The sequence below is a fragment of the Povalibacter uvarum genome (genome assembly GCF_014202975.1).
Classification (GTDB): Bacteria; Pseudomonadota; Gammaproteobacteria; order Steroidobacterales; family Steroidobacteraceae; genus Steroidobacter; species Steroidobacter uvarum.
On sequence record NZ_JACHHZ010000004.1, the window covers coordinates 401003 to 516345 of the forward strand.

A 115343-nucleotide genomic window follows, 5' to 3' on the forward strand; every position below is an offset into this window, starting at 1 on the left:
CAAACACATCAACGCCGCGATTTTCATAGGGAAGTGACCTGTCATCAGAAGTAGCTCGCCCGCACGGAGTAGTCCGACACCGTGCGGTTTGCGGCGAACTTCACGATCACGGTGATCGAGCGCACGGAAGTCGTGGCCGTCGAGGACACCGCCGCCCGTTCGCCGGAAACACCGCCGCCCGCCTGGCCGAAGTTGAAGAACACACTGAGGTTCGCCGCGCCCTGGACAGCTCGGCTGTTGGTCTGGATGTCGGTCTGCGTGACCGTGCGTTCGTACACCCAGGTCTCGATGCCGGCGGAGTCGTAGGAAGAAATGTTGGGGGAGCCGAAGAGCTGGACGAGGTCGAGCTGCGTCGTCTGACCCTTGCGGACCTGCGAGGTCACCATGCCGTAGCTCAATGCACTCGCCTGGGGCGGTTCCGAGGGCGCAGCGGGCAATGCTGCAGGTGCGGGTGCGGCAGCCTGGGGTTCATCCAGGTCAGGAACCTTCGGGCTCACGCAGCCGCAGAGCAGCAGCGCAGCAACGCATGAGACGAAAGGGAGGTTGTTCGCAGTGGAGCGCGGCTGTCTGATAGCCCCTGTGCGCGGTAGCGCGCGCACATCACCGGGTTCATGATCGGTCAATCGCATGAGCTTCAATTCCGCATTCCCGACCGCGAAGCGATCGGTCCAAAGCGCCCTCGGGCCAGATGGGCTGACTTTGCGGGCAGGCGACGACTTCGTGCCTGAGGGAAGGAGAAGGAATGGATAAGGATTCGATAATCCGGCGCCAGACGACAGGGGACACGTGGCTGACCGCGGCGGAGATGTCGTCCTTTCGTCTGAGCGAATGGGTCGTCGACCCCGGCCTCAATCAATTGCGACAAGCGGATGCCGTCATCCAGCTCGAGCCGCGAACGATGGAAGTGCTGTGCGTGCTCGCGCAGCGTCCCCAGAAAACCGTTTCGCGCGACACGCTGATGGAAACCGTCTGGTCGGGAAGGGTCGTGGTCGATGAGGTCATCTCGCGCGCCGTCGTGCAGTTGCGGCAGGCGCTGGGCGACGATCCGAAGGCGCCACGAATCCTGCAGACCGTCCGGGGCCGCGGCTATCGGCTCATCGCGACACCACTGCCCATCGAGTCGCCCAGCGTTTCAGCGCTGACTGAAACGATTCCGCTGCCTCCGATCGATGCGGTCCTGCCGCCGAAGCGGCGTCACTGGATGGCAGTGGCAGCGACGCTCGTGCTGACGCTGCTCGCGGGCGTTTCCTGGTTCCAGGTGTCGAACTCGGGCGCGGCCCGGGTGAATTCCATCGCCGTCCTGCCGCTGGCGAATCTGACGGGTGACCCGACGCAGCAGATCGTGGTCGACGGCCTGTCCGAGGCACTGATCACTTCGCTGGCCCGTGCTCCCGATCTGAAAGTCATCGCGCGCGGATCGGTGTACGCATTGCGGCCGGATATCGATCCCATCGAAGCCGGTCGCCGGCTTGGCGTCGAAGCCATCGTTCAAGGCAGCGTACGACAAGCGGACGAGCGGTTGCGTGTTGCAGTTCGCGTGGTTCACACGCGCGATGCGCGAGTGCTCTGGTCCGATGAGTACGCGGGGCCAGTCAGTGCGGATGACATGCAGATCGAGCAGGCGCTGGTCGCAGGTGTGCTGACGGGTATCGATGCGGACGAGGCGGTGCGCCGCATGGCAGCCGCCGGCGATGCTGCCCTCGATCCGTTTGCGCACCGTCTGTACCTGGAGGGGCAGCATCTCCTGAATCGGCGCACGCCGGAATCGGTGACGCTTGCTGTCGAGCGTTTTCAGCAAGCGATCAACGCGGATCCCGACGATGCGCGGCTCCACGCGGCGCTCGCGCAGGCTCATCTATTGCGCAGCTATTGGTCGAATTCGTCGGCAGGCGAAGTCGTGCCGCTGGCGCGCGCCGCCGCCAATCGCGCGATCGAGCTGGATTCCACAGTGGCGGGCGCTCACGCTGTGCTCGGCAGCATCGCGTATCAGTACGACTGGAACTGGAGCGATGCGGAGCATCTGTTCCGCCGGGCCCTGAGGCTCGAGCCGAACGATGCCGCAGCCCACCTTCAGTTCGCGAACATGCTGCAGTGGGCAGGGCGTTTCGGCGAGGCGCGCGAAGAATATCGACGCGCACGCGAGCTCGATCCGCTGTCGATGATCATCTACGCGAGTTCTGCTGCCCCCGACATGCTGAGCGGTCGCTATCAGGAAGCCGAGAACATTCTTCGCGGCGTGCTCGAGCTCGATCCCACGTTCGCCTTCGCCAACAACAATCTGGCATTGCTCAAGACGCTGAGCGGTGATCTCGAGAACGGCATCTCGCTGTACGAGGACGCGCAGAAGCGCTTCGGTCGTGATTCCAGCTACGCGTCCCTGGGCTATGCCTACGGGATGGCTGGTCGTACGAAGGAAGCTCGCGACGTGCTGTCTTCGCTGAAGTACGAAGCGGCGCAGCGGCCTGTCTCAGCGTACATGCTGGCGCTGGTTCATCTCGGCCTGAACGAACGTGAGGCGGCGCTCGCGCAGTTGAATGCGGCGGTGAGCGCGCACGATGACTATCTGATCTGGGCCCGTGTCGATCCGCGCCTGCATCGCGTACGGCAGGAGCCGGAGTTTCAGAAGATCCTTCGAACGGTCGGTCTGGGTGAGGAAGCGCCGAGGCTTGCGAAGAGCGATGCAGCGCAGAAAGTCAGCGGGTTGTAGCTTCCGTCACACCCGCGCACGCGGGTGTCCATCTTCTCTCGAACTCCAGATGGATTCCCGCTTTCGCGGGAATGACGATCACGCCGCGAAAACCGCCTGCGCATCAAACACCGGCCCGTCGACACACACACGCTTCATCGCGGGCCCATCCGGTGTCGTGACCTTCACTCCGCAACCGGCGCAGCCGCCAACGGCGCACGCCATGAACTCTTCGAGCGAAACCTGGCAGGGGATGCCGAAGCGTCGCGCAACGGCCGCTGCCGCCTTCAGCATCGGCGTGGGTCCGCAAGCAAACATCCCCACTTCGTCGAGTGCTGTCTGATCCAGAGAACTCAGCCAGGCTGCTGCCAAGTCGGTGACGTAGCCGTCGTAGCAGCCCGCGTAGCCAGCGAGGCTCGCGAGCCGGCTCGGAACCCCCCACTCATCGAGCATCGGCATGCACGCGATCGCGCCTTCCGGCATCCCGGGCACGAGGATCGTCGAAGGGCGCGCGCGGAAGGGGAAGGGCACTTCCGATCCCATCAGGACCAGCGGTTTCCAGTCCGCATCATCGCGTTCACGCAGAGCCTCCGTGAGGAACACCATTGGCGGGATGCCGACACCGCCACCGACGAGCAGCGTGCGCGGACGTTCACGATGAGGAACGAAACCATTGCCGATCGGACCCAGCGCGCTGATGCGATCGCCCGCCTTCTTGCCCGAGAGCAACTGCAGGCCCGGACCGACGATCTTGTAGAGGACTTCGATCGTGCCGCGGCCCGCATCGACGCGCATGATCGACAGCGGTCGCCGCATCGGCAGCGACTCATCGCAGCTCAGGTGCACGAAGGCGCCCGGTTTCGCGGCCGCAGCGCACTTCGGCGCCTTGAGCTTCAGGATGAACTGGCTCGCTTCGAAAGCGTCCTGCGCGATGACTTCGGCGTCTTCGACAAAGATCGTGCCGCGGTGAGATTTGTCTGTATGGGTCATGGAGAGAGAATCGGATTTTCCACGGGGTACAGGGGGATCACGGGGAAGAGATTTCAGGACTCGGATGAAGGGTAAAGCTGGATGAAGTCACGACTGAAGCGCAGACCTTCCGGCCCCCGTGTTCCCCGTGCCCCCCGTGGAGTTCTTCATTCTCGTCCGTCATTTCAGTTTCCGGCGTGACTGGACGTTGCGCACGACTGTCGCGAGGACGGCCATGCGTACGGCGACGCCATTGGTGACTTGTTGCTGGATCACGGACTGCGGGCCGTCGGCGACTGAGCTTGCGATCTCGACGTCGCGATTCATCGGGCCCGGATGCATGACGATCGCGCCCTGGTTGGCCTTCTTCAATCGGTCGACAGTGATGCCGAACGCGCGGTGATAGGTCGCCTCATCGGGAATCTGTGCGCTGCTCATCCGTTCGCGCTGGATACGCAGCGCCATGATCACATCGGTGCCCGCGATGGCTTTGTCGATGTCGTCGAAGCGCTTCGCGCCTGCGAACTCGCTTGCCTTCGGCATCAGGTCGTCCGGCGCTGCGATGCGCAGTTCGCCGACGCCCAGCGTCGTGAGTGCGTGCCAGGCTGAGCGAGCGACGCGCGAATGCGAGATGTCGCCGGCGATCAGCACTTTCAGCTTGCTGAAATCCGGCTTGTGCTGGCGGATCGTCAGCGCGTCGAGCAGGCCCTGCGTCGGATGCGACAGGTGCGCCTCGCCCGCGTTCAGGATGCAAACGTTAGGCGCGACGAAGTTGGCGACGTGCGCCGGCAGGCCGGGCTCGGCATCGCGCATGATCAGGATGTCGGCGTGCATTGCCTGCAGCGTGTAGATCGTGTCGAGGACGGTTTCACCCTTCACGCGCGACGAAGTCTGCATGTCGAGGTTGACGACGTCCGCGCCGAGACGTTGCGCCGCGAGTTCGAAGGACACCCGCGTACGCGTACTGGGCTCGAAGAAGAGATTGGCGACCGTGTGGCCCGACAGCGTCTGGTCGCGAGCGGGCAGATCGCCCGGAGAGCGCACGTAGAACTGCGCCAGGTCGAGCAGCGCGGTCAGCTCATCGCGGCTCATGCCTTCCAGCGTTATCAGATGCCGGAGGCGGCCTTCGCTGTCGCGCTGCATTTTTGCACTTACGTCAGTGGTCAATTTGTCTCACCTCAAGAGAGGAGTTTCACACGGAGCTCACGGAGTTCACGGAGATCGAGAGGGCACGGGTTCTCGTTCCGAACTCCGTGCTCTCCGTGAACTCCGTGTGAAACGTCCCAAAGTCACTGCGCCGACGACGGATCGTCGAACCATCGTTCCAGCAGCACCTTTGCCGCCGTCATGTCGACGTCGCCGTGAGTCACTCGGCGCCGCTTCAGTCCCTGGGCCCGGGCATTGCGCAGCTGCGCTTCGGCTTCGCGCGAGCTCAGGCGTTCGTCCACCAGGGCGACGGGGAGTCGGTAGCGGGTCGTGAGGTCGTTTGCGAAGGCTCGCGATGCGTCGGTCAGGGCCGTCGGCGTGCCGTCCATATTATAGGGGAGGCCCACCACGAGCCGGGCGGGACGATATTCGTCGATGAGCTTGCCGATCGCGGACCAGGGCACCTGTCCCGTGCAGGTCAGGGTGGTCAATGCGCGGGCCGTGCGGGTCAGCGTATCGCCGCTCGCAACGCCGATGCGGCGGGTGCCGTAATCGAATGACAGGATCAGTTGTGGCTGCGGCGGACCCTTTGCCGGGTCGGCCATCATGCGTGCCCGGCGGTCAGGCTGATGGTGCCCAGGTCGATGCCGAGGAGGCGGCCCGCCGCGTGCCAGCGTTGCTCGAAAGGCGTGTCGAAAATGATCTTCTCGTCCGCCGGCACGGTCAGCCACGCGTTCTGGGCCAGCTCGGTTTCCAGCTGGCCAGGCGCCCATCCGGCATATCCGAGCGCGACCAGCGCCGTGTCCGGACCGTTGCCCCTCGCCATGGCATCGAGAATGTCAGGCGAGGTGGTCACCTGGATACGCGAAGAAATCTGGCGCGTATGCTCCCAGTTGCCGCCGATGTGGTGCAGGACGAACCCTCGGTCCGTCTGCACCGGGCCTCCCTGCAGCACCGATTGCCTGCCGACGGACTCGGTCGGCGTCGGCATCTTCAGTTGCTCGAACACCTCGGCGAGTTTCATCTGCAGTGGGCGGTTGATGACGATCCCCAGCGCGCCGTCCGCGTTGTGCTCCCAGATATAGGTGACGGTCTGGAAGAAATTGGTGTCCGTCATCGCGGGCATCGCGATGAGGAACTGGTTGGTCAGGGAGTCGCCGCCGGACATGGGGTAAGTATCGGGCGGGGGGGCCGCGGGCTTCAAGGCCCGGACGGGACATCCGTCATTCCCGCGAAGGCGGGAATCCATCCGGGTCACATGAGCACGGAAGACATAACCCTGTAATCCACCGACTCCGGAATGACCTCCCGCTTTCGCGGGAGTGACGAGGCATCGATCACGGCGTCTGCGGCGCCTGCCCCGCGTAATCCGACGACGCCGATACCTTTCCGCCTCCGCCGCCCTCCAGGAACTGCCACTCGTACGCAAACCGCAGTTCGTCGTACTTCTTGCGCAGGTCGGTGGGGAAGGGATCGAACGGCGAGGCGAGGCGCAGGATCGACAGCGCCGCCTGGTCGAGTTCCTTCCGGCCGCTGGAGCGGCGGACGATGATCTCGCCGAGGCTGCCGTCCGCCTTGATCGCAACTTCGAGGACGGGATTGGCGGTCGCTTTCGCGCTGCGTGCGATCTGGGGGAAGTTCATCGTGCCCAGGCGCTCGACTTTCCGGCGCCAGGCATCGAGATAGGGCGCGATCACCGACTGGCGCGTATTGGGAATCACCTCGTAGCGACCGTCCTGCCTGCCGCGAAGGCGCAGGCTCGTGTCCGTCGCATTGGTGGCGATCGGGCTCGGCGCGGTGGGTGCCAGCGCGAGCGGCGATTCGGCACGCTGCGCCGGGGTGTCCTCGCCGCTGCGATACGAGACTTCGCTGCGGTCAGACCGGCTGGACACGAACTCGGTGGATTTCTGACCGGTGGTGGCTTCCCGATACTCGCTGCCGGTCCCATCGGGCAGGCCCTCCTGCTGGAGCGGCAGGCTCGACGATGCCGGGTTCGCCGGTCGCACTGCATCATCCGTCGTGCCGGTCCCCTGCTGATTGCGCTGCGCGAGGTATTGCGCGCTCAGGTTGTCGGCGGCCTGCGTATCGGCCCCGGTCAGCAGAAGCACTTCGAGCGTCGGCGGCGGCCCCTGCAGCACGTGCGGCACCGCGAAGGTCACCCCGAGAATGACGATGCCGTGAAAGAGCGCCGCCAGGAACAGCGTCGTCGTCAGGCGATCCTTGACCGGCGCAACGCCCTCGTTGTCATCGGCGGAGGACAGGATGGATTCGGCTTGAGAACTCACGGAGAAGCGGTTGGCGGTTAGCGGTTAGCAAGAGTGCGGAGCATGCGCTTGTTCTGATTCTGAACCAACCGCCAACCGCCAACCGCTAACCGCTTCCTCTTTCCGCTAACCGCCAACCGCCAACCGCTTCTCTATCGCATCCATGAGCAGGCCAGAGAGTTCCGTCTTGAATTGTTTGTCGAGTTCGCGCACGCCGGTTGGACTCGTGACGTTGATCTCGGTGACGTAGTCGCCGATGACATCGAGGCCGACGAACAGCATGCCGCGCTGCTTCAGGGTCGGTCCGATCTGGCTGACGAGCCAGCGATCGCGGTCCCGCAGTTCTCTTCCCTGGCCGCGTGCGCCCGCGGCGAGGTTGCCGCGATTGTCGTGCTCGGTGGGGATGCGGGCGAGCGCGTAGGGAGCGGGTTCGCCGTCGATGACGAGGACCCGGGTGTCACCGGTGGTCACGATGTCGGGAATGTATTTCTGCACGATCGCGTAGCGCGATCCGTAGTCCGTCTGGTTCTCGAAGATGACGTTCGCGTTCTTGTCGCCCTGGTCGATGACGAAGATCGAACGGCCGCCCATGCCGTGCAGCGGCTTGCAGACGGCCCGGCCGTGCTCGCGAACGAACGCATGCATGTCGGCCATGTTCCGGGTGATGAGCGTCGGTGCACAGCATTGCGGAAACCAGGCCGTGTAGACCTTCTCGTTCATGTCGCGCAGTCCCTGCGGGCGATTCACTACGAGTGCGCCCTGCTCCTCGGCGCGTTCCAGGATGTACGTCGTGTAGATGTACTCCATGTCGAACGGCGGGTCCTTGCGCATCAGGATCGTGTCGAATGTCGCAAGCGCCGCGGTCTGCGCCTCGCCCAGATCGAACCAGTCCTTCAGGTCGTCCCGGACGGTGACGCGCCGCAGACTTCCCATCGCGACGCCGTCGCGCAGCCACAGGTCTTGCTGCTGCGCATACCAGAGTTCCCAGCCGCGTTTCTGCGCCGCGAGCAGCATGGCGAGGGTAGTGTCCTTCGCCGGCTTGATCGAATCGATCGGATCCATGACGACGAGAAGGCGGATGGCGGGTGAAGGCATGCGGCGAATCCTGAATGAGGTTGTCAACGGCCAACCGTCAACGGCGCGTGCAGACGTGATGACCATCACGTCTGCGAGAGATGCGTGTGACGGGCTTCATACTATAAGAACGCGGCCAATGGCAGGGCCGTAACCAATATGTTAAAAGTTTGCCCCGTCACGCAAGTCCCGTTCATTGCACGAGATTTTTCCCGCGGTACCGCGGGAGAGCCATGGCCCGGGACACGCACTGCGCGCGAGGCCAACGAGGAAAGCGATGGAAAACCTGGCAACGAACGAGCCGCGGCTCGCCGGTCTGAAAGTGCTGGTCATCGACGACAGCAAGACGATCCGCCGGACGGCTGAAACCCTGCTCACCAAGGAAGGCTGCGAAGTCTTCACGGCGGTCGACGGGTTCGACGCGCTGTCGAAGATCGCCGATCATCAGCCCGACATCGTCTTCGTGGACATCATGATGCCGCGCCTCGACGGCTATCAGACCTGTTCGCTGATCAAGCACAACAAGGTGTTCCGATCGATCCCCGTCATCATGCTGTCGAGCAAGGATGGTCTCTTCGACCGTGCTCGTGGCCGCATCGTGGGATCGGAGCACTATCTGACGAAGCCCTTCACCAAGGATGAACTGCTGAGCGCGATCGAGACCCACGTCGGCCAGGTGGTACGGTAAGGGCAGATGCGCGGGCAGGCAGTCGCAGCAAGGTCGGAGCGAGGTATGTCCCTGATCCTCATCGTCGATGATTCGCCAACGGAAGTTCACGTCATGCAGAAGGCGCTGGAAAGCCACGGCTACCAGACGGCCTCCGCGGGCGATGGCGCCGAAGCGATCCGCAAAGCCAAGGCCATGAAGCCGGATCTGATCTTCATGGACGTCGTCATGCCCGGCGTGAACGGCTTCCAGGCGACGCGCAAGCTCGCGTCCGATCCCGACACCAAGTCGATCCCCGTCATCATGGTGACGTCGAAGGATCAGGAAACCGATCGCATCTGGGGCATGCGCCAGGGTGCGGTGGACTATCTCGTGAAGCCCGTGTCGATGGACAAGCTGATCGAGAAGGCGCAGGCCGCGCTGGCCGATTGAAATGAACGCGAACGTCGCCAACGCGCCCGTCACCGTCGCAACGCTCCGCTCGTTGCGCGACAAGCCGTTCGAGCTGCTGCGCGAGCTCGAGCGTCTGGCGCGACTGGCGCTCGCCGGACAGGGACGCGACGCCGCCAACGAACGCGAGTGGGTCGGCGTCGCCTTCCGCGTCAGCGCGGAGAATTTTCTGGTCGCACGCGAAGAGACGCGCGAAGTGCTCGGGTTTCCTTCGGTGGTCACGCGCGTCCCTGGGGCAAAGCCCTGGATCCGCGGGCTCGCGAACGTCCGCGGCCAGTTGCTGCCGATCGTCGACCTGCGGGCCTTCCTGGGCGGCGGTATCACCAACATCGGCCGCGGGTCCCGCGTGCTGGTGGCGAACCACCGCGAAGTGCCGGCCGGATTGCTGGTCGATGAGGTTCAGGGTTTTCGTCGCTTCGCCGATAACGAATTCGGCACCACCGTGCCGCCGACCATCATCCGTTGCGAACGGTACCTCGCGGGCGCCTTCCGCCGCGGCAACGAGAGCTGGCCGGTTTTCAGTTTGCGTAGTTTGCTAGAGAGTTCCGACTTCCTGCAGGCAGCTGCCTCTTGAGCACTGCCATCATCGCTATGAAAACGGTCGTGGATAACAACAAGGGCATTCCGGCTGACGCTGTCGCTGACGCGTCGGTGCTGAATGCAGGGCGCGCACATGGCCGACGCTAACGCCAACAAGATGTACGGCGTGCGGTTCCTGCCGCTGCTGCTGACCATCGCGCTGGTCTGTATCGGCGTCGCGGTCGGGCTCCTGCTGTTCGCGAATCGCGATGCGGGGCAGGGCGCGGAACAGGTTCGCCAGATCAACGAAGTCGTCGCGCTGTCGCAGAAGATTCCGTCGCTCGCGATGGGCGCTCTGTCCGGCAAGGCCGACGCCTTCGATGCGCTCGGCAAGGCACTCGATCGCTATTCGAAGCTCGTCGAGACCGCCGGGCCGGAAGCGAAGGATTTCGGGCCGTCGCAGGAACTGCAGAAATCGGCCCAGACCATTCTCTCCTCGCGTGAAGCGACGCTGGCTGTCCAGAAATCCGCCACGGACGTGCGCGCCCTGGTGCCGCAGCTGTTGCAGGCGATGGGCAACGTCGTCGGTGCACTGGGTTCGTCCGGCGTCGAAGGAATGACGCGGCACATCGAGCGATTCGAGCTCACGGGTTTGCGTCTGCAGCAGGACATGGAAGCGCTGGCGGGCGGGGTGGGCGACGCATCGCTCATTGCGCGCCGTCTTGCGGACGGTATCGATTACATGGGGCAGGTGGTTGGCGGTCTCGGCGGAGAAGATGCCGGGCTCGGCCTTACGAAAGTTACTGGCGCCGACGCTGAGGCGCGCCTGAAGGCGATGAGTACGCTGTACTCACAGCTGAGCGAACAGGTGCGCACCGCCATCACATCTGCCGAACGCGTTCGCCTCGCCCGTGAGTCGGGCATCGCGATTGCGACTCACGCCGACAAGATCTATTCGCACTTCCAGGACCGCATCGGCATGCCGGGCGCCGCTGACGGTGTTCTCGGCAGCAAGGTGCTGCCGCTCGCGCTGCTCGCTGTAGCCGCGCTGGCGCTCGGCGTACTCGCGCTGCTGTTCGCCACGGGCGGCAACATCCGCAAGACGGTCGAGATGCAGGCCAACAAGAACGAACGCAACCAGGAAGCGATTCTGCGCCTCCTCGACGAACTATCGAGCCTGGCGGACGGCGACCTGACCGTGCAGGCAACGGTGACGGAAGACATCACCGGAGCGATCGCTGACTCGATCAACTACGCCATCGAAGCGCTGCGCGAACTCGTGGCGACGATCAACGACTCGGCCATCACGCTCGACGGCTCGGTGAAACAGACCCAGAACTCCGCCGGCCAGCTGGCCAAAGCAGCGGTCGCGCAGTCCCGGCAGATCGCCCTGGCGTCCGAATCCGTCGCCGCAATGGCAGGTTCGACCGAAGAAGTGTCCGGCAACGCCGAACGTTCAGCAGACGTCGCGCGGCACTCGGTGGACGTCGCTCACAAGGGCGGCGATGCCGTGCGTCGCACCATCGACGGCATGAACGCGATCCGCGAAACGATTCAGGAAACGTCGAAGCGCATCAAGCGCCTGGGCGAGAGCTCGCAGGAGATCGGCAATATCGTCGAGCTCATCAACGACATTGCCGAGCAGACGAACATCCTCGCGCTCAACGCATCGATCCAGGCCTCGATGGCCGGCGAAGCGGGCCGCGGCTTCGCGGTCGTCGCCGACGAAGTGCAGCGCCTCGCGGAGCGCGCCGCGAACGCGACGAAGCAGATCGAAGTGCTCGTGCGCACGATTCAGGCCGATACGAACGAAGCTGTCGTCTCGATGGAGCGCAGCACGACGGACGTGGTCGGTGGGGCGCTGCTCGCCGAGAACGCGGGCGCCGCGCTGGAAGAGATCGAGCAGGTGTCGAACCAGATCGCGAGCCTGGTGCAGAACATTTCGGCGAGCTCGCGCCAGCAGGCCTCGGCTGCGCAGAACATCGCCCGCAACATGAATGCATTGCGTGAGATCAGCTCTCACACCGCCGAGAACTCGGCGGCGACCTCCAACTCCGTCGGCAAGCTGGCGGAGCTGTCCTCGCAGCTGCGTAAGTCCGTCTCGGGCTTCCGCCTGCCGGACGTCGCCTCGGGAGGCACCGAATTGCTGGCCGATCCGGGTCGCAAGGTTGCGCCGGTCGCGCCGGTCATTACGGCCACGCCGCCGCCGAAGAAGGTCAGCGGCCTGAGCCGCTGATGAACTGCCGAGAACTGACGGGAACACGCTGACTCATGGCCGAGCTGTCCTCGCAAACACTGCATATCGTCGCGCGCGAGCTGAACACGGAGCTCAACGAAGCCCGTGCCGCTCTCGAAACGTTCGGCGATCAGCAGGACAACGTCGCACTGCTGCGTCGCTGCGGCGAGCATCTGCACGCCGTGCATGGCGCATTGCGCGTCTCCGAAGTCTATGGCGCAGCGCTGCTCGCCGAGGAAATGGGCCAGGTCGTCAATTACCTGGTCGAGAACTTCGACGAGAAGCGTCATCTGGCTGAAGGCCTCGATGCGCTGATGCGCTCGATGGTCCAGCTCCCGACTTACCTGGAACGCGTATTGAGCGGCGGGCGCGACATGGCGCTTGTGCTGCTGCCGCTGCTGAACGACCTGCGTGCGGTCCGCGGTCATGCGTTGCTGTCCGAAGGCACGCTGCTGCTCCTGAACCTGAGCTCGGATCAGCAGGCGAGCCCGACTCCCGCCGTTCCCGGCGAAGCCGCGCTTTCTGTTTCGCAGTGGGCGCGCAAGCTGCGCACCCGCTTCCAGCTCGGCCTGCTCGGCTGGATCAAGGGCGAGCGTGTCGACCAGAACCTCGAAGTCCTGTCGCGTGCAGCCGAGCGGCTGGAACAGGTCGCGACGACGCAGCCTGTGTTCCAGTTGTGGTGGGTCGTCGGTGCGATTCTCGAAGCGATGCGCGACGGCGGCCTCGAAGGCAGCGCCTCGATCAAACGCCTGCTCGGCCAGGCGGATCGCGACATGCGTCGCCTGTACGAGCAGGGCGAGTCGCGCTATGCCGAAGCGCCTTCGCTCGAGCTGCTGAACAACCTTCTCTATTACGTTGCCCGCGCGAAGTCGTCGGGCCCGCGTGTGTCCGCCGTGCGTGCCTCGTTCCGTCTGAACGAGCTGCTCCCGGTCGACGATCAGGTCGAACAGGCCCGCGAAAGCCTCTCCGCTCCGTCCGTCAAACTGATGAAGACGGTCGCGGCAGCGATCAAGGAAGACCTCGGCCGCGTCAAGGATGCGCTCGATCTCTTCGTGCGCCGTGGCGGCACGCAGGTCGAAGAGCTCGCACCGCAGCTCGAGCTGCTCAAGAAGATCGGCGACACGCTCGGCGTGCTCGGTCTCGGCGAATTGCGCGACAAGGTGCAGGGTGAAACGACCGACCTGCAGTCGATCGTCGCGCAGCAGGCGCCCGTCAACGAGTCCGTGCTCCTGCGCATGGCGGCGACGCTGATCAAGGTCGAGGACAGTCTCGATGAACAGCTCGTCGGCATGATCGTGCCGACCGCGGAACCGCAGGGCGCTCCGCAGAAGCCCGCCGGTCAGGACGACATCGAGTTCCGCCAGGTCACCGAAGCGGTGCTGCGCGAATGTATCGTCAACATGGCGCGCATCAAGGAAGCGATCGCGCAGTCGATGGACCGCACGCGCGACGGCCAGTCGCTCGACCAGATTCCCGCGCTCGTTCGCGGCATCACCGCCGGTCTGCTCATGCTGGGCAAGACGCGTGCGGCCGAGATCATGGACGGCATCGACAAGGCGCTGGCGCAGTTCGTGCGCGCCGACGGCATGACGTTGCCCGCCGAGGCGGTGGATCGTCTCGCCGATGCGATCGTGGCGATCGAGTACTACATGGAAACGATCCAGGCCGGTCGCGCCGATCCCTGGTACATGCTCGACAACGCCGAGACGTGCATCAAGTATCTTGCCGAGACGCAGCCCGTGCCGCGCGCCGAGGCGTACAACTCGGTCGACCAGGCGCACACGATCGTCATCGAACCGCTGTCGCAGACGATTGCCGCGCCGACGGAACACGAGCGTACGGCTGTGCTGGATCGCTCCTCGCAAGTGCCGGCCGCGAAGCCTGCTCCGGCTCCGGTGGTCGCAAAGCCGGCCGCGCCGGTCGTTCCGCCGCCGCCCATCGTCAAGCCGACGGATCGGGAGATCGATCCGGAGTTCCTCGAGCTCTTCATCGAAGAGGCGAAGGACGAAATCGCGAAGCTCAAGAAACTCTTCCCGCTGTGGGACGAGAATCCGCAGGACCAGGATTCGCTGGTCAACATCCGCCGTTCGTTCCATACGCTGAAGGGCAGCGGCCGCATGGTCGGCGCGCAGCTCATCGGCGAGTTCGCATGGTCGATCGAGAACCTGCTGAACCGCGTCATCAACAAGACGCTCGACCGCACGCCGGACATGATGACGACGCTGCGTGCAGGTGTCGCCGCGGTCCCCGAACTGGTCGAACAGCTCGAAACCGGCCGCGCACCGGCCGCGGACATCGGGCACATCATGACGCAGGCGAACAACCTGTCTGGTGTGCGTCCGCCGTCCGCGCCCGCGCCGAAGGCTGCGCCGGCTCCGGCGGCTGCGCCGCCTGCAGCCCAGCCGACAGCCCAGTCGACTTCGAAGACGCCTGAAGTCGCGCAAAAAAAAACACTAGCGGTGGCGGCAATGGACCCCACGCTGCACGAAATCTACGCCAAGGAAACAGCGGGTCACCTCGCCACCATCCGTAAGTTCGTCGCAGCTTGCGAGCTGTCGACGGCGCCGTACGCGATCACCGAAGACCTGCACCGCTCCTGTCACACGCTGAGCGGCACCGCGAAAACCGCGGGTGCCAAACACGGCACGACGGTGGCCGAGCCGCTGAATCGCTATATCCGCAAGCTCTACGACAACTCCGCTGGTCTGCCGCCCGCGGGCCTGGCGGTGCTGAAGGATGCGGCCGCTGCCATTCAGCAGGTGGTCGACAACATCAACGAAGACACGATGTTCTTCCGCCATCACGGCCAGATCGTGAACCGGCTGCAGGATCTCGAACACGCGCTCGACCTGGAGATCACGCATCTCGGCGAGACGATGGACGTCGGCGCGGAAGCGACTCGCGCGATTCCGGTGCTCAAGGAAGTCGAGCCGGCACCCAGTGCGCCGTCAGCCAGCGCGCCGGCCAACGAAGAGTTTGTGACGATTCCCGACGACGATCCGGATGCCGTGACGAACGTATTCAACGAAGAGTCGTTCCCGTCGACCGCGCCGAAGCAGGAAACGGTCGAAGTCGAGATCATCGAGTTCCCGTCGACCGATGCCGGCGACCTGCAGGCGCTCGAGTGGAGCTACAAGAATTTCCCCGTCGAAGAACCGACCGTGTCGGCGCCACAGCTCGGCGCGACGGATTCGACGCAGACCGTCGAGGCGATCGTCTATGACGTGCCGCTCGATGCGGCAGCCGAAGGCGGCATCGTCGTCGAAGAGACCTCGGTCGTCGAAGAGATGGATCCCGCTGCTTCGTTCGACGAAGGCATCGTGGTCGAGGATATCGAAGGCATTGCGGAAACGAATCGCGTCCCGGTACTGATGCCGGATGCGGAGCCGCTGCCCGAACCGCCCGTTCTCGTCGCGGCAGTTGACGAAGAGATCCCCGCCGAGGAAGAGATCGTCATCGAGGTGGGTGAAATTCCGCTCACCGATTCAGACGTTTTGTTGCACGCCGACGATGCTGAAACCGTGCACACGGCGGCGTTGACGGTCGTGCCCCCGGCCAACGGGCCGGCGGAACCTGAGCCGACGCAGTTCGAGCCCGAAGAAGAGATCGTGCTCTCGGCACCCGAGCCAGAGCCCGAGCCGGAACCCGAGCCGGAACCCGCACCCGTCGTAGCGTTCACGCCTTCGCCCACGCCGGCTCCGAAGCCAGCTCCGGTCGTTGCCGCGCCGATCGCTGCGCCAGAGCCGGAAGTCGAAGAAGACGATGGCGATTTCGATCCGGACGTTGCCGCGATCTTCTCCGAGGAAGCCGCCGAGCTGCTCGAAACCGCGGAAAGCTCGCTGTCGTCGTGGTCACGTGATCGCGCCAACAAGGCACTGGTCTTCGAACTGAAGCGCGTCCTCCACACGTTGAAGGGCGGCGCCCGCATGGCCGGGATTCGCGCCATGGGCGATCTGAGCCACGAGCTCGAGACGCTGATGGAGCTCGTCGAAGCAGGCCAGGTCGCGGGCGATCAGCCTGTGTTCGATGCGCTGCAGACGAGCCTCGACACGCTGCACCGGATGCGCGACACCGTCAGCAACGGCGGCCGATGTGCGCGTCCGCGTGAGCTGATTTCGCGAATTCGAGTGCTGTCGGGTCATGAAAAGCCCGCCCCGGCCGCTGTGGCTCCGCCACCGCCGCCTCCTGTCGTCGAAGCGCCGCCGCCTGTTGTGAGTGCGCCGGTGGAGCAGGCGCCTGTCGCGTTCGCAGCAGTCGAGCCGGAACCCGAAGCGCCAGAACCCGAAGCGCCAGAACCCATCGTGAGCGCGCCGGAAGCGATCGACGAATCGATCGAGATCGAAGTGGAATTCGGTGCCGACGAACTCGGTGCCGCTGCGCCTCGTTCAGCGGTGCGCGTCGAAGAATCCATGCCTTCCGTTTCCCAGGCCGGGAGCTTCGACGTTGCAGCGGTCGCGCCGGAGCTGATGCCCGAGCCTGCCGCGCCGGAACCTGAACTGATTCCCGCGCCCGCGCTGCCGCCAGGTCGCGAGCCGCAGGTCCAGGAACGACAGGAATTCGCACGCGTCGACGCTGACCTGCTCGACACGCTGCTGAACAACGCTGGTGAAGTGAGCATCTTCCGCTCGCGCCTCGAACAGCAGGTGGGTTCGATCGAGTTCAACCTCGCCGAGCTCGGCCGCACGGTCATCCGTCTGAAGGATCAGCTGCGCAAGCTCGAGCTCGAGACCGAAGCGCAGATCCTGCATCGTCGCCAGGAAGAACAGCCGAATCGCGCCGACTTCGACCCGCTGGAGCTCGATCGCTACTCGACGATCCAGCAGCTCACGCGAGCCTTCGCCGAATCGGTGAGCGACGTGGGCAGTATCGAAGGACTGCTCGAAAACCTGACGCGCGAAGGTCAGAACCTGCTTCTGCAGCAGGCGCGTGTCGTTACCGAACTCCAGAACGGCCTGATGCGCACGCGCATGGTTCCGTTCCAGCGCCACGTGCAGCGCCTGAGCCGTCTCGTCCGCCAGGTTGCGACCGATGTCGGCAAGAAGGCCGAGCTCGTCGTGGTCGGCGCCGCCGGCGAGCTCGACCGTCAGGTGCTCGATCGCATGCTGCCGCCGTTCGAACACATGCTGCGCAACTCGATCGTGCACGGCATCGAAACGCCCGACGAGCGCCTCGCGAAGGGCAAGCCCGAAGGCGGCACGATCCGCGTCGGCCTGCACCGCGAAGGCGCCGAGATGGTCATCATCCTCGAGGACGACGGCCGCGGCATCGACGTGAATGCTGTTCGCGAACGCGCTCGTTCGCGTGGTCTGCTCGCGCCGGGTCGTGTGCTCACCGACGAAGAGGCGATGCAGCTCATTCTCGAACCGGGCTTCAGCACCGCAAGCTCGGTCACGCAGCACGCCGGTCGCGGCGTCGGCATGGACGTCGTGGTCACCGAGATCAAGAAGCTCGGCGGCGCGTTGTTCACCGAATCGCAGCCGGGCCAGGGCGTGAAATTCACGATCCGCCTGCCGTTCACGCTGGCGATCACGCAGGCATTGATCGTGCGCACGGGCGAAGAGCTGTATGCATTGCCGCTGCCGTCGGTCGAAGGCGTGGCGCGTGTGCCGCGCTCGGAGGTCGAGAAGCATCTCACCGAAGAGACGCCGACGTTCAGCTACGGCGGCCAGATCTATCGTTTCCAGCATCTCGGCGCGTTCGTCGGCGGCGGCGCCTCGACATTGCCGGACGGCGACGTGTCGGTTCCGCTGATCCTGATCCGGGCCGGCGAACATTCGACAGCAATCGTCCCGGATGAACTCGTCGGCAGCCGCGAGATGGTCGTCAAAGCCGTGGGTCCGCAGATCGCTACCATCCGCGGCATTTCCGGCGCCACGATCATGGGTGACGGCCGCATCGTCATCATTCTCGATATGGGCGCGCTGGTGCGCTCGGAGTGGCGCGGTCGCGAACAGATGGCCGGCCCGCGCGAAGATCGCCGCACGTTCGCGCTCGTGGTCGACGACTCGATCACCGTGCGCCGCGTGACGCAGCGACTTCTGGAACGCAACGGCATGCGCGTCATGACCGCGAAGGACGGCGTCGACGCTCTGTCGATCCTGCAGGAACACCTGCCGGACATCATCCTGCTCGACATCGAAATGCCTCGCATGGACGGCTACGAGCTCGCGACGCAGGTTCGCGCCGACGCTCGCCTCGCCGACATCCCGATCGTGATGATCACGTCGCGCACCGGCGAAAAGCATCGCGCCCGCGCGATCGAAATCGGCGTCAACGATTACCTCGGCAAGCCGTACCAGGAAAACCAGCTGCTCGATGCGATCGAGCCGCTCGTCGAGGCGCGGCGCAGGCATCGGAGGGTGTCATGAAACCAGCTGATCTGCCTGATTCCAGCGTTGCAGCATCGATCGATCGTGCCGCCTTTTCTCCAGCTCTGGCTAGCAAGCTAGCCGGCTAGCCAGCTAGCAGGCTTCCTATGAACCCCGAACTCGCCCACGAACTCTACAGCCTGCTCATCCCGCTCGGTCAGGAGCGACTGATCGTTCCGCGTGCGTGCGTCGCGGAAGTCATCACGTGGCAGGCGCCCGAGAAGATGGACGGAACGCCGCCGTGGTATCTCGGCACGATCCAGTGGAATGGTCGCCAGGTGCCCGTGATCTCTTTCGAAGCCGCGTGCGGCCAGAGCTACCCGCCGCCCGGCACCCGCACCCGTATCGTCGTTTTCGTTGCTCTGGGCAGCCACATCACGGGCGGCTACTTCGGCCTGGTGACGCAGGGCTTCCCGCAGCTCGTGCGCGTCAACGGCGACGTCGTCAAACCCGATCACAGCCGAAGCTTCTCGGACCACGGCCCGATCCTGTGCCAGGTGAGAATGCTGAACGAGTCGCCGCTGATTCCCGATTTCGAGCATCTCGAGCGGATGATCAGTGAGGAGACGAGGGCGGCATAGAAGAAGGCGATAGCGGATAGCGGATGGTGACTGGTCAGAACAACACGAGATTGGCCGTCCTGCGTCCGTTCTGACTAGTCACGATCCGCTATCCGCTATCTACTTCCTCACTGCAGATCCCCCCACAGTGCCTGCAGCACCGTCAGCGCCACCACCGCCGCTGTCTCAGTCCGGAGCACCCGTGGTCCCAGACGCACCGGCATGTAGCCGGCTTTCTGGGCGGCGGCGATCTCATCGTCGTCCAGGCCGCCTTCCGGGCCGATGAGCAGTTCCACTTTCGAGGGCAGGCTGGCGATGCCGGCTAGGGAGCCGGGCGCCGAGGGGCTCAGAACGAGTCGCATACCGTCCTTGCGGACGTTCGTGAAGTAGTCGCGCAGGCTGATCGGTGTGGTCACGGTCGGGACTTTGGAGCGTCCACATTGCTCGCAGGCGCCGACGACGATCGCGCGCCAGTGGGCCTGCTTCTTTGTTGCCTGCTTGTCGTCGAGCCTCACCACGCTGCGTGCGGTGAGCACTGGGGCGATGGCAGTTACACCCAGCTCCGTGGCCTTCTGCAGCGTCCAATCCATGCGCTCGCCGCGGGAGATACCCTGCACGAGCGTCACCCTCAGGGGCGACTCGCCCATACCCGGCGTCGATGTGCGCAACTGGACCATGACCTGGTCGCCCTCGACGGCGACGATTTCGGCCTGGTGGTCCGTGCCGCTGCCATCGAAGACGACCAGCGGTGCGCCGGGGCGCATGCGCAGGACCCGGGCGACGTGATAGGCCCCCGCGGACGACAACGGAATGGTTGCGCCCGCGGCCAGCGGCCCTTCGCAGTAGATTCGATTCAGTCTCATGAGCCCCCTTCGTTGGGCAAGCGCGTCCGGCGATCTGGTTCGAATTGTAGCGAACCCAAGCAAACGCCGTGCCCGCGGACAAGTACGGGGGACACAGCCGGTGCCGGGGTCACAGAGTAGACTGCGCCATCGCCGACGCCACGAACGTTGCTGTTGCCAATGACCGTATCGACAAGTCCAGGTTCCGTCGATCCCGGGAAGGGATTGCTGCTGAGCGCGCGGCAGGTGCCTTCACCGAATTGCGATGATCGGCCGCCGGGTACGGTGACGGATCTCATCGTCGTGCACGGGATCAGTCTGCCGCCGGGCGAATACGGCGGACCGTGGATCGACATGCTCTTCACCAATCAGCTGCCGCCCGATCGGCATCCCTATTTCGCAACCGTGGCGGAGCTGCGAGTGTCCTCGCATTTGCTGATTCGCCGCGACGGCGAGCGCGTGCAGTACGTGCCATTCCATCGGCGTGCGTGGCACGCCGGTGCGTCGAACTACCGGGGCCGCGAACGCTGCAACGACTTCTCCATCGGAATCGAGCTCGAGGGCAGCGACGACACGGCGTACGAGCCGGAGCAATACCACGCTTTGAGTGAAGTGATCGCACAGCTCTGCGCCGCCTATCCCGCGCTTTCACGCGAACGCGTCACGGGCCACAGCGACATCGCGCCGGGCCGCAAGACCGATCCCGGTCTCTTCTTCGACTGGCCGCGACTCAGGGCCATGCTGGCCGCCAATGAACGATGGGCGTCGGTCGGCTGATGGTCACGGCACTCGTTCGTATGCGCGCAGGGACAAGAGCGTCCGTGATGCTCCTGTTGAACCTGCTGTTCGTCGCGACGGTGCAGGCTGCGCCAGCGAAACAGGTGGTGAGTCTCGCGCCGAATCTCACCGAGATAGCATTCGCGGCAGGAGCGGGCAGCCGCATCGTCGCGACGGTCGAGTTCAGCGACTATCCGGAAGCGGCGAAAAAAATCCCGCGGATCGGCGATGCGTTCCGTTTCGACTACGAGCGCATCCTCGCGCTCCAGCCCGATGCGGTTCTCGCATGGGAGCCGGGAACACCTGCCGAAGTCGTTGAGAGGCTGCGCGCCCTCAAGCTGCGTGTCGTGACCATCCGCACGCAGCATTTGCAGGACATTGCAGTCGCGGTGCGCGAAATCGGCAGGATCGCCGGCACGGAATCCGTGGCGAACCCCGTCGCGGATGATTTCGAGCGCGGCATCGGGCGGCTGCGTGCCGAATATGGTCGTCGCGAGATCGTCGACGTGTTCCTGCAGATCAACGATCAGCCGCTCTACACGGTGAACGGACGGCAGATCATGAGCGAGCTGGTGGAGATCTGCGGTGGCCGCAACGTGTTCGGCGCGTTGAACGATCTCGCGCCCCAGGTGGGCGTGGAGGCCGTGATCGCTGCCAATCCGGGCGCGATCATTTCGACCGGCTCGGCCGATTCGCCTGGATATACGCAGTGGCAGCGCTGGCGCCAGATGCGGGCGGTCAGTGCCGGCAATCTCTTCCTTCTGCCGCCCGAGGAGATAGCTAGATCGACGCCACGGCTCGTCGCCGGCGGCGAGAAGATGTGTCGCACTCTCCAGACGGCTCGCGAACGCCTGTCCCGTTCGAATTAGAATGCCCGCGCCCACGCGCGAGCCCTGCAGAAGAAGTTCCGTACCCTTATGAGTCGATCCACAGCGGCGTTGATTGCCCTGAGCGTGTATGGCGCCGTCCTGGTCGCCATCGCGTTGTGGGGTGGGCGGCGCACGCACAACGGCAACGATTTCTTTCTGGCCAGCCGCCGTCTCAATGCGTGGCTCGTCGGATTCAGCCACACGGCGAATGCGACGCCGGCATGGCTGCTGCTCGCCTTCGGTGGATCGGCTTTCGCCTGGGGCCTGTCGGCGATCTGGATCTGGGGCGCGGTCGTCGCGGGCTACCTGCTCAACGGTTTCTACGTTGCCCCTCGGTTGCGTCAGCTCGCAGTGGGGCAGGGTTCGCTCACGCTCACCCAGGTGCTGAGTGCGGATGGCGGCGATCGCTTGCAGCCGCTGATCATTCGCTCCGCGGCACTCATTCTTTCGATCGCACTGCTGCTCGAAGTCAGTGCGGTGCTGCATCTCGCGAGCAGCGTGTTCGCAGAGAACCTCGGCTTCGATGTCACCAGCAGTTGCATCACTGCCGTCGCCGCAATCGTCATCTTCGCGCTCGTCGGCGGCTTCTGGGCGCTCAGTCTCAGCGACGTCGTCCAGATCGGCGTGTTGCTGGTCGTTGTCGTCATCGTGCCGCTGCTCGCTCTGGCGGTGACCGATGGTCGTGAGCAGATGGAGATCGGCTTCCAGGCACTCGGGCCGGCAACCACGGATTGGTTCGGCGGCAAGACCGGTGTCGTCGCGCTGGCCTTCGTGCTCGGCGTGAGCGGGCTTGGCTTCGAGCTCACCGGCCAGGCGCACGCGCTGAACCGGTTCATGGCGGCGCGCGATGAGGTGACCCTGCGACGGGCGCGCTGGATTTCGGTTGCTTCGGTTGCGGCGCTGCTCGGTGTGACGCTGATCGCCGGCTGGACAGCGAGCGTCGTTTACGCCGGTCTCGAACAGCCCGAGCGCGCCGTCTTCGTCGTGATCGATCGCGTTCTGCCGCCGGGTCTGGCCGCGGTCATCATTGCGCTCGTGCTCGGGGTGGTGTTGATGGGCATGGGGAATCGTCTGCTCGTGCTCGCATCGTGTCTCTCGGCCGATATGAAGCGCGCAGTGTCGCCGCTCTCCTTTGCATGGGCGCGAGTCGTGCTCGTGTTCTACGCAATCGTCGCTCTGTGCCTCGCGCTCTATGGCGGCGAGAGCCTCCTGAATCGCGCGATGTTCGCGTTCACCGCAATGGGCGCTGCGTTCGGTCCACTGCTCCTCGTTCGATTGACCGGCAAGCGCGTGCGGCCCGGCTCAACGCTGGGCGCGATGTGGGCCGGATTCGTTCTCACGCTGCTTTTCCACGTGCTCCCCGACGCGCCTGGAGATTTCCTGGAGCGCGTGTTCCCGTTCGTGGCCGCGCTCGGCATTGCGCTGACCGGGGGTGAGCGGCGGCGAAATCCGGATCGCGCGGATCGGTCGCAGGAGACGGTGCATGACAGGGTGCCAATCTAAGAAGCTGTTAGCCGGCTAGCCGTTAGCTGGTAGCCAGAAGAGGAGAAGAGATGGCTCGGGGGAAGCAAGGCCGGCGGCAGGCCAAGACGTCGTCGAAGAAAGCGAAGGCGAAGTCTTCCTCTACATCTGCAGCGAAGCAATCTGCAGCCGTCACTTCTGCCAACGATATCCCCGGGCGGATTCTCGCGGCTGTGCGCAGGATTCCGCGCGGCAAGGTTTGCTCTTATGGAGATGTTGCGGACGTTGCCGGATTGCCGCGACGTGCGCGGCTCGTGGGGACGGTGTTGCGTCAGACGCCGGCGTCGCGTGATCTGCCGTGGTTTCGCGTGATCAACGCCGGGGGGCGGATTTCCTTTCCGGCGGGGAGTGATGCTTACAAGCGTCAGCGAAGCAAGCTGGAAGCCGAAGGTGTCGTCTTCATCGGCGGCCGGGTGGACCTGAAGAAGTACGGCTGGCCGTCGCGCGAAGCGGAGCTGGATGAGTTGTTGTGGAAGATGGACTGAGAGGCTGTGGGCCGCCATGTCATTCCCGCGAAGGCGGGAATCCATCCGGAGCAAGGCATGGACTCCCGCGTGCGCGGGAGTGACGGGATTGTCTCTGGCCGGCTCCTCCAGCTGCTCTCACTTCACCGGCTGCGCCACATTCCAGTCAACGAACAATCTGTTGAGCGCGTGGCCAAGCTCCTCGACCGTGTTTGGCTTGAGGATCACTTCGCGAATTCCGCACTGGCGTGCGGTCTCGCGATCCTCCGCCCGAACGTAGCCCGAGGTCAGGAGCACTGGCAGATCTGAACGGGCTGCCAGTGCCGCACGCGCGAGATCGAAACCGGACATCGTGTGCATCGACAGGTCGGTGACCACGACATCGATGCTCAGCGGATCGTTTCGGATCGCCGCGAGCGCCTTCGCCGGATCGGTATAGCCGAACACGGAATAGCCCAGGCGTTCGAGCACGCGGGTGACGAGGAAAACCAACGCTTCCTCATCGTCGACGTAGAGCACGCGCTGTCCCTGGCCGCGAAGCGGACCGGACCTTTCGGCTTCGGCAGGCCGTACGGTCGCACTTGCGGTCGGGAAATAGATTTCGAACTTCGTGCCCGCCCCTGGCGCGCTATCCACGACGATCGCACCGCCGAGGTTCTGCACGATGCCATGCACGACGGAAAGGCCGAGGCCCGTGGCCTTGCCGATCGGCTTCGTCGTGAAGAAGGGATCGAAGATTCTTTCGAGCGTCGCTGCATCCATGCCGGCGCCGTCGTCGCGCAACGTGAGGCGCGCGTAGTCGCCTGGCGGCAATCCTTCCAGCGACTGAGCATCGAGTGTCGCCCGCTCCAGGGTCACTTCGATCAGCCCCGCGCGCGGTTCGATCGCGTGCGTTGCGTTCGTCGCGAGATTGGTCACGATCTGATGAATCTGCACCGCGTCGAGTGCCACGGGTAGCGCTTCATCGCAGAGCTTCGTGCGGATCTCGATGGTGCCCGGCACGGTGGGGCGGATGAGTCGCAACGCTTCTTCCACGATGGGACGCAGCGCGGCAACCTCCCGTCGTGGCTCCTGCTGCCGGCTGAAAGTGAGAATTCGGCGCACGAGATCGGCAGCCCGCGAGCTTGCGCGATCGATCTCGCCCAGGCTGTGCTGGACCGGGTGGTTCTGCGGCAGGTCCGCCATCGCCAGGCGGGTGTTGCCGCTGATCGCGAGCAGGATGTTGTTGAAGTCATGCGCGATTCCGCCCGCGAGCGTCGCGAGTGCTTCCATCTTCTGCGAGCGGACGTGAGCTTCCTCTGCGCGCTTCTCGGCGGTGACGTCGACGAAGATGCCGACTAGCCGGCCTGCTTCGCGCCATTCCGGCCGTTGCACGCCGATTCGCACCGCGATCCATTGCAGGGCCCCGTCCGGGCGCACCGTGCGGAATTCGATCCCCTGCGAGACCTTCGTTTCGATGTAGCGATCGAAGGATTCGGCGACTCTGCAGCGATCGTCGGCATGAACGAATTGCAGCGCCGTCTCGACCGGCTGCGGCATGGCTTCGCCCGGCAACCGCCCCCAGAGCACCGTTGCCGCGTCGTCCCACCACATGTTTCCTGCTTCGGGGTCCCAGCTCCAGGTGCCCATCCGGCCGCCCTCGAGCGTGGCCGTGAGTCGCATCGTGGATTCGCGCAGAGACTGTTCCATCTCCTTGCGCTCGGTGATGTCGATCAGCGTCGCCAGCGTGTGCTTCTCGCTGTGCAGGTCCATCGTGTGCAGGAAACAGAGGCCATGGCCCTGCGAGCCGTCGCGTCGAGCGAATGAGATTTCATGCTGCACATTCGAGCCGCTCGCGCTGTCCGCGAGGAGGCCCAGCGGCGGCGTGAACTGCAGCGTGTGGATTCCCTTACCGACGAGCTCGTGCCGGCGGTAGCCCAGCATCCGCAGGCAGGCGTCGTTGATTTCGACGAGCGCACCATCCGCATGGCGAACGATCACGTTGCCGACGGGGCTTACATGGAAGGCGTCGCGAAAACGCTCGTCTGAAGGGATCGGAGGTCGGTCCATGATTCAGTCATGTTGTTGTTATGTCATCAGGACTCGTGCGCGTCCTGACCATTCTGCCGCGCGCCGACAAGGGGCTGTATCGGTGAATGGATGAATCGGCTACGGGTGAGAGCGAATGCCGGCTTTCCCCCTGCGTGCGCTTCTCCGGATTGACTGCAGGCGACTAACCCGTTTTCCCGGCGGCCGCCGTTGATTCGAAGCATACGAGGCGCGCGGTGCGTCCGGTCCGGAGAATCCAATGAAGGTATTTGCCCACAAGTGCACGATTGTGACCGCGACGGCCCTGCTGAGCGCCTGCGCCGCACAAAGGGACGGGGAGCGCGAAGCCCAGGTCCAGAAGCCGGCCGAGGCAGCTGAGGCCAACGTCGTCGTCCTGTCGAACCCGATCACGCCGCCTCCTGTGGCCATCGACATCCCCGCGCCGTCGAATGCCCCGGTCGCGCAGGCCGAGGCTACGGCCGCGATACGCACCGAGGTCGCCTACGACCAGGCGCGCAAGATGTCCTTCGCGCCGATCATGGCGCCGCCTCCGTTCGCGCAGCCCGCCAACACCGAACAGTACGAGCATCACAGCGACAACCCGGTGCATCGCGCGGCGGAGCAGCCGGTTTCGACGTTCTCGATCGACGTGGACACAGGCGCCTACGCAAACGTTCGTCGCTTCCTCAACGACGGTCAGATGCCGCCCCAGGACGCGGTGCGCGTCGAGGAGATGATCAACTACTTCGACTACCAGTATTCGCCGCCGGATAGCCGCGCCACACCGTTCAAGGTCGCGACCGAGCTGACGCACGCGCCGTGGAACGATCAGGCCTGGCTGCTGCGTATCGGTATCAAAGGGTTCGAGGTCTCGGCGAGCGAACGGCCGCCGGCGAATCTCGTGTTCCTCATCGACGTCTCCGGTTCGATGCAGTCGCCGGACAAGCTGCCGCTGCTCAAGAACGCATTCCGCCTGCTGACGGATCAGCTCACCGCGCGCGACCGCGTTTCGATGGTGGTCTATGCCGGCAGCTCCGGCGTCGTTCTCGAACCCACGCCCGGCGACCAGAAACACAAGATCCGCGAGGCGATCGATCGCCTGGAGGCGGGCGGCTCGACGAACGGCGCCGAGGGTATCGAACGCGCATACCAGCTCGCGAAATCGGCGCACGTCGCCAAGGGCATCAATCGCGTCGTGCTCGCGACCGATGGCGACTTCAACGTCGGTGTCGTGGACTTCGAGGCGCTGGTGGACATGGCGGAGAGACAGCGTGCCTCGGGAGTTGCACTCACCACGCTCGGCTTCGGCACGGGCAACTACAACGACAAGCTGCTCGAACGGCTCGCGGACGCGGGCAACGGCAACTACTCGTATGTCGACTCACTCTCGGAGGCGCGGAAGGTGCTGGTCTCTGAACTGTCGTCGACGCTGTTCACGATCGCCAAGGACGTGAAGATCCAGGTGGAGTTCAATCCCGCCGAAGTTGCCGAGTATCGGCTCATCGGCTACGAGAACCGCATGCTCGCGCGGGAAGACTTCAACAACGACAAGGTCGACGCCGGCGACATCGGTGCGGGTCATCGCATCACGGCGCTCTATGAAATCGTGCCTGCGGGAGCCAAAGGCCGTGTCGACGATCTGCGCTATGCGCCGGCCGCGACGAAGCCGACGGCGGGCCGGGGTGAGATTGCCAACGTCCGCCTGCGCTACAAGCTCCCGGACGGCGAGACGAGCAAGCTGCTGGAATACCCGATTGCACGGGCATCGCTGGTGGCAGCCGATCGGATGTCACCCGACTTGCGCTTCGCTGCGAGCGTTGCCGCGTTTGGCCAGGTGCTGCGCGGCGGGAAGTACACGGGCGAATTCGGCTATCGCGATATAGAGTCGCTCGCCAAAGCCGGCCTCGGCGACGATCCGGAAGGGTATCGTCGGGAGTTCGTGTCACTGGTCAAGCTCGCCCAGGCGTTGACGCCCGGCGAGGCGACGCAGAAGGTCGGGCAGGTCAATCGATAGCGTGTAGACGGGCGGTACAGGCAGGGGTGTAAAGTGTCGGAACAAACGGCCGGGTTGCGCGGCCCAAGGAAAGACACAGCACAACTGCCTGCCGCATCGTGAGTACGGACCTGAAGGACATTGCTGTCGATCGCATGAGCGCCGTCGGTGAAGCGACGAGGACCGCGCCGCTTGCGCGCGTTGCATCATTCGCGGCCGCGCCGGCGCAGCCCGGAGTGTCGGCGGTCGAGCCCGACGACACGGCTCTGATGCTGCGGTATCGCGACGGCGATGCGCGGGCGTTCGAGATTCTGTATGGACGGCACAAGGGTGCGTTGTATCGGTACCTGCAGCGCCTGTGCCGCGACCCGGACATCGCCAACGATCTTTTCCAGGAGGTCTGGGGCAAGGTCATCGCGAGCCGCGAACGCTATGAGCCGCGCGCACAGTTCAATACATTCCTGTTCCGGGTTGCGCACAACTGCGCCGTCGACTATTTCCGTCGTGCCGGGCGCCAGCACCTCGGCCGCATGGATGACGTGGATGAACTGGAGGAAGGGTTGCCCGACAACTCGATTCCACAACCCGATGCGCAGGTATCGGAGAGCGAAGTGCGGGCATCCTTCAAGCAGGCTCTCGAGCAATTGCCCGAAGAGCAGCGCGAAGCGTTCCTGCTGTATGAGGAGACAGGCCTCAGCCTCGAGGAAATCGGAAAGATTACGGGCGTCGCAATGGAGACGGCCAAGAGCCGGCTGCGCTATGCGTTGCGGAAGTTGCGGGCAGCGCTGCAGCACCATCGCGGCGGCGTCGAACAGAGTGTCGAATCGTGACCACGCCGTCTGAAGACAAACTCCTCGACGAGTACCTGAGCGGCAAGTCTCAGGTCTCGCAGCACTATCGCGGTCTCGATACCGACGAAGTGCCTGCGCATCTCGACGAGCGCATCCTGGCACAGGCACGCGCCGGTGTTGCTGCGCCTGTCGATGAGCTCGCAGGCGTGAGAGAAAAGCGTCGCCGTCTCATGCGCTGGAGCATCCCCGCGGCGCTGGCAGCGTCCGCGCTGCTGGTCGTGTCGATCGTGATTCGCACCGGCACACACAACGAATTCGAGCTCGCCCCCGGGGGTGCGCCGCCGGCCAGTCCGATGGCAAAACCCGAAGCTGCCAAAGCAGCTGAGAACAGCGTGGTCCTGATCACGCCGCCGCGCGATGCGACGACCGAATCGCCCGTATTGGTGCCGAGAGGGCTGAACCAGGCGCGGGCGCAGCGTGCTGAGCAGAGCATCACTGCCCACGCGGAACGCGCCCGCGAAGCGATCTACGATGAGCCATTGGCAATCACTGCGCCCGCGCCAACTGCCGCACCGGCCGAAGTGCCGTCGGCGCCGCCACCAGCGGTAGAGGCGCGCGAACGGGAATATGCCGTGAGCGCTGAGCGGGCTCTCGCGGATCAGCAACTCGCCGCCGCCGCTCAAGATGCGGCGGCGAGGCAGTCGGTCGCGGCAAGCGCAGGTCAGGAGATGGCGTTCAAGCGCACTGCTCAGCCTGCGCCGGCGCCTGCATTTGCGTCGCCGGCATCGTCCGACGCGCTGGTGCGAGAACACACTCCGGATACTTGGCTCGAGCACATCCGGCAGTTGCGCCGGGATGGCAAGCAGGAGGAAGCCGACAAGGAGTGGCGCTCGTTCCGCGAGAAGTATCCCGATCACGTCGTGAGCGAAACGGATCTGGCGCGCGGCAAGCCCTGACGGCCGGGTTCCGGCCCTCATCCGCCGATCGGCCGCCTTCATCCCGTATTCGCGGTCGCGCATCGCAAAGTCCCGTCCTCGGTTCGCGTGCCCTCTAAAGTCGTCTCCCGAAATGGAGGTCGACAATGAATGCCATCCAAGCAGTCCTGTGGGGTGCGATCGCTCTTGCTCTGGGAACAGGGCCGGCGGGAGCTGTTGATTCGAAGGCAGCAGCGGACGGCCCGCAGTACACGTCGACAGGCGAGTTGCTGCGACCGGAAAACTATCGCGAGTGGGCGTTGATTGGCACCGGCGTGGGAATGTTGTACGGACCGGCGCGCGACAAGGTGCCATCCGGCAATCGCGCGTTCACCAATGTGTTCGTCAATCCAGCGTCGTATCGCGCTTTCCTTCAGACCGGGGCATGGCCCGACAAGACGCTTTTCGTTCTCGAGATCCGGCGCTCCGAAGTGGTCAACCAGGCGAAGGAGGGCGCGAACGGACTCTTCCAGGGCGACATCATCGGCATCGAAGCCGAGGTGAAGGACGAAGGCAGATTCCCTGGCAAATGGGCGTTCTTCAACCTGAGCATGCGGGAACCCGCCGGCCCGCTGATCCCGACATCGGCGTCGTGCTATTCGTGCCATGAACAGAACGCCGCGGTCGAAAATACCTTCACGCAGTTCTATCCCGTGCTGCGCGATGTCGCGAAACAAAAGGGCACCTTCCGGAAGGTCGCGGAGGTATTCTGACCGGCACCTCGAGGGGTTCGCCTTGCTGCAGAAGTATCCGATCGACAAGTCGCTGCCGGCGGAAATCTCGACGGCGGCGTCGCAGTTGCTTCAGTACCAGCGACGACCGGTCTTCAGCTGGTCGTGGTGGTGGCGGCGCCTGCTGTACTTCGGACCGATCGCCGTCATCTTCGCGATCTCCGACGGCAACAGTCATGGCATGTTCGCGCGCGATGCGATGCAGGGGCTTCTGGTCGCATGGCACTACGCCGTCGAAGCGCTCGTGTTCGTTGGCGGCGGAACGCTGCTGGCCACCGGCATACGCCACCTCGCGACGCGAGAAAGACTCGAAGGACTGCTGCTCATAGCGGCTGTGATCGCCGGATTCTTTCTCTGGGACGCGGCGGATCATTGGGCGGACAACTATCACCACAGATTGATGTGCGCCATCAATGGCGGCGAATGCGAGCCTGTCCACAAGCCGATCGACAGTACGCTGCTCGGCGCAGTCATGCAGTTGTCGGTGCCCGCCGGGTTTTATTTTCTGTTCGGCGGCGGTGTTGCGCTCATCTCCTACGGGCGAGAGCGCCGGGGATGGGCGGAGCTGCAGCGGCGTCGCGAACGCGAAGGACTGGAGCTGCGTGCAAAGGAAGCGGATGCCCGGCTCGCGATTCTCCAGGCGCAGGTCGAGCCGCATTTTCTTTTCAACACGCTCGCGTCCCTGCGCTCGCTGGTTCGAACGGAGCCCGAGCGCGCCGAAGCCACGATCGACGCGCTCGTCACGCACTTGCGGGCTACGTTGCCACGCATCAGGGAAGGCGCTGTCGAGCCGCAGTCCACCCTGGCCCAGCAGCTCGACATCTGCCGCAGCTACCTGGAAGTGATGCGTGTACGCATGGGAACGCGCCTGCGCTACGAGATCAATTCGCCTGAGGCGATCTCCGACAAGCCGTTTCCACCCCTCATGCTGCTGCTGCTCGTGGAGAATGCGATCAAACACGGCGTCGAGCCGGATCCCGGCGCGCATGCCGTCGTCGTCGATGCGCAGGCGCTTTCTCTCGACGGGCGCCATTTTCTGCAAGTGACCGTGACCGATGACGGAGCGGGCCTGCGCGAAGGATTGAGCGCCGGAGTGGGCCTCGCGAACGTTCGAGCGCAGTTGTCGCTACGGTATGGCGCCGATGGCGTCCTCGATCTGCGCAATGCTGAAATCAGGGGTTCCGTTGCAACGTTGCGCATTCCGCTCGAATCGAAGCGCACATGAAGATACCCACGGCTGTGGTCGCGGAGGACGAGGCGCCGCAACACGCAGAGCTGTGTCGTCTGCTCGGTGCTCTGTGGCCGGAGCTGCGCGTCATTGCGAGTTGCGAAGACGGCCTCACCGCACTCGAAGCATTGCACGAGCATCAGCCGGACGTCGCTTTTCTAGACATCCGGATGCCCGGCGTAAGCGGATTGGAGGTCGCTCGCGGGGCGCCGCGCACGACTCACATAGTATTCACGACTGCCCATGATGAATATGCGATCGAGGCATTCGAGCGGGGTGCGATCGACTACCTGCTGAAGCCGATCTCGCGTGAAAGACTGGAGCTGTCGTTGCAGCGATTGCGCGAGCGGCTCGCGGCTGGCGATCCCGCGGACATGAGCGCCGCGCTCGCAATGCTCAAAGCCGGTCCTTCACGCGCACAGAATCGAATCCGCTGGATCACTGCGACGATCGGCAACACGACCCGGATGTTTCCCATCGAAGACGTTCTGTTCTTCCGCGCGCAGGACAAGTACACGCGTGTCGTTACTGCCGGTGATGAAGCACAGATCCGCATGCCGCTGAAGGAACTCATCGGCGTGCTGGATCCGGACGAGTTCTGGCAAGTCCATCGAAGCGCGATCGTGCGCGCCGCCGCGATCCATTCAGTGCGACGCCAGGACGACGGCAAGTGGCTGCTGAAGCTGAAGGGCCACGGCGAGGAGCTGCCGGTCAGCAGCGTGTTCCAGCACCAGTTCCGGGGAATGTAGCGGCGATCGGCTGGGCCGCGGGCCTAGGGCGCCGCGATCCGCGGAATGTAGAGTTTGATCGTCGTGCCCTGGTCCGGCGCACTGTCGACCCGAATGAACCCGCCCGCGCGGGAGATGATCTGGTCCACGATCGCGAGCCCGAGCCCCGTGCCGTTCTCGCCTTTCGTCGTGAAGAAGGGTTTGAAGATATTCGCGCGCGTGGTTTCGTCCATGCCGCAGCCGGTGTCCGTTACCCTGATCAGGACGAACGTGCCGGTGTCACCGTCCGGATCTTCGATCTCGGCATCTTCCGCGCTGATGGTCAGTTCTCCGCCGGACGGCATCGCGTCCCGCGCGTTCAGCACCAGGTTGAGCAGCGTCCGTTCGAGTTGGGCGGAGTCGATGAAGATGCGGCTCACCGGACGACCCAGTTCGCTCGTGAGGCGGATGCGATTGCTGACGAGGACCTGCAGCATGCTGTGCATCGAGAGGATGATCTTGGTCGCATCGACCACGCGCGGCGACAGCGGTGTGTCCTTGCCGAACGACATGACTTCCTGCGTGAGATTATTGCCCCGCTGAAGGATCTCGACGATCCGCTGCGAATACCGGTCGGCATCGGGCGGCAGCGACGGCAGGCGCCGGATCAGTTCCGCGAACCCCATCGCGGCACCGAGGATTCCGCGGAAATCGTGCGCGATCCCCGCGGCCATCCGGCCGACGGCCTCCATCCGATGCACTTCCATCAGATGCGTTTCATACGCATGCAATGCGGCGCGGGCCGTCACCCGCTCGTGCTCCTGGTAGAGGCGGGCGATGTTGTCCGCGACCGAGCTGGCGAAGTCGGATTCAGCGCCGGTCCATTCCCGAACGCCGCCGATATGCTCATGACACACGACGCCGACGACCTGGCCTTCGAGGTAGATCGGGGCATCGAGCATCGAAGTGATGCCGAGCGGCTTCAGGTACGACTCGTTGAGTTCGTGCGTGAGCTCGGAAGCGCTCGCATCAGCCGCGGGCAGCGTACGCCGCGCATGCAGCGCATCGAAGTAGCCGGGGAAATCCTCCGCGCGCAGAATGGCCCCCTGGAACTCCGCGTTCCTCGACCGCTGAAACAGGTAGCGGCAGCGAAGCGCGCGACCCTCATCGAGCAACACCCACACACCGATCCGGTCGATGCTCAGCGCTTCGACGACGATCTTTGCCAGTTGCAGCCAGGTTTCGCGCAGCGAGCCGCCGGAGGTGGCATGCAGGCGGGCGAGCTGCAGTCGGGCCTGTTCGAACAATCGGGTCTGCCCGAAGACCGGCGCGGATCCAGGTTCCATGGGTGCGCTCTTGGCGGCCGTGCGATCAGGTGTGTCCATTAATGCCCGACTCTACGCTGCGGCCGTGGGTTCGGCCAATAGCGGAATCGCGCCGGCCAACGGTGCGATCCCCAGGGCTGCGACGTAACACGGCCGACATCGGGCCGGTTAGAATCAGCCCCCCGACACAGCCAGAGAAAATGCATCGTGATGGAGCGTGCGATTGAGAAGTTGTTGTTCGCCAGCCGCTGGATCCTGGCGCCCGTTTACCTTGGCATGTCGCTGGCGCTATTCGCCCTGGGCATCAAGTTCTTCACGGAGGTGTATCACCTCCTGCACACGATCATGGTGGTCACCGAAGCCGACCTCGTGCTGCGCCTGCTGGCCCTCGTCGACCTGGTGCTCGTCGGCAGCCTGATCGTGATGGTGATGTTCTCGGGCTACGAGAACTTCGTGTCCAAGATCGACGTCAAGGACGGCGGCGACAATCTCGGCTGGCTCGGCAAGCTCGATGCGAGCAGCCTCAAGCTGAAAGTGGCCGCGTCGATCGTCGCCATCTCCTCGATCCACCTGCTGCGCGCGTTCATGGGCATCGGCGGGGATCCCACCAAGGTGTTCGGCGAACCCGAACAGGACCGGCTCATGTGGTTCGTCATCATCCATCTGACGTTCGTGATTTCAGCCGTGATGATGGGCGTGCTCGACAAGATATCGTTCGCCAGCCACCGGGATGCGGAGCATTGATCTACTCCCTCGCCAACCGCCAGATCGAAACGCACGGCGACGACTACTTCGTCGCGCCTAGTGCGGATGTGATCGGCAGCGTGCGTCTCGGTCGCTGGGCGAGCGTCTGGTTCAACGCCGTGCTTCGCGGTGACAACGACTGGATCGAGATCGGCGACGGGACGAACGTGCAGGACGGCACAGTGATGCACACCGACTCGGGCGTACCGCTGATCGTCGGTGCCAATACGACGATCGGTCACAAGGCCTTCCTGCATGCCTGCCGCGTTGGCGATCATTCGCTGATCGCCAACGGCGCGATGATTCTCGATGGCGCCACGATCGGCAGCTACAGCATCGTCGCCGCCGGCGCTTTCGTGCCTCCGCGCAAGACGATTCCCGACGGCGTCGTTGTGATGGGCAATCCCGCGCAGGTCGTGCGCGAGATCACGGAGAAGGATCGATACCTGCTGCAGCACGCGGCGCTGCATTATCAGGACAATGCGAAGCGATACAGGACGGAGCTGGTCGTCCGTTGATCAGGTGATCACACCCTGTCACGCACCCACGGTTCTCTGCTCAGGCTTCTCGCCTTCCGCGAAAAACTCCAGCGATATCGAGTTCAGACAATGTCTCTGATGCGTCGGCGGCGGACCATCGTCGAAGACGTGGCCGAGGTGCGCGTCGCAGCGCGCGCAGCGAATCTCCGTGCGGATCATGCCGTGGCTGCGGTCGACGATTTCTCGGATGTGAGCCGGATCGAACGGCTGATAGAAACTCGGCCAGCCCGTGCCCGATTCGAACTTCGAATCTGCCTTGTAGAGCGGCAGGCCGCACAAGCGGCACGCGTAAACTCCGGACTTCTTGTTGCCCAATAGCGTGCCGCAGAAGGGCCGCTCAGTGCCCTGGTGCAGGATCACGTGACGCTCTTCCGGCGTGAAGCCGGCTGCGTGCTTATCGCGGTCGGCGTCGGTGAATGGGCGCAGATCGTAGCCGCTAGCGGAGACGGTCGGGGCTGGCATGGCGTCGTTCCTGGGGGAGAGGGGATGACGTCAGTATGAGGGCCGCGATCCGGCTCTCAAGCCCCCGCCACCGGTCACTTGCCCTGGGCTCTCAACTTGCTGTGGTGATAGCCATAGAAGCCGTAGATCGAGAAGCCGATCACCGACCAGATGGCGAGTCGCCACCAGGTGTCGAGCGGCAGGAAGGCCATCATGGTGGCGCAGATGAGCGCGCCGAGGATGCAGGTCACCGGAGCGAAGGGAACACGGAAGGGGCGCGGGATGTCCGGTTTGGTGTATCGCAGGATGAGCACGCCGATGCAGACGCACGTGAATGCCAGCAGGATGCCGATGGAGATCAGTTCGCCCAGCACATCGAGCGGGAACAGGCCGGCGAAGATGGCGGCGATGACGACGGCGGCGGCAGTAGCTACGTGCGGCGTGCGATAGACGGGGTGCACCTTCTTCCACGACGGTGGCAGCAGTCCGTCGTCGGCCATCGCGAGGAAGATGCGCGGCTGTCCGAGCAGCGACATCAGGATGACCGAGGTCATGCCGACGATCGCGCCGGTCGTCACCAGGATGTTCAGCCATGCCAGCTGCGGATGCGCGTCGAGCGCCACAGCCACTGGCGCATCCACGTCGAGCTGCGTGTACGGCACCATGCCCGTGAGCACTGCGCTCATCGCGATGTACAGCACTGCGGAGATGACGAGCGCACCGAGGATGCCCAGCGGGACGTCGCGTTGCGGATTGCGTGCCTCGCGCGCGGCCGTGGACGCGGTGTCGAAACCGATGTACGAGAAGAAGATGATCGCGGCTCCCTGGAAAACGCCGCTCCAGCCGAACTCGCCGCGGGTGCCGGTGTTCTCCGGCAGGTAGGGGTGCCAGTTCGCGGTGTCGACATAGCTCATGCCCGCGAGGATGAACACGACGATGATGCCGACCTTGATGAACACCATGAAATTGTTGAGCGTCGCGGATTCCTTCACGCCGACGTAACAGACCCAGCCCAGCGCCAGCACGATGAGCACAGCTGGCATGTTGACGATGGCGCCCGTGGCGCCGAGCCGGCCGCTCTCGGTCTTCGCGAACGGAGCGTTGGACAGTACGTCAGGAAGATGGATGCCGATCTTGCCGAGCAGATTGACCACGTATGCGGACCAGCCGACAGCAACCGCTGAGGCCGACAACATGTACTCGAGCGACAGGTTCCAGCCGATGAACCAGGCGATGGCTTCGCCGAGCGTCGCGTAGGAGTAGGTGTACGCGCTTCCGGATACCGGGATCATCGCCGCGAATTCGGCGTAGCAGATGGCCGCGAGGGCGGACCCGATGGCCGCGATCAGCAGCGCGATCGTGAGCGCCGGGCCCGCGTGATTGGCGGCCACCGTGCCCGTGAGGATGAAAATGCCCGTGCCGATCGTCGCGCCGAGGCCGATCGCCGTCAGGGACCGTGCCGTCAGTACGCGATTCAACGGCGGCGCCGAGTTCAGGTCGCTGACGATGGAGTCGACGGAGCGGACCGCGAACAGGCGGCTCAGCAGGCTGGGCATTGCAGACCTCATTGGAATTCTTCGGCGGGCCCGAAGGCCGCTCCAAGGCTACAGGCTCGGGCTGGAGGTGAACAGGGACGTGAACAGACAGTCATGAACTGTCGTCCGCTGGCCCTTGCGCCATTATCATTCACGGGTGAATCCGCTCGCCGACCCCGCACCCGCTCGTCCCACGCCGCTGCCCAACACGTATTGGGTGTTGCCCGGACGGCTGCTCGCGGGGGAATACCCCGGGTCGTCATCGCGGGCCACGGCCATGGATCGTATACATCGCCTGATGGGCGCTGGCGTGGACGCCTTCATTGATCTGACCCAGGACGGCGAACTCGCGCCGTACGAGCCGTACCTGCCCCCCACAGTGGCCTATCAGCGCTGGCCGATCAGGGATCACAGTCTTCCCGATTCCCCTGGCCATATGGCCGAGATCCTGGATGCGCTCGATGCATTGCTAGCGGAAGGCCGTTGCGTCTATGTGCATTGCCGCGCGGGTATCGGCAGGACTGGGACGGCGATCGGCTGTCACCTGATCCGCAGCGGGCTCGATGCCAACGCTGCGATGGATCATCTGCAGACGCTCTGGAAACAGAATGCGCGCAGTGCCTCGTGGCCGACTACGCCGGAAACGGATGAGCAATATCACTTCGTGCTTGAGTGGCGCGAGACACGTCGCGTCGTGCTCGACGTCGCGCAGCGTCGCGAGGGTGCGCTGCTGGGGCTGGCGTGCGCGGACTCGATAGCGACGCTGCTTGCCGCCAATCGCTATTCGCCAGCGCAGTTGCTGCAGCAAACGGTTGCACCGGGCGTGACGCTCGACGTTGGTCCGAGCACGCTGACGACAACGGCAGTCGCGGAGAGCCTGCTCGAGCGCCGTGGCCACGACGCACAGGATCAGATGCAGCGCTATCTGCAGATTTCACGCACGCACGCGAATCTGCTGTCCGCCGACTTCCGGCGTGCACTGGCGACCTGGCAGTGGTCGCGCAAACCGAACGCGGGATCGCACGATCCGAAGAATCTCGATTCGCATCCGCTGCCGCGCAGCCTCGCTGCGGCATTCTTCAAGCAAGAGGACGCGGCCGCGGCTATAGAGCTTGGCGCGGAGATCTCCCGGACTACGCAGCAATCGCCGGTTGTTCTCGATCTGTGCCGCTTCTGGACGGCGTTGTTCGTCGATGCGCTCGATGGTGTCGATCGCACTACGCTGCTCGATCTGCGAACCGGTGTGGCAATGCAGATACTGCGCGGTCGCAAATTGCGCGCCGAAGTCGAAGCGATTCTCGAAGGCCGTGCCGCCGTGTCGCGCGGCTTCGACGCACTCTCGGCGACGGCGCAGGCACTGGCGGCGTTCGGACGCGGGCAGGACTTCGTTGAAGGGTTGCGTCTGAGTCTCGAGGGCGGCGAAGTCGCAGCAGCGCTCTATGGGGCGATTGCCGGCGCTCATGCCGGCAGCGCGTCGATTCCAGCGAGCTGGCTGCAGGCGCTGCCGCAGCAGCAGGCATTGCGCAGCATTGCGCGAAGGTTCGCCTGAGCGTGGCGGTGTCGCGTAAGAAGAAGGTCTCCGCCCGCAAGGCGAAGCGTGCGCGTGAGCCAGCGTGGACGCGATTGAGCGATCACGAGCTGCTCCAGAAGCGCTTCTGTGATCTTCGCCTGTCGCTGCGCGGCACGATGGTGGAGAAGCACTGGAAGGAAGTGCAGAAAGACCTGGCTGGTCGCGGCATCCGTTTCCGTCCGCACTTGTGGCTGTCCGAAGAATGGTTCTCGCCGGACGGCGTGCCGGGCATTGCAGTGCCGTTCTACATGGCTCATCCGCGTCTCATGCGGCTCGAGCGGCTCATCATGGATGAAGTCGAAGGCGGCAACGCGAACTGGTTGACCCGCATCCTGCGTCACGAGGCGGGCCACGCGCTCGACAACGCGTTTCGTCTGCGTCGCCGCAAAGGATGGCGGAAGGCGTTCGGTAAACCCTCGCGTCCTTATCCCGATATCTATCGACCGCGTCCCGCGAGTCGCGATTACGTTCTTCACCTGGGCCACTGGTACGCGCAGAGTCATCCCACGGAGGACTTCGCGGAAACATTCGCGGTGTGGTTGCAGCCACGGGCCCGCTGGCGCCGCGACTACCAGGGCTGGCCCGCATTGAATAAGCTCGAGTACGTCGATTCGCTGATGCGCGAGCTGAAAGGCGCGCATGCGGCGGTTGCGAATCGCGATCTGATCGAGCCGCTGAGCGAAGACACGCGCACGCTGGCCGAGCACTACTACCAGAAGCGGGCGCGCTACGATCTTGATCGGCCCGGCGCGTACGATCTGCGCCTCAAGCGCATTTTCGGGCAGCGCAGCCGGCGCAAGCGTCACCTGCGGGCAAGCACGTTCGTGCGACGGGTGCGACCGCAGCTCGAGCGCCTGCTCATCCGGCGTTCACGCCTGCACCCGTATCTGGTTCATCATGTGCTGCGAGTGGTGATCCATCGCTGCCGGGAGCTCGACCTGGTCCTCGAGACCTCGCAGCGCGATGCGAAGCGCGCCGTGCTCGGCGTGCTCGAGCGAATCATGATGGATATTCTGCGGCGTGACCGCGAAAGGTATGCGTTGTGATGGCGACTAACCGCGTCTTCCCCACATGAAACCATTGCGCGTCCTCGTCCTGATGCACGAAAGCCTGGTCCCTCCGTCGAGCCTCAGGGGCTACACGGTGAAGGAGATCGACGAATTCAGGACCGAATTCGACGTGACCAACGTGCTCGAGAAAGCGGGGCATACGGTGAAGGCGCTGGGGTTGCTCGACAACCTGGCGGATCTGCGCGCGGCCATCACCGACTGGAAGCCCGACGTCGCCTTCAATCTGCTCGAAGAGTTCCAGGGCATCGTCACTTACGATCAGCACGTCGTTGCCTTCCTGGAGCTGATGAAGCAGCCGTACACGGGCTGCAATCCGCGCGGCATGATGATTTCGCGCGACAAGGTATTGTCCAAACAGATCCTGGCCTATCACCGCATTCCGACACCCGGCTTCGCGTTGTTCCGTCGCGGCCAGAAGTACAAGCTGCCACGGAAGCTGAAATTCCCGCTGTTCGTGAAGTCGGCGACCGAGGACGCTTCGCTGGGCATCTCGCAGGCCTCGATCGTTCACGACGCCGACCGGCTCAAGGAGCGCATCCAGTTCATCCACGAACAGACGAACTCCGATGCGCTGGTGGAGGAATACATCGAAGGACGTGAGCTCTACGTGGGGGTGCTGGGCAACGAACGCCTGCGCACCTTCCCGGTCTGGGAAATGGATTTCGGCACGTTGCCGGATGTCATGGCCGGCATCGCGACCCGAAAGGTGAAATGGGATCGCAACTACCAGAAGAAGCACGGCATCAAGACCGGCGCCGCACCGCCGCTGCCGGATGGCATGCCTGCTTACCTCGACAAGCTCTCGAAGCGCATCTATCGTGCGCTCTACATGAGCGGCTACGCGCGCATGGATTTCCGCATGCGTCCCGACGGCAGCGTGTTCGTGCTGGAAGCCAACGCCAATCCGAACATCAGCCACGCTGAGGACTTCGCGGACTCGGCCCGCGCCTCGGGCGTCGAGTATCCGGCGCTCCTCGAGCAAATCGTTCGTCTGGGCTGCAACTACCAGGCGGCGTGGCGGGTGGATGAGGGGTGAGGCGGGCTCGTCCCGCTCACCCCAAACCATGGGTCTTCCCGCACGTACCTGCTTACACTCCTTCGCATGACCGTTCGCGAAGCTCCCGGCAATGTCGCCCTGTTCAGTCTCTGGGGGCTGTTCTGGCTGGCGATGTTCGTCGTGGCGTTGCAGGACGCGTCCCTCAATCCCGCGGTGAGCTGGTGGGAGCCGCTGCTCTGGGAAGGAAGTTCAGCGCTCATTGCCACGATGTGGCTCATCGCGCAGCGCCGCTTCGACGCGCACTATGCGGTTTATCTCGACCGGCCACGGGTCTGGTTCGCCCAGCATCTCAAGTGGCTGCCGCTGATTGCGCCGACGTTCATCGCGTCGATCTATCTGATTCGCCATGGCGTCTACGGGCTGGTCGGCAGGTCCTACCACCATGAGCCCTGGCTCTTCGTCATCCCGTATGAAACCGCCAAGCTCGTGCTCTTCGCCGGGTTGTGGCTCGGCCTGGTCTTCGGATTCGATTCGTTCGCGCAGTGGCGCACGCAGCGCGAACGATTGCTGTCGGTTCAGAAGGCGCTCGCGGAATCGCAGCTGCAGCAGCTGCAGAGCCAGTTGCGGCCGCATTTCCTGTTCAACGCGCTCAACACGATCTCGTCGCTGATCCATTCGGATCCTGACCGGGCGGATCGCCTGCTCGTGCGCCTGAGCGACCTGCTCCGAGCCAGCCTGACCGTGCATCGGTCAGAGCTGACTTCGCTCAGGGAAGAACTGCGGATACTCGAGCTCTATGCACAGATCATGCAGGAGAGATTCGACGATCGCGTCGAGCTGCGATGGAACATTGCCCAGGAGACGCTCGGTGCGAGCGTGCCTGCGCTGCTGCTGCAACCGTTGCTCGAGAACGCCTTCAAGCATGGCGTCGAACGCAGCCAGTCGCCCGTCGTCGTTCGTGTCGAGACGAGCCGCGACGGGGATCGCCTGCTGATGGCGATCGCCAATACGGGCACGCTCGACTTCACCAATACGACCGGTGGGATCGGGTTGCGCAACTGTCGTGAACGGCTGCACGTTCACTATGGGCCGGACGCCTTGCTCGAGCTGCGGCAGGATGATGCCGATGTCGTCGCGCGAGTCCGGCTGCCGTGGCGGGAGTATCAGGCGTGATCCGCGTGTTGATCGTCGACGATGAAGCACCAGCGCGGGAAAAGCTGCGCCGCTGGCTTGGTGAACAGGAAGACCTCGAGCTGGCGGGCGAGGCGAGCGACGGCCTTGCCGCGGCACAAGCGATCGAGAACCTGCGGCCCGACGTCGTCTATCTCGATATCCAGATGCCGGGCCTGAGCGGACTCGAAGTTGCCGCGCAGCTGGAGCCGGACAGTGCGCCGCTGATCGTGTTCGTCACTGCCTATGACGAGCACGCCGTGAAGGCGTTCGATCTGAACGCTGTCGACTACTTGCTCAAGCCCTACGACAAGGACCGCTTGCTGCGCACGCTGGCGCGAGTGCGCGAACGTATCGACACCGGTACGCGGGGCCACTCCGTCAGGGCAGCTCGCGGTCAGACCGGGTCGAGCGATCGATTGCTGGTGCCGGTGGGTGAACGACTGGAGCTCATCGAGAGCCGCTCGATTCACTGGCTCGAAGCCGACGACAACTACGTGCATGTTCATGCGGCGTCACGCGTCTACATGCTCAGACGCACGCTGCAGGATCTGCTGACTCAGCTCGGCGAAGAGCGATTCGTCCGCATCCACAAGTCGACTGCCGTCAACGTGAGCGAAATCCAGTCGCTCACCCCGCTTTTCAAGGGCGACTACGAAGTTCATCTGCGCAACGGCCATACGCTGAGGCTGAGTCGGCGCTACAGGGATGAGCTGTTTGCGCGGATGGGGCGGTAGCATAGTCCGTCATTCCCGCGCAGGCGGGAATCCATGCCTTTCCCCGATGGATTCCCGCTTCCGCGGGAATGACAGAAGCGTCCCGCTCACCCCACCCATCGCCCCGCTGACCCCGGACTCGATGCGCCCCTGACCGCGCAAGCTCACTCTCTCTCTCCATGATCCAAGGAGAGACCGCCATGACGACATCTTCGACCCGCTACGACTTCCTGGACTGGCTGCGAGTGCTGGCCATCTTCGTGCTGCTGTTCTTCCATACCGGCATGATCTTCGTGGGCTGGGGCTGGCATATCGAGAACGCGCAGGTCATCGAGTCCCTGCAGCTGCCGATGGATATTGCGCACCGGTTGCGGATGCCGTTGCTGTTCGTCATCGCCGGCGCGGGGCTCTGGTTCGCACTGGGAAGTCGCACGGCGACGCAGGTGCTGCGCGAGCGGACCCTGCGACTGCTGCTGCCGCTGGTGATCGGCATGTTCCTGATCGTGCCGCCGCAAATCTATTTCGAACGGCTCTTTCGCGGCGACTGGCAGGGCGACTACATCACGTTCTTCGTCGAGCGCGTGCTGCAGTTCCAGCCCTATCCGCAGGGCGATTTCAGCTGGCATCACCTCTGGTTCATCGCCTACCTGTACGTCTACGTGATGCTGTTGTTGCCGTTGCTCGCGGCGTGGCGTCGCGGTCGCTGGACGCTGCAGCCGGGTCCGTGGCTGTACCTGCTCGGCCTGCCGCTCGCCATCAATGAAGCATTGCTCAAGCCGCTGTTTCCCGAATCGCACAATCTCGTGAGCGACTGGTACATCTTCAATCACTACCTGATGCTGACGCTCTACGGATTCGCTCTCGCGTCCATGCCCGGCGTCTGGGACTGGTTCGCGAAGTGGCGTCATCGCTCGCTCGCGATCGGCGTCGCCATCTTTGCGTTGGTCATGACGCTGTTCGAGTTGGGTGTCATCCAGCGCGATACGCCTGCGGATGCAGTCGTCGCGAACGTATTCACGTGGTGGTGGCTGATGGTGTTCCTGGGTTATGGACGTCACCACCTGTCATTCAGCAATGGCTTGCTGCGATGGGCCCGTGAGGCGTCGTATCCCGTCTACATCCTTCATCAGACGCTGATCGTCGCGATCGGGTACTACGTGATCCAGGCGTCTTGGGGACCGTGGGAGAAGTACGCGATGGTGCTGGTCACGACGATGATCGGATGCTTCGCCTTGTACGAAGCGGTCGTGCGGCGGTCCGCGCTGACTCGGGTGGTCTTCGGATTGAAGGGAAAGGACCCGGGCGGGGCACGGACGGCGCGAGTGACGAGAGCGGAGCCCTCGTCACTCGCATGAAACGGATCACTCAGACTTCGGCGCTGTCCATTCCTTCAGCCAGCGCTCGACTTCCTTGTGCCACTGGATGCTGTTCGCGGGGCGCAGCACCCAGTGGTTCTCGTTCGGGAAAAACAGGAAGCGGCTCGGAATGCCGCGACGCTGCAGGGCCGTGAACGTGCCGATGCCCTGGGTGTCGGGAACGCGGAAGTCCTGCTCGCCATGGATCACGAGCATCGGCACCGTCCACTTCGTCACGTGATTCGCCGGGTTGAACTTCTCATAGTTCTCGGGGACGTCGTAATACGGGCCGCCGTGCTCCCACTCGTCGAACCACAGTTCTTCGGTGGTGTAGGCCATGCCGCGGGCGTCGAAGATGCCGTCATGATTGACCAGGCACTTGAAGGGCTCGGACCAGTTGCCGGCGATCCAGTTGATCATGAAGCCGCCATAGCTCGCGCCGAGCGCGCAGGCGCGGTTCGCATCGAGCCACGGGTACTTCGCGAGCGCTGCAGCCAGGCCCTTCTGCAGGTCTTCGAGCGGTTTGCCGCCCCAGTCCTGCGAGATCGAATCGGTGAACGCCTGGCCGTAGCCGGGTGAGCCGTGGAAATCGATGAAGACCGCGGCGTAGCCGGCGCCCGCATACGTCTGCGGATTCCAGCGATAGCTCCACTGGTTGCCGAACGACACCTGCGGGCCGCCGTGAATGATGAAGGCGATCGGATAGCGACGCTGCGCATTGAAGCCCGCGGGCTTCATCACGTGGCCGTAAACCGTTTCGCCGTTTGCGCCGGCGAACGTGAATTGCTCCGGTTCACCCAGCGTGAGCTCCGACATCGCCTGCGCGTTCACACGCGGCAGCTCGCGCAGCTCGTTTCCCTTGAACGTCAGGACCTGCAACTCGGCGGGCGACTTGAGGGAGGAGAGCGAGAAGACGATCTCACGATCACCGACGCTGAATCCTTCGACCCGACCCGGGCCGGTGATCATGGTCGGCTTGCCCGTCTTCACATCGATGGCGAACAGCGGATGCTGGCCGAAGTTGTCAGTCGCCACGTAGAGCGTCTTGCCGTCCGCGGAAAATTCCATCGCATCGACGGAGCGGTCCCAGGTCTTCGTCAGCGGCCGCTTCTCGCCGGTCTTCAGATCCTGCAGGACGATGTGGAAACGGTCGGCTTCGAAGCCGGGCCGTTCCATCGCGCGCCACGCGAGGAGCGTGCCGTCGCGCGAAAAGATCGGCTGCGTGTCCCACGCCGGATTGTCCGCGGTGAGATTACGCGGCTCACCGCCCTCGGTCGCGACCTCGTACAGATCGAAGTTCGTCGACCACGGCTCGGACTTGCCCTTGATGCGGGCCGAGAACACGAGCTTCGTGCTGTCGGGAGAGAAACTGAATTCAGAGGCATCGCCGAAAGGTTTCGAGGGTACGTCGGCATCGAGCGATGCCGTGAGTGCCAGCGGGTCGCCTTTGATCTCGCCGTTCTCGAGCGTCAGTGCGAACAGCTGGGAGATCCGGCCGTCGCTCCACGTGTCCCAGTGACGCACGAAGATGCGGTCGTAAACGGCGCCGACGGCTTTGGACTTCGCCTTCTCGTCGACGCGATTCGTCGTGCATGCGAGATCCGCGCAGTCCGGGAAGACTTCGAGCGACACCACGAGCTTCGCGCCGTTCGGCGAAAGCTTGAACGAGCCCACATCGAGCGGCAGCTTCGTCACCTGTTCGGCTTCACCGCCCAGGCTTGCAAGACGCCAGACCTGGTTGGAGCCGCTGCGGCTCGACGCGAAATAGAGGTAACGGCCGTCGTTCGACCATTGCGCGCTGCTGTCGTTTTCCGGATGCGACGTCAGCCGGCGCGGCTGCGCGCCTTTCGTGGCGATATCGAGCGACCACAGATCCATGCGACCGCGGTTCGCGCTCATGTCCGTCTCGCGAACGGTGAAGACAACCGTCTTGCCGTCCGGTGAAAGCACGGGATCGGAAACGCGTTTCAGCCTGACGAGGTCTTCGATCGAAAAGGGATGCTTGTCCTGGGCGTGAACAGCTTGAATGGACAGCAACCCCAGGCAGAGGGCTGCAAGCGAACGCGAAAGGGGCATTGGACGAAGACTCCGGGAAACGTCGAGGGGCGGCAGTATCCTACCTTGCCCGTCACCCGTCACCCGTCACCCGTCACCCAACTCATCTGCGCTCGCTGAACACCGCAAACGCACTTGTATACCCATGCAGGTACGTCGAGTTCTGGACCGGGCCGATCTCGCCGTTGCCGAAAAAGCCCCCAATGGGAATGTCCGCGACCAGGCGGCGGAAGGCGTTGCTGTCGTGGTCGGGCTGCCCGTAGAGGTCATAACCACGGCCGGCACAAGAGAAGAGCAGGGCACCGCTCGGCGGTGCGGACAACGTCGCGGTGCGGTAGTGCGTGAGCGCTCTCTCCAGGTCGTACGCAGACGTGGAGGCATCACGCAGATGGAACTGCACGACGCTGTTGGTCGGCACGTGGGCGTTCACCCACAACGCGCCGGACTGCGGATCCATGCCCAGGATGTTGCGGATGAGGAAGTCGCCCGGCACGTACTGATTCGCGTCCGGTCGCATCGCAAGTCCGAGAAAGAGGGATTGGCTGAACAGCTCGCGATCGGTTCCCGGCAGCTGTTCGAACAAAGCGGCGAGCACGTCGCGTGGTGCGCGTCCGTCCAGTTCGCGGATGAGATTTTCATGCGCCATCGTGACGAACATCGGATCGCCTACGGGCCGGCACCCCTGTGCGACGATCGTGTCGATCTGCACGTTGCCGGTCAGCGAGAGCGCGATGGCGCCTGAGCGATACATTTCCTTGCCGAGGTAGAGCGCGCTGCCGCCGACCTGACGTGCGCCGCTCGCGAGGCCGCCGATCTTGGGCGAGATCGGGAACACGCGATCGAGTCCTTTCACGAAGGTCTCGGTCTCGAAGCTGAAGGGGTCGGCCAGGATGAGGAACGATGGCTGCTGGTTCGCAGTGAGATGCATGGCGTCTTCCCACACGCGAGGCTCCGCGTACACGGGCGGGACCTGGGCCGCATCCAGATGGACGCCTTTCATCCGTACGCCGGGCATCAGCGCGCCGGTGAGTGTGAGGCACGGGCGGTCTTCGATTTCCTTGCCGCCGCCGATCACGCCTCCAGCACAACAGCCGAAGAGATAGCTGCCGTCGAACTCGCGCATGAGCAAGTGCGTGAGCTCTTCGAAGCGCGCGGCATGATGGGCGCTGACGAAGACCGTCAGCAGATCCGGTTCCTGGTTGCCAAGGCCTTTGAAGATCTTCGCGGCGGCATGCGTCACTGCCGCAGACAGCAGCGCGTCGGTGTCGATAGCGGATGCCCAACGCATAGTGTTCCCGCGAAAGCCTCAGGTGATGCGCTGGATTCTAGCCAGCGATGCCGCGGTTGTCCGTCGTGCGATGTACGGCTGGCACGCGGCTGTCAGCGGACGGACGACCCGCTGTCACGCGGCGCATCACGCCGCGATTTCCTCCTCGGCTGCGGCAATCCATTCAATGAGCGAGGGATCGGCCAGTGTCTGGGACACATAGGCAGCCGAGACCTCGGAAACGGATGCACCGTAACTGCGAAAACGCAGCACGACCGGCGCATAGAACGCGTCTGCCGCGCTCCACTTGCCGAATAGCCAGGGCCCGGCATTGCGGTGGCGCCGGCGGCAGTCCTGCCAGAGCTCGTCGATCCGCGCGACATCCTTTCGCCCCTCGGGCGACAGCGGCACGCGAAGTCCAGTGGTTGCAGCCTGCAATGGCCAGCTCTGGCGGAGCGCAGCAAATCCCGAGTGCATTTCGGCGCTGATCGATCGTGCATGGGCGCGTTGCGCCGGATCGGAAGGCCACGCGCGTCCTGCGGATTTCTCATGGAGGTACTCGATGATGGCCAGCGAATCCCAGATGCCGAGGTCGCCATCGACCAGCACAGGGACGCGCCCGGCGGCCGAATACTGCTGAATCGCAGGTCCGAACGAGGGCACGTCGAGCGTCAGCGGAATCTCGCGGAACGCAATCTCCAGGTGGCGCAGCACGAGCCAGGGGCGCAGCGACCAGCTCGAGAGTTGTTTGTTGCCAATGACCAGCGACAGCATCGGGACCTCGAGGCGTGGATTCTTGGGTTCGCGAGTATCACGCCGCCGGTGCCGGCGTCGCAAAAGGTAAAAAGTGAATCGGCGATCCGTTTTTCTTACACTGTCGGCCGTCCGTCGCTCACTACATACCTCCCCATGTCAGACCATCATCTTTCGACCCTCGCCATCCGCGCGGGCCAGGTTCGCACGCACGAAGGCGAACACTCCGAGCCGATCTTCACTACATCGAGCTATGTCTTCCGCAACGCCGCGGAAGCAGCCGCACGCTTTGGCGAGACCGCGAAGGGCAACATCTATTCGCGCTTCACGAATCCGACCGTGCGCTGCTTCGAAGAGCGACTCGCGGCGCTCGAAGGCGGCGCTGCCTGCGTCGGTACGGCGTCCGGGATGGCGGCGATCCTTGCGACGTGCATGGCGCTGCTCAAGTCGGGCGATCACATCGTCTGTTCCGACAGCGTATTCGGCTCCACCATCGCGCTGATCAATCGCTACCTCGTGAAGTTCGGTGTCGAAGTCACGTACGTGCGACCCGACAGCAACGATGCGTGGCGCAACGCGGTCAAGGACAATACGCGTCTGTTCTTTCTCGAGACGCCGTCGAACCCGCTCTCGGTCATCGCCGATATCCGCGCGATCGCGGATATCGCTCACGCGCACGACGTCGTGTTCGTCGTCGACAACTGTTTCTGCACGCCCGCGCTCCAGAAGCCGTTCGAGCTCGGCGCGGACATCGTGATCCATTCCGCGACGAAGTTCCTCGACGGCCAGGGCCGCTGCGTCGGCGGCGCGGTCGTCGGCAATGCGCAGCTCGTGGGAACCGATGTGTTCGGATTCATTCGTTCGGCGGGCCCGAGCATGAGCCCGTTCAATGCGTGGGTCTTCCTCAAGGGTCTCGAGACGCTCGAGCTGCGCATGCGTGCGCACTCCGCCGCAGCCCTCGAGCTCGCGCAATGGCTCGAAGGCCAGACCGGCATCACCAAGGTTCACTACGCTGGTCTCGAGTCGCATCCACAGCATGCTTTGGCGCGATCACAGCAAAGCGGGTACGGCGGCATCATCGCGTTCGATGTGGAGCGCGGCCGGGAAGGGGCATGGGCCTTCATCGATGCGACGCGACTCATGTCGATCACCGCGAACCTGGGCGATACCAAGACGACGATCACTCATCCCGCAAGCACGACGCATTCGCGCATCACGCCCGCTGAACGCGAACGCGCTGGGATCACGGAAGGCCTGCTGCGCATTTCGGTCGGGCTCGAGAACATAGACGATCTGAAGGCGGACCTCACGGCGGGTATCAAAGCTGTCAGGGGCTGATGACCCATGCTCCCCATCCGCGCCATCTGCTTCGATCTCGACAACACCCTGTGGGACGTGTGGCCCGTGATCCGTCGCGCCGAACAGGCGACGTTCGACTTTCTCGCCGAACGCTATCCACGGGCCGTGGAGGGGATGACGATCGAATCGATGCGTGACGCCCGGGCGCGCGTTTCGCTCGACTTCCCACACATGGCGCATGACTTTTCGTTCCTGCGGCAGCAGGCGTTACGCGAGCATGCGGCGGCTTGCGGCTACCCCGAAGCGATGTCCCGGGAGGCATTCGACGTCTTCATCGCCGCCCGGAACGATGTGGAGTTGTATGCAGAAGTCCGTCCTGCCCTGGATCTGTTGCGTCAGCGATACCGCCTGTTCACCGCCAGCAATGGCAACGCGGACCTCGCCCGGATTGGCCTGGCCCCTTTGTTCGAACGGACCATCGCCGCGCGGGACGTCGGCGCGCTAAAGCCCGATCCGGCTGTTTATCGCAAGGTTCTGGAGGGGACCGACCTTCGCCCGGGGGAGACCCTGTTCGTTGGGGATGACCCGGAGCTGGACGTCGAGGGCGCCCGGAAGGCGGGGATGCCGACCGTGTGGGTGAATCGGACCGAGGCGGTCTGGCCAGTGGAACTGGAGCCGGCAACCTATTCTGTGACGTCGCTCACCGAACTGACCGCGTTGCTCGTTCCTGGTGCGAGGGGCTGACCGGGCGCGACTTTCCGGCGCGGTTGTCTGTGCAACGGGGGGCGCCTCAAAGCCCGTGGAATACGTTGTATGCCGGTGGTTCACTGCCCCTTGTAGCTATTTGCCTTGATTTGAGCTTTGGCGTAGATTTCGCGCCGTTCGTTGCCTTTGCCTGCTTTTTTCTCTGGCTTGGCCAGCCGGGTCATTGATGACCCCCCATGTTTCGGCCAACTTCTGAAAAATCCGACGAGACCGCGAACGTAGGCCTGGGACCAATACCGGCGTTCTGTGGCAACACAGACATCGGGGGAGGAGCCCGTTTGTAACCAGGCCTCGCAGTGTCATCGTCTGAGTGACGACGCTCGAGGCTTTTTTCAGAGAGAGACTGTTCGTTTATGACGAAGATCTATGTTGGCAATCTGCCTTTCTCCGCAACCGAGCAGGACGTTCGTGCGCTTTTCGAAGCACACGGCGCCGTGCAGTCCGTCGCCCTGATCAACGACCGTGAAACCGGCCGTCCTCGTGGCTTCGGCTTCGTTGAAATGTCGAGCGCCGATGCACAGCGCGCTATCCAGTCCCTGAACGGCAAGGACATGGGTGGTCGTCCGCTGCGCATCAACGAAGCGCAGGAGCGCCAGGGCGGCGGCGGCGGCGGCGGCGGCGGCCGCGGTCCTCGCGGCGGTGGCGGCGGCGGCGGTCGCTGGTAATCCAGCGAGAGCTTAAGCAACTCAAGCAGAACGAAGACCCCGCGGTGCGAGAGTGCCGCGGGGTTTTCTTTTATGGTGACGTGTGACCGGTGACGCATGACGCGAAGCCGGCGGCAGACTCTTGCCCGTCACCCGTCAGCACTTCCCCCTCGCGGCTGCTAATTCCATCCCGCGACCCGCATCACAGCCTTCCGCCTCCGGAACCTGAATCCTCGTTTCAGGATTAGAAACATTGGCCGACAGAGAAAAGCAGGGAGCTCGTTTATTTTGCTGGTACGGAACTTGAAAGGCTCGAGGTACAACGTTTGAGGCAGGTGTCAGTGAACGAGGTGCTGTGCGATGGAGGATGCAGAAGGTCCCAGTAGTCCTGTCGTGGCCGTGGCCAACCTGCGGGAGTTCTTCCATGACTCCATGCAGACCGCACTGCGACAGCAGAAGGTCGATGTCGATGCCCACACCGAGCACTACGTCGTCAACGTGCTCACCATGTTCGCCCGCTCGGACGAACTCTACGAAGCGACGCCGGAAGGCGTTCGTCTCAAACCCCTCGCCAAGATGCTTGCCGATGCGTCCGATGCGCGGTCGCCGCAGCAACGCGATACCGTGTTGCGCCGACTCGGCGACGTCTCGCTGTTCATCGCAGGATTCTTCGCGCAGAGCTTCGCGCGCAAGCTGGTCGACGTCGACTATCACATCGCGATGGGCGGTCGCGCGTATGGAACGCTTGCGGACAGCATGCGCAATACCGTGCGCGGGCAGGCGTACTCGTCGGTGTTCATGGAGCTCGCGCAGAAATTCCAGCGGCTCGTCGACGTGCTGAACGATGTTGCGGAGATGTCGTACACGCACACGGACAAGGACATCCTGCGTCAGTACGAGATCTGGATGAAGACGGGCAGTCCGCGGGCGTACAACATTCTTCGCAAGCTGGGAGTGGCGCCTGTGCCGGTGGCGGCGCGCTGTGAACACTGAGAAGCTCATTCGTCATTCCCGCGAACGCGGGAATCCATCCGGATGGATCCCCGCGTTCGCGGGGATGGCGATGGCGGCATGATTCTCCGGCGAATGCAGGAACTCCTCGCGCGGCTCTACGACGCGCCGGTAGAGCAGGACGTCGAGGACTATCTCATCCCGGACCGGGAGCGCCTCGCCGAGTTGTCGGGCGAGGAATGCCATGCCGATGAGCAGGTCGTGCTCGTCGAGAAGCGCGGCGAGGTTCGTGTCGGTGTCTATATCGATCGCAGCGTGCTCGCCCGACTGGAGCAACGCGATCCACTCGACGCATTGAGCGACGAGAACCTGCGTGACTACTGCACCGCCATCGAAGGCGTGAGTCACTTCAACTATCTGATGTGGAGTCTCGCGCGCAGCCGCAACGTGTCGCTACTGGAGCTGGAGCTGCAAGCCGACGTCGACAAGTATGCGGGCGCGGTGAAGCTGCTTACGGCACAGGAGTGCGGCCACTTTCCCGTGTTGCTGCATCGAAGGTTGTTCGACCGGGTGGGTTATCTGCCGCATCTCAACGAAGAGAGTCGCTGCCGGTATGAAGCGGCGAACCGGCATGCGGCGCGATTCTGTCGGTCGCTGGAGGAGCGGTTCCTGCGGCCGCGGCGATCGCGACCGGAGGCCTGGGTATCGGCGTTGAGACAGTTCTTTCGCAGCGGCCAGCAGGAGAAGCTGCGGCTCGCCGCGATGTGATCACTCGTCGTCGGAAGGCTTCTGGTCGAGTCTCTTCTTGGCCTCGATCCACTTCGACAGCTCACGCAGATCGCGCTTCGGCTTCCATTCCTTCTTGGCGAGCATGCCGCTCTCGTAGGGGTTGTAGCCCACGCGCAGCCCTTTCGGATTCTGGCGGATCGGCGCATTGGGCGGCGGCTCGTCCTCGACGATCGACAACCCATGGTGAGAGAGTGCGCGCTTGCGCAGCTTGTCGCCCAGATCGCTGTCTTCGTTCAGCCGATCGCCCTGCCACTCGAACTGCGCATTGCCGCGCTCGTCGTGAGTGATCGTTCCCGGCGCCTCTGCCGGGGCATCGCGGCCGACCTTGCGGGGACGAAGGCGCAGGCCCAGTTTCTTGAGATCGTCTTTCAACATCGCAGCTGGTGGAACGAATCCGTGATGGAGTCGACGGACAGGATTCTAGGGCAGCCGCAATGCACACATTGTGTGCGGCGTCACGGGTAGCGCTCATCCGATGCCTGATGCCGGCCGCTTTGACGTAACGAGGCGTCTCAGCAGCGCGCCGCTGCGCGAAAAACGCCTACAAGGGACTTCGCATCCCGCAGCTCGCCGTTGCGAGCCATCTCGAGCACTTCTTCGAGCGGCTTCCAGTGCACTTCGAGGACTTCGTGCTCTTCCGGTTTCGCTGCAACGGCGCTGAGACCCGTCGCGAGATAGAGATGAATCACTTCGGTGAAGACACCGGGCGAGCTCACCAGGTCTCCAAGGCTGTCCCAGTGCGTTGCGGTGACGCCTGCTTCTTCTTCGAGCTCGCGTTGCGCTGTCTCCAGCGGCGGCTCGCGGTTGTCGATCTTTCCCGCGGGCAACTCCCACAACCATCCGTTCGCCGCGTGCCTGAACTGTCGCAGCAGACAGATCTCGCGACGCTCGTTGATCGCCGCGACCGCCGCGCCGCCGGGGTGATGGATGATCTCGAGATCGGCGACGTTGTCGTTGGGCAGCCTGACGCGCTCGACGTTGACTTCGATGACGCGGCCTTTGAAGACGTTTCTGGTTGAAAGGAGGGGCATGTGCAATTCCAGTCACTACTTCTTTTCATCCACCTCATCCACCGTCGCCTGCCCCGTCCACCGTCGATACAGGTGCGACCAGGACATGCCGATGGAGAGGATGAGAGCAAGGATGATGAGACCGATCCAGGTGATGACATGGGTGTCGGAGAGGGTGACCCAGCCCCATGAAACGACCAGCCAGATGAGTGCGGCGAACAGGGCGAACGCGAGCATCATGCCGAACACTCCGATCGACTTCAGTGTCGCGCCGAGGTACACGATCCAGGCGATGAGCAGCACGATGCCGAGAACGATTTCGAGCGGCGTCACGTGCGGGAACCCGTTCGACAGCATGTGGACGTACGAGTAGCCGCTCGGATTGAACGTCAGCAGCACGAGGGCGAGTGCGAGGGCGGCACGCAACAGGAAGCCGCTGACATCGAGTTGTTCGTTCATTTCAGATCAGCCTCGCGGTCGGGCGTCTTCCGCCGATTCGTCGTCCTCGATCGCATCCGGACCTTCTTCGCCGCCGCCGTCGTCGGCCGTTTTCGGCGCGGTCGACTTCGAGGTTTCGATGCCGATGCGATAGGCGGCGAATCCCGGCAGCACGACCTGGTTCAGCGCCATGCCGAGGATGCGTCCGCTGACGGGTGCGTAGATGCGGTACTGCTCATTCGACAGCGGATCGGTGACGACGCCGAGCAACTCTCCTTCGCTGACCCGCTCGCCCAGGGCGACGTCGGAAAAGAGGATGCCGCCGTTGTCGACGCGGACCCATTTCGATGAGTAATACACGTGCTCGGGATCGCCCCAGTAGCGGCGCTGCTTGGTCATGCCCAGCGCGTAGAGCAGCGTTTCGATCGCCTTCGCGCCATGCTCGACCTGCTCGGGCTGCACGCGCATCGGCTCGCCCATTTCGAAGGTCACGGAAGGAATGCCGGCATCATTCGCTGCACGTCGCAGAGAGCCCTTGTCGCCCGAGCTTTGCAGAACGACCGTGGCGCCGAAGGCGCGCGTCATGCGAGTGACCTGCGCAGAACGCAGGTCGGCGCGTACCTGCGGGAGATTCGTGCGATTGAGCGAGCCGGTGTGAAGGTCGATGAGCGCCGAGCAGTGCTTCACGACTTCGGTGAACAGCGAATGCGCCATGCGCGTCGCCGAACTGCCTTTCGCATTGCCCGGGAAGTACCGGTTGAGATCGCGCCGGTCCGGCAGATACCGGGTGCCGCGATAGAAACCCTGGATGTTGACGATGGGGACGCCGATGACGGCGCCGTTGAGCTCTTCGACATCGATGTCGTCGAGCACGCGCCGGACGACTTCGATGCCGTTCAGTTCATCGCCATGAACGGCCGCCGTAAGGCACAGCACCGGGCCTGGCCCTTTGCCGTTCAGGACGATGACGGGGACCGGCACGACGAAGCCTTCGATCGCCGTCCCACTGCTCCAGGTCAGTCGTTTGCGCGTGCCCGGGGCGATTTCCGACCCCAGCAATCGCAGCTTGCCCTTGGGCTTCAGATCGGCGGACGCCGTGGATTGAGCGGGTTCGGCCGCCCGGCCCGTGCCGGGCGCAACGGTCGTGCACACACCGGCAACGGCCAGTAACGCGAGGAGGCGGGCTGGGCGGAAATTCATCCACCGCACGATAGTTGAAATACCGCAGTGCGGCTACTGAGCCGCGGGCCGACGCGGGGAGGGCGATGCACGATCGTGCATCGCAAACGTCATTCGAACGCCGGATTCGAGCCCGTGCGGCGACGGGCCCGAGCTCCGATGAGCGTCTTACCAGCGCGGAGCCTGGCGCGGCGGGCGCGATTCGCGCTCGCGTGCTTCGTTGACTCGCAGCGGCCGGCCGCCCATGTCCATGCCATTCGTGTGTTCGATGGCCTTCTGCGCATCGGACGGCGGCATGTCGACAAAACCGAAGCCGCGCGGCCGACCGGTTTCGCGGTCGTTCACGAGCTTGACGGATTGAACGCTGCCGTACTGTTCGAAGAGCTTGCGGACTTCTGCCTCAGTGGCGCTGAACGGAAGATTTCCCACGTAGATCGTCGTCATCGATAGTCACTCATTATCGCGGACCGAAACAGCAGTCGCTCACCCGCCCGAGGCCCTGCGAGGCCGTCAAGGCGGAAGAGACGAGCTGCACCGTGGTCGTTCGCACAGGACTGAACAGCAAATCGTGCCAGAGGATCGGAAACGCTTGTCGCGATAGAGAGGTGGTCGCCTGAAATGCTTCAGTTGAATACGTTGTTGTGCTGACCGCGGGCGATACTACGTCAGCACTTTTGACCTTGCAACGGCGGGGGGCGCAGGAATCCCCGGAAAATCACCGGTTTTCTCTGCGTTTGCAAAAAGACTGACCCGGCCCCGGGGGGGGCGGGCGGGAGCTTAAGTTCAATCCGCGTGACGGCGCTCGGGACGCGAACGGGCAATCCAGTGCTCGAAATTGCGCAGGTTGCCGAGGTCGCTGTCCTCGTCGTTCCAGAAGCGCAGCCAGTCCTGGAACAGCGGCGGTTCCTCGGGCCAGGTGGCCGACGGATTGCCTTGCTTCGACTGGCGGAGTCGGTCGTACAGGTTGGTGAGCGGGTCCATTGAGGGCTCCTTCGAGGATGAGGAGCATTCTGGGGTGGGCGCAAGAAGGGACTGTTGCGCGGGGATTACGGGGAGATGAAGGAGGCGGCGAGCGATGAGCTGCGAGCTGTGAGCCAGATTCGGAAACAGAGGCGATGAGCTTCCCGTCCTATTCCGGCTCGCGGCTCATCGCTCGCTGCTCATGGCCTCTTATTCCCCTTCCAGATACGTATACCCCGCCAGCTCCCACTCGTAGAACCTTCTCAGCGCCTGACTTTCCTGCAGCGTCATCCGCCCTTCGCGAACGGCGCGCTCGCAATCGCGGGCGAACTGCGGGAAGAGGCGATCGACGTCGTACTGCATGTAGCTGAGTACCTTGCCGGCGGTGTCGCCTTTCACGATTTCCTCGATCCACCAGCCGCCTTCGTCGTGCAGGCGGATGTGGACGACGTGAGTGTCGCCGAAGAGGTTGTGCAGATCGCCGAGTGTTTCCTGGTAGGCGCCGACGAGGAAGGCAGCGAGGTAGTACTCCTCGCCGGGGCGCAGCTCGTGCAGTTCGAGCGTGCGCTTCACGTCGCGATGACTCACGAAGCGGTCGATCTTGCCGTCGGAGTCGCACGTGATGTCGGCCAGCACGCCGTTGCGAGTCGGTTTCTCGTTCAGCCGGTGGATCGGCATGATCGGGAAGAGCTGGTCGATTGCCCAGCTGTCGGGCAGCGACTGGAACACCGAGAAATTGCAGAAGTACGTGTCCGACAGAATCAGCTCGAGGCCTTCCAGCTCTTCCGGAGCGTTGTCGAGCTTGCGGCAATAGTCGCGGATGCGTGCACACGTCGCCCAGTACAGGCGCTCCGCGAGTCCGCGGAACTCGAGGCTCAGCAGGCCGAGATTGAACATCTGCAGTACCTGTTCGCGCGCCTGCACGGCATCGTGATAGCACTCGACCAGGCGTCGTTCGGAAACGCTGCGGTACGCGACGAAGAGATCGGCGACGGGTTGCGGCAGTTCTTCCTCGCCGGTGTAGTCCTCTTCGACTCTCCCGGTGACACGGAACTGGTCGAGCGCCGATGAGCCCAGTGCATTGAAGATCAGGACGCTGTGATGCGCTGTCGTGGCGCGGCCCGATTCGCTCACGATGACCGGATGTTCGATGCCGCGCGCATTGCAGACGCTGGCGATGCGGTACACGACGTCGCTCGCATACTCGTTCATCGTGTAGTTCATCGACGATTCGAAGTTCGTGCCGCTGCCGTCGTAGTCGACGCCGAGACCGCCGCCGACATCGATGTACTTGAGTCCGGCGCCCATCAGCCGCAGTTCGGCGTACACGTGCGCAAGCTCGTTGATCGCGTCTTTGACACGGCGGATGTCCTGCAGCTGGCTGCCCGGATGACAGTGCACGAGCTCCAGGCAGTCGAGCATGTCGTGCTCGCGCAGGGTCTTCACGAGTTCGAGGATTTCGCTCACGAAGAGGCCGAACTTGGATTTCTCGCCAGCCGAATCGCGCCAGCGTCCTGCGCCTTCGCTCGCCAGCTTCACGCGCACACCGATTCGCGGCCGCACCTGATATTTCTGCGAATGCTTGAGCACGAGCGCCAGTTCTTCGAAATTCTCGATCACCGGAATGATCGTGCGGCCGAGCTTGGTCGCGAGGATCACGGCTTCGATGTAGCTGTCGTCCTTGAAGCCGTTGCAGACGATCATTCGATCCGGTGCGTCTTCGGTCAGCGCCATCACCGCGAGCAGTTCCGGCTTCGAGCCGGCTTCGAGACCGAAGCTGAATTCCTTGCCGTAGCGATACACCTCTTCGACGACGAGGCGCTGCTGATTCACCTTGATCGGGAACACGGCGCAGTAGCGGTTCTTGTAGTCGTTCTCGGAAATCGCCTGGGCGAATGCGCCGTGCAACCGCTGCAGACGGTGCTTCAGGATGTCGGAAAAGCGGACGACGACCGGAGCCGTGAGGTCGCGCGCCTTCAGACCCTCGACGACTTCGCGCAGATCGATCTCGTGCGCCGAATCGCCGTCGGGTCGAACGACGACATTGCCCGCGGCGTTGATGCCGAAGTAGTGCTTGCCCCACGCGGGGACCTGATAGAGATCGAGCGAGTCCTCGATCTTCCAGTTCGAATTGGCGGCGAAGGGTTTGGGGGCGCTGTCCATGGGCGAAAGATTATCAGAAGGGGATGGCGGATAGCGGATAGCGGATAGCGGATAGCGGATAGCGGATGGCGGATAGGAAGAACGAACGCGCAGAAACTTCCTTCCGGTTTCTGCCTATCCGCTATCCGCTATCCGCTATCCGCTATCCGCTATCTACTTCTCCGTCGCGATGCCTCGCGAAGAGTCCCTGATCCATTCGCTCCACGAGCCTGCATACAGTTTCGCGCCGGGTTTGCCCGCGACTTCGAGCGCGAGCAGCAGATGACACGCAGTGACGCCGGAGCCGCACATGACGATCGTGTTGCGATCGTCGACGCCGTCCTGCGACGCCGCGAAACGCGCCCGCAATTCGCTCGCTGGCAGGAAGCGTCCCTCCGTCGTCAGATTCAGCGCAAACGGGTGATTGCGTGCGCCGGGCACATGGCCGGCCACTGGATCGATCGGCTCGACTTTTCCTGCGAACCGTTCCGGAGCACGCGCGTCGAGCAGGCGCCAATCGTTGCTGGCGACGTTAGCGGCAACTTGAGATGCATCGAGCCAGGCGCTGCGATCCGCGGCGACTGCGTAGTTGCTCGCAATGCGATGCGTCTTCTCCTGCGTCGTCGGCAGGCCCGCCGCAGTCCACGCTTTGAATCCGCCGTCGAGCACAGCGACCTTGCGGTGGCCGACCCAGCGCAGCAGCCACCAAAGTCTGGCTGCGTATGCGCCTGTATCCGCGTCGTATGCGACGACCTGAGTGTGCGGCTGCAAGCCCCAGCGTCCCAGCGTCGCCGCGAATTGCTGCGGATCCGGCAGCGGATGGCGTCCGGTCGACGGCGTGATCGCACTGGCGAGATCGCGATCGAGGTGTGCGTACACCGCGCCCGGAATGTGGCTCGCGACATACGCCGCTTCGCCCGCCGTCGGCTGCAGGAGATCGGAACGGCAATCGACGACGAGCCAGTCGACGCGCTGCAGATGGGCGGCGAGGTCGGTCGCGGAGATCAGTGTGGAAAACATGGGCGGTACCACGGCGGATGAGGCGCAACGGCCGGAGGATGTGCGCGAATTCTGACTCCTTCCGCGCCTGCTCGCCACGCATCGGCCTTCTCCGACACGGCGACGTCGGACCTCCGCTACAATCCCGGGCAACGATCCTCGCGGCTGGGAATCTATGGCACTCGAACTGTGGTGGGGCAGCGGAAGTCCGTATTCATGGCGGGCTTTGCTCGCGCTCGAATACAAGCAACTGCCTTATGTCTCGCACCAGGTGCAGTTCGCCAAGCAGGAGCACAAGTCGGCCCAGCTCCTGAAGATGAATCCTCGCGGCCGCGTGCCCGTGCTGAAGGACGACGACTACGTCTGCTTCGAATCGCTCGCGATCCTTCACTACCTCGATCGCAAGTATCCCGAGATTCCGCTGTTCGGCAGGACGCCTGAGGAAACAGGCACGATCACGCGCGTCATCAGCGAATACCAGGCGTATGTCGAGGAGCACGTCAAGAAGGTCATGTACGCCATTCTTTTTCAGGCAGCTGAAGGCGGACATTCCGATGACGTGAATCGCGCGATGCATCTGCTCGCGTCGGAGGCGCGCACGATCGAAGGGCGCCTGGCAGCATCGTCCTGGCTCGTCGGTGAGCATTTCTCGGCCGCCGACGTCGTGATTTTCCCCGGCATCCAGATGCTCCTTCGCACCCTCGAGCGCCGCGAAGCTCACGAGCTGCGCAGTCGTTTCCTGCCGGTCGAAACGAACTATCCCGCCATTGCCGCGTGGATCAAGCGCGTCGAAGCGCTGCCTGGCTACGAGCGCACGTATCCGCCGCACTGGCGCGAGCCCAGAGAAAGCTAGAGCAGAGACACGGAATCCCCGTGGAGATCTTCCTCTCCGCGCAGTTTTCCGCGGGTTCGCTGCAGTGGGAAAAAATCAGTACACTCATCCGCTGATTTTTCTCCGTCAGTCGAGTGTTTCGCCATGCCCGATTTCCCCGTCCATGTCGTGTTCCCCGGCCGAATCGTTTTCGTTGGATTCGGCAGTATCGGTCAGGGAGTCTTGCCGCTCATCTTGCGGCACGTGGGCGTGAGTCCCGATCGCATCACGATCGTGACCGCGGAAGACGCCGGCCGCCAGGAAGCGCAGGAATACGGCATCAAGTTCGTGAAGCAGCCGATCACGCAGGAGAACCACGCGCAGGTTCTCGGCCCGCTGCTGTCGACCGGCGATTTCCTGCTGAACCTTTCCGTCGACGTGTCGAGCATCGCGCTCATCAAGCTAGCGCGCGAGAAAGGCGCGCTCTATCTCGATACCTGCATCGAGCCGTGGCCGGGTGGCTACACGGATCAGAGCGTGTCCGCCGCACGCCGTACGAACTATGCGTTGCGCGAATCCGCGCTCGCGCTGCGTACACCCGGAAACAAAGGCCCGACAGCTGTGCTCACGCACGGTGCAAATCCGGGCATGGTTTCGCACTTCGTAAAGCAGGCGCTGCTGAACATCGCAGCGGACACCGGCACGGATGCGGGCAACCCGCGCACTCGCGAAGAGTGGGCCGCGCTTTCCCACAAGCTGGGCATCAAGGTGATTCACATCGCCGAGCGCGACACGCAGGTTGCGAACATCCCGAAGAAGCTCGGTGAATTCGTGAACACCTGGTCGGTCGACGGCTTCATCAGCGAAGGCTGCCAGCCTGCGGAGCTCGGCTGGGGCACGCATGAGAAGACATTGCCGCCGCGCGGCCACGAGTTCGACTTCGGCCCGAAGTGCGCGATCTACATGATGCAGCCCGGCGCCGGAACGCGTGTGCGCACATGGACGCCCAAGGCCGGCTCGTTTCACGGTTTCCTCATCACGCACGGTGAATCGATCTCGATTCCCGACTACCTGTCGCACCGGGAAGGCGGCAAGGTTGTGTCCCGACCGACCGCGCACTATTCCTACCACCCCTGCAACGACGCCGTGCTTTCCGTGGCGGAGTTCGCTGGCCGCAACTGGCAGCAGCAGGAACGCAAGCGGATCATGAACAAGGAAATCATCGACGGCATCGATGAGCTCGGCGTTCTGCTCGCGGGTCACAAGAAGAACGCATACTGGTTCGGCTCGCAGCTTTCGATCGAAGAAGCGCGCAAGCTCGCTCCGTACAACAGCGCCACCAGCCTGCAGGTCTGCGTCGCCGTTCTCTCCGGTCTCGTGTGGGCGATGGAAAATCCCACGCAGGGCATCGTCGAGCCGGACGAGATGGATTTCCGCCGCAACCTCGAGATCTGCAAGCCGTATCTCGGCCCCGTCGTGGGTTCTTACACCGACTGGACGCCGCTCACCGGTCGCAACTCGATCTTCAAGGAAGACGTGGATGCGGACGACCCGTGGCAGTTCAAGAACGTGCTTGTGTGAAGGAGAAGCGGATAGCGGTTGGCGGTTAGCGGTTGGTTCAGAATCGCCGCGATCGCTGGCGCTCGTGCTCGTGTCCTCGCGCGCGGCAGTCGAGTCGACTGCCGCGCGCGTTCGTCTGCACGCTCCGCCTCTTCCTAACCGCTAACCGCTAACCGCCAACCGCTCCTCCTTCATGCCTCTTCGAATCAGTTTCAATCTCGGCGACTCCGACCTGCGCCACTTCGAAGAAGTCGCGCAGCAGACGCAGGCGAACGCCCGGCGATTGTCGGCTGCGGAAATCGTTGCTTCAGCCAAAGCGATGCTGCAGGCGGCGCAACGCGCGCAGCAGGCGGAGTTCGTGCGCGAGCGGTTCGCGCGACTGCAGGCGATGCTCGAGATGGCCGAAGACGCCGACTGGCCGCTCGGGCCGGAAGACAGTCAGCGCCTGCTCAATGCGCTCGCCTGTTTCAGCGGCGGCGAGCCGGCGTCCGGTGCCGGATTTCTCGATCACGCGATCATGGTGGAACTCGTCAGCCGCGATCTCGAGCACGATCTCGCCGCGTACCGCGACTTCTGCAAAGCCCGCGAAGCCCAGAACAAGCGCCGGCGCTCAGGCGCGGAACAGGATGCTCACCGCGCCGAATGGCTCACGCAGAAGCGTGAGGAGCTGCAGCGGAGGATGCATGAGAGGCGGACGGCGGCGCTCGATAAGGCGGGGAGTTCGGTGAGGAAGCTGTTTTCGCTGTTTGGGTTGTGAGAAGAGGCTGGGAAGCTGCGAGCTGCGAGCGACGAGCCAGGCTCAGAAGGTTCCGATCCGTATTTCCGGCTCGCAGCGCGCCGCTCATCGCTCGCCGCTCACTCCATATCTCACCGCGACCACCACATACGTCTTCCTCCCTCCCGGCACTTCCACGTTCACCTCATCGTCCAGTCCCTTCCTCATCAGCGCCTTCCCCAGCGGCGAGTCCATGCTCAGGTAGCGTTTCGCGACGTCGAATTCATCGGGGCCGACGATGCGGTATTCGGTCTGTTCGCCGTCGTCGTCTTCGAGCGTGACCCACGCGCCGAAGAAGACTTTCGAGCGATCTTTCGGGGGCTGATCGACGACGGTCATGCCGTCGAGCCGCTGTCGCAGAAACCGGACACGACGATCGATCTCGCGCAGCTGGCGTTTGCCGTAGATGTACTCCGCGTTCTCGGAGCGATCTCCCTGGGCCGCTGCTTCCGACACTGCCTGAGTGACCTGCGGGCGCAAAACGCGCCACAGATGATCGAGCTCGTCCTTCAGTGTGCGTGCCCCTTCGGGCGTGATGAATTTCGAGCCCCGCGGTGCGGGCGGACGATAACGACTCATGTGATCCTGTTTGCTAATTGGAGCTAAGGCAACGCCTGATACTGTCAAAGCCCGGACAAATTGTGCGTTCCTTCACGGTACGTACAGGGTGCGGTCTCTAGTCTCATGCTCCATGAGCGTCAAGTACTACACGCACTTTCTCCTCCAGGAAAGCAAGCCGAAAGGCCTGAGTGAGTTCCGCGGCGTGGTCGAGGTGAACCGCACGATGCGTCGCGGCGACCTCAAGGAAGCGGCAGCAGTACTGGCGCGGAATTTCGAGTGCGAGTCGCGGGACATCAAGGTCCTGCAGTGGTCGCGGCTGCACTGATCCGTTTGCGTGCGAGTGTTGATGTGAGTTGACGTTTTTCCTGCGAATCCCCTAGCGGGCTTCTTCCCTTCAGAAGGTCCGCTTCTTATAGCCCCGAGCCACAAGCTTGGGGTTTTTTTTGTCTTGAGGCAGGCGATGAGCGGCGAGCGATGAGCTGTGAGCCGGACGCCGGCAGAAATGGCATCATCCGCCTCATCGCTCATCGCTCATCGCTCTCATGAAACCATCCGTCACTGCCGCTGCCAGCGCGGCGCTCATTCTTGCGGCTTGTGCCACCGATCAGTCTTCCGCTCCTGCCCGGCCCTCGGGTGTGCTGCTGCAGAACTTCGACCAGTCGGTTCGTGCGCAGGACGATTTCTATCGCCACGTAAATGGCCAGTGGCTGACCACGACGGAGATCCCGGCGGATCGGTCGAACTACGGTGCCTTCACGCTGCTGGCCGAAGGAGCGGAGCGCAATCTGCGCGAGATTCTCGAGCAGGCGAGTGCGGCGAAGGATCTTCAGCCGGGATCGGATGAACAGAAGGTCGGCGATCTCTACGCCAGCTTCATGGACACCGGCACGATCGAGGCGCGCGGCCTGACGCCGCTCGCCGCCGAGCTTGCGGCGATCGATGCGATTGCCTCGAAGCGCGACCTGGCGCGGTCGATCGGCCATCTGCGCCGGATCGGGATCGGTCAGCCGTTCGTGTTCATGGTCAGCATCGATCGGAAGAACTCCACGCAGTACCTGCCCGTCCTGACGCAGTCCGGATTGTCGATGCCAGACCGTGACTACTATCTTTCCGACGACGCACGGCTGAAGGGGATTCGCGAGAAGTACCATCTCTACGTCCGCGACCTGCTCGCGGCGGCGGATACGCCTGATGCGGAACCGGCGGCCGGGAAGATCGTTGCGCTCGAAACGCAGATTGCGAAAGCGCATTGGACGCGCGTGCAGAACCGCGACGCGGAGAAGACATACAACCGTCGTGATCTCGCAGCGCTGCGCAACCAGATGGCGGCGTTCGACTGGGACGCCTTCTTCGAGGGCGCGAAGCTCCCGGCGGCAAAAGTGAGCGCCGCCAGCATCTCGCAGCCTGGCTACTTCGACGCCCTGAACAGATTGCTCGCGGAGGTGCCGGTCGCCGATTGGCGCGTCTATCTGCGTTTCAAGGTCCTGAATGCGTACGCGCCGAACCTGCCCGAGCGCTTCGCGAACCTGCATTTCGAGTTCAACGATCGCACGGTTTCCGGAATCGAGCAGATCAAGCCGCGATGGAAGCGCGGCGTCGACACGGTCGAGGGCGGCATCGGCGAGATTGCGGGCCGTCTCTATGTCGAGCGCCATTTCAGCCCGGAAGCCAAGCAGCGCATTCAGGTGCTGGTCGACAATCTCGTCGCGGCGTACTCGCAAGGCATCGACGATCTCGAATGGATGACGCCGCAGACGAAGGTCCGCGCTCACGCGAAACTGAATCAGTTCACGACCAAGATCGGCTATCCGTCGAAGTGGCGTGACTGGTCGGCGCTCGAAATCCGTCGTGACGACCTGGTCGGCAACGAGATGCGTTCATCCGCCGTCGAATTCGATCGCGACATCGCCAAGCTCGGCGGTCCCGTCGACCGCACGGAATGGCGCATGACGCCGCAGACCGTGAATGCGTACTACAGCCCCCCGTCGAACGAGATCGTTTTCCCCGCCGCGATCCTGCAGCCGCCGTTCTTCGATCCGAACGTCGACGATGCAATCAATTACGGCGCCATCGGCTCGGTGATCGGTCACGAGATCAGTCACGGGTTCGACGACCAGGGTCGTCGCTACGACGGTGCCGGCAATCTCTCGGACTGGTGGGCACCGAAGGACAATGAAGAGTTCACGCAGCGCGCGAAGGCGCTGGGCGCGCAGTACAACGCGCTGAGCCCGCTGCCGGGCCTCAGCGTCAACGGCGATCTGACCATGGGCGAGAACATTGCCGATCTCGCGGGTGTCGCGATGGCGTATCGCGCCTATCACCTGTCATTGAAGGGCAGGCAGGCGCCGGTGATCGACGGGTTGACCGGCGATCAGCGCTTCTTCATCGGCTGGGCGCAGGTCTGGGCCCGGAAGTATCGCGACGACGAGCTGCGCAAGCGCCTGCTGACCGACCCGCATTCGCCGAGCGAATACCGGACGAACAACATCCTCGGCAACCTCGCGCCGTTCTACGCGGCGTTCGAGGTGAAGCAGGGTGACAGGATGTTTCGGTCGGAAGGCGACAGGGTGAAGATCTGGTGAGGCGCGGACAGCTGTGAGCGAGGAGCAATGAGCCGGAAGCGGCGGCAGAGATCCTCGTCTTCCTGTGGGTCCGGCTTCAGCCGGACGTGATGCCGAAAGGCATGCTTCGCATGACGTCCGGCTAAAGCCGGACCCACAGCAGGAGCGGAACGTTCAGTCCGAAGGCGCTCGCCCAGCGGGAACTCCGCCTTGTATCCGCGAATTGCTTCCCCTATATCGGGCACTCTCCGCGGGCACAAAGAAGGGTCCTTCCATGCAAGCCATCCGAGTCGTCGCCGTGCTCCTGCTGGCGTCGCTGTTTACTGGCTGTGGGTACAACACGCTGCAGTCGCAGGACGAGCAGGTGAAATCCGCGTGGTCCGAGGTACTGAACCAGTATCAGCGTCGCGCCGACCTGGTCCCCAATCTCGTGAACACGGTGAAGGGCGCCGTGCAGGCGGAGAAAGACATCCTCGAGAGCGTCGTCAACGCGCGTGCGAAAGCGACGTCGATCCAGGCGACGCCCGAGCTGATCAACAATCCCGCCGCTTTCCAGCAGTGGCAGGCAGCGCAGGGCGAATTGAGCTCAGCGTTGTCGCGCCTGATGGTCGTCGTGGAGCGCTACCCCGAGCTCAAGTCGATTTCCGGTTTCGATGATCTGCGTGCGCAGCTCGAAGGCACGGAGAACCGGATTGCCGTTGCCCGCAAGCGCTACATCGACAGCGTGCAGACGTACAACACGACCGTGCGGCAGTTCCCCACGAATCTCACCGCGAAGATGTTCGGTCACAAGGTGAAACCGAACTTCTCCGTCGAGAACGAAGCGGAAATTTCCCGTCCGCCGAGCGTCGATTTCGGAACGCAGCCGACCACGACACCGCCGCGGGTCGAATCGACGGGCTGATCGAACTCGTGACCAGTCCCCTCGGTCCGGTCTGCGCCTCCAGGGCGACGCGGGGAGCGGCTGCGCTTCGCTCGATCCTTCTCCCATTGCTTGCCTTCGCCTCCGCGCTGGCTTTGGCCCAGGTGCCGGTCCCCCGGCTCACTGCGCCGGTGATGGATCAGACGCAGACGCTCACGCCGCAGCAGATCGCCTCTCTCGACCGGACGATCCGGGATTTCCGCGATCGCAAGGGCAGCCAGATCTCGGTGCTCATCGTGCCGACGACGCAGCCCGAGAGCATCGAGCAGTATTCCATCCGTGTCGTCGATGACTGGAAGCTTGGCCGGCGCGATGTCGAAGACGGCGTGCTGCTGCTCGTCGCCAAGGACGACCGGGCGGTGCGGATCGAAGTGGGCTACGGGCTCGAAGGTGCATTGCCGGATGTGATCGCGAACCGCATCGTGCAGCAAGTGATCGTCCCGCGATTTCGCCAGGGCGATTTCGCGGGCGGCATCGCCGAGGGCATCGAGCGGATCATTGCCGTCGTCGAAGGCGAGCCGCTGCCAGAGCCGGAACGCCAGTCGCAGCCGTCGGTCGAAGGGATCGGACAGATCTTTCCGGTCCTGTTCATGCTCGTGATCGTCGGCGGCGGGATTCTCCGGCGCATGCTCGGCGGCTTCGGCGGCGCCACGGTGGTCGGTGGCCTGGCGGGCACCATTGCCTGGGCACTCACGAAGGTGATCGGTGTGGGAATCGGCGCCGGCGTCATCGCCTTCATCTTCACGTTGCTGGGCGGCGGCGGATTCGGAGGCAGCGGCTGGAGCAACCGGCGCCGCGGCGGATACGGCGGCGGCTGGGGCGGCGGTTTCGGCGGTGGCGGTGGTTTTGGCGGCGGCGGCGGCTGGAGCGGCGGTGGTGGCGGCTTCGGCGGCGGCGGCGCTTCGGGTCGGTGGTAGAGAGATGAAGTTCGCACGTGCATCCCGGCATCTGGCCACGACCGGCTTCGGTCTGCGGCGTGCCTTCAATCCGCAGGCGCTCGCGGCGATCGAGAATGCGATCCGCGAGACGGAAAGCCAGCATGGCGGCGAAATCCGCTTCGCCGTCGAGAACAATCTGAGCTTTGGCGAGTTATGGCGCGACGTATCGCCGCGGGCGCGGGCCATCGAAGCTTTTGCGCATCTAGGCGTCTGGGACACCGAACTCAACAACGGCGTGCTGATCTATGTGTTGTGGGCCGATCACGACGTCGAAATCGTTGCGGATCGCGGGTTCCGAACCACGGTCGCGGAACAGGAATGGGGCGAAATCTGTCATCGCATGGAATCGCTGTTCGCCTCGGGCGCACCGCAGCAGGCCGCTGTGGAAGGCATCCGGGCCGTCGGTCAGCTGATCGCGCGGCATTTTCCGGCGGCGGATCGCAACGAGTTGCCGAATCGGCCCGTTTTGCTGTGACTTTCGCAAAGCGGTGCTGTTGGTCATTGCCGACAGCGTGGCCGCCTCATCTTTCTTGAAGGTCAATTGCGGGTCGCGTCCACCTACGTCATTTGGTAAAACTCACTCCATGAATCCGCGTCCGACTGTTTCTACCGGGGCCGGCAGCGTTGCCCGACTCGGTGCCGCACTGTCTCTTGGCCTTCTGCTCGCCGGTTGCCAGGCATTTCAATCCAAGCCCGAGCCTGTGGCCGCGGAACCCGCTCCGCCGCCCCCGCCGCAGATCCTCGAGCCGGTGGCGACCCACGAATTCCAGCTGCAGCCCGATGACGATGTGATCGGTCAGCTCCAGGTCACGAAGGTCGAGGGCGAAGACACGTTTTCCGACATCGCCCGTCGCTTCAACGTGGGCTATGAGGAAATGGTCCGCGCGAACCCGGGCATCGATCCCTGGGTGCCCGGCGTCGGCCGCGAAGTCGTGGTGCCCACGCAGTTCGTGCTGCCCGATGCGCCGCGCGAAGGACTAGTGATCAACCTCGCGCAGCTTCGCGTGTACTACTTCCCGAAGGTCAAGGAAGGTGAGCCGCAGACTGTGCTAACTCATCCGATCGGCGTGGGCAAGGTCGGCTGGTCGACGCCCGAGGGCGTCACCAAGGTCACAGGCAAGCGCAAGGACCCGACGTGGTTTCCGCCGGCATCGGTTCGCAAGGAGCATCGCGAAGCCGGTGATCCGCTACCGGCGAAAGTCCCGCCGGGCCCGGACAATCCGCTCGGCGCGCACATGATGACGCTCGGCTGGCCGAGCTATCTCGTGCACGGAACCAACAAGCCCTACGGCGTCGGCATGCGGTCCAGCCATGGTTGCATCCGCTTTTATCCGGAAGACATCGCGCAGCTCTATGACGCCGTGCCCGTGGGCACCAAGGTGACGGTGGTGAATCAGCCGTTCGTCTTCGGCTGGCATCGTGGCGCGCTCTACGTGCAGGCATTCCCGGTCGCGGAAGACGATCAGCGCGAGCATCCGAAGGGTGCCGATGCGCTGCTGAACGCCGCCATCTCCGATCGGATGTGGCAGAGCGTCACTCAGCACAACGTCTCGCTGGATCTGGAGCTGGTGAACAAGCTGGCCGAAGATTCGCGCGGTATCGCAATGCCTGTGTCCCGCAACGCCGTGCGTGCGGATGCGAACACGCAGAAGAGCCGCAAGAAGCAGCCTCCGCCGCAGCCGGTGCCGAGCCTCACGCTCGAGCAGTACATCGCGTCGGCGCGTCACGTCGAAAACAGGGTGCCCGAGGGAGCGAACTGGAACGGCAAGGATGAATTGCTCGTGACAGCCGCGGAGTTCGATGCCGCCCGCTCCGGAACGATTATTCCGAAGGCGAAACCGGCCGCAAAGAAGTCATCCGGCTCCACGGCAGCGCCGACCAAGAGCGCAGCGAAGCCCGCCGAAGAGGCTGCTCCGCGCAGTTCCGGCCCGACCTCTCGCGGCAAGCGCAGCGCCGCGCCGGTTGCAGCCGGCTCGACCTGAAGAGAGGAAAGAGATTTCACACGGAGTTCACGGAGATCACGGAGTAAAAAGGCAGCCTTCTCCGAAGGATTGCTTTGTCTCCGTGTACTCCGTGAGCTCCGTGTGAAACGTCTTCTCCCCTGTCATTCACTCGTCATCTGAGCCGCTTACGCTGCCGCCGCAAGGAAGCTGCTGGGCTGCCCAATGCGCGTGCTGATGATTTCGGATGTCTATTTTCCCCGGATCAATGGCGTGTCGACGTCGCTCCAGACGTTCCGCCGGGGGCTGCATGCGGCGGGACACGAAACCGTCCTGATTGCGCCTGAGTATCCGGTCGAATGGAGCGGCCGCGAGGAAGGCGAGATCATCCGCATTCCTTCCCGCTACCTGCCCCGCGACCCCGAAGATCGTGCAATGCGGACCAGCTTCATTCGCAAGCTGCGGCCCGGACTCGCACGCCGCAACTTCGATCTCGTGCACGTGCAGACGCCGTTCATCGCCCACTACCAGGGCGTGAGCATCGCGCGAGAGCTCGGCATTCCGGTTGTCGAGACCTATCACACGTACTTTGAAGAGTATCTGCATCACTACGTGCCGCTCATGCCCCGGGCAGTGATGCGGTTCGTCGCGCGGCGTTTCACTTCCTCTCAATGCAATGCGCTGGATGCGCTCGTGGTGCCGTCGCGCGCGATGCAGGACGCACTCGTGGACTACGGCGTGCGCTGTCCGATGCAGATCATTCCGACGGGCATGGAGATGGAGCGGTTCGCGGGCGGTGACGGCCAGAAATTCCGTGCCCAGATCGGGATCGAACCTGATCGCCCGGTGCTCGTTCACGTGGGTCGGGTGGCGCACGAGAAGAACATCGATTTCCTGTTCCGGATGTTCCGCAAGGTCGTCGATCAGCGGCCCGAGGCCATGATGATCGTCGCGGGCGAAGGTCCCGCGCTCCCGCATTGCAAGGCGTACGTCGAATCGTTGCGCCTGACGAAATACGTTCGCTTCGTCGGTTATCTCGCCCGTGATTCGGCCCTGCTCGATTGCTATCGCGCCGGCGACCTCTTCGTGTTCTCGTCGAAGACGGAAACGCAGGGGCTCGTGCTGCTCGAAGCGATGGCGCTCGGCGTTCCAGTCGTATCCACGGCGCACATGGGGACTGCCGACATCGTGCGTCCCGAGCGCGGTGCCCGCCGGGCGCCGGATGACGAGGAAGGCTTCGCGCAGCTCGTCCTGAAATTGCTAGCCGATCCCCAGGCCCGGATTGCGATGTCGAGCGAGGCTCGCGCCTACGCGGCAACCTGGTCGGCGGAGGCAATGGCCACGAAGATGGCGGGCTTCTACCAGGAGGTCGCGGACAGGGCGATCGAGTCTCGCGGTCTGCGACTCGAGACCTGAGCCCACCCGGGAGCTGAGCCAGAGGAACCGGGCCCTCGGTTCGCGGATTCTTTCCCCGGTCACAGTGTTTTCTGCCGTTTACTGCAACTGCGGAAGATCGCGCGTCGACCCTGCTCGACGCCGCCGGAGGGTTGGGCAAATAATCGGCGCACACCTCGCGATCCGCGAAACCTTCCAGGGGAGAGCCTACAGATGCGTCTCGAAAATCGGCGCGAGAGCGGCAACGTCGAAGATCGTCGCGGCATTCGCTACGGGCGCGCGGGTGGCATCGGTCTCGGAACGATCGTGCTGGCGCTCGTTGCCATGTACTTCGGCCAGGATCCGTCGGTCGTGCTGCAGGGAGTGCAGAACCAGGGGCCTGTTCAACAGGAGCAGGTGCCTTATCAGGAGACGCAGGAAGAGGCCGAGGCCCGCGTGCTGGTATCGAAAGTCCTCGCCGATACCGAGGACACCTGGGACGCGATCTTTCAGGCCAACGGTCAGACCTACGAGCATCCCAAGCTGGTGCTCTTTTCTGAAGGTGTGGAAACAGCCTGTGGCTTCGCGCAGTCCGCGGTCGGTCCGTTCTATTGCCCCGGCGACCATAAGGTCTACATCGACCTCACGTTCTATCAGGACCTGCGCAGCCGCTTCGGCGCACCCGGTGACTTCGCGCAGGGCTATGTGATCGCCCACGAGGTCGGCCACCATGTGCAGACGCTCCTCGGCATCTCGGAGCGCAACATGGCCGCGCGTCAGCGTGCGAGCGAAGCAGAAGCGAACGCGCTCTCAGTGAGGCAGGAGCTGCAGGCGGATTGCTTCGCCGGCATCTGGGCGCACAACGCCAACGAATCGCGCCAGCTCCTCGAAGCCGGCGACATCGAAGAAGGTCTCAACGCCGCCAGCGCCATCGGCGACGATCGTCTCACTCAGGGTCGCGCTCCGCCGGAATCCTTCACTCATGGCACTTCGGAACAGCGCGTGCGCTGGTTCAAGCGAGGATATGAGACGGGGTCGGTGCAGCAGTGCGACACGTTTGCGACGAGGAGCCTTTGAGATCCAGAGCCGGAGTCGGATTTCACACGGAGTTCACGGAGAACACGGAGAAGGAGCTGGTATCCGTTCTGACGATCTCCGTGCTCTGCGTGAACTCCATGTGAACCTTCTTCGTCCGTTCTCTTATCCCAGGAACTCACACAGATAGGCTGCCGGCCCGCCCACCGCCTGCACATCAAACCCGCTGTTCGCTGCGACCTCGAAGCTCGTTCCCTGCGGGTACGTCACCCAGTCGTTGCCGCCGGCCTGCTTTACCTTCAGCTGACCGCTCGTCACGGTCATTCGCTCCGCGGCGCCCGTGCCGAAGTGATATTCGCCGGGCTCGATGACGCCGACGGTCGCCTTCAATCCATTGCGTTCGAATCCGACGCTCTGCACGCGGCCGTCGAAGTAGGTGTTGTGTTTCAGCATGGCTTCTCTTGTGGTGAGCAGTAAAGGAAATCGACACGGTGAATTGCTCAACGCGAGTCTAGCGGATGCGTTGCACACTTCATCACCTCGCATCAACTGTGCTAATTTAGCGACAAACAATGAATGGGAGGTTCGGTGCCCGAGCATTCGCTCGAAGGTATCCGTAGTTCGGAGTCGCAGCACGCGGAGCAATCGATTGCCCGCAACCGCGCATACCTCACCGCTTTTGTCGGCCGCACGCTGCGCGGTCCGATCAACACGCCGCTGATCGTCCGCAGCTTCGCTGATTTCCAGCGCCTGTTCGGCGGCCTGTGGCAACCCAGTCCGCTTTCGTACGCAGTCGAACACTTCTTCGAGCAGGGCGGACGCGCTGCCGTCATCGTGCGCGTCGTGAATGCGGCTGCTCCTGCCACCGTTTCACTTCGTTGCGAGCGTGAGAACCTCGTGCTCGAGGCGCGTGCGCCCGGGACCAGGGAATTTCTGCGTGCGTCGGTCGACTACGATCACATCGAGGCCGGCGACACGAAGAGCTTCAATCTGGTCGTGCAGCGGGTGCGTGCTCCCGGGTCCGAACGGATCGAGGAGCAGGAGAGCTTTCGCGGTGTCTGCGCCGATCCGCTGTCCGATCGATTCGTCGGCACGGTACTGCGCAACTCGACGCTGGTGACCGTGCGCGGCCAGGTGCCGATGACGCGTCCCAATGCGACGCTCATGCCCGGCACGAACCTGCCGGTCGGCTACGTCAGCTCGAATCCGGACGGCGACGACGGCCGGCCGCTGACTGACTACGACATCATCGGCTCAGCTACGCGTCACACGGGCCTGTTCGCACTGACCGGAGTCGAGGACGTTGCATTCGTCTATGTACCGCCGCTCTCGCGCTCGACCGAAGTCGGAGCGAGCACGCTCCTCGTAGCCGCGCGATTCTGTCGCGAGCATCACTCGATCCTCATCGTCGATCCGCCGGTGAGCTGGGAAACGTCGACCGCCGCCCTGCAGGGTGTGAAGGATCTGAGTTTCTACAACGACACCGCGGTGATGTTCTATCCGCGGGTGAGTGCGATGGATCGGCTGCGCGGTCGCGTCGAAACATTCGCGAACGGCGGCGCCGTCGCGGGCATTCTTGCGCGAGTCGACGATCCTGCCGTGATGGTTCCCGTGACTCCAGAGCCCGAGGCGTTGCTTCGTGCGGGCGTGCGCTTGTCCCGGGAGATTCCTGCCTCCGAGCGCTGGCGGCTCGCGCAGGTCGGTATCAACGTGCTGCAGACGGTGCGGAGCACCGAACGTGACAGGGCGCCCTTGCGCACACTTGCCTGCGGCGCAAGCGCATCGTCGGACTGGTCGCAGCTGGCACTGAGGCGTTTCGCTCAGTTCGTCCTGAGTGCCATCGAGCGCGGCACGCGCTGGGCCGTGGTTCGGCCCCACGAGGCACCCACACAGCAACGCGTGACGCAGGAAATCCTGGTCTTCTTCGCCGAGCTGCGCAAAGCGGGTGCCTTCAATACAGTGGTCGGGGATGACGCCTATCTGGTGATCTGCGATGAGCGCATCAACGATCCGCATGAAGGCCCGGGTGTGCTGAACATCCTCGTTCAGTTCGCCACGAGCCAGGCCGGCGGCTTCCACAGCTTCATGATCACCCACACCGCGCAGACCAGCACGGCCCGTCCGATCGTCGTCAATCGACTCGAAGCTTCGCTGCTGGTGGCGGACGATCTGGAGCGCGAAGTCACGATCCGGATCGATCAGGATCGGGATTTCCTGCGGATGCTGGCAGGCTAGGGACTGCCGTCATTGCCCGCGAAAGCGGGAATCCATTCTGACGGCAGGATTTCCAGATGGACTCCCGCTTTCGCGGGAGTGACGCGTTATCCGAACAGAGTCGACAGCGGCTGCGGCTTCGCGAAATGGAAGCCCTGGGCGAAATCGATGCCCATGTTCAGCAGCTTCTCGTGGATTCTTTCGTTCTCCACGCACTCCGCAACGGTTTCGATGCCGCGATCCGCGGCGAGCTGTGCGACTGCGCGCACTTGCGATTCCGAACGTGAGCTCACGCCGATGTTGCGGATCAGCGAGCCGTCGATCTTCACGCGGCTGACAGGCCAGCGATTCGCGGGATCGAGCGTTCCCAGTCCGGAGCGGCAATTGTCGAGGGCGATGCGACAGCCGACGTCGCGCAGGCGGGCGGACAGCAGGCCCATCTCGTCTTCGTGTTCGAGCGCGGTGCGTTCGGAGATCTCGAAGACCAGGAGGCCGGCCGGGATGGCCGTGCGGCAGACTTCGGCCACGATGAATTCGGCGAACTGATCGGTCGCGAGCGACTGGCCGGCGAGGTTGATCGAAAACTCGAGCGACGATGCGCGGACCGTGACGGCGCGCTTGCGCAGCGTGCGCAGGAGCTCGCCGATTACCCAGCAATCGAGATCGGGCAGCAACCGGCTGGATTCAGCGGCGGCAAAGAAGCTCGTGGGTCCGTGCAACTTGCCGGCATCGCGCATGCGCACGAGCACTTCGAAACGCGGCGATTCCGGAGTGTTGCCCATCGGGGCGATTCTTTGCGCGTACAGATCGAACGACCCTTCGCGAAGCGCCGAGCGCACGCGCTCGTCCATGCTGATGGTGTTCGTTGCTGCCGACGCCGTCGTCGGAACGACGATTCGGGGCGCATCGGCGACGGTCACGCGCGGGGCTGCTGGCTTTACCGGAGCAGGGGCAGGCTTCGGCGCCATGGCTGCCGGTTGAGCGGCAACGCTGGGTCTTGCCGGAGGCAACGGAACGGCGGGCTTCTGTGCCACCTGCGGCTTCGCAACGGGTGCCGCCTGAGGTTTGACAACCGGAGGAGCTGCGACCGCCGGCGCTGCCGGCGGCAACTTCACGACGGAGGCGATGACCGGCGGCTCCGGCGGCGCAAGCGCAGCCAATGCCTCGGTCGGAATTCGTGCCGCAAGCTGAGTCAGCTCGTCGACATCCACACCCGCGAAGTCACGCGCCTTGGCGCTACGGAACAGCATCAGCAGAGCAACAGGGCGCTTCGACGCATCGCGAAGCGGAACGACGAGCAGCTTGTGCGGCAGCTGGCCCCGGCCGGCGCTGTTGGCGACCAGCGGCTCGTTGCGCACCTTCATCCACTTCAGGACGTGTTCGCGGACGTTGTCGATCGCGGCCGTAATGGCGAGATCGGATTCATCGGGGCTTACACCGAGGCTCAGCGTGAACGGCCGATCCGGCAGGATCACGCCGCCGAATGCGCAATCGATCAGGTCCGTCGCGACCGACAGTGTCTTGCGCAGGAGGGCCGGAACAGGCATCGACGCCTGGAGCTGGGATGCAGCGACGGCGGCCTGCCGTGTGCCCGCGGCTTCGCGCGGAGCGCTGGCCATCGGTGCCGATTCGGCAGTGACCGGCCAGGCATGGCCGAGGATGTTCATGACCGGCGCGATGATGCGTTCGACCGCTTCGGCACTTCGATAGCGGGCGCCGTTTGCCAGATTGCGGCAGGCGATCCCGACTGCGCCCACGACCGCGCCGGCATTGTTGCGAACGGGGAAGACGTGAGCGGAGTCGTCGTGATCGAACGCAAGCGTCGGGCCGTGCGGCGCCGTGGATTGCCGGGCGCGCGCGATCACGAGCTCGACGTGCATCCGGAATTCGGGCTCGTCGACGCCGTCGTTGATCCAGAGGGCGTTGCCGCGCACGTCGTAGAAACTGATGCGCTCAGCCGGAGGCACGAGCATGCGGATGATCTGCGCGTAGCTCGCGAAAGGCAGTTCGCTGATGCCGGCACTGCCGGCCGGGGTTTTGAGAACAGAAGACATACCCATCCTCCCGTGGCCATCATAGCCGCAGGCGCGGGCAATTCGATATTCCAATGAGTCGGGTTACGGCGACGCCGGCCGGGGGGTTTTGGTCATCGTGTATGGGAGTTCGACACTCGAGCCTGCGCATGCCGGCGCCTATGCCGGTTTTCCCCGACGACACGCTGAGCCAGAAGGCGCCGGGCTCGCCACGCTCCGGTATTCGCTTGTCATAATCGCGAGACCGGCCAGGATTGTCCCCGGAGACATCCGATTCCGACCCCTCTGGCTCACGCCTCACGGCTCATGCCTCAAGCCTCCCCGGGTCAGAAGGTCGCGAAGGCCCGGACCGGGAATGTGCCCATTCCTTTGATCTTCGGCGGCACGGCCGAGAAGCGGAAACCGCTGGCGGGAAGCTGCCCGAGTCCGCACAGGTGTTCGACGATCGGAATGCCCGCGCCCAGCAGGCTGGTATGCACGGGCCGGCGACGGTCCCCGGTGTCGTCGATGTTGTAGGAGTCGATGCCGACCAGCTGCGCGCCCTGGTTTTTGAGCCAGTTTGCCGCGTCCTCCGTCAGGAACGGATGGCCCTCGAAGTACTGATCGGTTCGCCAGTGCGCATCCCAGCCTGTGTGAACGAGCACGGCCCGGCCGCGTACATCGAGTGAAGTGAATGCTTCGCGCGGAATCGAGCGTCCCGCCATGCCCGTGACCCGGACCAGCACGGCGTCCAGCCCGGCGAGCACATCGAGATTCATTGCCGAGAGATCGCTGCCGTCCGCGAACCGGTGAAAAGGCGTATCGAGGTACGTACCGGTGTTGGACACCATCGTGATCCGGCCGATCTGGAACTCGGTCCCTTCCGCGTACAGCGCACGCGAATCGGCACGGCTCAGGTGATCGCAGATCAGCGGTGCCGGCAGACCTTTGTACGTGATCATGCCGTCCTCGATCGTGTGACTGAGATCGATGCGACGTTCGGCGTCACCGTCGTCCGCCCGTGCGGCGGATCGCTTGTGCGGCTCGACGAGAATCTTCTTGTTGAGGATGCCGACGCGGCCGACCATCAGCAGCCGCAAGTCGCGTACGAGATAGTCGGCGAGGGCGCGATCGTCGATGTCATCACCGTCGATATCGAGACGGAATCCCTGTCCCTGCAGTCCGCCGCCGTTGAGAAATTCGACGTCGAAGTCGAACTGCACGCGTCGCTGCGTGGATGATGGCTCCGTCATGACTTGCTCCGCTGCTGGATATCGCGGCGGCCGGTTGGCCACCGATTCACGTGCACACTAGCAGTGTGCGCCCGGCTACCGCGGACGGAAACCGGACGAATTCGGCAATGACCGCGATCAGGTCGCGGATGCGCGCAAGTGGCCGACTTTCCAGGCGTAAACCACGACGACGCCGAAGCAGGCGAGCGGAATCAGAAACGCCGTACCCATTCCTTCGGCGTCGGCGACCCGTCCCATCAGGTACGGGACGATCGCGCCCCCCACGATCGACATGATGAGGTACGACGAGCCTCGCTTCGTCTGCGATCCGAGATCCTTCACCGCCAGCGCGAAGATCGTGGGGAACATGATCGACATGAAGAAGAAAAGCGCGATCAGCGCGATCACCGACGCGGTGCCGAGCGATGCGACGACGATCGCCGTCAGGCCGATGTTGATCACTGCGTAGGTCAGCAGCACCCGCTGTGGCGCGATGCGTGTCATGAGCGCTGTTCCGGCGAAGCGGCCGACCAGGAAACACAGCATGCCGACCGACAGCAATCGCGTCGCGTCCGCTGAACCGACCTGGGCATGCTGCTCAGTGACGTAGTTGATGAAGAACGCGCCGATGCAGACCTGCGCGGCGACATAGAAGAATTGCGCGACGACACCCCACGCGAATCGCGGCCTCGACCACAACGACGGTGAGTCGGGGCCGCGCGAATCATCCTCAACGTTGCCGACGGCGGCTCCGTCCGGCATGTCCGTGCGCCAGGTGAGGACGGCGAGGAGAAGCACGATACCCGCGATGACTGCGTAGATGGTTCTTACGGGTGCGTGATCCGCCGCCGCATCGGTCGACGAGAACAACATGGACGCGGCAATCAACGGCGCGACGAATTGCCCGAGCCCGTTGAACGATTGCGAAAGATTGAGGCGAGCCTCGGAGCGATCGGACTGGCCCAGCAGCGTGACGTACGGATTCGCCGCCGTCTCGAGAAAAGCCAGGCCGCTCGCAATGATGAACATCGCACCCAGAAAGAACGGGAAGCTGGCAACGAGCGTCGACGGGATCACGAGCAGGGCTCCGGTAGCGAACAGGCACAGGCCGCAGAGAATGGTCGCCTTGTATCCCCAGCGGCCGATCACGCCGGCCGCCGGCATTGCCATCAGGAAATACGCGCCGAAGTAAGCGCCCTGCAGCCACGCGGATCGCGCCCGCGTAATGCCGAGTGTCTCCTGGAAGTGCTTGTTCAATACATCGAGCAGCCCGTACGACAGCCCCCACATGAAGAAGAGGCTCGTGACGAGGATGAAAGCCAGGCGATAGGAAGAGGCGTGGGCGGGGAGAGTGGCTGTAGTTGTAGTTGTGTTCATGTCATCGCTCTATCCAGGTGCACATACCCTCCATCCACGACCACCCACTGTCCCGTCATGTGGCTGGCGCGCTCGGAGAGGAGGAAGACGGTCATGTCCGCGATTTCTTCGGCGCGGGTCATGCGGGCACCGAGCGGGATTCTTCGCACGATCTGCTCGAGCTTCTTCTCGGGGTCCTCGAAGCCGTCGAGCCAGGATCGATAGAGCGGTGTCATCACTTCCGCCGGAAGCACTGCATTCACGCGGACGCCATCCTTCGCGAGCGATGCTGCCCATTCACGTGTAAGTGAGAGTTGCGCGCCCTTCGCCGCGCAATAGCCGCTCGTGTCGCCCTGGCCTGTGAGCGCTGTCTTCGAAGAGATGTTGACGATGGCGCCGCGGCTCGCCGTCAGATGAGGCACGCAGTGATGAGCCATGACGTAGTAGTGGACGAGATTCTGTTCGAGCGAAGCGAGAAAGGCTTCACGCCCCGCGGACAGGGAGACGCCATCGTTCGTACCGGCGTTGTTCACGAGGCCGTCGATGCCGCCGAAGGTATCGATGGCCTTGCGGACGGCGGCAGCGCAGTCGGCTTCGTCCCGCAGATCCATCTGTACGAACAGTGAACGCGATTGACGCGAGCGCAGTTGCTGCTCGAACTCGGGTCGCATCGGACTGCGGCCGAGGATGACCGGGATGGCGCCTTCCTCGGCAAGCAGCAAGCTGATCGCGCCGCCGATGCCGGCTGCTCCGCCTGTGACGATGACGACGCGATCCTTCAGCTTGAGATCCATGGATCGTTCTCCATCAGCCGATCGAATAAGCGCGTTGCGCTGTTCCGCACCAGAGCGCGTCGCGCTCGGCGCGCGCCAATCGGGCCGACCAGCTCTCGATGAGCGCGGCCGTGCGTGCGTACGAAGTGGCGAGCAGGCAGACGGGCCAATCAGACCCGAACATCAGTCGCGATGGGCCGAACAGTTCGAGGGCGGTGTCGAGGTATTGCCGGAGGTCATCCGAGTGCAGTTCGCCGGCCGCATCCATTGCTTCCGTCACGAGACCCGAAACCTTGCACAACACGTGGGGCATCGCGGCCAGCGGGGTGACTGCGCGACGCCATTCGTCGTGGTCGCGTGCGCGAACGCGCGGCTTGCCGAGATGGTCGAGAACGAGCCAGTGCTGATCCATATCGCGACACAGGGGAACGATGGCTTCGATCTGATGCGCGAAGACGAGGATGTCGTACGTGAGCTGCTGGCGTTGCAGGAGACGCAGGCCCCGGCGGAATCGCGCATCGCCCACGAACGCCGCGACGTCGGCTTCATCCTGGATCTGGTGGCGGAAGCCGGCGAGCGCCGGTGCTTCGAGCCAGCGAGCGAGTCGATGCTCGATGTCGCCTGCCCGTAGATCGATCCAGCCCACGACGCCGGCGATCCACGGATACTGCGTGGCCAGCATCAGAAGAAAGTCCGTTTCCGCTTCGCTCGCCCGCGCTTGAACGGCGATACAAGCGTCGATGCGCTGGACTTCGAGCAGCGGCCTGAGATCGTCCGGAAGCCAGTCGCGCTTCAATACCTGCATATCGGCGCTCATCCACGGATAAGCCGCGGCGTCGTAGCGCCAGAAGTGCTGATGCGCGTCGATTTTCATCATCGCTACGACGCGCTGCGACAGACCTGGCGCTGTTCGCCGAGCCCGTCGATGCCGAGGCGAATCACGTTGCCGGCGCGAAGGTAGACCGGCGGCTTCTGACCCAGGCCGACACCCGCCGGGGTGCCCGTCGAAATGACATCCCCTGCCTGCAGACTCATGAAGCGGCTGAGATACGCGACGATGAATGGAATTCGGAAGATCATGTTCGACGTGCTGCCGTTCTGGTATCGGCGGCCGTCGACTTCGAGCCAGAGGCCCAGCGAGTGGGGATCCGGAATCTCGTCCGCGGTCACGAGCCAGGGACCCGTCGGACCGAAGGTGTCGCAGCCCTTGCCCTTGTCCCACTGGCCGCCGCGCTCCAGCTGGAATTCGCGTTCCGAGACGTCGTTGATCACACAGTAGCCCGCTACGTGATCCAGCGCGGCGGACTCGTCGATATAGCGGCCGGGCTTGCCGATGACGACACCGAGCTCGACTTCCCAGTCGGTCTTCAGCGAGTTGCGCGGGATCTCGACATCGTCGTTCGGACCGACGACCGCACTCGTCCACTTGTTGAAGATCACGGGCTCGGCGGGTGGCGTCATACTCGACTCCGCCGCGTGATCCGAATAGTTGAGGCCGATACAGACGAACTTGCCGATGCGGCCGACGCAGGCGCCAAGACGCGAGCCCGGTGCAACGATCGGCAGCTTGCCGACGTCGAGCGCGCGCAGTCGATCGAGCCCTGCCGGCAGCAACGTGGAGCCAGCGATGTCGTCGACCACTGATGACAGATCGCGAACATTTCCATCGCGATCGAGCAGCCCGGGTTGTTCCTGCCCCTGGGGGCCATAGCGCAGCAATTTCATGTGTTCAGATCCGAATCAGCAGAGTTTCACACGGAGTCCACGGAGATCACGGAGGTCGTCGCGAGCGGAGTCCCGTTCTTGGATCCCGCTAACCGCCAGCCGCTAACCGCCATTCACTTCTTCAGTTACACCAACCGCCATCGATGACGTGCACGGCGCCGGTTGTGAACGCTGACTCATCGCTGGCGAGGTAGACCGCAAGTGCAGCGATCTCCGCTGGCGTTCCGAGTCGGCCCATCGGCTGGCGAGCGACGAACTGTTCGTGCACGTCGTCGACATCGACCTGCTGTGCGCGTGCCTGTGTGGCGATGCGATCCAGCAGCGAAGGCGTCTCGACGGTGCCCGGGCAGATCGCGTTGCAGCGCACGCCCTTGCCGATGAAGTCCATCGCGACGGATTTCGTGAAGCCGATGACGGCGGCTTTCGTCGTGCTGTAGGCAAATCGATTGGGCACGGCTTTCAGGCTCGATGCGATCGAGGAGATGTTGATGATCGAGCCGCCGCCTGCCGCGATCATTGCGGGCAGCAGCGCCCGGCAGACGTTGAACATGCCGCCGACGTTGAGTCGCCATGCGGCGTCGAGTTGCTCGTTCGTGCAGTCGAGCAGGGTGCCGGCGTGAACGATGCCTGCGCAATTGAAGAGAACGTTGAAAGCGGAACCGGGCTCAGCATGGTCGCCCGCCACGGCCTGCAAGGCACGAGGATCGGTGACATCCAGAACACGAGTGCTCAGTCGATCTCCCGCGAGATCGGTGAGCGAATCCGCATTGATATCGGTTGCCAGCACTTGTGCGCCTTCGCGTGCAAACGCTTGCGCTACCGCGCGACCAATTCCCTGTCCCGCGGCGGTGACGAGTGCGCGCTTGCCGGCGAGTCTCATGGCGCACCGCCAAAACGGTAGCGCTGCCGTGATTGCAGTTTCATCGCGATCGAGAATCCGGGCGCCTTGGGCGGCATGTAAGCAGCGTTGCGCACGACGCACGGATCTTCGAAATGCTCGTGGAGATGATCCACGTATTCGATGACGCGGCCCGCGGAAGTGCCGGCAATGCAGAGGTAGTCGATCATCGACAGGTGCTGCACGTATTCGCACAGTCCCACGCCACCGGCGTGCGGGCACACGGGCAGGTCGTATTTCGCGGCCATCAGCATGACAGCGAGCACTTCGTTGACGCCGCCGAGCCTGCATGCATCGATCTGGATGACATCGATCGCTCCGCGCATGATGAACTGCTTGAACATGATGCGGTTCTGGCACATTTCGCCCGTCGCCACTTTCACGGGGGCGATGGATTCGCGGATGCGCCGATGACCTTCGACATCGTCGGGACTGGTCGGCTCTTCGATGAACCAGGGCTTCGCGAAGGAGAGCTCGCGCACCCACTCGATCGCCTGCGGCACTTCCCAGATCTGGTTCGCATCGATCATCAGGTGGCGATCGGGGCCGAGCACTTCGCGAGCGATGCGCAGACGCCTGACATCGTCCGCCAGATCCCGGCCGACTTTCATCTTGATGTGCGAGAAGCCGGCATCGACTGCCTGCTGGCAGAGCGCTCGCAGTTTGTCATCCGAATAGCCTAGCCAACCGGCGGACGTCGTGTAGCAGGGATAGCCGTGCTGAAGCAGATGCGTGCGGCGCTGTTCCTTTCCCGCCGAGCGCTGCTTCAGCAGTTGGAGCGCTTCATCAGGCGTCACGCAGTCGGTGAGATAGCGAAAGTCGATGCAGCGCACGATCTCCTCAGGTTCCATGTCGGCAACGAGTCGCCACACGGGCTTGCCGACGGACTTCGCCCAAAGATCCCACGCTGCGTTGACGACGGCGCCCGTCGCAAGATGAATCGCGCCTTTGTCCGGCCCGATCCAGCGCAACTGACTGTCCGAGGTGACGTGGCGCCAGAAGCGGCCCATGTCATCCGCGATCCATTGCAGGTCGAGGCCCACCAGGAGGTGCTGCATGGCCCGGATCGCCGCGCAGCAGATGTCGTTGCCGCGACCGATCGTGAACGTGAGGCCGTGTCCTTCGAGACCGGGTTGACTCGTGCGCAGAATGACGTATGCCGCGGAGTAATCCGGATCGGGATTCATCGCGTCCGACCCGTCGAGATGCAGCGACGTCGGAAAGCGGATGTCCTCGACGTCGAGGCCAGTGATCTTGATGGACATATGAACCGGTGACGTGTGACGGAGCGACGCAGTGGCGACGGAGGATCCTCCCGTTCACCTGGTGTCGCTGCGTCACCGAATCACTTCCCCCAAAAATTGACACCCGGCCCGCGGCCGGACTAGATTCGATGTGACCGGTAACATTCTGTAGAACAACGTGCCGATGAGCAAGCATCGGTGTCGCGCGTGGATTTTTTGGGGGATGGTTGATGCGATCTGGCGTGTGGGCGCGGCGTGGGCGCGCTGCGATAGCTATTCTTGCAGCGCTTTCAGCCACACTGGCTGCCGCCGCTGATCTGCCGCGAGTCGTCACGCGTGACGGTCGTCATGCGCTTCTCGTCGATGGCGAACCGTTCCTGGTGCTCGGCGCCCAGGTGAACAACTCGAGCGCATGGCCTGCTGCATTGCCAAAAGTCTGGCCGGCGGTGGAACAGATGCACGCGAACACGGTCGTCGTTCCGATCGCGTGGGAACAGATCGAAGCTGTCGAAGGTCGCTTCGACTTCTCATTCCTCGACACGTTGCTGGCGCAGGCGCGCGAACGAAAGGTGCGTGTTGCCCTGCTGTGGTTCGCAACCTGGAAGAACAACGGGCCGAGCTACGCGCCGTCATGGGTGAAGCTCGACAACAAACGCTTCCCGCGAGTGATCACCGCTGAAGGCAAGGCGCTGAACTCGCTCTCGCCTCACGCGGAAGCGACGTTGCAGGCGGACCGCAAGGCATTCGTCGCGCTGATGAAGCATCTGAAGGCAGTCGACGCGCGGCGCACCGTGATCGCTGTGCAAGTGCAGAACGAACCTGGGACCTACGGCAGCGTTCGTGACTATTCACTTGCGGCCAGCAAGCTGTTCGCGGGCAAGGTGCCGGCGGCACTCCTGAAGAAGCTGAACAAGAGCGCCGGATCCTGGCAGCAGGTCTTTGGTGCGGACGCCGAGGAATTCTTCCACGCATGGTCAGTTGCGCATTTCATCGGCGAAGTAGCGACAGCAGGGAAGGCCGAGTACGCGCTGCCGATGTACGTGAACGCAGCGCTGCGCGATCCGTTCGAGCCCGGCAAACCCGGTGGCTACGCGAGCGGCGGGCCAACGGACAACGTGATGCAGATCTATCAGGCTGCGGCGCCTGCGATCGACGTGATCGGGCCCGACATCTACATGCGCGAGTCAGCGAAGTACTTTCGAGTACTCGAACTCTATGGCCGTTTCGGCAATCCGCTCCTCGTCACCGAGACCGGCAACGACAAGCCGTATGCGCGCTATTTTTTTGAAACGCTGGGTCGGCAGGGCATCGGCTTCGTACCGTTCGGTATGGACTTCACCGGGTACTCGAACTATCCGCTGGGTTCGATGGCCACTGACGCGTCGATGGTCGCGCCTTTTGCCGCTAACTATCGATTGATCGCGCCGTTCTCGCGCACATGGGCAAAGCTCAGTTTCGAAAGTGAAGTCTGGGGCGCCGCGCAGCCCGATGACAGCAGCGATCGCAAGCTCGACCTCGGTCGTTGGGGCGCCGTCGTCAGCTGGAACGAATGGCAGTTCGGCATGAAGGAATGGAAGTGGGCTGGCGACGTTGGCGTTCCGCCGGGGCGCGAAGTTCCCGATGGGGGCGTGCTCGTTGCGAGGCTCGGGCGTGATGAATTCCTGGTCACAGGCCGCAACGCGCGCATCTCGATCAGCGCGTCCTCAACGCAGGGCAAGGTCAACGGCTCCTTGTATGAGCGCGTCGAGGAAGGACACTTCGACGAAGCCGGCACCTGGGTGTTCGAGCGCCTGTGGAACGGTGACCAGACCGACTACGGTCTCAACTTCACGACGCTGCCGCAGGTGCTGCGGGTAAAGATGGCGGCGTATTGAGAAGTAGATAGCGGATAGCGGATAGACCGGAATGAAACTGTCACGCCCGCGCAGGCGGGCGTCCATCCTGACAGTGCGGACTCATTTGGGGAGAGAGAGCGACATGACGATGAAGAAGGTTGTTGCGGCGCTGCTGGGTGTACTGATCCTTGCGATCGGCGGCTGCGCGAAGAAAGCGGAGAACTTCGAGAAGACGGCCGACGGTGTCGTCCTGACGCCTTCGGAAGGGCCTGCGAAGAGAGTGCGGCTGCAGGTAATGAGCGACGCCATCGTGCGTGTCACTGCCGTGCCCGTCGAGAGTCTCGATCTTCCGGAGAGCCTCGCTGTGACGGCCAGGCCGGCAGGCGATGTGAAGTTTTCGGTCGAGCCGACTGACAGCGCGGTCATTCTGCAAACGGCTCAGGTCACCGCGGAAGTGAACGCGAAGACCGGTGTCGTTCGATTCCTCGATGCCGCCGGCAAGGAAATCCTCACCGAGCGCGATCGCGGGACCTTCGAGACAGTGAAGGCGGATGAGAAGTCTCTCTACCGCGTTCATCAGCTCTTCAATCCGGGTACGGACGAAGCTTTCTACGGCCTCGGCCAGCACCAGAACGCCCAGCTCAACTACAACGGCGAAGACGTGGAGCTGGCCCAGCACAACATGGACATCGCCGTGCCGTTCGTCATGTCGAACCGCAACTACGGCGTGCTCTGGGACAGCAACTCGATCACGCGTTTCGGCAACCCCCGCGTCTACGGCCTCGCGTCCCGCGATCTCACGCTGTATGACGCCGAGGGCAAGAAGGGCGGCTTCACTGCGAGCTACTTCATCGACGGCAAGCTGAAGGTGAAGCGCACCGAGACGGACATCAACTATCAGTTCATCAAAGATCTTGCCGGCTGGCCCGAGGAGGTGCTGTCGGACAAGGTCTCGCAGACCTCGGGTTTCCGGAACAATGCGCATGGACTCACAGTGACCTGGGAAGGCAGCGTCGAGTCGGCGAACACCGGTACGCACAAGTTCCAGCTCTACGCATCGAACTACTACAAGCTCTACGCCGACGACAAACTGATCCTCGATGCCTGGCGCCAGAACTGGAATGCCTGGTATCACAACTTCGAATTGCCAATGACCGCGGGCAAGCCGGTGAAACTGCGCATCGAGTGGACGCCGAACGACGGTCACATCGCGCTGCTTCACAACGATCCGCTGCCGGACGCGCAGCGCCATTCGCTGTCGCTCACTTCGGATGCGACTGCCGCGATCGACTACTACTACATCGCCGGCGGCAATCTGGATGAAGTGATCTCGGGCTACCGGCATCTCACCGGCAAGTCCGTGCTGCTGCCGCGCTGGTCATACGGCTTCTGGCAGAGCCGCCAGCGTTACAACACGCAAGCCGAAGTGCTCGACATCGCGAAGGAGTACCGCAAGCGCGGCCTGCCGCTCGACAACATCGTTCAGGACTGGTTCTACTGGCCCGAGAACGCGTGGGGATCGCACGACTTCGACAAGACGCGCTTCCCCGACCCGAAAGGACTCATCGATGCGCTTCACGCACAGAACGTGAATCTCATGATCTCCGTGTGGGGCAAGCTCTATCCGACGACGGACAACTACAAGGAGCTCGACGCGAAGGGCTACATGTATCGACGCAACGTCGAGCTCGGCGTCAAGGACTGGGTCGGTCCCGGCTACCTGAACTCGCACTACGATCCGTATTCGCAGGAAGCGCGCGACATCTTCTGGCGCCAGATGGACGAGAAGCTGAAGGCGGTCGGTGTCGATGCCTGGTGGCTCGACAACACGGAGCCGGACATTCATTCGAATGTCGATCGCGAAGAGCTGACGAAGCGCATCGGTCCGACGGCGCTCGGTCCCGCGGCTCAATACTTCAACACCTACCCGCTGATGCAATCACGAGCGGTCTACGAGGGCGAGCGCAAGAGCTCGACGCCCGACAAGCGCGTGTTCATTCTCACGCGTTCGGGATTCTCCGGATTGCAGCGCTACGGCGCGGCGACATGGAGCGGAGACGTCGTTTCGCGCTGGCACGATCTGTATCGCCAGATCGCGGCGGGCACGGGCATGTCGATGTCGGGATTGCCGAACTGGACGTTCGACATCGGTGGCTTCGCGCTCGAGCAGCGCTATCTCAATCCGTCTGCGAAGGATCTCGCGGAATGGCGCGAGCTCAACCTGCGCTGGTTCCAGTTCGGCGCGTTCGTGCCGATCTTCCGTTCGCATGGTGAAGCACCGGCTCGCGAGATATGGAACATCGCGCCGGCGGGCACGGAGGTCTACAACAGCCTCGTTGAGTACAGCCGGCTGCGCTATCGCCTCATGCCTTACATCTACACACTGGCGGGAGACACGTACCACAAGGACGGCACGATGATGCGCGGCCTGGCAATGGATTTCCCGGCCGATGCGAAGGCGCGGGACATCAACGATCAGTACCTGTTCGGCCCGGCGTTTCTCGTGAGTCCCGTGTATGAATACGAAGCCCGTTCGCGCAAGGTGTATCTGCCGGCCGGGACTCGCTGGTACGACTTCTACTCCGCGGAAGCACATGACGGCGGCGCTGAGATCGATGCAGCCGCGCCTCTCGCACGCATGCCGCTGTTCGTTCGGGCCGGCGCGATCGTACCGGTAGGGCCGGCCGTTCAGCACACGGCCGAGAAGCTCGATGCGCCGATCACGCTCTATGTTTATCGTGGCGCGAACGGCAAGTTCGATCTCTATGAAGACGACGGTCTCAGCTACAACTACGAGAAGGGTGCGTTCGCGCGCGTTCCGATCACCTACGACGACGCGGCGGGCACGCTGACCATCGGCGAACGCACTGGCAGCTTCCCCGGCATGGTCGAGAAGCGCACGTTCAATGTGCGGTGGATCGCGCCAGGCACGGCGAACGCATCGAATCTGGATTCGCCCGCGGATCAGACGCTCGAGTACTCGGGCACACCAATCACTTTCAAGGTCGGGGCGGCGCCATGAACGCACTTCGTGTCTGCATTGCCGCAGTCTGCGCGGCTCTGACAGTCTCCGCTGCATCCGCGGCCGAACGCGGCGTTGCGAATCCGGAGCTTTGGCCCACCGCGCACAGCCAGGGACTCATCGATCCGAAGACCGAAGCCTTCATCACGGATCTGCTCACGAAGATGTCGCTGGAAGAGAAGGTTGGGCAGATGGTTCAGGGCGACACGTCGGCAACGACGCCGGAAGACCTTCGCCGCTATCCGCTCGGGTCGATCCTTGCTGGCGGCAACTCGCCACCGCTTGGCAGCGATGACCGCGCGCCGGCAAGCGACTGGATCAAAGCGGCGCAGGCATTTCGCGCCGTATCTCTGGAGAAGCGGGCCGGGCACACACCGATCCCGGTGATCTTCGGCGTCGACGCCGTTCACGGCAACAGCAATGTCGTCGGTGCAACGATCTTTCCGCACAACAGCGCGCTCGGTGCTGCGCGCGATCCGGATCTCATTCGCCGCATCGGCGCTGCGACCGCCGCGGAGACAGCGGCGGCGGGAATCGATTGGGCGTTCGCGCCGACAGTCGCTGTTCCCCAGGATGATCGTTGGGGCCGCGCCTACGAGGGCTATTCGGAATCCCCAGATCTGGTGCGCGAATACGCACGTGCGATGGTGCTGGGGCTGCAAGGTGAGCCGGCGGATCGTGGGCTGATTCAGAAAGGACACGTCGCGGCTTCGGTGAAGCACTTCCTCGGCGACGGCGGAACGAAGAACGGCATCGATCAGGGCGATACCGACGTCAGCGAACAGGACTTCATCCGCATTCACGGCGCCGGCTATCCCGCTGCGATCGATGCAGGTGCGTTGACGGTCATGGCGTCCTACTCGAGCTGGCAAGGCGTGAAGATGCATGGCAATCACAGCCTGCTCACGGATGTCCTCAAGGGGCGCATGGGATTCGAGGGTTTCGTTGTCGGCGACTGGAACGGCCATGGACAGGTGCCGGGCTGTACCGAGGAGAATTGCGCGGCCGCGATCCTCGCAGGCGTCGACATGCTGATGGCGCCTGCGAGCTGGAAAGGCATCTTCAACAACACGCTCGAGCAGGTGCGTTCCGGAAAGATTGCGCAGGCCCGCATCGATGATGCTGTGCGCCGCATTCTTCGAGTGAAGGCGAAGCTCGGGTTGTTTGAGAATGAGCGGCCGTTCGAAGGGCGCTCGAATGTGCTCGGCTCGCCCGAGCACCGCGCGCTTGCGCGTGAAGCTGTGCGCAAGACGCTCGTCCTGCTGAAGAACAACGGCAACGTGTTGCCGATCAAGGGCTCAGCGCGGGTGCTCGTTGCCGGTTCGGGCGCGGATGACATCGGACAGCAATCGGGCGGCTGGACGCTGTCCTGGCAGGGAACCGGCAACAAGAACAGCGACTTTCCCAACGGCCAATCGATTCACGCGGGGCTGAAGGAAGCCCTGGAGCGCAGCGGCGGCAGCGCGGAGCTGAGCGTGAAGGGTGCGTTCAAGACGAAGCCGGATGTGGCCATCGTCGTGTTCGGCGAAACGCCGTACGCCGAGATGCAGGGCGACATCCGCACGCTCGAGTATCAGCCGGGCGACAAGCGCGACCTCGCGTTGTTGCAGAAGCTTCGCAAAGAAGGCGTTCCGGTCGTGTCCGTGTTCCTGTCCGGTCGCCCGCTGTGGGTCAATCCGGAGCTGAATGCATCGGACGCGTTCGTCGCCGCTTGGCTGCCGGGCAGCGAAGGCGGCGGTATTGCCGATGTGCTCATCGGCGATGCATCGGGCAAACCTCGCAATGATTTCCACGGCAAGCTGTCTTTCTCGTGGCCGCAGAGCGCCGCGCAGACTAACCTGAACTACGGTCGTCAGCCGTACGATCCGCTCTTCGAATACGGTTACGGCCTGACCTACAAGGATCGGCGTGACGTTGCCGCATTGTCGGAAGAGTCGGGCGTCGGTGCCGCGGACTGGAACATCGACAAGTACTTCGCGGCGGGCCGCTTGCATGCGCCATGGCAGTTCGTCGTCGATCCGCGCAACGACAAAGTGCTGTCCGTCCGCAACGTCGATGCGGGTGGTGTTCAGGAAGCCGGTCGCCAGTTCGTCTGGAGCGGGACAGGCAAGGGTAGCGTCGCTCTGCGCGGCACCGCGCCTATCGACGTCGCGCGGCAATCCAATGCCGATCTCGCCGTGCTGGTCGAGTATCGCGTCGATGCGCGGCCGACATCGTCGGTGCAGCTCGCACTCACTTGCGGCGATCGATGCGGTTCGACGCTCGACCTGACGCCGGTGCTGACCGCGGCGCCGCTCGGTCAGTGGCAGAAACTCAAGGTGAAGCTCGCCGATTTCAGGAAGGCCGGTGCCGATATGTCGCGTGTCGTCGAGCCGTTCGTGATTCGCACTACCGGACAGCTCACGCTGACGCTGCAGACGGTGCGGCTCGACAGCGATTCGCAAGGTACGACGACCCTCCGGCCCGCGTCATGAGAACGTGGCTGCTTGCAGCGCTGCTGCTGCCCATGGGGGCCGCAGCAGCCGATCTCCTCTCGCCGCTGTTTCAGGATCACGCGGTACTGCAACGTGACCGGCCGGTTCGTCTCTGGGGCAATGCGCCTTCGGGTTCGGACGTGACTGTCGAGATCGCTGGCCAGCGGGCCACCGCGAAGGCCGATGGTTCAGGCGAGTGGCATCTGTCGCTGTCACCGTTGCGTGCAGGCGGCCCGCATGTGCTTACGGCTCGCTCATCGAGCGGCGCAATTCAGACCGTGCGCGACGTGCTCATCGGCGACGTCTGGCTCTGCTCCGGCCAGTCGAACATGGAAATGCCGATGCGGCTCGTGAGCAACTCGATCACGGAGATCGATGAATCATCGAACGACCGCATCCGATTGCTCACGATCGCGCGAGCCAGCAGCGCCGTGCCGCGAAAGACGTTGAGCGCGCCAGTGGCCTGGAGCGCGGCGAGTCCGGAAACTGTCAGGGACTTCGCTGCCGCCTGCTACTTCCTCGGTCGCGACCTGCTCAAAGCGCAGGGTGTTCCACAGGGCCTGATTCATTCTTCGTGGGGCGGCTCGATCATTCAGGCGTGGACCAGCGCGAGCTCGATGCGCGGACTGGGTTACGACGACGCGATCAACCTGCTGGATCTCCACGTGCGATCGCCGCGGGAAGCGCAGCAGAGATGGTATGCGCTGATGGAAAAGTGGTGGCAGCAGAACGATCCGAATGCGGGCCGCTGGAACGCCGTAAATGTCGATGACACGGGCTGGTCGACGATCGTGCCCGACGATTTCTGGGAGAAGTCGGGAGGCCCCGAGCTGAAAAGTTTCGATGGGATCCTGTGGTATCGAACGACGGTGACGCTGGATGCAAAGCAGGCGGCGCAGGATGCGACGATCTCGCTCGGCCCCGTGGATGATCTCGATTCGACCTGGGTGAATGGCGTGCGCCTGGGCAGTCTCGAAGGATGGAATACACCGCGTGAGTATCGGATCGCTCGCGGCGTGCTGAAGGTGGGGAAGAACGTCATTGCAGTCGGCGCGCTCGATGCGGGCGGCGGCGGTGGAATGTGGGGAACGGCGCCGCGAAAGCTCACTTTCGCCGATGGCTCGGTTCTGCCGATCGATGGCGAATGGCGCTACCGCATCTCGGCGCCGCTGACGCAGACCGGCGCACCGCCGCATGCGCCGTGGCTTGAATCGTCGGGTTCCACGACGTTGTACAACGCGATGATTGCGCCGCTCGGGAATCTCAGCCTGCGCGGCGTGGCGTGGTACCAGGGTGAATCGAACTCCAGCGAATCCGCGGAATACGCGCGATTGCTCCCCGCGATGATGCGCGACTGGCGTTCGCAGTTTGGAGCGGAGACTCCCTTTCTCATCGTCCAGCTCGCAGGCTTCGGCCCCGCTGCGAAGGAGCCGTCGCCTGCGTCCTGGGCGGACATCCGCGAAGTTCAGCGACGCGTCGTGGCTAGTGACAATCATGCGGCGCTGATCACGACGATCGACATCGGCGACCGCTACGACATTCACCCGACGAACAAGCAGGAAGTCGGTCGCCGTCTCGCGCTCGCTGCAAGACGTGAGATCTTCGATGAGCCTGTAAGCAGCTCAGGTCCGGACGCGGTGAGCGCTGAACGGAGCGGCGGACATATCGTCGTGAAGTTCGCGAATGCAACCGGCGGTCTCGTCGTGATCGGTGGCAATCGCCCGCTCGGCTTCGAGCTCTGCAACGCGAAGAAGGACTGTCGCTTCGTCGATGCGATGGTCCATGGCGATCGCGTCGTCCTCGACGCCGCTGCGGATGACGCGTTCGTGCGCTACGGCTGGGCGGACAGCCCTGTCTGCAATCTCTACAACGACGCCGATCTTCCCGCAGTGCCTTTCGAGATCGCGGTCACGCGGTAGCGATCATTGCCGGGCGGCAAGAACTTGCCGCCCGGCAACGGCAGCGAACTGCCCGTGTTTCGACTACCCCTCAGCACGCATTTCTTACCGCATTGTCTGTCCGGGTCCTTCAGGTGATGCCTCATGCACGCCTGACAGGATCGGGCCGATAGTCACTCAAGGCAGCGACTGAATCTCCAGTCGCGCATTTGGATCAACCCGGAGCGAGTGTTGTGAGCAGTCTGACGAGCGATTCCCTTTCACCGGTGCAGCCCTTCGCCATCGGCCGTGCCCGGGCATCCGGCCGTGCCGCACGCGACGAGCGCGGCGACTCCGTCTGGGAATGGCAGGTCGCGACGGGTGTATTCGAGCGCGATGTGACCGATGAGCAGCTGCGCCGGCTCGAAGCCCCGGATCTGCAGATCGTCGAATCCTTCCCGGCCGCCCAGGAATCGGGGCGCTGGATCCACGATTCGCTGCAGTCGGGTTCCTATAAGGCGACACGCTCCGCGACGGCGCCCACGAAGCGACCGGTTGCCGAATCACGCGGTGCCCTGCGGCAGCTCTGGGCACGGCTTCGCGGCAACGAGTAACCCTTCCCTGTTCCCGTTCCGCGGACACGGATCGTCCGCGGACCCCCGCCTTCCCGGCTTGCGGCTTCTGCTGCTTCAATTCCTCCTGACCAGCCGGCCATGCTGCACCGGCGGCCATTTCCACCCGATGCAATAAGACCGCACAATGCGGCGGTTCCCCTGACGGAGGGTATCGGTGAATCAGCAGCGCGACGCGGCGGCAGCGGCGTCCTTCGGCGAACTGTTCGCTCAGTTCGCTTCCATGGCGAGCCACGTCTTCTGGGTCTATGACCTCGATCCGGAAGAGAACGTCGTTTACGTCAGCCCGTCGTTCGAGCGCATCTGGGGCCGGCCGGCCGCCGATCTCTATGCCCGTCATGGGCTGTGGATGGACTGTATTCACCCCGAGGATCGCCCCCTCATGGCCCAGCGCTACGAGCACTGGCTCAGCGTCAGCGGCGATGATTCCTACCGGATGGAATTCCGCATCCTGCGCCCCGATGGGGGCGTGCGGTGGATCTTCGATCATGGTCGTCGCATCAACGATGCGTCCGGTCGTGCGATCCGCGTCATCGGCATCGCCGAGGACATCACCGAGCGCAAGCATGCGGAGGCGGCGTTGCGTGCCTCCGAGGAGAGTCTCAGGGCGGAGCGTGATCGGTTTGCGAGCGTTTCATCGGCGGCCCCCGGCGTGCTGCATTCCTTTCGCCTGACCGACGACGGACGCATCTCATTCCCTTACGCGAGCGAGAAGATTCGCGACGTCTACGGTTTCGAAGCGTCGGAGCTCATCGCCGATGCGCAGAAGATCGGCGAGCGCATTCATCCCGACGACCGGCCGCGCGTGCGCCAAACCACGTTTCACTCGATGCAGACCATGACGCCGTGGAACCAGGAGTTCCGGATCCTGCATCCGGAGCGCGGCGAGATCTGGATCGAAAGTCACTCGATGCCGCGTCGCGAAGAGGGCGGCACGATCTGGCACGGCTTCCTCACGGACGTCACGAGCCGTAAACGCGCGGAGCGACAGCAACAGCATTCCCAGAAGCTCGAAGCGCTGGGAACCCTCGCGGGCGGCATCGCCCACGACTTCAACAATCTCCTGCTCGCGATCCGCGGCAATACGCGGCTCGCGATGGCCGATCTGCCTTCGGATCACGAAGCGTTCGTGAGTCTCGGCGAAGTCGAACGCGCCGCGATCCGTGCGACGGAGCTGGTGCGGCAGATCCTGTCGTTCAGTCGCCAGAGCGATGCTCGTCGCGAAGTCGTCCAATTGCAGCCGGTCGTAGAAGATGCGCTCAAGCTGCTGCGCTCGACCTTGCCGGCGATGATCCGCATCAACGCGCACTTCGAGCCGGATGTGCCGGCGATCGCAGTCGACGTCACGCAGATCCATCAGATCATCATGAACCTCGCGACGAACGCCGCGCATGCCATGGGCGATGCGGCCGGTGTGCTCGAAGTGAGTGTCGACGCGGTGTCGCTCCAGCCGGAGGAAGTCCTCTCTGCAAACGACCTGCACGCCGGCCGCTATGCGCGAATCACTGTCAGCGACAATGGCTGCGGTATGGATCGCGCGACGCTCGACCGCATCTTCGATCCCTTCTTTACGACCAAGCCGCCGGGCAAGGGCACGGGCCTGGGTCTGTCGGTCGTGCATGGCATCGTGAGAGGTCACGACGGCGCTGTCCGTGTCTACAGTCAGCCAGGCAAGGGCACGACTTTCAGGATCTATTTGCCCGTCAGCGGCAAGGCGACGGCCAGCAGCGCCGATGCGGATGTGCCGGAAGCGCGCGGTGCGGGCGAGCACGTCATGTATATCGATGATGAAGAGTCGCTCGTCTTCCTAGGCAAGCGCGTGCTGGAGAAGCTCGGCTATCGGGTCACCGGCTTCTCGGATCCTTCACAGGCATTGCTCGCGTTTCAGGAGCAGCCGCACGAGTTCGACGTCGTCGTGACGGATCTGTCGATGCCGGGCATGTCGGGTTTCCATCTCGCCGGCGCGATGCTGAAGACGCGGCCTGACCTGCCGATCGTGATGACGACGGGTTACGTGCGGCCCGACGACAAGGAAGAAGCGCGCCGCAGCGGTATCCGCGAGCTCATTCTCAAGCCCAACACGATCGAGGAGCTGGGTCGTGCGCTCGATCGGGTCTTTCGTCAGATCCGCGAAGGCGGCCAGCCGCAGCAGCCACCTTCGTCGTGATTGCGCGCTGCCTTCGTCACTGCGCAGTCACGCGGTGCAGGATGAGTTCGGCGAGCTTGTCGTACGCCCCATCGAAATGGTGTCCGCCCGACAGCCCCTGTGCGGTGACACTCGTGGCCGGGAGCTTCGGGCACAGGGAATCGGCGTCATCCGTGCCGTACAGGCAGAGCGTCGCGGCGGCGGTGAGCTTCGTTGCTTCGGGGCGGATCGGCAGCGCATCGCGTTGCGCACCGAGCCAGTTCCCGAGATGAAACTCGAACGATGCGTTCTCACCGAGTCCCAGAAGCACGGTGTGCGCGACCAGCGAACGTGAAGCCGCCGGCAGCCGGTTGACGGCGAACGGCAGTACGTCCGCGCCCTGCGAATAGCCGATGAGCAGCGCCTGCGGCTTCTTCCAGTGAGCCGCGTAGTAACGAAGCACGCGATCAACGTCCATCGCGACGCCCTGTGGGGTTCGTGCTTTCCAGAAGTAACGGAGTGAATCGAGCCCGACGACGGGAACGCCTTTCTCGGCGAGTGCAGCCGCGACATTCTTGTCGAGTCCTGCCCATCCGCCGTCGCCAGACAGCATAACCGCGAACCAGGGAGCATTTTTCTGCGCTGGCACTTCGACCAGCGGCAGATCAGCAAGGCTTGCGGGAGGCGGCGGCATGCTGATCGTGCTGCTTGTCGCGATCTTCGTGTAGGCATCGACGAACTGCGCTTGCCACCGTGGGGCGCTCGTGTAGTCGTGCCCCATGCCCGGCAGCAGGACGAACTGAGCATCGGGAATCTGCGCTGCGAAGCGTTGCGCAGCGCTGGTGTCGCAAACCTGATCGCTCGCGCCATGAAGCGCGATCCACGGTGCGAGCAGCTTCTTCGTCGGTATGAGATCGACACTCTCGCCACCGGGGCGAGGGGAGAAGTGCACGCCTTCTCCACGACACAGAGGCTTCTCCAGCTCGAGATCGGTACAGAAGCCGAGTGAGATCGCGCCTGCGAACGTTCCCTTCGGTGCCTGCGCGATCATTGCGTAAGCGAGCGTTGCGCCGGAGGAATATCCAACGAGGATGGGCGTGTGATACGTCGACAGCCGTGCGTAGCCCTGGATGTAGTGGGAGAGGTTTTCGAGGTCGCCGTCCGGAAAGACGCAGCTGCCGCCGTCTGCTTCGAGATTCGAGAACAGGCGCGGGGTGCTGATGCCTGCGACCATCGCTCCTTCGGCAGCGAGCAATTGCGCCATGCGGTCGACGCCGCGCATCCATCCGTCGTCACCGGACAGAAGCATGACGAACTGCCGGGCTTCACCCTGCGGGCGGTACAGCGTGACGTTCTTGAATCGTCCGTGCGAAATCTGCTCCTGCGCGTGCACGGGTGCGCCCACCACGAGCAACAGGCACAGGGTCAGCAACCAGCGCAGCGAAGTCTTCATCGCGTTCATTTCGAGATGATCCCTCGCAGTCCACCGCTGATGAGGGCGGCAATATCGGCGAGGACGAACAAAGGCGTCATGCCGCCCGGCGCAGCGAGATAGCGCGCTTCCCATTCCGGATGGAATTTTTCCTTGAACGCGCGCAAGCCCTGGAAGTTGTAGAAGTGCTCACCGTGCGCAAACAGCAGGCGACCGAGGCGGTGCCAGCCTGGCGCGAGCGGATGCTGCGCCATGCCGGAGAGAGGAGCCATCCCGAGGCCGAAGCGCTCGAAGCCTTCGGACTGAAAGTGCTGCAGCAGCTTCACGAAAAGAAAGTCCATCGTGCCGTTGGGCGCGCCAGGCAGGTGGCGCATGAGGTCGACGCTGGCTTCGGTTTTTCGATCAGTCGCCATCAGCGTCGCGAATGCGACAGTGCGTTGCTGATCGCGAACCACGGCAACGGGCAACCGCTCGACATACGACTCGCTGAAGGAACCGAGTGAAAAACCTTTCTCCGCTGCACGATGCTGGCCCAGCCATGCATCGGAGATTGCGCGCAGCTCCCCCATCGCCTGCCGGACCGAAGGCCCTGAAAGGATTTCGAGGCTCAGGCCTTCGCGCTCACCGCGATTGACGGCCTGTCGCAGATCCGCGCGCGACTTGCCCTTGACGGAGAAATCCGTCAGACGCACCGAGGCGTATTCGCCGAGCTTGAACACACGCAGGCCGGCGTCGAGATACACAGGCAGCGTCTGCGGACGCACCTGGTAGAACGATGCGCGACCGCCTTGCTCGCGCGAGCGCTCGAGAAAGCGCCAGACGAGCTCTGACCATTCCGATTGCGGGCCGATGGGATCGAACAGGCCGACCCACGAGCGACCGCGGCGACCGAACATCATGAAAGCGTTGCCGGAGTCGGAGAAGAGAAAGTGCTTGTCGCCCATGAGTGCGATACAGGCATCGGCCGCCGGCTGTTGCCGCAGGACTTCGGCAGCACGATCGAGTTCTTCGGTATCGGATTTCGGCAGCACCGTCGTCGGGGGTCTGAGCAACTGACGCAGCGCGATCGCCAGCGCAAGCAATGCGACGGCAACGAGCGCGCGCAGGGAGCGAGGGGCGTGCCCGTCGAACTCGAACTGCCACCAGAGCTGCTGCGTGTAGTCGACATCGCGATAGGCGAAGAACAGCAGGCCCGTGAGCGCTCCGATGATCACTGCGACGGAAAGCAGCCAGCCGCCCGTGAATGGCTGGGCGAGAAGAGACGCGCGTCGGGTGAACTGCTTGTGCGATAGCGATAGCGACAGGACGAGGAAGCCGATGAGGACAGCTTCCGAGATCGCGATGCCCTTGGGCAGCGCGAGCACGAAACTCGCGATGCCCAGGAGCAGGCCCGCCCACCAGGCGGCGTCGAGTCGCAGGAGCATTCCCCGGGCCACGAAGAGCAACCCGAGGCCGGCAATACTGCCAAGGAAGTGCGAAGCCTCGACGATCGGCAGCGGCACATGAAGTGCGAGGAGGTCGGTTGCTTCGTTAGTTGCCGGTGTCACGCCGGAGATGAGCAGGATCACGCCGACGACGAGTGTGTAGGCCGCAAGAAGGAGAGGCGACAAGCTGACGGCCGCTCGTGTCACCGCCGTCGCCGTTCCTTGTCGCACTTCATGAATGACGAGCAGGCCGAGTGCGAGCAGCAGCGGCAGGACGTAGTAGATCAGGCGATACAGCACCAGTGCCGCCGCCAGCGATTCCGTCGGCATCCGGTCCTTCAGCGCGAGCAGCATGATGGCTTCGAACACGCCGAGGCCGCCGGGGACATGGCTCAGGACGCCCAGCACCACCGCGATCGCGAAGAACCCGACGAACTCAGGAAAGCCGATGACATCCGGCGGCAGCAGCAGCCACAGCACCGCGGCAGTCGCGGAGATATCGATCGCGGAGAAGAGCAGTTGCTGAAGCGCGAGCGATGCGGAGGGCAAGCGAAGTCTTATGCGACCGAAGAGCAGGCGTTCCCGGCCGCTGCGGCACAGGTACAGCAGCACTGCAGCGCCGGCGAGAATGATGGCGGCGACGACCTGGAGCGCAGTCGCCGGAACGCCGATCGCCGGTGCGACGGATGTCGATCCCCATAGCAATGCAGCAGCGCCAACGACGGAGATGCCAAGGCCGAACGCGGCTGCGTTGAACGCGATGGCTCGCGAGATCTGCCCCGCTTCGATGCCGGCGGCGCCATAGAGTCGCATCCGCACGGCGCCGCCTGTGAGCACCCCGAGTCCGATCGTGTTCGACAGTGCGTATGCGATGAACGCTGATTGAGCGACCACCCGGTACGGCACCTGCGCGCCGACGTAGCGCAGAGACGAGTGATCGTAGCCGGTCAGCGAGAAATAGCTGACCGCCGTCGCGACTACCGCGAGCGCGAGAGCAGTCGCGCTGGTCGACCGGATCGCGGCAACCAGGTCCTGGTAGCTGAATTCCTGCAACAGTCCACGCAAGGCTTCCGCAAGCAGCGCGGCGATGATCAGCGCCGCCGCGCCGATCAGCCATGGCTTCCATTGCTGCAACCGGCTGACGAGCCGGATCTTGTCCTGGGTGGATGACATGGAAGCGGTCGATCGGTCTGCTTGTGCCAAAGGATCCATAGTGACGGAGTCGCGGCTGTGGGGTCATGAAGGTGCAGTAACAGACGGGAGTCGCGTTCCCGCGTCCATCCGGACTTCTGCTACCGTGCCCGCGCCCTTGGGGGGATTTCGGGACGACAACAATGTATTCGCCGATGAAGACAATTCGTCGCGGCTTCGTGACCGGGCTTGCCGGCCTCATCACCACGGTCGCGCAAGCGGGATCGGACCCGCTCGTGCTCTGGTACGACTCTCCCGCAGCCGATTGGGAACGGGAGGCGTTGCCGATCGGCAACGGGGCGATGGGGGCCATGATCTCGGGCGGCCTGGCAGCAGAGCGGGTTCAGTTCAACGAGAAGACGCTTTGGACCGGCGGGCCGGGCTCGAAGCGAGGCTACGACGCTGGAATTCCCGCGCAATCGATGGCGAAAGCGACGGCCGAAGTGATCGCACGAATCGATCGCGAGGCTCAGTTGCCCGCGGAGGCGGTGGCCAAGGAGTTAGGGCACAAGATCACCGGGTACGGCGACTACCAGACATTCGGCGAGCTGGTCCTCGAGTTTCCCGAGTCTGCGAGTCCGGCGAAGAACTATAGGCGCGAGCTCGATCTGGGGAACGCGATCGCGCGCGTGTCCTACGAGCGCGATGGAGTGAAATACCTGCGCGAGTATTTCGCTTCGTACCCTGACGGTGTGATCGTGATGCGTGTGTCTGCGGATCAGCCAGGTCACATCGATCTCGGCGTCCGCTACGCTGTGCCTGACAATCGTTCGCGAAACGTCAGTGCGCGCAACTGTCGATTGCAGATCGCGGGCGCGTTGCACGATAACGCGCTCAAATACATCGCTGCGGCCCAGGTTCGTGCCATCGGCGGTCGATGCAGCGATGGTCGCGACGAAGTACGCATCAAAGGTGCGGACAGCGCGGAAGTCGTTCTCGCTGCCGCTACGAACTACCGGCAGCACTATCCGGACTATCGCGCCACTGATCCCGGCCCCGCACTAAAGGCACGTTTGGATAGCGCTGCGGAGCGCAGCTGGGACGATCTTCGCGAACGCCATGTGCGAGATCATCGCGAACTGTTCGATCGCATGAAGCTCGATCTGCGCGCAACGATGCCGTCGGTGCCGACGGGGAAGTTGCTCGTGAGCTACGGCACCGCGGAGCCATTCGCTGACCGCGCGCTGGAAACGCTGTATTTCCAGTATGGCCGGTACCTGCTGATTGCTTCTTCGCGCGCAGGATCGCTGCCCGCCAATCTTCAGGGCGTTTGGAACCAGTCGACGACACCGCCCTGGAACGCCGACTATCACGTGAACATCAATCTCCAGATGAACTACTGGCCTGCCTACTCCACGCATCTCGAGGAGACCACGGGGCCGCTGTTCGATTTCGTCGACAGTCTCGTGCAACCGGGCCAGCGCTCCGCGCGGCAGATCGTGGGAGCGGGTGGTTGGACACTGTTCCTCAACACGAATGTGTGGGGCTTCACCGGCGTCATCGATTGGCCCACCGCGTTCTGGCAGCCCGAAGCGGGCGCGTGGCTCGCGCAGCACTACTACGAACACTATCGCTACACGCGCGATGAAAAATTCCTGCGAGAGCGTGCCTGGCCCGTGATGAGAGGTGCCACGCAGTTCTGGCTCGATGCGTTGCACGTCGATCCACGCGATTCGAAGCTCGTGGTGTCGCCGAGCTATTCCCCGGAGCAGGGGCCGTTCACCGCGGGCGCAGCGATGTCGCAGCAGATCGTGTTCGATCTGTTCACGAATGTGATCGAAGCTGCGCCGCGCGTCGGCGAGGCGCAGTTCGGGCAGCGCGTGCAGCGCGCAATGGCGCAGCTCGATCCCGGAACGCGCGTGGGATCGTGGGGGCAGCTGCAGGAATGGAAATCGGATCTCGACGATCGCACGAATGATCATCGCCACGTGTCGCATCTGTTCGCGCTGCATCCCGGTCGCCAGATCTCGCTCGACTCGACACCGGAGCTTGCAACCGCAGCGCGGACGTCGCTCGATGCCCGAGGCGACGGCGGAACGGGCTGGAGCAAGGCATGGAAGATCAACTTCTGGGCGCGCCTGCGCGACGGAGCGCGTGCCCACAAGCTGCTCGGGGAACAGCTGCGCGGCAGCACGTTGCCGAATCTGTTCGACAACCATCCACCGTTCCAGATCGACGGCAATTTCGGAGCCACGGCCGGCGTCGCGGAGATGCTGTTGCAGAGTCAGCAGGATGAAATTCACTTGCTGCCTGCGCTGCCGCCCTCCTGGGAATCCGGAGCGGCGCAGGGCTTGCGCGCACGTGGCGATGTAACCGTCGATCTGCAGTGGTGCCGCGGCGAGCTCACCGAAGCTGTGGTCCGCACCGGCAAGGCTGGTGCCGTAACCCTGCGTTCAGGGCTCTTTGTCCATCGCTATACATTTGTCTCCCTGGGGCGGGACATTTCTGTCCCGCTCGCCGGCGGGAACGAGCGCCGGACGTTCCTCGCCGAGGCTGGAAAAACCTATCTCCTGCGGCGCAACGATCCCGCTGTCCCCCATTGCGAGGTCAACCGGTCAAAAATCTGATAAATGACTAGCGCTCCCCAGAAACCGGGGTTATGCTGTTAGCGTTACCACCAACCTCTGCCTCGTGGGATTGCGATTCGGCGTAGAGTGGACAGGTGGCGACGATTTGGGGGACGAACGCGGCGCATTGCAGCGGCGTTGCTTTACTGCGCCTTTTCCCCCGATTCACGAATAATTTTGCATGGGGGATTCGACATGGGCGTGGGGATTTCATCGATCGGAGTTGCAGAACGCAGCGTCGCAACGGACGTTCGCCGCGCATTGCGCGGTGGCCTCTCATTGACGGTAGGCACCTGCCTGCTCGTCGCTTCAGCGCAATCCAGCGCACAGGCGAAGGACGGTCTGGAAGAAGTCATCGTCACCGGCATTCGCCAGAGCCTCGAGTCGGCGCAGCAGATCAAGCAGGAAGCCGAACAAATTGTCGACTCGGTGACAGCGCAAGACATCGGCGCGCTGCCCGATCGCAGCGTGTCGGAAGCTCTGCAACGTATTCCTGGCATCACGCTGCAGCGAACCAATGAGAACCGCGATCCCGCGCGTCTCGCCTCCGAAGGCGGCGGCGTCTTCATCCGCGGCCTTTCCTGGGTGCGCAGCGAAACCAATGGACGCGATGTCTTCTCCGCGAACAACGGCCGCGGATTGAGCTTCGAAGACGTATCGGCGGACCTGCTTTCCGGCATCAACGTCTACAAGAATCCGTCGGCGGACATGATCGAAGGGGGCATCGGCGGCACGGTCGACCTGCGCACGCGCATGCCGTTCGATTCATCGCAGCAGATCATCGCGGTCTCCGCGGACTACAACTACGCGGATCTGCTCGAAGACGGCTTCTTCTCCGGCAATGCCCTGTTCAGCGATTCCTGGGATACGGGCATCGGCCGCATCGGCGCGCTCTTCTCCTACAGCATCGGCAACATCGGCAACCGGACGGACAGCATCCAGACGGGACGTTACGAGGCCCAGCAGATTGGCGGCCAGGAGCGCTACATCCCGAATTCCATCGGCTGGCGCCGCATCGACTGGGAACAGGAGCGGACCGCGGCGAACGTCGCGCTGCAATGGCAGCCCAACGATGAGACCGTGATTTCGTTCCAGGCCCTGCAGGCTGAAGCCGAGCCGACGGATATCGAATACGCGATGGGCGACTACAACCCGCCTTCGTTCGACCCGGCACGCAGCGTCTACAACGACCAGGGTGTGCTGATCGGCGGCGTGGTGCCGAGCGCTCACGTGATGACCGATTCGCGGTACACGGAGCAGCACAAGAAGACCAGCGACTACTCGGTCAACGTCAAGTACACGCCGAACGACAACTGGGCGATGAGCGCCGACCTGCAGTACGTCAAGTCGACCGCGGACATCCTCAGCATGACGGCCTACACCGGTGCCAACAACACGACCGGCACCATCGACTTCGATCTGTCCGGCGACACACCGTACATGCAGTGGAACGATCCGCTGCAGAGCGAGAAGGCCAACTACTGGTGGGCCGCCGCGATGGACCACCTGGAAGACAACGAAGCGGATGAGGTCGCTGTCCGGGCCGACGTCGAATACACATTCGACGACAACCCGTTCCTCAAATCCTTCCGCGTCGGCGTGCGCGCGACGGACAAGGATGCGACGACGCGTCAGACCGGCTGGAACTGGGGTCTGTTGAGCCAGCAGTTCTGGGGGCCGAACCCGGCGAACGATCCGAACATCGTGCTCATCACCGAGCCGGGCTTCGGCAGCAACACGAACCCGGGCCTGCTCGATGCAACGCAGCTCGTGAACTTCAACAACTTCTTCCGTGGCGACGTGAACATGCCCGGCGTCGGCTGGCTGCCTACCAAGGCGCTCGTCGGTCACGGCAACCAGAACGCCTACAACCTGCTGCGCAATACGCAGTCGTCCTTCTGGGGCTGGACGCCGCTCTCGGATCAGAGCTACTCCACCGCGAGGCCCGGCGGCGACAACGTCACGGGCGGCGTGAACGATCAGGGCGAAACGACACAGGCGGCCTATGCTGTGATCCGCTTCGGTCAGGACGACAGCTTCGTCGGTCGCTTCGACGGCAACTTCGGCGTGCGCGTCGTCAAGACGGAAAGCACGGCGGCGGGACTCGCGATGACCGTCACTCCTCTGCAGGGTGGAGATCCGGCCGGCTGCGCGGCCTCGACGCTGCCTGGCAAGGATTGCGCTGCGTTCAACGCTGCGTACGCGTTCGCGAACGGAGGCGCCACGCTGCCGCCGGTCGACGAGTCGAACACGTACACCGACGTGTTGCCGACGCTCAATTTGCGTTTCTTCCTGACGGATGACGTGCAGCTGCGTTTCGCGGCCGGCAAGGCGATCTACCGTCCGAGCTTCTCGCAGATGGTTCCGTACACTTCGTTGAGCTTCACCTTCACCGACAACTACGTTCCGAACTCCCAGGGATGGGCGACGGCGACGGGCGGTAACCCGCAGCTCGAACCGACCAAGTCCACGCAGTTCGACACGAGCCTCGAGTGGTACTTCGCGCCGGGTGGCAGCGTCACCGGCGCGCTGTTCTACAAGGAGATCAAGGACTACATCTTCATCGGCAACGAGGAAGAGGAGTACACCTCGGGCGGCGAGACGATCAGCTTCCTGACTTCGCGCAACATGAACGGTTCCGAGGGCAAGGTGAAGGGCTTCGAAATCGCCTACCAGCAGTTCTACGACATGCTTCCGGGCTGGCTCGGCGGCTTCGGCCTGCTGGCGAACTACACGTTCGTCGACAGCAGCGGCGGCAAGAACACGGCCGTGAACATCCTCGAGTCTCCGCAGGTGATCGGCGCCGCCGATCAGGAACTGCCGCTCGAGGGCATGTCCGAGAACTCGTACAACGTGGCGCTGATGTATGAGAAGTACGGCATCTCGGCGCGTCTCGCCTACAACTGGCGCGAGGAATATCTGCTGACCACGTCCGCCGCGAACATCCAGCGGCCGGTGTGGATGGAGGACTACGGGCAGCTCGATGCCTCGGTGTTCTACTCGTTGACGAAGAGCATCAAGGTCGGCGTGCAGGGCACGAACCTGATGAACTCGAGGACCTACCTCGACGTCGGCGGCAGCGACCTGCATCCGCGCTACAGCTGGACGGACACGGATCGCCGCATCGCCTTCGCGGTTCGCGCGAGCTTCTGACCCCTGGTCGCTCTCCCGGCGCGTACCGGCTTCAAGCTGGGGCGCCGGGAGGGCGATATCTCTCGCGTTCGCAGTGGCGGCGCTGCGCACGCTGGGGCACGATGTCGATCCGATGTCAGACAACCGAATCCGCAGAATTGTCATCGTCGGCGGAGGCACGGCCGGCTGGATGTCCGCCGCCGTGCTGGCGCGTTTCGCGCGCGTGCCGGGCAGTGCGCTCGATACTGAAATCGAGCTGATCGAGTCCGAGCAGATCCCGACGGTCGGGGTCGGCGAGGCCACTGTCCCGACGATCCGCGTTCTCAACGCCGTGCTCGGTTTCGACGAGCGCGATTTCATCTCGAAGACCCAGGGCGCGATCAAGCTCGGCATCGAGTTCCGCGACTGGATTCATCCCGGCAGCAGGCACAGTCACTTCTTCGGCGACTTCGGCGCGAGCATCGAAGGCGTCTCGCCGCATCACCACTGGCTCAAGCTGCGCCAGCTCGGCGATCCAACATCGATCTACGATTATTGTCTTCCTGCCGTTGCCGGGCGGATGCTGCGCTTCGTGCCGCCGGCGCCTGACCATGCCGGTGAAGCATCGGCCTACAAGTACGCCTATCACTTCGATGCGGGTCTCTATGCGCAGTATCTGCGGGCATTCGCGCAGTCGCGAGGAGTGAACCGGCGCGAAGGCAAGGTCGTCAACGTCGAGCTGCGTGGCGAGGACGGCTTCATCAAGGCTCTGGTGCTCGAGGGCGGGCAGCGCGTCGAAGCAGACTTCTTCATCGACTGCTCGGGCTTTCGCGGATTGCTCATCGAAGAGGCGCTCCGCACCGGTTACGTCGACTGGTCGAACTGGTTGCCGTGTGATCGAGCCGTCGCCGCGCCATCGCAAAGTGGTGGGGATTTCACGCCCTACACGGCCTCGACCGCGCAAAAGGCAGGCTGGCAATGGCGCATCCCGTTGCAGCATCGCGTAGGCAACGGCTATGTCTATTGCAGTCGTTACATCAGCGACGATGAGGCTGCGGCAACGCTGCTCGTGAACATGGACGGGAAGCCGATCATCGAACCACGTGTTCTGCGCTTCGTCGCCGGGCATCGGCGGAAGATCTGGAACCGCAACTGCCTCGCTGTCGGGCTATCGGGCGGGTTCATGGAGCCGCTCGAGTCGACCAGCATCCTCCTCATCCAGACCTGCATCGCACGGCTGATCGAGATGTTCCCGGATCGCACTTTCGACCCGGCCATGATCGATGAGTACAACCGCATCTCGCTGAACGAATTCGAGCGCATTCGCGATTTCATCATCCTGCACTACCACGCGACGCAGCGGGATGACGCGCCTCTGTGGCAGTACGTGCGGAACATGCCGATCCCTGAAACTCTGCAGCACAAGATCGACGTGTTCCGGAGCTGCGGACGGGTCGCGCTGCTGAGCGAAGAATCGTTTCTCGAGCCGAGTTGGGTATCGATCTTCGTCGGCCAGGGCATCATCCCGCGTCGCTACGACCCGATCGTCGATGCCATCGACGTCGAGAAGCTCAGGCGCGGCATGCAACAGCGTCGCGAACGGATACGGAAGATCGCCGAGGCTATGCCGACCCTGCGCGAATTCGTGTCGCGCCACTGGCCGGCAGCCGCGGCCAGAGCGTAGTTGCCATGCCAGATCGCAGCATCCGCAGGATCGTGATCGTCGGCGGCGGTACCGCCGGATGGATGAGCGCCGCTGCGCTGTCCCGCGTGCTTCGTCGCGACCAGTGCGAGATCCGGCTGATCGAATCGCCCGACATTCGTACTGTCGGCGTCGGTGAAGCGACGATTCCGCCCTTGCTGATGTTCAACCGCGTGCTGGGCCTGGATGAGGCCGATTTCGTTCGCAGGACCCAGGCGACGTTCAAGCTCGCGATTCATTTCGTCGACTGGACTCACCTGGGTCACGAGTACTTCCATCCCTTCGTCGGCTCGTACGGTGTCGACATCGACCTGATTCCGATGCATCAGTACTGGCTGAAGCTGCGCAGTCTCGGCGATACGACGAGGCTCGATGAGTACAGCATGGCGGCGGTCGCCGCGAAGCGCGGCAAGTTCGATCGGCCTCGCAGCGATCCGCGCTCGGCCTTGTCGACATACGGGTATGCGTATCACTTCGATGCTGCGCTCTACGCGGCGTATCTGCGAGAGTATGCAGAGGCACGCGGCGTTCAGCGCATCGAAGGCAAGGTGATCGACGTCAAGCTCCGGGGGGAAGACGGATTCATCGAGAGCGTGAAGCTCGACGGCGGACCGGACGTGGCCGGCGATCTGTTCATCGATTGCACTGGATTCCGCGGATTGCTGATCGAGCAGACCCTGAAGAGCGGCTACAACGACTGGTCCCACTGGCTGCCTTGCGATCGCGCCGTAGCAACGCAGTGTGAGTACAACGGCAGTGAGATGACGCCCTATACGCGCGCGACTGCCCGCGAAGCCGGGTGGCAATGGCGCATCCCTCTGCAGCATCGCATCGGCACAGGCTACGTCTATTGCAGCCGCTATGTCAGCGACGACGAAGCGACGCACACTCTGCTGAAGAATCTCGATGGCGCGCCCATCAAGGATCCCTGGCCGCTGAAGTTCACCGCCGGCCATCGACGCAAGTTCTGGAACAAGAACTGCGTGGCCGTGGGGCTGGCGGCGGGATTCATGGAGCCGCTCGAATCGACCAGCATTCATCTGATTCAGACGGCGATCACGAAGCTGCTGGAAATGTTCCCGGACCGGGACTGCGATCCGCTCGTTGCGGAGGAGTACAACAAGCGAACGCGCATCGAGTTCGAGCGCATCCGTGATTTTCTCATCCTGCATTACTACGCCACCGAGCGCGACGACACGCCGTTGTGGCGACATTGCCGGTCGATGTCGATCCCGGACACGCTGCGGTACAAGATGGATCACTTCCGGGCGTACGGCCGCTTCGTATCGGAGGGGTACGAGCTCTTCCGTGAATCGAACTGGCTCGCTGTTTACATCGGCCAGCATGTGTTCCCACGGCGTTACGACCCGCTCGTGGATCAACGCAATGTCGATGAGATGCGCCAGCAGCTCGCTGCGATCCGTAGCGTGATCGGCGCCGCGGCCGATTCCTTGCCGACGCATCCCGAGTTCATCGAACGAAATTGCCGCGCGGCGCCGCCAAAAAACTGACCAGCATGCAACACGCAGCGTCACCCGATTCCGACCGCCGCCTGCGCCGCATCGTCATTGCAGGCGGCGGCACGGCAGGCTGGATGTGCGCTGCGGCGCTGTCGCGGATTCTTCGCGACGACTACACGAAGATCGTGCTCGTCGAATCGAGCGACATCGGTACGGTGGGTGTCGGCGAGGCGACGATTCCGATCCTGATCCAGTTCAACCAGCTGCTCGGGCTCGACGAAAACGAGTTCATGCGACGAACGCAGGGAACGTTCAAGCTCGGCATCGAATTCCGCAACTGGACCCGGCTCGGCCACCGCTACTTCCATCCTTTCGGACGGCACGGCGCGAGCCTCGATGCCACTGACTTCCATCACTATTGGCTGCGATTGCGTGCCCTCGGCGATGAGCATCCGCTCTCGGACTATTCGCTTTGCACTGTCGCTGCCGAGCTTGGCCGGTTCACGAGGCCAAGTGGCGATCCGCGCTCGGTGATGTCGACGTACTCGTATGCCTTCCACTTCGATGCAGGTCTCTACGCTGCTTTTCTCAGGGAATACGCGGAGCAGCGTGGTGTGGTGCGTCTCGACCGTCGCATCGCGGACGTGCAGCTGCGAGCGGAGGATGGTTTCATCGAGGCGCTCGTGCTCGAGGGTGGCGAACGCCTCGAGGGCGATCTCTTCATCGATTGCAGCGGTTTTCGCGGCCTGCTCATCGAGCAGGCCCTGAAGTGCGGTTTCGAGAGCTGGGCGCACTGGTTGCCTTGCGATCGGGCGGTCGCAGTGCAGTGCGAAGGTCAGCCCGAGCTGACGCCCTACACGCGCTCGACGGCGCACGAGGCGGGCTGGCAATGGCGCATACCTTTGCAGCACCGAATCGGCACGGGATACGTCTATTGCAGCCAGCACCTCACGGAGGATCAGGCGACTGCGACTCTCATGAACAATCTCGACGGCGCAGCGCTGCGAACGCCGAGAACACTGCGCTTCGAGGCGGGTCGGCGGCGGAAGTTCTGGCATCGCAACTGCATTGCGCTCGGGCTGTCGAGCGGCTTCCTGGAGCCGCTGGAATCCACGAGCATTCATCTGATCCAGACGGGCATCACCAAGCTGTTGCGGCTGTTCCCCGATCGACACTGCGATCCGTTGCTGGCCGAGGAGTACAACCGGCAGGGCGATGCGGAGTATGAGCGCATCCTCGACTTCCTGGTGCTGCACTATCACGCGACCGAGCGCGACGACACTCCGTTCTGGAACTACGTGCGTACGATGAAGATTCCCGAGTCGCTGAGCTACCGGATGGAACAGTTTCGTTCGGGCGGGCGGCTCGTCACGCCCTGGCAGGACCTGTTCCAGGAATCGAGCTGGCTCGCAGTGATGCTCGGACAAGGCATCACGCCGCGATCGTACGATCCGCTCGCGGACCTGATCGATGCCGATGAGGCGCGCCGTCATCTCAAAGCGATGCGCATCACGGTCCGCAAAGCGGCCGAGGCGATGCCGGCACAGTCGCAGTTCATTGCACAGAATTGCCGGGCGACGCTGGCCTGACCGGCCGCATCCCCGCAACCGTTGATCACGACCGATGAGGAAACTTCGATGAAGACCTGCACGATTTCGCGGCTCGCCTGCGCCGTACTGCTGGCGTGGATGACTCCCTCGCTGCTGGCTGCAACCGCAACGAGCGAGACGGCATCGATCGGGCTGAAATCAACGAAGGAGAAGGGGATCGTCAGCATCATGACCGATCCGGTCCTCTCGGGCGGCAGGCTCGTGCTCAAGATCGTGGCGCTCAATCCGACTGCCCAGCCGCTTCAGTTGCGCGCGGAGGATGTGCACGTGTTCACTGCGGCTGGAAAGGAAGTGCCGCTGATGTCGCTCGATGCGCTGATCGCGGAAGCGAAGGGCGAGCAGAGGGCATCGCAGTCCATGGACTCCGCTCACCAGGCTTCGAACTACAGCCGCCCGCAGACGAGCACCAGTAACAGCGGTGAGCTCAATGTCACGGGAATCACAGGTGCGAACGACGCGGTGGGCCGCGCGGTTTCGCAGCGCTCACGAAGTGAGACGGATGGTCCTGTCGATCCCGCTGTTCAGCAGCAGGTCGACGCGTTGAAGGCGGGGATTCTGCAGACACGCGAGGTGCCTCCCGGGAAAGCGGACGGCGCCCAGGTCGTCACGGACAAGATCAAGTTCGGCCGCAAGGAGGAGAAGGCGCTGCGCGTCGTCGTGTCCTTCAACGGCGAAGATCACGAGTTCAATTTCGAAGCGCCGCCGGCGAAGTGAGTCGACGAGAATGAAGGGCCATTTCGTCGCCGCGATCCTGTCGCTGCTGTCCGCGCAGTCTGTCGTCGCCGGCCAGTATGCAAACTTCGATGTTGCCGTTTATATCGTGGCCAGCACCGCACAACGGCAGCTCAGCGACCCGAAGGCACTGGAGGCACAGTACGAGCGCGCCGCGAGCCAGCTGAAGTTCGACAAGGTTTATCTCGAGACCTATCGCGACAGCTTGTTCGTCGATGAGAAGACGCTGACGTCGATCAAACGATTCTTCGAGCGCAAGGGTGTAAAGGTCGCCGGCGGTATCACGCTCGCGAAAGGCGGGCACGGTGGGCAGTTCGGGACGTTCGACTACGAGAGCGCCGCCGATCGCGAGGAATGCCGGCGCGCGGTGGAACTGACGGCGCGACACTTCGACGAGATCGTGCTCGACGATTTCTTCTTCTACACGACGAAGAGCGACGCGAACATTGCAGCGAAAGGGTCGCGCAGCTGGACGCAGTACCGGCTGGAGAAGATGCGGGAGGTTGCCGAGAACCTGGTGATCAAGCCCGCGAAGGCGGTGAACCCCAAGGTCAAGGTCATCATCAAGTATCCGAACTGGTACGAGCACTTCCAGGCGCTCGGCTACGATCTCGATGTCGAAGCGAAGATGTTCGATGCCGTCTACACCGGTACCGAAACGCGCGACCCGGACATCACCGATCAGCTCCTGCAGCAGTATCAGAGCTATCTGACCTTCCGCTACTTCGACAATATCCGGCCCGACTACTCGCCGGACGCCGCGAAGAGCGGCGGCAATCGCGGCGGCTGGGTCGACACCTTCAGCACGAGATACATCGATCGCTACGCCGAGCAGTTGTGGGACACGATGTTCGCGAAGGCGCCCGAGATCACGCTCTTCAACTGGACCGACATGGCGTCGCCGAAGGCCGCCGAACCCGGCCACCGCTCGACCTGGGCGAACAAGCCGACGAGTTTTCGCTGGGACGAGATGGTCGGATCATTCAAGTCGAAGAACGGCGCAGCGCCCGGTTGGGGGCGGGTCGCCGGTTACTCGCTCGAACAGGTCGACGCGTTTCTCGGCAAGCTCGGCAAACCCATGGGTATCGCAAGCTACAAACCGTATCAATCGAGCGGCGAAGACTTCCTCCACAACTATCTCGGCAACATCGGCATCCCGATCGAGCTGACGCCGGTCTTTCCGGAGAGCGCGGATCTCGTGTTGCTGACGGAGAGCGCGAAACACGATCCGCAGATCGTCGAGCGCATGAAGCGTCAGCTGGCTGCCGGCAGGAATGTGGCGATCACTTCAGGCCTGTTGCGAGCCCTGCATGGCAAAGGGATCGAGGATGTCGTCGAGCTCGAGCACACGGATCGTCGCGTTGCTATTCGCGAGTTCCTGAACGGCTACGGTGCAGGCAATGGGACGAGCCTCAATGATCGGGCTGACAATCCGTCGATCGTGTTTCCGGAGATCCGCTTCTTCACCAACGATTCCTGGGTGCTGGTCCGCGGCGTCGCCCACTCGAAGGGGTTTCCGATCCTGCTGATGAATCGCTACTCGCGCGGAATCCTCTATGTCCTGAGCATCCCGGACAATCCAGGCGATCTCTACAACCTCCCGCAGCCGGTGGTGACCGTCATCAAGGGATACCTGCAGGACAACTTCCCGGTTCGCATCGATGCGCCTGAGCGCGTCAGTCTGTTCGCCTACGACAACAAGACCTTCATCATTCAGTCGTTCCGGGATGATGAGGCGAAGGCGAAGGTCTCGGTGGCGGCAGGCGCTATGAGGCTGCGGAATCTGGTCACCGGCGAGGTGCAATCATTGACTGCAATTCCGGTGAATCAGCGGCAGAAGGTGCCGGGTCGTTCGGAAGCGGCTGTCACGGTGCAGCCGCATTCCTATGGGGTGTATGCCGTGGAGTGAAGGTGCAGCCGCTACCGCGGCTGATACCCCAGCGTCACGAAGTACGACCTGCCGTCCTGGTAATAGAAGGCTGCTGTCTCATAGTCTTCATCGAACGCATTCGCGACCTTGCCCTGCACGGACCAGCCGTCGCCGAAGCGGAACGTCGCGAGGAAGTCGACAGTCGTGTAGCTGTCGAGCTTCGTCGAGTTCGCGAGGTTGTCGTAGCGTGAACCGACGATATTCGCCGTAGTGCCGATCGAGAACGCATCCGTTCCGTAGGCGACATCGATGCGGCCGGCGTCCGCGGCGCGACGCGGCAGCAGGTTGTCGCGATTGGTGCCGGAGTCGCGATTGCGCGGATCGAGGTGAGTGTAGTTCGCACCCAGCGACCAGTTTCCGAGTTGCGTGCCGGCTTCTACTTCGATGCCGCGAATACGCGCTTCGCTGATGTTCTGGGGCAGGAACGTCACGAAGTCGAACACGATCAGGTTGTCGACGTTCGTTTCGAACGCAGAGACCGACCACGTGCTTTGCGCGACCGCGCCGCTGATCCCAAGCTCGACGCTGTCCGACTCCTCCGGCTTCAGATCCGGATTGCTGAAGCCCGGGTAGTACAGGTCGTTGAAGTTCGGTGCGAGGAACGCTGTTCCCCAGGCCACGGAGAATGCGATGGCGTCGTCGGTGAACCATTTCCAGCCCACGCCGCCCGTGGTGTGGTTGCCGAACTGCTCGTTGTCGTCGCTGCGCACGGACGCGAGCACTTCATGCGCACCGATCCGGCCCGTGTACTGACCGAAGATCCCTGTGTTGTCGCGCGAGGTCTGATCGTATGGCGTGGAGCTCGCGACGCGATCATCGAGATAGTCCATGCCCAGTGTCAGGATGTGGCCGGCACCGACAGTCCAGTCGGATTGCAGGCTCGCGTTGCGGCGCTCCGTGTCGAATGTACTGGAGTACACGCCGTCCTTGAAATCATCGGCATCATCCTGGCTGAGCCCGAGCTGCATCGTCAGGTCCCAGTTCGAGGCCGCGGCAACTTTGCCCTTGAGCGAGTACACGCTCTGGATGAAGTCGGTTTCGTTGCCGAAGTCGCCGTCGTACTCCGTATGACCCGATGCGTAGAGTGCTGTCGCTTCGATCTCGGCGGTGTCATCCCAGCTGTAGCCCGCGCGCAGCGAACCCGAGGCATTGCGATAGCCGTCTTCGTCTGGTTCGTCGGTGAAGCAGCCGCCTGCGAACGAAGCGCGACACGAGTTGAAGCCCTGCGACTCGATGTAGTTGCCCGTCACGCTCACCCACGCATGCTCACCGCGTGCGCCGAAGCTTCCGCTTGCGTTGTACGTCTCATGAGAGCCGCCGCCGAGCGAGAAGGCAGGGCCGGACGCATCGCGCGTGAAGATCTGGATCACTCCGCCGATGGCATCCGCGCCGTACAGGCTCGATCGCGGACCGCGAACGATCTCGATGCGCTCGATCTGGTCGACGGGAATGAATTCGATGCGCGTTGTACCCGCAGTGGCTGAACCGACGCGGACACCGTTGACGAGCACGAGCACCTGGTCGGCTTCCGTGCCGCGCACGAACATGGAGCTGAGCTTTCCGAGTCCGCCGTTGTTCGCGATGCTGATGCCTGCTTCGCCGCGCAGCAGGTCCTGAACGGACTGAACCTGTCGCTTCTGGATATCGTCCCGCGTGAGTACGGTGACCGAGCCGATGACATCGGTGATCGGCTGAGCGATGCGCGCTGCGGTCACGACCACTTCCGCGACGGAATCGTCCGGTGCTGCAAGCGAAGTCAGCGGAGCGACGGCGCCGACGATAGCCGAAACGAACGGCCGACAATGAACCCGAGTCATGATGATCCTCTCCCCATGCACGCCCGCATGGACCGATGTGTTGTGATCGCGGAAGAGGTAGGGAGTGGCGCCGCAGCGCGTACTCTCATCGCCCGCCGCGACGTTGTACTGACCGCGGCTTCAGGCAACGAAGCGCGATCGCACCATCAGGCCGGTCTCCGGGCTCTCGAGTGAGCGTTGGCACGCTCGTCAGCATCGCCTTCCCACGCCTTGGGTTCGTTGCGAACCTGAGGCGCAGTGGCTGGAAACCCAAGAGTTTCCGGATGCCGATTGGACTCGACTACCGTTGCGGGGGCAGCGCCGGAATGGGATCTGAAGAGGAACAGATCCGCACCGGCTTCACGCTCGCCAAAGCTGCTTTTTTCAGCCTCGGCTCACCTGACGGAGGCGGCAAGGTAAGCATCGGCGGGGGCAGTGTCAAGAAAGAGCCGCGAGCCATGAGCCACGAGCCATGAGCCAGAGGGGATTTTCCTCCCTCTGGCTCGTTGCTCAGAGCTCACCGCTCATCGCTTCTTCAGAAGTCCACCATCAACCGCCCGTACACGAACCGTCCTGCCCGCCCGAACGGGCCGTAGTTCGAGTAGGGCAGATTGCCGGTGCTGTTCAGGGCGATGGGGACCGGATCGGGATACTCGTCGAACACGTTCTCAGCGCCGATGGCCAGGCGGATGTTGTCCGTGAACGAGAACCTGCCTTCGAGATCCACGATGGTTTCGGCGGCGAGCCACTGATCGATCGGCACGTACGTACCGGCGTTGACGTTGGCGAATGTCGCGTTCGTTCCGGAGTCCGGCACGAACACCTTGCCGTAACGGATGGCGCGTACAGTCGCGCCCCAGCGCTGCAGGTCCCAGTTCACGTTGAACGTGTACTTGTCCTCGGGATTGCCCTTTTCCATCGTCAGTACGTTGAAGCGATCGAACAGCGGTGGTGCCGGCGTGATCGGCGCATCGATCTCCGGAATCCTTGTCACGTCCGTGGAGTTGTAGTTCGCCGTCAGCGTGAGATCGAACCGGCCCGCGCCATCTGTCTGCAGCGGGTAGTGCGCCACGATATCGACGCCGCTGGTTTCGGTGTCGACGCCGTTGATGAAGAAGCGTCCGCCGCCGCTGCCGATGAAGCCCTGCGTCTCGAGATACGAACGGACGTTCGCCTGCGTGAGGTTCTCGGAAAGCACGATGCGATCGTCAATGTTGATCCAGTACGCATCGACGGTGAGGCTGAGCTCGCCGAATCGCATCACGGCACCGACCGAGTAGTTCAGCGATTCTTCGGCATCGAGCGGCTTCGCACCGAGTGCGACCGCGATGGGGTCCGATACCGGGAACGTCGTCACGTCGAACGGCACGCCGCCGATGAAGTTCGTCGACGTCGTCGCGAAGAACTGCTGCTGCAGCGAAGGTGCGCGGAAGCCGTTCTGGATCGATGCACGCAATGCGAATGCATCGGTGAAGTCATAGCGCAACGCGAACTTGCCCGAGAAGTTCTCGCCGAAGTCCGAGTAGTCCTCACCGCGCACCGCGACCGACGCGAGCAGCTTCTCCGTCAGGTTCGCTTCGAGATCGATGTAGACGCCGACGGCCGTGCGATCTTCATCGACTTCGTTTTCCGGCCGGAATCCCGGGAAAACCTGTGAACCCGATGCAGTGGCGCAGCCACCCGCTGCAATCTGTGCCGCCGTCGGAGTCGCGCAACCGGTGCCGGGAACCGACAGCGGCAGCAGCACGCCGCCGTTGCGATACGAGTCCGGTTCGCCCGCGGTGATGGAATAGCCTTCCTCGCGCGCCTCGAGTCCAATGGCCAGGTTGAGGGGCGAGGCAAGGCCGACGTCGATACCGCGCACGCCGGAGAAGTTGAACACGATCTGGTCATAGTCGAAGCCGCCGGCATCGAA

At 63.5% G+C, this 115343-nt stretch carries 93 protein-coding genes and 1 riboswitch (2 of these 94 running past the window's edge); of the genes, 55 read left to right on the plus strand and 38 right to left on the minus strand.

Translation table 11 applies throughout. From position 1 onward, the window contains the following. A protein-coding gene (locus tag HNQ60_RS18155) for a hypothetical protein (protein WP_184334184.1) crosses the window boundary here: on the minus strand, positions 1-3 show its beginning. Its footprint begins 636 nt before the window's first position; the window shows 3 of its 639 coding nt (coding positions 1-3); its start codon is at positions 1-3; its stop codon lies off the left edge, out of view. A gap of 41 nt (positions 4-44) precedes the next feature. Further along, complete coding sequence (locus HNQ60_RS18160) at positions 45-629, minus strand: hypothetical protein (RefSeq protein WP_184334185.1); 585 nt, start codon at positions 627-629, stop codon at positions 45-47. Positions 630-742: 113 nt separating this feature from the next. On the opposite strand from HNQ60_RS18160, the gene HNQ60_RS18165 reads away from it, so the two are divergent. Next, positions 743-2707, plus strand: coding sequence for a winged helix-turn-helix domain-containing protein (locus HNQ60_RS18165; protein WP_184334186.1), 1965 nt, complete (start codon positions 743-745; stop codon positions 2705-2707). 78 nt (positions 2708-2785) lie between these two features. On the opposite strand, the gene HNQ60_RS18170 is transcribed toward HNQ60_RS18165, so the two are convergent. From HNQ60_RS18170 to gshB, 6 genes are all read right to left on the minus strand, one after another. Next, complete coding sequence (locus tag HNQ60_RS18170) at positions 2786-3676, minus strand: dihydroorotate dehydrogenase electron transfer subunit (protein ID WP_184334187.1); 891 nt, start codon at positions 3674-3676, stop codon at positions 2786-2788. Positions 3677-3835: 159 nt separating this feature from the next. Beyond that, positions 3836-4822, minus strand: coding sequence for an aspartate carbamoyltransferase catalytic subunit (locus HNQ60_RS18175; protein WP_246433668.1), 987 nt, complete (start codon positions 4820-4822; stop codon positions 3836-3838). Positions 4823-4944: 122 nt separating this feature from the next. Beyond that, the gene (ruvX, locus tag HNQ60_RS18180) at positions 4945-5406 is read right to left on the minus strand and encodes a Holliday junction resolvase RuvX (protein ID WP_184334188.1); all 462 of its coding nucleotides are present in this window, start codon (positions 5404-5406) and stop codon (positions 4945-4947) included. Further along, a complete protein-coding gene (locus tag HNQ60_RS18185; RefSeq protein ID WP_184334189.1) occupies positions 5406-5969 on the minus strand; it encodes a YqgE/AlgH family protein in 564 nt (187 codons plus the stop codon). The genes ruvX and HNQ60_RS18185 overlap by 1 nt, the downstream gene beginning before the upstream one ends. A 169-nt stretch (positions 5970-6138) precedes the next feature. Beyond that, positions 6139-7086 carry an energy transducer TonB gene (locus HNQ60_RS28135; RefSeq protein WP_184334190.1) on the minus strand — a complete coding sequence of 316 codons (948 nt, stop codon included), beginning with the start codon at positions 7084-7086 and terminating at the stop codon, positions 6139-6141. A 105-nt stretch (positions 7087-7191) separates the two neighbouring features. Beyond that, positions 7192-8160: a glutathione synthase gene (gene gshB, locus HNQ60_RS18195; RefSeq protein WP_184334191.1), complete on the minus strand. Its 969-nt coding sequence runs from the start codon at positions 8158-8160 to the stop codon at positions 7192-7194. 256 nt (positions 8161-8416) lie between these two features. Between gshB and HNQ60_RS18200 the strand changes: the two genes are divergently transcribed. The 6 genes from HNQ60_RS18200 (at position 8417) to HNQ60_RS18225 (ending at position 18960) form a co-directional block, all read left to right on the plus strand. Beyond that, entirely contained in the window at positions 8417-8827 is a 411-nt protein-coding gene (locus HNQ60_RS18200) for a response regulator (RefSeq protein ID WP_184334192.1), read from the plus strand. 45 nt (positions 8828-8872) lie between these two features. Beyond that, the gene (locus tag HNQ60_RS18205) at positions 8873-9238 is read left to right on the plus strand and encodes a response regulator transcription factor (protein ID WP_184334193.1); all 366 of its coding nucleotides are present in this window, start codon (positions 8873-8875) and stop codon (positions 9236-9238) included. Between the two features lies 1 nt (position 9239). Further along, on the plus strand, positions 9240-9830 hold the full coding sequence (locus HNQ60_RS18210; protein WP_184334194.1) for a chemotaxis protein CheW: 591 nt from the start codon (positions 9240-9242) through the stop codon (positions 9828-9830). A gap of 99 nt (positions 9831-9929) precedes the next feature. Continuing rightward, positions 9930-12011 (plus strand): methyl-accepting chemotaxis protein, encoded by a 2082-nt coding sequence (locus tag HNQ60_RS18215; RefSeq protein WP_184334195.1) that lies wholly within the window; start codon positions 9930-9932, stop codon positions 12009-12011. A 35-nt stretch (positions 12012-12046) separates the two neighbouring features. Further along, positions 12047-18379 carry a hybrid sensor histidine kinase/response regulator gene (locus HNQ60_RS18220; protein ID WP_184334196.1) on the plus strand — a complete coding sequence of 2111 codons (6333 nt, stop codon included), beginning with the start codon at positions 12047-12049 and terminating at the stop codon, positions 18377-18379. A 107-nt stretch (positions 18380-18486) separates the two neighbouring features. Further along, complete coding sequence (locus HNQ60_RS18225) at positions 18487-18960, plus strand: chemotaxis protein CheW (RefSeq protein WP_184334197.1); 474 nt, start codon at positions 18487-18489, stop codon at positions 18958-18960. Positions 18961-19067: 107 nt separating this feature from the next. Here HNQ60_RS18225 and HNQ60_RS18230 read toward each other — a convergent pair whose 3' ends face one another. Continuing rightward, on the minus strand, positions 19068-19802 hold the full coding sequence (locus tag HNQ60_RS18230) for a 16S rRNA (uracil(1498)-N(3))-methyltransferase (protein WP_184334198.1): 735 nt from the start codon (positions 19800-19802) through the stop codon (positions 19068-19070). A 159-nt stretch (positions 19803-19961) separates the two neighbouring features. On the opposite strand from HNQ60_RS18230, the gene ampD reads away from it, so the two are divergent. Genes ampD through HNQ60_RS18250 form a run of 4 tightly spaced genes read left to right on the plus strand, consistent with a single transcriptional unit; the run spans position 19962 to position 23433 of the window. Beyond that, a complete protein-coding gene (gene ampD / locus HNQ60_RS18235; protein WP_184334199.1) occupies positions 19962-20558 on the plus strand; it encodes a 1,6-anhydro-N-acetylmuramyl-L-alanine amidase AmpD in 597 nt (198 codons plus the stop codon). Positions 20559-20605: 47 nt separating this feature from the next. Continuing rightward, on the plus strand, positions 20606-21427 hold the full coding sequence (locus HNQ60_RS18240) for a cobalamin-binding protein (RefSeq protein ID WP_246433705.1): 822 nt from the start codon (positions 20606-20608) through the stop codon (positions 21425-21427). A 48-nt stretch (positions 21428-21475) separates the two neighbouring features. Next, a complete protein-coding gene (locus tag HNQ60_RS18245) occupies positions 21476-22930 on the plus strand; it encodes a sodium:solute symporter family transporter (RefSeq protein ID WP_184334201.1) in 1455 nt (484 codons plus the stop codon). Positions 22931-22980: 50 nt separating this feature from the next. Beyond that, on the plus strand, positions 22981-23433 hold the full coding sequence (locus HNQ60_RS18250) for an MGMT family protein (protein WP_184334202.1): 453 nt from the start codon (positions 22981-22983) through the stop codon (positions 23431-23433). A gap of 117 nt (positions 23434-23550) precedes the next feature. Here the strand turns inward: HNQ60_RS18250 and HNQ60_RS18255 are convergent, their stop codons facing one another. After that, positions 23551-25461 carry a hybrid sensor histidine kinase/response regulator gene (locus HNQ60_RS18255; protein WP_184334203.1) on the minus strand — a complete coding sequence of 637 codons (1911 nt, stop codon included), beginning with the start codon at positions 25459-25461 and terminating at the stop codon, positions 23551-23553. Positions 25462-25699: 238 nt separating this feature from the next. Between HNQ60_RS18255 and HNQ60_RS18260 the strand changes: the two genes are divergently transcribed. From HNQ60_RS18260 to HNQ60_RS18285, 6 genes are all read left to right on the plus strand, one after another. Continuing rightward, positions 25700-27454, plus strand: a complete 1755-nt coding sequence (locus HNQ60_RS18260) for a vWA domain-containing protein (RefSeq protein WP_184334204.1) — start codon at positions 25700-25702, stop codon at positions 27452-27454. Between the two features lie 98 nt (positions 27455-27552). Further along, positions 27553-28263 (plus strand): RNA polymerase sigma factor, encoded by a 711-nt coding sequence (locus tag HNQ60_RS18265; RefSeq protein ID WP_221304276.1) that lies wholly within the window; start codon positions 27553-27555, stop codon positions 28261-28263. After that, positions 28260-29180 (plus strand): hypothetical protein, encoded by a 921-nt coding sequence (locus tag HNQ60_RS18270; protein ID WP_184334205.1) that lies wholly within the window; start codon positions 28260-28262, stop codon positions 29178-29180. Before HNQ60_RS18265 ends, HNQ60_RS18270 begins: the two co-directional genes overlap by 4 nt. Positions 29181-29305: 125 nt before the next feature. Continuing rightward, positions 29306-29911, plus strand: coding sequence for a cytochrome P460 family protein (locus tag HNQ60_RS18275; RefSeq protein ID WP_184334206.1), 606 nt, complete (start codon positions 29306-29308; stop codon positions 29909-29911). Positions 29912-29933: 22 nt separating this feature from the next. Further along, positions 29934-31154, plus strand: coding sequence for a sensor histidine kinase (locus tag HNQ60_RS18280; RefSeq protein WP_184334207.1), 1221 nt, complete (start codon positions 29934-29936; stop codon positions 31152-31154). Then, positions 31151-31906, plus strand: coding sequence for a LytR/AlgR family response regulator transcription factor (locus HNQ60_RS18285; protein ID WP_221304277.1), 756 nt, complete (start codon positions 31151-31153; stop codon positions 31904-31906). The genes HNQ60_RS18280 and HNQ60_RS18285 overlap by 4 nt, the downstream gene beginning before the upstream one ends. A gap of 23 nt (positions 31907-31929) precedes the next feature. On the opposite strand, the gene HNQ60_RS18290 is transcribed toward HNQ60_RS18285, so the two are convergent. Further along, positions 31930-33210 carry an ATP-binding protein gene (locus HNQ60_RS18290; RefSeq protein WP_184334208.1) on the minus strand — a complete coding sequence of 427 codons (1281 nt, stop codon included), beginning with the start codon at positions 33208-33210 and terminating at the stop codon, positions 31930-31932. 189 nt (positions 33211-33399) lie between these two features. Here HNQ60_RS18290 and HNQ60_RS18295 point away from each other — a divergent pair, with 189 nt between their 5' ends. Continuing rightward, positions 33400-33933 carry a TIGR00645 family protein gene (locus HNQ60_RS18295; RefSeq protein WP_184334209.1) on the plus strand — a complete coding sequence of 178 codons (534 nt, stop codon included), beginning with the start codon at positions 33400-33402 and terminating at the stop codon, positions 33931-33933. Next, positions 33930-34451: a gamma carbonic anhydrase family protein gene (locus HNQ60_RS18300; RefSeq protein WP_184334210.1), complete on the plus strand. Its 522-nt coding sequence runs from the start codon at positions 33930-33932 to the stop codon at positions 34449-34451. The genes HNQ60_RS18295 and HNQ60_RS18300 overlap by 4 nt, the downstream gene beginning before the upstream one ends. A gap of 18 nt (positions 34452-34469) precedes the next feature. On the opposite strand, the gene msrB is transcribed toward HNQ60_RS18300, so the two are convergent. Both msrB and HNQ60_RS18310 read right to left on the minus strand, forming a co-directional pair. After that, complete coding sequence (msrB, locus tag HNQ60_RS18305; RefSeq protein ID WP_184334211.1) at positions 34470-34934, minus strand: peptide-methionine (R)-S-oxide reductase MsrB; 465 nt, start codon at positions 34932-34934, stop codon at positions 34470-34472. A 74-nt stretch (positions 34935-35008) separates the two neighbouring features. Then, positions 35009-36469 (minus strand): amino acid permease, encoded by a 1461-nt coding sequence (locus HNQ60_RS18310; RefSeq protein WP_221304278.1) that lies wholly within the window; start codon positions 36467-36469, stop codon positions 35009-35011. Positions 36470-36665: 196 nt separating this feature from the next. Here HNQ60_RS18310 and HNQ60_RS18315 point away from each other — a divergent pair, with 196 nt between their 5' ends. From HNQ60_RS18315 to HNQ60_RS18340, 6 genes are all read left to right on the plus strand, one after another. Continuing rightward, positions 36666-37997: an ADP-ribosylglycohydrolase family protein gene (locus HNQ60_RS18315; protein ID WP_407676459.1), complete on the plus strand. Its 1332-nt coding sequence runs from the start codon at positions 36666-36668 to the stop codon at positions 37995-37997. A gap of 8 nt (positions 37998-38005) precedes the next feature. Beyond that, on the plus strand, positions 38006-39064 hold the full coding sequence (locus HNQ60_RS18320; RefSeq protein ID WP_184334213.1) for a putative zinc-binding metallopeptidase: 1059 nt from the start codon (positions 38006-38008) through the stop codon (positions 39062-39064). A 25-nt stretch (positions 39065-39089) separates the two neighbouring features. Then, positions 39090-40124 (plus strand): D-alanine--D-alanine ligase family protein, encoded by a 1035-nt coding sequence (locus HNQ60_RS18325; RefSeq protein ID WP_184334214.1) that lies wholly within the window; start codon positions 39090-39092, stop codon positions 40122-40124. 66 nt (positions 40125-40190) lie between these two features. Beyond that, positions 40191-41258, plus strand: coding sequence for a sensor histidine kinase (locus tag HNQ60_RS18330; RefSeq protein WP_184334215.1), 1068 nt, complete (start codon positions 40191-40193; stop codon positions 41256-41258). Then, entirely contained in the window at positions 41255-41992 is a 738-nt protein-coding gene (locus tag HNQ60_RS18335; RefSeq protein WP_184334216.1) for a LytR/AlgR family response regulator transcription factor, read from the plus strand. Before HNQ60_RS18330 ends, HNQ60_RS18335 begins: the two co-directional genes overlap by 4 nt. Before the next feature lie 179 nt (positions 41993-42171). Then, complete coding sequence (locus HNQ60_RS18340; RefSeq protein WP_184334217.1) at positions 42172-43326, plus strand: acyltransferase family protein; 1155 nt, start codon at positions 42172-42174, stop codon at positions 43324-43326. Positions 43327-43332: 6 nt separating this feature from the next. Here HNQ60_RS18340 and HNQ60_RS18345 read toward each other — a convergent pair whose 3' ends face one another. The 3 genes from HNQ60_RS18345 to HNQ60_RS18355 form a co-directional block, all read right to left on the minus strand. Next, positions 43333-45402, minus strand: coding sequence for a S9 family peptidase (locus tag HNQ60_RS18345; protein ID WP_184334218.1), 2070 nt, complete (start codon positions 45400-45402; stop codon positions 43333-43335). Positions 45403-45484: 82 nt separating this feature from the next. Beyond that, complete coding sequence (locus HNQ60_RS18350; protein ID WP_184334219.1) at positions 45485-46669, minus strand: FIST signal transduction protein; 1185 nt, start codon at positions 46667-46669, stop codon at positions 45485-45487. A 126-nt stretch (positions 46670-46795) separates the two neighbouring features. Next, positions 46796-47422 (minus strand): glutathione S-transferase family protein, encoded by a 627-nt coding sequence (locus HNQ60_RS18355; protein WP_184334220.1) that lies wholly within the window; start codon positions 47420-47422, stop codon positions 46796-46798. Between the two features lie 135 nt (positions 47423-47557). Here HNQ60_RS18355 and HNQ60_RS18360 point away from each other — a divergent pair, with 135 nt between their 5' ends. From HNQ60_RS18360 to HNQ60_RS18380, 5 genes are all read left to right on the plus strand, one after another. Beyond that, positions 47558-48739 (plus strand): O-succinylhomoserine sulfhydrylase, encoded by a 1182-nt coding sequence (locus HNQ60_RS18360; RefSeq protein ID WP_184334221.1) that lies wholly within the window; start codon positions 47558-47560, stop codon positions 48737-48739. Positions 48740-48745: 6 nt separating this feature from the next. After that, complete coding sequence (locus tag HNQ60_RS18365) at positions 48746-49444, plus strand: HAD family hydrolase (protein ID WP_184334222.1); 699 nt, start codon at positions 48746-48748, stop codon at positions 49442-49444. Between the two features lie 374 nt (positions 49445-49818). After that, positions 49819-50130 carry an RNA recognition motif domain-containing protein gene (locus tag HNQ60_RS18370; protein WP_184334223.1) on the plus strand — a complete coding sequence of 104 codons (312 nt, stop codon included), beginning with the start codon at positions 49819-49821 and terminating at the stop codon, positions 50128-50130. 339 nt (positions 50131-50469) lie between these two features. Then, entirely contained in the window at positions 50470-51102 is a 633-nt protein-coding gene (locus tag HNQ60_RS18375; RefSeq protein ID WP_184334224.1) for a hypothetical protein, read from the plus strand. 78 nt (positions 51103-51180) lie between these two features. After that, positions 51181-51828, plus strand: a complete 648-nt coding sequence (locus tag HNQ60_RS18380; protein ID WP_221304279.1) for a hypothetical protein — start codon at positions 51181-51183, stop codon at positions 51826-51828. Here the strand turns inward: HNQ60_RS18380 and HNQ60_RS18385 are convergent, their stop codons facing one another. The 8 genes from HNQ60_RS18385 to HNQ60_RS18420 all read right to left on the minus strand — a co-directional run bounded on the left by HNQ60_RS18385 (position 51829) and on the right by HNQ60_RS18420 (position 58598). Continuing rightward, positions 51829-52224: a hypothetical protein gene (locus HNQ60_RS18385; RefSeq protein ID WP_184334226.1), complete on the minus strand. Its 396-nt coding sequence runs from the start codon at positions 52222-52224 to the stop codon at positions 51829-51831. It abuts the gene before it with no gap. A 137-nt stretch (positions 52225-52361) separates the two neighbouring features. Further along, positions 52362-52880, minus strand: a complete 519-nt coding sequence (locus HNQ60_RS18390) for an NUDIX hydrolase (protein WP_184334227.1) — start codon at positions 52878-52880, stop codon at positions 52362-52364. A gap of 15 nt (positions 52881-52895) precedes the next feature. Then, on the minus strand, positions 52896-53318 hold the full coding sequence (locus tag HNQ60_RS18395; RefSeq protein WP_184334228.1) for a DUF6524 family protein: 423 nt from the start codon (positions 53316-53318) through the stop codon (positions 52896-52898). A 6-nt stretch (positions 53319-53324) separates the two neighbouring features. Continuing rightward, on the minus strand, positions 53325-54497 hold the full coding sequence (locus HNQ60_RS18400) for a succinylglutamate desuccinylase/aspartoacylase family protein (protein ID WP_184334229.1): 1173 nt from the start codon (positions 54495-54497) through the stop codon (positions 53325-53327). A gap of 147 nt (positions 54498-54644) precedes the next feature. Further along, complete coding sequence (locus HNQ60_RS18405) at positions 54645-54920, minus strand: RNA recognition motif domain-containing protein (protein WP_184334230.1); 276 nt, start codon at positions 54918-54920, stop codon at positions 54645-54647. 339 nt (positions 54921-55259) lie between these two features. Then, the gene (locus tag HNQ60_RS18410) at positions 55260-55457 is read right to left on the minus strand and encodes a hypothetical protein (RefSeq protein ID WP_184334231.1); all 198 of its coding nucleotides are present in this window, start codon (positions 55455-55457) and stop codon (positions 55260-55262) included. Between the two features lie 189 nt (positions 55458-55646). Next, complete coding sequence (speA, locus tag HNQ60_RS18415; RefSeq protein WP_184334232.1) at positions 55647-57599, minus strand: biosynthetic arginine decarboxylase; 1953 nt, start codon at positions 57597-57599, stop codon at positions 55647-55649. 153 nt (positions 57600-57752) lie between these two features. Further along, on the minus strand, positions 57753-58598 hold the full coding sequence (locus HNQ60_RS18420) for a sulfurtransferase (protein WP_184334233.1): 846 nt from the start codon (positions 58596-58598) through the stop codon (positions 57753-57755). A 154-nt stretch (positions 58599-58752) separates the two neighbouring features. Here HNQ60_RS18420 and HNQ60_RS18425 point away from each other — a divergent pair, with 154 nt between their 5' ends. The 3 genes from HNQ60_RS18425 (at position 58753) to HNQ60_RS18435 (ending at position 61705) form a co-directional block, all read left to right on the plus strand. Further along, positions 58753-59430: a glutathione S-transferase family protein gene (locus tag HNQ60_RS18425; RefSeq protein ID WP_184334234.1), complete on the plus strand. Its 678-nt coding sequence runs from the start codon at positions 58753-58755 to the stop codon at positions 59428-59430. A 123-nt stretch (positions 59431-59553) separates the two neighbouring features. Next, positions 59554-60969 (plus strand): homospermidine synthase, encoded by a 1416-nt coding sequence (locus HNQ60_RS18430; RefSeq protein ID WP_184334235.1) that lies wholly within the window; start codon positions 59554-59556, stop codon positions 60967-60969. A 172-nt stretch (positions 60970-61141) separates the two neighbouring features. Next, positions 61142-61705 (plus strand): hypothetical protein, encoded by a 564-nt coding sequence (locus HNQ60_RS18435; protein ID WP_184334236.1) that lies wholly within the window; start codon positions 61142-61144, stop codon positions 61703-61705. A gap of 84 nt (positions 61706-61789) precedes the next feature. Here HNQ60_RS18435 and greB read toward each other — a convergent pair whose 3' ends face one another. Beyond that, positions 61790-62302, minus strand: coding sequence for a transcription elongation factor GreB (gene greB, locus HNQ60_RS18440; RefSeq protein WP_184334237.1), 513 nt, complete (start codon positions 62300-62302; stop codon positions 61790-61792). A gap of 112 nt (positions 62303-62414) precedes the next feature. On the opposite strand from greB, the gene HNQ60_RS18445 reads away from it, so the two are divergent. The 8 genes from HNQ60_RS18445 to ypfJ all read left to right on the plus strand — a co-directional run bounded on the left by HNQ60_RS18445 (position 62415) and on the right by ypfJ (position 71096). Further along, the gene (locus HNQ60_RS18445) at positions 62415-62609 is read left to right on the plus strand and encodes a hypothetical protein (protein WP_184334238.1); all 195 of its coding nucleotides are present in this window, start codon (positions 62415-62417) and stop codon (positions 62607-62609) included. A gap of 217 nt (positions 62610-62826) precedes the next feature. Next, entirely contained in the window at positions 62827-64866 is a 2040-nt protein-coding gene (locus HNQ60_RS18450; protein ID WP_184334239.1) for a M13 family metallopeptidase, read from the plus strand. A gap of 253 nt (positions 64867-65119) precedes the next feature. Then, positions 65120-65749 (plus strand): LemA family protein, encoded by a 630-nt coding sequence (locus tag HNQ60_RS18455; RefSeq protein WP_184334240.1) that lies wholly within the window; start codon positions 65120-65122, stop codon positions 65747-65749. Between the two features lie 8 nt (positions 65750-65757). After that, positions 65758-66684: a TPM domain-containing protein gene (locus tag HNQ60_RS27940; RefSeq protein WP_322096882.1), complete on the plus strand. Its 927-nt coding sequence runs from the start codon at positions 65758-65760 to the stop codon at positions 66682-66684. A gap of 4 nt (positions 66685-66688) precedes the next feature. Beyond that, on the plus strand, positions 66689-67180 hold the full coding sequence (locus HNQ60_RS18465) for a TPM domain-containing protein (protein ID WP_184334241.1): 492 nt from the start codon (positions 66689-66691) through the stop codon (positions 67178-67180). A gap of 226 nt (positions 67181-67406) precedes the next feature. Further along, positions 67407-68687, plus strand: a complete 1281-nt coding sequence (locus HNQ60_RS18470) for a L,D-transpeptidase family protein (RefSeq protein WP_184334242.1) — start codon at positions 67407-67409, stop codon at positions 68685-68687. A 231-nt stretch (positions 68688-68918) separates the two neighbouring features. After that, on the plus strand, positions 68919-70061 hold the full coding sequence (locus HNQ60_RS18475) for a glycosyltransferase (RefSeq protein ID WP_221304280.1): 1143 nt from the start codon (positions 68919-68921) through the stop codon (positions 70059-70061). Positions 70062-70253: 192 nt separating this feature from the next. Next, positions 70254-71096: a KPN_02809 family neutral zinc metallopeptidase gene (gene ypfJ / locus HNQ60_RS18480; RefSeq protein ID WP_184334244.1), complete on the plus strand. Its 843-nt coding sequence runs from the start codon at positions 70254-70256 to the stop codon at positions 71094-71096. A gap of 123 nt (positions 71097-71219) precedes the next feature. Here ypfJ and ppnP read toward each other — a convergent pair whose 3' ends face one another. Next, positions 71220-71507: a pyrimidine/purine nucleoside phosphorylase gene (ppnP, locus tag HNQ60_RS18485; protein ID WP_184334245.1), complete on the minus strand. Its 288-nt coding sequence runs from the start codon at positions 71505-71507 to the stop codon at positions 71220-71222. Between the two features lie 135 nt (positions 71508-71642). Here ppnP and HNQ60_RS18490 point away from each other — a divergent pair, with 135 nt between their 5' ends. Next, on the plus strand, positions 71643-73289 hold the full coding sequence (locus HNQ60_RS18490; protein WP_184334246.1) for a hypothetical protein: 1647 nt from the start codon (positions 71643-71645) through the stop codon (positions 73287-73289). Between the two features lie 86 nt (positions 73290-73375). Here HNQ60_RS18490 and HNQ60_RS18495 read toward each other — a convergent pair whose 3' ends face one another. The 8 genes from HNQ60_RS18495 to HNQ60_RS18530 form a co-directional block, all read right to left on the minus strand. After that, positions 73376-75322, minus strand: coding sequence for an EAL domain-containing protein (locus HNQ60_RS18495; RefSeq protein WP_184334247.1), 1947 nt, complete (start codon positions 75320-75322; stop codon positions 73376-73378). 305 nt (positions 75323-75627) lie between these two features. Continuing rightward, positions 75628-76533 (minus strand): cyclase family protein, encoded by a 906-nt coding sequence (locus HNQ60_RS18500; RefSeq protein ID WP_184334248.1) that lies wholly within the window; start codon positions 76531-76533, stop codon positions 75628-75630. 117 nt (positions 76534-76650) lie between these two features. Next, positions 76651-77889: a sugar MFS transporter gene (locus HNQ60_RS18505; RefSeq protein ID WP_184334249.1), complete on the minus strand. Its 1239-nt coding sequence runs from the start codon at positions 77887-77889 to the stop codon at positions 76651-76653. Then, positions 77886-78662, minus strand: a complete 777-nt coding sequence (locus HNQ60_RS18510; protein ID WP_184334250.1) for an SDR family oxidoreductase — start codon at positions 78660-78662, stop codon at positions 77886-77888. The genes HNQ60_RS18505 and HNQ60_RS18510 overlap by 4 nt, the downstream gene beginning before the upstream one ends. A gap of 13 nt (positions 78663-78675) precedes the next feature. Further along, positions 78676-79515 (minus strand): L-fucono-1,5-lactonase, encoded by an 840-nt coding sequence (locus tag HNQ60_RS18515; protein ID WP_221304281.1) that lies wholly within the window; start codon positions 79513-79515, stop codon positions 78676-78678. A gap of 5 nt (positions 79516-79520) precedes the next feature. After that, complete coding sequence (locus HNQ60_RS18520; RefSeq protein WP_184334252.1) at positions 79521-80366, minus strand: fumarylacetoacetate hydrolase family protein; 846 nt, start codon at positions 80364-80366, stop codon at positions 79521-79523. A 121-nt stretch (positions 80367-80487) separates the two neighbouring features. Next, positions 80488-81246 carry an SDR family oxidoreductase gene (locus tag HNQ60_RS18525; RefSeq protein ID WP_184334253.1) on the minus strand — a complete coding sequence of 253 codons (759 nt, stop codon included), beginning with the start codon at positions 81244-81246 and terminating at the stop codon, positions 80488-80490. Then, positions 81243-82529 carry an L-fuconate dehydratase gene (locus HNQ60_RS18530; RefSeq protein WP_184334254.1) on the minus strand — a complete coding sequence of 429 codons (1287 nt, stop codon included), beginning with the start codon at positions 82527-82529 and terminating at the stop codon, positions 81243-81245. Before HNQ60_RS18530 ends, HNQ60_RS18525 begins: the two co-directional genes overlap by 4 nt. 209 nt (positions 82530-82738) lie before the next feature. Here HNQ60_RS18530 and HNQ60_RS18535 point away from each other — a divergent pair, with 209 nt between their 5' ends. The 6 genes from HNQ60_RS18535 to HNQ60_RS18560 all read left to right on the plus strand — a co-directional run bounded on the left by HNQ60_RS18535 (position 82739) and on the right by HNQ60_RS18560 (position 94515). Continuing rightward, entirely contained in the window at positions 82739-84382 is a 1644-nt protein-coding gene (locus HNQ60_RS18535) for a DUF5597 domain-containing protein (RefSeq protein WP_184334255.1), read from the plus strand. Between the two features lie 103 nt (positions 84383-84485). Continuing rightward, the gene (locus HNQ60_RS18540; RefSeq protein WP_221304282.1) at positions 84486-87365 is read left to right on the plus strand and encodes a TIM-barrel domain-containing protein; all 2880 of its coding nucleotides are present in this window, start codon (positions 84486-84488) and stop codon (positions 87363-87365) included. Beyond that, positions 87362-89839, plus strand: a complete 2478-nt coding sequence (locus HNQ60_RS18545) for a glycoside hydrolase family 3 protein (protein ID WP_184334256.1) — start codon at positions 87362-87364, stop codon at positions 89837-89839. The genes HNQ60_RS18540 and HNQ60_RS18545 overlap by 4 nt, the downstream gene beginning before the upstream one ends. Continuing rightward, complete coding sequence (locus HNQ60_RS18550) at positions 89836-91758, plus strand: sialate O-acetylesterase (protein WP_184334257.1); 1923 nt, start codon at positions 89836-89838, stop codon at positions 91756-91758. Before HNQ60_RS18545 ends, HNQ60_RS18550 begins: the two co-directional genes overlap by 4 nt. A 212-nt stretch (positions 91759-91970) precedes the next feature. Continuing rightward, complete coding sequence (locus HNQ60_RS18555) at positions 91971-92330, plus strand: hypothetical protein (protein WP_184334258.1); 360 nt, start codon at positions 91971-91973, stop codon at positions 92328-92330. Between the two features lie 175 nt (positions 92331-92505). Next, positions 92506-94515, plus strand: coding sequence for a PAS domain-containing hybrid sensor histidine kinase/response regulator (locus HNQ60_RS18560; protein ID WP_184334259.1), 2010 nt, complete (start codon positions 92506-92508; stop codon positions 94513-94515). Between the two features lie 16 nt (positions 94516-94531). Here the strand turns inward: HNQ60_RS18560 and HNQ60_RS18565 are convergent, their stop codons facing one another. Next, a complete protein-coding gene (locus tag HNQ60_RS18565) occupies positions 94532-95935 on the minus strand; it encodes an AcvB/VirJ family lysyl-phosphatidylglycerol hydrolase (RefSeq protein WP_221304283.1) in 1404 nt (467 codons plus the stop codon). After that, on the minus strand, positions 95932-98502 hold the full coding sequence (gene mprF / locus HNQ60_RS18570) for a bifunctional lysylphosphatidylglycerol flippase/synthetase MprF (protein WP_184334261.1): 2571 nt from the start codon (positions 98500-98502) through the stop codon (positions 95932-95934). Before mprF ends, HNQ60_RS18565 begins: the two co-directional genes overlap by 4 nt. Positions 98503-98675: 173 nt before the next feature. Here mprF and HNQ60_RS18575 point away from each other — a divergent pair, with 173 nt between their 5' ends. The 7 genes from HNQ60_RS18575 (at position 98676) to HNQ60_RS18605 (ending at position 111611) form a co-directional block, all read left to right on the plus strand. Further along, a complete protein-coding gene (locus tag HNQ60_RS18575) occupies positions 98676-101087 on the plus strand; it encodes a glycoside hydrolase family 95 protein (RefSeq protein ID WP_184334262.1) in 2412 nt (803 codons plus the stop codon). 195 nt (positions 101088-101282) lie between these two features. Then, the gene (locus HNQ60_RS18580) at positions 101283-104240 is read left to right on the plus strand and encodes a TonB-dependent receptor (RefSeq protein WP_184334263.1); all 2958 of its coding nucleotides are present in this window, start codon (positions 101283-101285) and stop codon (positions 104238-104240) included. 112 nt (positions 104241-104352) lie between these two features. Beyond that, complete coding sequence (locus HNQ60_RS18585; protein ID WP_184334264.1) at positions 104353-105882, plus strand: tryptophan halogenase family protein; 1530 nt, start codon at positions 104353-104355, stop codon at positions 105880-105882. A 5-nt stretch (positions 105883-105887) separates the two neighbouring features. Continuing rightward, complete coding sequence (locus tag HNQ60_RS18590) at positions 105888-107411, plus strand: tryptophan halogenase family protein (RefSeq protein WP_184334265.1); 1524 nt, start codon at positions 105888-105890, stop codon at positions 107409-107411. 5 nt (positions 107412-107416) lie between these two features. Continuing rightward, positions 107417-108949 (plus strand): tryptophan halogenase family protein, encoded by a 1533-nt coding sequence (locus HNQ60_RS18595; protein ID WP_184334266.1) that lies wholly within the window; start codon positions 107417-107419, stop codon positions 108947-108949. Positions 108950-108997: 48 nt separating this feature from the next. Then, positions 108998-109684: a hypothetical protein gene (locus tag HNQ60_RS18600; RefSeq protein ID WP_184334267.1), complete on the plus strand. Its 687-nt coding sequence runs from the start codon at positions 108998-109000 to the stop codon at positions 109682-109684. A gap of 10 nt (positions 109685-109694) precedes the next feature. After that, the gene (locus tag HNQ60_RS18605; RefSeq protein ID WP_184334268.1) at positions 109695-111611 is read left to right on the plus strand and encodes a hypothetical protein; all 1917 of its coding nucleotides are present in this window, start codon (positions 109695-109697) and stop codon (positions 111609-111611) included. A gap of 11 nt (positions 111612-111622) precedes the next feature. Here HNQ60_RS18605 and HNQ60_RS18610 read toward each other — a convergent pair whose 3' ends face one another. Further along, complete coding sequence (locus HNQ60_RS18610) at positions 111623-113449, minus strand: TonB-dependent receptor domain-containing protein (protein WP_184334269.1); 1827 nt, start codon at positions 113447-113449, stop codon at positions 111623-111625. 132 nt (positions 113450-113581) lie between these two features. Then, positions 113582-113846: riboswitch (cobalamin riboswitch) on the minus strand. Between the two features lie 117 nt (positions 113847-113963). Next, positions 113964-115343, minus strand: the 3' portion of a protein-coding gene (locus HNQ60_RS18615) for a TonB-dependent receptor plug domain-containing protein (RefSeq protein WP_184334270.1). Its footprint extends 1206 nt past the window's final position; only the last 1380 of its 2586 coding nucleotides appear in the window; its start codon lies beyond the right edge, outside the window; its stop codon occupies positions 113964-113966.

What these genes read in the sequence shown, in the direction of transcription:
- HNQ60_RS18590 (WP_184334265.1), top strand. Translation starts at nt 105,888, where the DNA reads ATGCCAGATCGCAGCATCCGCAGGATCGTGATCGTCGGCGGCGGTACC.
- HNQ60_RS18260 (WP_184334204.1), top strand. Translation starts at nt 25,700, where the DNA reads ATGAAGGTATTTGCCCACAAGTGCACGATTGTGACCGCGACGGCCCTG.
- HNQ60_RS18610 (WP_184334269.1), bottom strand. Translation starts at nt 113,449, where the DNA reads ATGACTCGGGTTCATTGTCGGCCGTTCGTTTCGGCTATCGTCGGCGCC.
- HNQ60_RS18520 (WP_184334252.1), bottom strand. Translation starts at nt 80,366, where the DNA reads ATGAAATTGCTGCGCTATGGCCCCCAGGGGCAGGAACAACCCGGGCTG.
- HNQ60_RS18525 (WP_184334253.1), bottom strand. Translation starts at nt 81,246, where the DNA reads ATGAGACTCGCCGGCAAGCGCGCACTCGTCACCGCCGCGGGACAGGGA.
- gshB (WP_184334191.1), bottom strand. Translation starts at nt 8,160, where the DNA reads ATGCCTTCACCCGCCATCCGCCTTCTCGTCGTCATGGATCCGATCGAT.
- HNQ60_RS18405 (WP_184334230.1), bottom strand. Translation starts at nt 54,920, where the DNA reads ATGACGACGATCTACGTGGGAAATCTTCCGTTCAGCGCCACTGAGGCA.
- HNQ60_RS18170 (WP_184334187.1), bottom strand. Translation starts at nt 3,676, where the DNA reads ATGACCCATACAGACAAATCTCACCGCGGCACGATCTTTGTCGAAGAC.
- HNQ60_RS18240 (WP_246433705.1), top strand. Translation starts at nt 20,606, where the DNA reads ATGCTCCTGTTGAACCTGCTGTTCGTCGCGACGGTGCAGGCTGCGCCA.
- HNQ60_RS18535 (WP_184334255.1), top strand. Translation starts at nt 82,739, where the DNA reads ATGCGATCTGGCGTGTGGGCGCGGCGTGGGCGCGCTGCGATAGCTATT.
- HNQ60_RS18210 (WP_184334194.1), top strand. Translation starts at nt 9,240, where the DNA reads ATGAACGCGAACGTCGCCAACGCGCCCGTCACCGTCGCAACGCTCCGC.
- HNQ60_RS18545 (WP_184334256.1), top strand. Translation starts at nt 87,362, where the DNA reads ATGAACGCACTTCGTGTCTGCATTGCCGCAGTCTGCGCGGCTCTGACA.
- HNQ60_RS18495 (WP_184334247.1), bottom strand. Translation starts at nt 75,322, where the DNA reads ATGTCTTCTGTTCTCAAAACCCCGGCCGGCAGTGCCGGCATCAGCGAA.
- mprF (WP_184334261.1), bottom strand. Translation starts at nt 98,502, where the DNA reads ATGTCATCCACCCAGGACAAGATCCGGCTCGTCAGCCGGTTGCAGCAA.
- HNQ60_RS18395 (WP_184334228.1), bottom strand. Translation starts at nt 53,318, where the DNA reads ATGAACGAACAACTCGATGTCAGCGGCTTCCTGTTGCGTGCCGCCCTC.
- HNQ60_RS18275 (WP_184334206.1), top strand. Translation starts at nt 29,306, where the DNA reads ATGAATGCCATCCAAGCAGTCCTGTGGGGTGCGATCGCTCTTGCTCTG.
- HNQ60_RS18325 (WP_184334214.1), top strand. Translation starts at nt 39,090, where the DNA reads ATGAAACCATTGCGCGTCCTCGTCCTGATGCACGAAAGCCTGGTCCCT.
- HNQ60_RS18290 (WP_184334208.1), bottom strand. Translation starts at nt 33,210, where the DNA reads ATGGAACCTGGATCCGCGCCGGTCTTCGGGCAGACCCGATTGTTCGAA.
- HNQ60_RS18250 (WP_184334202.1), top strand. Translation starts at nt 22,981, where the DNA reads ATGGCTCGGGGGAAGCAAGGCCGGCGGCAGGCCAAGACGTCGTCGAAG.
- ppnP (WP_184334245.1), bottom strand. Translation starts at nt 71,507, where the DNA reads ATGCTGAAACACAACACCTACTTCGACGGCCGCGTGCAGAGCGTCGGA.
- HNQ60_RS18205 (WP_184334193.1), top strand. Translation starts at nt 8,873, where the DNA reads ATGTCCCTGATCCTCATCGTCGATGATTCGCCAACGGAAGTTCACGTC.
- ampD (WP_184334199.1), top strand. Translation starts at nt 19,962, where the DNA reads ATGACCGTATCGACAAGTCCAGGTTCCGTCGATCCCGGGAAGGGATTG.
- HNQ60_RS18450 (WP_184334239.1), top strand. Translation starts at nt 62,827, where the DNA reads ATGAAACCATCCGTCACTGCCGCTGCCAGCGCGGCGCTCATTCTTGCG.
- HNQ60_RS18165 (WP_184334186.1), top strand. Translation starts at nt 743, where the DNA reads ATGGATAAGGATTCGATAATCCGGCGCCAGACGACAGGGGACACGTGG.
- HNQ60_RS18565 (WP_221304283.1), bottom strand. Translation starts at nt 95,935, where the DNA reads ATGAACGCGATGAAGACTTCGCTGCGCTGGTTGCTGACCCTGTGCCTG.
- HNQ60_RS18345 (WP_184334218.1), bottom strand. Translation starts at nt 45,402, where the DNA reads ATGCCCCTTTCGCGTTCGCTTGCAGCCCTCTGCCTGGGGTTGCTGTCC.
- greB (WP_184334237.1), bottom strand. Translation starts at nt 62,302, where the DNA reads ATGAGTCGTTATCGTCCGCCCGCACCGCGGGGCTCGAAATTCATCACG.
- HNQ60_RS18540 (WP_221304282.1), top strand. Translation starts at nt 84,486, where the DNA reads ATGACGATGAAGAAGGTTGTTGCGGCGCTGCTGGGTGTACTGATCCTT.
- HNQ60_RS18225 (WP_184334197.1), top strand. Translation starts at nt 18,487, where the DNA reads ATGAACCCCGAACTCGCCCACGAACTCTACAGCCTGCTCATCCCGCTC.
- HNQ60_RS18605 (WP_184334268.1), top strand. Translation starts at nt 109,695, where the DNA reads ATGAAGGGCCATTTCGTCGCCGCGATCCTGTCGCTGCTGTCCGCGCAG.
- HNQ60_RS18580 (WP_184334263.1), top strand. Translation starts at nt 101,283, where the DNA reads ATGGGCGTGGGGATTTCATCGATCGGAGTTGCAGAACGCAGCGTCGCA.
- ruvX (WP_184334188.1), bottom strand. Translation starts at nt 5,406, where the DNA reads ATGGCCGACCCGGCAAAGGGTCCGCCGCAGCCACAACTGATCCTGTCA.
- HNQ60_RS18350 (WP_184334219.1), bottom strand. Translation starts at nt 46,669, where the DNA reads ATGCGTTGGGCATCCGCTATCGACACCGACGCGCTGCTGTCTGCGGCA.
- HNQ60_RS18510 (WP_184334250.1), bottom strand. Translation starts at nt 78,662, where the DNA reads ATGGATCTCAAGCTGAAGGATCGCGTCGTCATCGTCACAGGCGGAGCA.
- HNQ60_RS18375 (WP_184334224.1), top strand. Translation starts at nt 50,470, where the DNA reads ATGGAGGATGCAGAAGGTCCCAGTAGTCCTGTCGTGGCCGTGGCCAAC.
- HNQ60_RS18220 (WP_184334196.1), top strand. Translation starts at nt 12,047, where the DNA reads ATGGCCGAGCTGTCCTCGCAAACACTGCATATCGTCGCGCGCGAGCTG.
- HNQ60_RS18430 (WP_184334235.1), top strand. Translation starts at nt 59,554, where the DNA reads ATGCCCGATTTCCCCGTCCATGTCGTGTTCCCCGGCCGAATCGTTTTC.
- HNQ60_RS18255 (WP_184334203.1), bottom strand. Translation starts at nt 25,461, where the DNA reads ATGGACCGACCTCCGATCCCTTCAGACGAGCGTTTTCGCGACGCCTTC.
- HNQ60_RS18330 (WP_184334215.1), top strand. Translation starts at nt 40,191, where the DNA reads ATGACCGTTCGCGAAGCTCCCGGCAATGTCGCCCTGTTCAGTCTCTGG.
- HNQ60_RS18435 (WP_184334236.1), top strand. Translation starts at nt 61,142, where the DNA reads ATGCCTCTTCGAATCAGTTTCAATCTCGGCGACTCCGACCTGCGCCAC.
- HNQ60_RS18455 (WP_184334240.1), top strand. Translation starts at nt 65,120, where the DNA reads ATGCAAGCCATCCGAGTCGTCGCCGTGCTCCTGCTGGCGTCGCTGTTT.
- HNQ60_RS18410 (WP_184334231.1), bottom strand. Translation starts at nt 55,457, where the DNA reads ATGGACCCGCTCACCAACCTGTACGACCGACTCCGCCAGTCGAAGCAA.
- HNQ60_RS18360 (WP_184334221.1), top strand. Translation starts at nt 47,558, where the DNA reads ATGTCAGACCATCATCTTTCGACCCTCGCCATCCGCGCGGGCCAGGTT.
- msrB (WP_184334211.1), bottom strand. Translation starts at nt 34,934, where the DNA reads ATGCCAGCCCCGACCGTCTCCGCTAGCGGCTACGATCTGCGCCCATTC.
- HNQ60_RS18530 (WP_184334254.1), bottom strand. Translation starts at nt 82,529, where the DNA reads ATGTCCATCAAGATCACTGGCCTCGACGTCGAGGACATCCGCTTTCCG.
- HNQ60_RS18550 (WP_184334257.1), top strand. Translation starts at nt 89,836, where the DNA reads ATGAGAACGTGGCTGCTTGCAGCGCTGCTGCTGCCCATGGGGGCCGCA.
- HNQ60_RS18575 (WP_184334262.1), top strand. Translation starts at nt 98,676, where the DNA reads ATGAAGACAATTCGTCGCGGCTTCGTGACCGGGCTTGCCGGCCTCATC.
- HNQ60_RS18370 (WP_184334223.1), top strand. Translation starts at nt 49,819, where the DNA reads ATGACGAAGATCTATGTTGGCAATCTGCCTTTCTCCGCAACCGAGCAG.
- HNQ60_RS18365 (WP_184334222.1), top strand. Translation starts at nt 48,746, where the DNA reads ATGCTCCCCATCCGCGCCATCTGCTTCGATCTCGACAACACCCTGTGG.
- HNQ60_RS18585 (WP_184334264.1), top strand. Translation starts at nt 104,353, where the DNA reads ATGTCAGACAACCGAATCCGCAGAATTGTCATCGTCGGCGGAGGCACG.
- HNQ60_RS18445 (WP_184334238.1), top strand. Translation starts at nt 62,415, where the DNA reads ATGAGCGTCAAGTACTACACGCACTTTCTCCTCCAGGAAAGCAAGCCG.
- HNQ60_RS18185 (WP_184334189.1), bottom strand. Translation starts at nt 5,969, where the DNA reads ATGTCCGGCGGCGACTCCCTGACCAACCAGTTCCTCATCGCGATGCCC.
- HNQ60_RS18380 (WP_221304279.1), top strand. Translation starts at nt 51,181, where the DNA reads ATGATTCTCCGGCGAATGCAGGAACTCCTCGCGCGGCTCTACGACGCG.
- speA (WP_184334232.1), bottom strand. Translation starts at nt 57,599, where the DNA reads ATGGACAGCGCCCCCAAACCCTTCGCCGCCAATTCGAACTGGAAGATC.
- HNQ60_RS18400 (WP_184334229.1), bottom strand. Translation starts at nt 54,497, where the DNA reads ATGAATTTCCGCCCAGCCCGCCTCCTCGCGTTACTGGCCGTTGCCGGT.
- HNQ60_RS18420 (WP_184334233.1), bottom strand. Translation starts at nt 58,598, where the DNA reads ATGTTTTCCACACTGATCTCCGCGACCGACCTCGCCGCCCATCTGCAG.
- ypfJ (WP_184334244.1), top strand. Translation starts at nt 70,254, where the DNA reads ATGCGTCTCGAAAATCGGCGCGAGAGCGGCAACGTCGAAGATCGTCGC.
- HNQ60_RS18385 (WP_184334226.1), bottom strand. Translation starts at nt 52,224, where the DNA reads ATGTTGAAAGACGATCTCAAGAAACTGGGCCTGCGCCTTCGTCCCCGC.
- HNQ60_RS18355 (WP_184334220.1), bottom strand. Translation starts at nt 47,422, where the DNA reads ATGCTGTCGCTGGTCATTGGCAACAAACAACTCTCGAGCTGGTCGCTG.
- HNQ60_RS18340 (WP_184334217.1), top strand. Translation starts at nt 42,172, where the DNA reads ATGACGACATCTTCGACCCGCTACGACTTCCTGGACTGGCTGCGAGTG.
- HNQ60_RS18505 (WP_184334249.1), bottom strand. Translation starts at nt 77,889, where the DNA reads ATGAACACAACTACAACTACAGCCACTCTCCCCGCCCACGCCTCTTCC.
- HNQ60_RS18425 (WP_184334234.1), top strand. Translation starts at nt 58,753, where the DNA reads ATGGCACTCGAACTGTGGTGGGGCAGCGGAAGTCCGTATTCATGGCGG.
- HNQ60_RS18200 (WP_184334192.1), top strand. Translation starts at nt 8,417, where the DNA reads ATGGAAAACCTGGCAACGAACGAGCCGCGGCTCGCCGGTCTGAAAGTG.
- HNQ60_RS18285 (WP_221304277.1), top strand. Translation starts at nt 31,151, where the DNA reads ATGAAGATACCCACGGCTGTGGTCGCGGAGGACGAGGCGCCGCAACAC.
- HNQ60_RS18215 (WP_184334195.1), top strand. Translation starts at nt 9,930, where the DNA reads ATGGCCGACGCTAACGCCAACAAGATGTACGGCGTGCGGTTCCTGCCG.
- HNQ60_RS18465 (WP_184334241.1), top strand. Translation starts at nt 66,689, where the DNA reads ATGAAGTTCGCACGTGCATCCCGGCATCTGGCCACGACCGGCTTCGGT.
- HNQ60_RS18500 (WP_184334248.1), bottom strand. Translation starts at nt 76,533, where the DNA reads ATGACGGAGCCATCATCCACGCAGCGACGCGTGCAGTTCGACTTCGAC.
- HNQ60_RS18515 (WP_221304281.1), bottom strand. Translation starts at nt 79,515, where the DNA reads ATGAAAATCGACGCGCATCAGCACTTCTGGCGCTACGACGCCGCGGCT.
- HNQ60_RS18390 (WP_184334227.1), bottom strand. Translation starts at nt 52,880, where the DNA reads ATGCCCCTCCTTTCAACCAGAAACGTCTTCAAAGGCCGCGTCATCGAA.
- HNQ60_RS18230 (WP_184334198.1), bottom strand. Translation starts at nt 19,802, where the DNA reads ATGAGACTGAATCGAATCTACTGCGAAGGGCCGCTGGCCGCGGGCGCA.
- HNQ60_RS18310 (WP_221304278.1), bottom strand. Translation starts at nt 36,469, where the DNA reads ATGCCCAGCCTGCTGAGCCGCCTGTTCGCGGTCCGCTCCGTCGACTCC.
- HNQ60_RS18595 (WP_184334266.1), top strand. Translation starts at nt 107,417, where the DNA reads ATGCAACACGCAGCGTCACCCGATTCCGACCGCCGCCTGCGCCGCATC.
- HNQ60_RS18600 (WP_184334267.1), top strand. Translation starts at nt 108,998, where the DNA reads ATGAAGACCTGCACGATTTCGCGGCTCGCCTGCGCCGTACTGCTGGCG.
- HNQ60_RS18295 (WP_184334209.1), top strand. Translation starts at nt 33,400, where the DNA reads ATGGAGCGTGCGATTGAGAAGTTGTTGTTCGCCAGCCGCTGGATCCTG.
- HNQ60_RS18160 (WP_184334185.1), bottom strand. Translation starts at nt 629, where the DNA reads ATGCGATTGACCGATCATGAACCCGGTGATGTGCGCGCGCTACCGCGC.
- HNQ60_RS18245 (WP_184334201.1), top strand. Translation starts at nt 21,476, where the DNA reads ATGAGTCGATCCACAGCGGCGTTGATTGCCCTGAGCGTGTATGGCGCC.